Origin of the sequence: Cohnella silvisoli, assembly GCF_021190915.1 — a bacterium.
Lineage (GTDB): Bacteria > Bacillota > Bacilli > Paenibacillales > Paenibacillaceae > Cohnella > Cohnella silvisoli.
This window is the reverse complement of sequence record NZ_JAIOAP010000005.1, coordinates 57672-173014: the sequence shown is the minus strand read 5'-3', so window position 1 is coordinate 173014 and position 115343 is coordinate 57672. Positions and strand designations below refer to the sequence as shown.

Genomic DNA, 115343 nt, shown 5'->3' with positions numbered 1-115343 from the left:
AAGGCTTGGGTGAAAGGCGCCGACGGAAAATTAGCTTACGGGTCCACCCAGCCGGTGATGAAGCAAGCACTCGCCAAGCTGCAGGATATGTTCAAAGCGGGATTAATCGACCCGGAATTCGGCGTCTACGATGCCAACAAAGTAAACGAATTGATTACCTCCGGCAAGATCGGCATGTTCTACGGCCAGCACTGGAACGCTTTCTGGCCGCTGCCGGATAGCTTCAAGAACGACAAGAACGCCAACTGGGTGCCTTATCCGATTGCCTCGGCGGATTCATCCCCGGCCAGCTCGCTTGCCAGCAATGGCGCCCTTTTATTCTATGCCGTTAAGAAAGGCGCCAAAAACCCCGAAGCGCTTGTTAAGCTGTTAAATTACAGCTTGGAGAAGCAGTATGGGGCGAATGGACGCGACAAGCGGTTCTTCAATTCCGAGAATACATCGTTGAATTTGTATGCTTACGATGCTGTAACGGCGCAGGATCCGCTGCAAAACATTAATATTTACCGTGGCGTGAAGAAGGCGTTCGAAGCGAAAAGCGACGAAGGATTATCGTTCGACGTCAAGGACAATTACGGCAGCATCAACAAATATTTGGCGGGAGACAACACTTTCTGGGCCAGCTACAAGTGGGCGGGACCGGACGGAGCGCTTAGCGTCGAGGACTACTACGACCAGCAGAAGCTGATCGTTCTCAATGGCTTCTTGGGAGCGCCCACCGCAACGATGCTGAAGAAGAGCTCTACGCTCGATACGTTGGAATTGGAGACGTTCACCAAAATCATCCTGAACGCGGCTCCGGTCGATTCGTTCGATACATTCGTCGACAACTGGAAAAAGCTCGGCGGCGACGAAATTACAAAAGAAGTGAACGATTGGGCTGCGGCCAAATAAGAGGGAGCGGGAGGGGGCGCCAATCCCCTCCCCTTTCTTTCAAAAGCGGCGATAGGGGAGATAGAGATGTTGAAATGGCGTACGAAACATAACAGCGAATACCCGCTGCATCTGATGCTGCTGCCCGGCGTTATTTTCGTCCTGGCGTTCTGCTACTACCCGATGTCGGGCATTCTTATCGCTTTCGAAAATTTTATTCCGACAAAAGGATTTTTCTTTTCGGAGTTCGTCGGGTTGGAGCATTTTCATTATTTGTTCCAATTGCCCAATTTTACGACCGTTCTGCGTAATACGGTTTGGATCGCATGCATGAAGATCGTTCTAGGTTTAGTCGTTCCGATCGTCTTCGCGCTGTTGCTTAACGAGGTTCGCAAAGCGGCTTTCAAGCGTTCGGTGCAGACGATGGTTTACTTGCCCCATTTTTTGTCTTGGGTCATTCTAGGAGGCGTTCTGATCGACATTTTGTCGCCGTCTTCCGGAATAGTAAACGGATTTCTCGGTTCTGTCGGAATCAAGCCCGTCTTTTTCCTCGGCAACGAGCATTGGTTTCCATACGTGCTGGTCGTCTCCGACATCTGGAAGGAATTCGGATTCTCGACGATCGTCTTTCTCGCAGCCATTACGTCGATTAACCCGACCTTGTACGAAGCGGCCGTCATGGACGGAGCGGGCAGAATCAAGCAGACGCTGCACGTTACCCTTCCGGGGATGATGCCGATTATCGTGCTCATGCTGACGCTGAGCCTAGGCAACGTACTGAATGCCGGCTTCGATCAGGTCTTTAATTTGTATAGCCCGCAGGTGTACAGCACAGGCGACATTATCGACACCCTCGTATACAGGATCGGTCTTGTAGATTCCCAGTACAGCTTGGCGACGGCGGTCGGTCTGTTCAAATCGGTTATTTCGCTGATCCTCATCACGATTTCTTACACGCTCGCATATCGGCTTGCAAATTACCGAATTTTCTAGACGAAGAAGGGATACGCATGATCTACAAGAACGTTTACGGGCGACGGGTATTCGATTGGGCAAACTATGTATTTCTCGGCGGCGCTGCTCTGTTGTGCCTGCTACCTCTGATCCATGTGCTTGCGGTATCTTTCAGTTCCAGTTCGGCGGCTACCGCAGGCTTCGTAAAGCTGTGGCCTGTCGGTTTCACGTTGGCTTCCTACGAATACGCGCTCATGAAACCGCAATTCATCGCTAGCTTTCTCGTCTCGCTTGAAAGGGTCGTGTTGGGCGCCGTTATTAATATGACGCTGACGATATTGATCGCTTACCCGCTGTCCAAGGAAGGCCGGCAATTCCGGTGGCGTTCGTTATACGCCTGGTTTTTCGTCGTGACGATCCTGTTCACGGGTGGCCTTATTCCCGGCTTTATGGTCGTCAAGCAGCTCAACTTGCTCGATACGGTCTGGGCGCTCGTGCTTCCGGGAGCCGTGCCGGTCTTTAACGTCATTCTGCTGCTTAATTTCATGCGCTCCCAGCCAAAGGAGTTATACGAAGCCGCCTTCGTGGACGGAGCGGGACATTGGTCGGTACTCTGGCGCATAGCTGTGCCGCTGGCTAAACCTGCTCTCGCCACGCTGCTGCTGTTCATATGCGTCGGTCATTGGAACTCCTGGTTCGACGGGCTAATCTACATGAACAAGCCGGAGCACTATCCGCTGCAGACGTATTTGCAGTCGGTCGTCATTAACCGCGATCCCAGCATGATGACGACGTCGGAGGAGCTTAAGACGCTCTCGCAAATATCCGACCAGACGACGAAGGCCGCCCAGATTTTTCTCGCGGCGCTGCCTATTTTGCTGCTATATCCGTTTTTGCAAAAGCATTTCATTCAGGGAATTACGCTTGGCAGCGTGAAGGAATAAGCATGCTGAGCAATCTGATAATCCGAAAGCGGGGTAACGAATAGATGAAAGACAGGACGGAAGTGGCGGTTTATTATTATCCGAACTATCACCCGGATGCCCGGAACGATCGTTGGCACGGCAAGGGATGGACGGAGTGGGAGTTAATGAAGCGCGCGGAACCGCGGTTCGAGGGGCATAATCAGCCCAAGCTTCCGCTGTGGGGTTATGAAGATGAATCCAACCCTGAAGTGATGGCGCGAAAAATCGACGCAGCTGCGGATCACGGCGTTTCCGCTTTTATATTCGATTGGTATTGGTACGAGGATGGGCCTTTTTTGCAGAGAGGATTGGAGGAAGGCTTCCTTCAGGCCGAGAACGCCGATCGGCTGAAATTCTCGCTGATGTGGGCGAACCACGACTGGATCGACATCCATCCGCTGGCGCGCTCGCTGCAACCGGCGACACTCGCTTCGGGAACGGTATCGGAAAAAGCTTTTATCGAAGCGACCGATCATATGATACGTCGATACTTCGCCCATCCGTCCTACTGGAGAGTCAAAGATGGCTTGTATTTCTCGATCTACGAGCTGATGAATCTGGTAAAAGGATTCGGCGGCATAGAGGAGACGAAACGTATTTTGGCGGATTTCCGCGAACGGGTCCGCGCCGCTGGGTTAGGGGAATTGCATCTTAATGCCGTCGTATGGGGCGTGCAGATTTTGCCCGGGGAGAAGCGGATCGAGGACCCGAACGAGCTGCTGAATGAACTGGCTTTCGATTCGGTGACCTCTTACGTATGGCTTCATCATGTCGGGTTGCCGGAATTTCCTCAAACCGATTACGGGTGGTGGAGCGATCAGGCGATCGCCCGCATGAAGGAGCTTGCTGACGAATTCCGTCTGCCGTATTTTCCTAACGTAACTATGGGGTGGGATACGAGTCCGCGCACGGTGCAATCCGATAAATACGAACCAATCGGCTACCAGTACATGGCTACCGTAAGCGAGAATACGCCCGCAAGGTTCGAGGAGGCGCTCCGGAGAACGAAAGCGCTGATCGAATCAAAGGAAGATAACCCGCAGATTGTGACGATCAATGCCTGGAATGAATGGACGGAGGGCAGCTATCTGGAGCCGGACACGGTTAACGGAACTGCTTATCTGGAAGCCGTTAAGGCTGTGTTTGGTTCTAAGTAGCAGTATCAACTGCTAAAGCAGGGGCTGTCCCATCAGGTCGTGAATGACCTTGGGGGACAGCCCCTGTTTGTAGTGGGCATTACAGGGAATAAATAACTGCAAAACTCCTGTTAATTAGGCTAAATTAGAGAAGGCTAATCGATTTTAGTGTATAAGTCCAGTTATTGTCACCGATTCCTCTACCTCCACCCTACCTCGCATAAATTGGCCTGATTTTCCGCTTAACTCTCCGCCTTTCCACCCTGCCTCGCATGAATTAACCTGATTTTCCGCTTAACTTTCCGCCTTTGCACCCTGCCTCACATGAATTAACCTGATTTTCCGCTTAACTCTCCGCCTTTTCACCCTACATTGCATGAATTAACCTGATTTTCCGCTTAACTCTCGGCCTTCGCACCCTGCCTCGCATGAATTAGCCTGATTTTCCGCTTAACTCTCAGCCAACAAAACATTCTCCCGCTCGCGGAAATAGGAGATGGATTGCATGACCAAGTGATCGAGCTTGGCTGTTTGCGGCTTTCCGTACATAGCCGGATACGGGTCTCCGCCAGGCCCGAGCGGTTCCGGCGTTACGTATTTTCCTTCCCGATTAAACCCGAGCAAATACAACGCCATAATTATCGTATCCAAATCCATGGATCCCTCGCCAAGAGCGTACCGATTGCTGTCAGCCATATGAAGATTGACGAGACGGTCTCCCGCCTCAAGCAAAGCTTCACCGATATGCGCCTCTTCCGCCTGCATGTGATAGACATCCGCATTGATGTCCTGCACGCCGGGATGATCGACGGCATGGATATAAGCTTTGGCTTCCGCAATAGAACGGACAAGGCTGACCTCCGCGGAACGTATAGGCTCAATCGCAGCCTTCACTCCGTATTGAACGAACAAATCAGCCACGATGCGGAGCGTTTCGACGCTTCTTTGAAACTCCATGTCATCATAAGGCTTCGGCCTGCCTACCGCTCCCGGAACGACGAGCAGATAAGAGCCGCCGACCGCGGCCGTAAACTCAATCTCTCTCTTCAAATAATCGATCGCGGCCTGCCTGTGAACGGCCCGGTTGCTGGATAGATCGTTATCGACGGAGAACATGCCGCATACGCCGGCTACTTTTATTTGGTACTTCTCCAAGGTGGCAAGCGTTTCATCCACTTTGTAACCCAAATCCTCTCCATAATGATTGCCGTGAAGCTCGATGTATCCAATGCCGGCTCTATTAAGCCTTTTTGCAGACTCCTCTAGACTTTCCATTCCAAATCCCCAGTTGCTCCAAGACAAATTCAATCTTTGTACCAACTTCTCTGGGCTGCTCTTCTTTAACTCCAGAAAGGCGCTCCTAATCCGCTCGTTTTTCACTTCAAAAGGTTGTTTGGTCATCCTAACTCCAACTCCTTTAGCTTCTTTTTTTACGGCATTTCCGTATGGTTGGGCCCGAAGTGTTTCAGGAACACCATCGGCTCCCACTTGCTGTCATTGGTAATGACTACTCCTTCTTGGGCAGCAGGCTCACTTACGAAAAATTCGTCCCCGCTCATCTGACCGAACCTTAGCATGACCGCCGCTTCCGCCTGATGAACGCCTATACGCCCATGTCCTTGAATGAGTACTGTTCCATAAGCGGCAGAGTCACGGATGATGACGGTTTGTCCCGGCTCAATGGTAAGCTCTTTGGCTCCAATATACTCATTGCCGTAGGTAATCCATTTCTCCGTAAATTGTTCGTTCGAATGGGCGCAAACGAGCGGAGGACGGAAATAGTTTTTCTTATAATGGGGATCGGTGTTTTTGTCCCAGTCCATCAGGCTCATGATATATTCGATATCTCTTTTGCTGTCCGCAGGGCAATTTTCCGCCAAAAAATCGTAAGGATACACTTCTCCCATAACGATGTTCTCATGCACGGAGTTCACGTCGCTATTCCACTGGGGTTCATAAGTCAAAACGGAACCGGGTGCATGCACGACACCGGGCGGGGTATACCAGCCTGTACCCAGCTCAATGCGGTACGCGCGCGAAAGTTCGGTAATCCGGTTATCCCCGTCTTCGTACCGTAGAAGCCTTTCCCTCACTTCTTCCCTGGTAACGTCCGGGTCATATCCGAAATACGTGACCGGGAATGCGCCCATATGGTTGTTAAGCTGAGGAGGGAAGTAATAGGCTTCAGGCTTGCCGATCCGTCCGACCAAACTTGCGGCAGCATCATTCAGATGCAAATGGTGAAACAACGGGGTTTCGAAATCGAAAAATTTGGCATACATCGGCCATGTCCCGTATTTCTCGTAAAGCTGCTTGCCGATTAACTTTGCCCCCAGTTCTTCAACCGCTTCCTTTAACAGAAAGGCGGTACTTGCGTCATCGTCGGCCGCAACATAGCTCATCCCCTCATCCGGAGGAGCCAGCGGCCCGTTCATAGCGGGGATGACCGAGGCGAACCATCTCTCTTTGATGGAGCCGCGAACGGTTCCAAGAGCGTAATAATCATCGGGATGCAATCGAAGGCGGCGGCCCGCCTTGGCGAAGCGGCGCGGTACGAACACCGGCTTTAAACGCAAAATGCCTTGATTCCGCTCATAAGTCTCATGAATGACAGAATTCTGGGCCACTATCGTAACAACCTCCTTGGGCTTCGGCTGGCGGTTCTTGCCGCATACCTATAACTTACTATGTCGCGTCATCAACCTGAATCCGATATCTTGCGAATCATCTCAGCTTTCTTGTTCATGTTCGCAGATGGCAGGTATAATAGAGATAGCGGTTTCAGGAGGTATTTTCATGGTTCAAATCCCATTCCATCATAGAGAGAACTCCTTATTCGAGGACGGCTCACGACCCGTGCTGCTATATGCCGGACAAATCAGCGACGAACCGGAGTGGTCGTTCCCAAGCCACAAGCACGACGATTTAATCGAAATCATCTATATTAGCGAAGGCAACGGTACTTTTATTATAGATAACAAGAAATACAGTGCAGGAAAAGGGGACATCCTGATCTACAATCAAGGCGCCCTGCACGAGGAAAAATCAAATCCCGACGATCCGCTCAAAACTTATTTCTGCGGCGTAGGGAACTTGCATGTCTCCGGGCTAGATAGAGGGTGCATCATCCCTGCGCACGCGGAACCGGTTATTCATGCGGGAATCTACAGTTATCAGATGGAACAATACATTTCGACCTTGTTTACGGAACTCCGTTCCCAGGTTTGGGGATTCGAGACCATCTGCCAGAATACTTTGAATTCCATCATCGTCGTCATTCTTCGTTTAGTCAACATGGACAACCATTCGGCACAGCCCGCCTCTTCCCAATCCTTAGGTTACAGAATCAAAGACTACATCGATCAGAACTATACGCGCGAGATCCCTTTATCCGAAATTGCCAATCGATTGTATATTAGTCCCCATTATTTGTCGCACATTTTCAAGGAGGAAACCGGAAATTCGCCTATCAATTATTTGATCCAAAGGCGTGTCGGGGAAGCTATGAGACTGCTGTTAACGACTTCGATGACCGTTCAGGAAATCGCATCCGAAGTCGGTTACGACAATGCCAACTATTTCAGCATGGTATTCAAGAAAGCAACCGGTACATCGCCGAGCCTATTTCGCAAAAATCAAGTGGATGCGAGATGATCTTATGTATAATCCCATTCAAATGACTCCGGGTAACATTTTCGCGTGATCATGTCCTATTTTTCCAATACAACAAGCTAAGATGCCTATACTATGATATAAAACCACTAGGAGGCGTTGCGCATGTTATCCATAACCGCGAATCTGAAAGTCGATAATGTGAAAAATACTTTGGAGTTCTACAGGGATGTTCTTGGTTTCGAAGTGATCGTTACGGTTCCCGAATTCGATCAACCTGTATTGAACTGGGGAATGGTTAAGAACAATGGCGCGGAGTTAATGTTTCAGGAGAAAGGGAATTTGGAGGAAGAGTATCCGGTACTGAAGGGCCATAGCGGGACGGGCTGTTTATCGTTATTCATCAAAGTCAAAGATGTCGAAAGCTTGTTCGAGAAAATAAAAGAGAAGGCCAAGGTCATCAAGGAGATCCATAAAACTTTCTACGATACGAAGGAATTCGAGATACTGGACAATAATGGCTTCGTGCTGACTATTGCCGAATAATGGTTGTTTGTTTCAAAAACTTGAATCCGGGTAAGTAAGGATTAACGGGTTTAAAAGCAACGAGGCCCGCCATTGGCGGGCCTTCGTTATACGGTTAATGATATTATTGCGGTGTGGCTACTGCTACTTCGCCTGTTGCTGCTGTAGTAGTAGCTGCTGCTGGTGTTGCTGTAGCCGAAGCTGTTACTGCTTGAACCGCTTCTGGCTCAACAGCCACTTTCTGGTACATATCTGTGTCCATCACACGGCGAGCGCCGAGATAGCGCTTGGCGTAATAGCTCTCATTTAATGAGGTGATGGTAACACCTTTGGATGCGGCATGGGCGAATTTGTTGTTGCCAACATAAATGCCTACATGCGATACTCCGCTGCCATTCGTATTGAAGAATACGAGATCGCCGGCGCGAAGATCTTCCTTGGCAACTTTCTTGCCCTCATCCCAGCTGAACATGTCTCTCGAAGAACGAGGCAGGGACATACCGAGTTTCTTGAAAACGTACCCCGTAAAGCCGGAGCAGTCGAATCCGCTCGTTGTCGTTCCGCCGTAGTCGTAATCGATTCCGATGAGTTTATCCACCGTTTGGTCCAACTTGGAGTCTGCGAATGCGCTGCCGACTTGGAAAGCAAGCAATAAAGCAAGGGAAAACAAAAACACGGACACTTTGCGCAAAGCGGTGACTCCTTCCAATGCCTACGAGGTTAGCTGGAGGGTTCGGTAGAAGGTTCCCCTATGGCTCCTGTGAAGCAAAGCCAATTCACCCGACTAGATGGTTCCCCCGTTTCCCGCGTGCACGGGAACTCGGCAATTTTTTAGTACACAGCCTTATATATTCGGTTATCTTGACGAATTTCCTGCAATTTCTAGATTAGAATTCCTTAATCTAGATCGTAAAACTCGGGATTCATATCCTCCTTTCCCCTATATTTTTCCCGCCGATACTAACGCCAAACCCCGGCCGCAGCCCTAAATAGGCTGAGCCGGGGAATGTCCCGGTAAAAAATATTGTCGAATGGGACAAAGGGCTTAGGACCTCGTTTCGCACCATACTTGATACTGTGAAGCAACTGTCCACAGCTTAAGGAGAGAGCGAACGAAATGGAAAGCCTGATGCAGCATTACGGCGAGAAATCCTGACCAGAGCAGGGAAACAGCCCAAGCTGTCGCGGATACTGCCAATCCGATGCCAAGTAAAATGAATGTGATTCCAAGTAGGGGGAAAGCCCGGCGAAGCGCCAATCCCAAACCCTTGAAGATTCCTTCCCGAGAGACCGCTCCGAACTGCATGAATTGAAACAGCAGGTGAAGCGCGAGTCCCCATGCCATCCATACGGCAATGTAGGGAAGCAGTTCCTGAAGCCATGCCGTTAAGGAGGGTTCTGAGAAAAACCGGTCTTTGGCCATTGGCAGCAGCCATGCGGCGGGAAGCAGTATCAACGCGTTCTCCAGCCAGTAAAGCAGAGCTACCGGCTTCCAAACCCTTCTCATTCCGGACAATACGCGAGTCCCTTCACCTTCCACCGTATGGTAGAAAGAGTAGTAAACGCCGGCATTGAGCAGAGGAGTGAGCACCATCCGCAGAAGAAGCAAGCCGCCTAACATCCAGAGAACCTCGTTGATGAGATTGGTCTTGAGCAGGCGGAATTGGGCTTCTATAAGGAATAGATGGGCTGCGTCGGAGTTCGGATGCTCATCCGGATAACGCGCCAATATGGGCGTTACGACCGAATCGATGAACCGGTATAGGAAAAATCCCCACAGCAAGCGATACAGAAAAAGGAGAACCAATACATACTTATGCCGGACCGCCATGTCCCATCCCTTTTTTAAGAGATCTCTCATCTTATGCCACCTCACCACGCCATTGTTCCGAACAGTCCTTCTATCATCTGCGTTATGCCTGTTGACCAGCGCGTACGAACTTCCTTGGGAACTTCGGTCTTCAGATAATTGTTGTACTTCCGGTTGTCTAGAACAACATTTAAGCCCGGATCGACTGCCGCGTAAACCAAAGGCGTTGAAGAACGGAGCTGCAATTGAACATGGTTTTGCACGCCGTCCCATTTCTTGCGAACCGTCTGGCCGTCTTGGAATTGGAACCAGATCGAGACCGGCTGAGGGCTGCCCCCATAACGTCTTAGAAGCACATTGCTCTCGTATCCTTCGCCTGTCTTGCTCGAGCTAATGGAATCGACCGCAAAATCGGTCATTTGTCCTTCTTGCACATAGGCTTGGAAGAAGTCTGTCCATTTGGTTTTCGTAACGGTTTCCACGACCTTCTGGAAGTCCGAGGAGGAAGGGTGCCTAAATCGGTATTTCTGAAAATAAGCGCGCATGATCTTGCTCATCGTCTTGTCTTCAACTTGGCGTTCCAGGGAAGAAAGCACGAGCTTGCCGCGGATGTAGACATTTTCGGCATATCCGTCCGAAGAACGATACCGCCACGACGACTGTTTCAGAGGCTCGGGATTTGTTATATAGCTGGCTTCGACCGGAAGATTGGGAATGACGCCATAGATGCTGGCCATGAGCTTATCTTCGGTGTAGGAGGTGAATCCTTCATCGAGCCAAGCTTCTTCGAATTCGTTGGAGGCGACCAGGCCGTACCAGTATTGATGGGCGATTTCGTGAACAAGGGTACGCTCCAGCTCATATCCGGGATTATCGTTCTGCGCGGAAGCAGCGGTCACGAGCGTCGGATATTCCATGCCGCCTGCGCCGTTGCCGTCAGCCGGAGGCACGACGACGGACAGCGTGGAGTAAGGGTAATCGCCGTACCATTCCCCGAGCTTAGCGAGCGCGGACTTGGCTGCGTGCATATAACGATCCTTCAAATCCTTGTGGAGCGGGTCGAGGTAAAGCTTAATACGGACGCCGGGAACGCCTACGGAGGAGAAGGAATTCTCCACGTATTCGAACTGAGGAGAAGCGGACCAAGCAAAATCATGGACGTCGTCGGCGTAAAATTGAAAGTTTTTGCGTCCACCGGCTATTGTGGGCGTTCTTGTCTGGAAACCTGTAGCCGCCACCTTGTACGTCTCGGGAACATCGATGCGGACGCTATAAATGCCGAAGTCCGCGTAAAACTCGGAATTGCCGTGATACTGATGCAAATTCCACCCTTCCGTCATTCTGCCGCGCATGCCTGCGGTTTCGTAAACGGCTACCTTCGGGAACCATTGTCCGGCCATTACGAAATCGCCGGCCTTGCCCATGCGGGCGAACACGTCAGGCAGCTTTACCGTGAAATTCATGCGCAGGGTGATGGACATGCCGGGCTTGACCGGTTCTGGAAGACGGAAAGTCACGAGAGTTTTGTCATTCTTGTTGCCGTCGTCCGGTTGAACATAATGGAGGCGGGGCAGAAGAGTTTCCCCTTCCTCCGTCGTCAAGGAAGTCAGCACCATGTTGCCCGTGCCGCCTGCTTTCATTTTGTCTCCGCGCAGTTCGCCTTTAGATTCCTTAATGAACGTGCTGCCGGGAGTGAAAGCGTTCGGATACAGATGGAGATAGAGCTCCGAGACCGTCTTGCGGCCCGGATTTTTCCAGGTGACGGTTTGCTCCCCGATCAGACCCCCGTTAGCTTCATCGAGCGCAACGGAAATATGGTACTCCGTTATGCGATTGCTGAGGACGACGGCTTTGGGCATAATCGGGGCATCCGGCATCGACTCGGCTTGGGGCTTAACCGACGTTGGCGGAGCGACAACCGGCAGCTCGGGCAATGAAGAACCCGGCAACTCCGACAAGGCGGAAGCAGGCAACGAATATTGGTCCACCCAAGCGTCGGCAAACCCGAATCGAACAGACCATACAAGTACAGCAGCGGCAGCGACGAAAAGGAACATTCGCAGCAAACGGCGCTTAGGCATAGGGATAACCCTCCCGTTGACAAGCATCTACGAGATATATATGTGGGTTGTCCGCGGATTATATCTGCCTAATTTCGTTTGAAATGGATCATCTTTTTTTTGTCCTTTTGCCGTTATCCCCTTGCCTCAGAAAATAGGGGAGCATAGGCAAAACCGAGTCGGTTAGTGCTCTAAGCCGGAGCTAGTGGTCTAAACGAGTGAAAAGCAACACAATACCGTGCATTTAACCCGGCCAGACCGGGCTAATTCCTCTAGCGATTTTTCTGTTATAATAGCATGCAAATACGAAGATATGGAGCTCGAACCGATGAAGCTGAAGTTTCTGGCCCAAATCTACATTAAAAACGCGAAATCGTTTCCGGTTCATCTGGAAAGAATCGTCCACACAGCCGAAGACGCCCCTCCAGTTCATTCACATGACTTCAATGAGCTGTTTTTTGTGGTGCATGGACGAGCCGCCCACTATTTTGAAGGTAAAACGTATCCGTTATATACGAACGATGTGGTGATGATCCGGCCAGGTGAGTATCACGCCTTTTATATCGAACCGGGCCAGCAGCTTGAAATTATCAATTGTTTGTTTTTACCGCACATTTTTGAAGAAAGCTGGATACCGTTAATCGATCGGGAAAACAGCATCTCCTCCTTTCTTATTCGTCCGCTGCTTAATAAACATGAGGAATTTCATCCCCGACTATCGCTGGGCAAGCAACAATCGGAGCGTGTAAAGCAAGTACTGGAGCAACTGATGACGGAATATGAAGAGAATCGGGCTTATGCTCTTTCGATCATGCAAATGAAGCTGAGCGAGCTCCTGATGTTGATAATACGGTTTCACGAGGAAGATCAAATCAGGCAGCAGATGCCTGCCCATCGTCCTTCGGAACGAATGGTAATGCTGCGAGGTATTCAGCGCTATATGGAGGAAAATTATGAACAGAAGCTAAACATTGAAATGCTGGCCCGATCCTACGGCTTCAGCGGAAGACATTTAAAGCGGCTGTTCAAACAGGAGACCGGGATGACGATTACCGAAATGAGCCATCATATTCGGGTTGAGAAGGCCAAGCTGCTCCTCGCGCAGACAAAGGAGCCGATCGTTGCCATTGCAGGGCGGGTCGGCTATGAAGATCCTTCCTTTTTTAGCAGACTGTTCGCAAGAAAGGTGAAATGCTCCCCGGGCAAATACCGCGAGCAGGTCAATAAGTCATAATAAGACATAAATAATGGCGATTTCGGACAAGTCTGGCCTTTTTATTCTGGTCGGCCGAAGGCTCACGAGCATTTTTCGTGGGCCTTTTTGTATGCCCTGCAGGAGGATGGAGGCTTTGCAACTGGCATGAAAGTCTATAAATGACTCATTTTGGATGTCACGAATGAACAGAAATCTTGGCTTCACCGGCAATGAAAAAGAATGCGCTTACATATATGATGTTAACAAACAGGAAAGGGGAGCAACACATGCGGAAAATGAAAAACAAAGCGATTATGCTGTTCCTGATCGGGATGCTGCTATCCGGCGCGGCGCTGTCTTCGGTCGGTGCGGCGAATCCGGCCAACGCTGTTACAGCGCTCACCGTGTCTCAGGGCGCCGATGCGGCGAACCTGCAGGACAGAAATATTTATACGTCTTACAACAGCGGAAAGCAGCCGGCAGCCAATGCCGTGCGGGATGAATGGGTTACGGTTGATTTGGGCTACACCCGCTATGATATTAACTCGATCCACTTATATCCGAGCGAGGATGGAGCAGGGTTCCCTGTTCGTTTCAAGCTGCAAGCCAGCTTAAACGGAACGGATTGGTCGGACATTCCCGGAACCGATCATACGGCCGAAGATTATCCGAATCCGGGTTCCCGGCAGGCGATCTTTCAATTTACCGATATCCAAGCCCGCTACATTCGATTGTTGTCGACCAAGCAGTATACGGACAGCGGCGGCGAAAGCTATTTACGGCTTGCCGAGCTTACGGTAACGAACGATTCGGCTGCAACCTCGGAAACCGGTTTACAACCGGTGAACATCAAAGCCTCCTCCGAGATCGCGGGACTGGGCAAAGAGAACGTATCCAACGGCAATCTGCACGATTTCTGGTCATCGGATACGTCGGATGAGCAGCCTTGGCTACAATATAACTTTAACAAAAAATATACGATCAGCTCGGTTACGCTCGTCCCGCGATCGGGGGGGCTGGGCTTTCCGCTTCATTTCAAGCTCGAAGCTTCGCCTGACGGCAATCAGGTCTGGACAACGATTGCCGATTATTCGAACGAGGACTATGCGCTGCCGGACAGCGGCGTCAGTATGATTGAATTTCCGCCGGTTGCGGCAGGCGCTGTCAGACTAACGGTAACGAAAAGAAGCGCGGACGACCATGGCAATCTCTATGCGCAGCTAGCGGAGCTTCAAGTCCATTCGGAAGCCCCGTTTGCTTCCGATTTGCCGGGTTCTTTCCAGAAGCAATGGAACGATTTGTGGCTGACCTTCGGCACGGTAGGTGACGACAGGAACGCTGTTGCCAAATTCGGTAACGAAGCTTCCTATTTCGAGTGGCTGACTCGCAAAATCATCTGGACCGATGACGACGTCTACCGCAATGAGCTGCTGCAAAAGGTGAAAAACTATCCGATCTCCGCAAGCGGGCTTGTGTGGTCGTGGGGGGATAATCCGCGCTGGCCTAGCGGTAAAGGGCTGCATCTGGAGGGGAATCCCAAATATGTGCTGGCTGCCGCAAGAATTGCCCTATGGCAGGGCCTGGATTATTTGAATCAAGTGGACGAAACGTCTGTAAGCTGCAACGGCTGCTCGGCGGCGGACGGCGACATGAATACGGATGTTTCCAAAGGGAAAACGGTCGGCGAAAAAATGGATCTTGCCATGCAGTATGTGCTGGAGGGACTGTCAGGCAAGGACGGACTTGCCGTCATCGATAACGGGGAAAATACGGGACTGACGACAGGCCACCCGAGCAATTACTGGGACAATTACAAGATGGGCTATAAGGATCCCAATTTGAACATCTATTTTTACGCATCGCTGCTGGCCATGAGCGAGGTTAAAGAAGCGGCGGGCGACAGCGCTCAAGCAGCTTATTATCGGGATCTGGCCCAGACGGTCAAATCCAAATTTAATGAAACCTTTTGGGATGCAGACAAGAAAAGATATATTTCAACGGTTGACGTGAATGGCGGAAAAAGAGACTTCGGTCTGGTGTTCGTAAATATCGAAGCGCTCACGTACGGGCTGGGAGACCAGGCGAAAGCGGAGGCGATTTACGATTGGCTGGATGGCAGAAGAACAATAAACGGCGATACGTCCCAAGGAGCCGACATCTACAAATACGGCTTTGCGCCCAGATCCAACACGCTGGCAATCGAAAGCACCGGAACGCCCTACTGGTGGAACGACGTTGGCGGCGGCATCCCGGTTACGACGAGCGGTGGCTGGGATCAGCATCTGGAGAACGGCGGCGCGATTTTTTACACGTCCTACTACGATATTATGGCTCGAGCGGAATACCTGGGTATCGACGATGCGTACCGGCGCATGAAAGCCATTGCCGACGAGTATGCGGTCGACGATTTATGGCGCGATCCGGCAAACAAGTACGGAAGCAAATGGAAGCTCGGCGTGCTCGAGGAATTTCCCGAGTCCGGTCTTGTGCCCGCGGCGTACTTATACGCTGTATTGGGCATTGATGCCAGCGCTCGGGGGCTTGAGATCGTTCCCCGGTTTCCTTTGGGCGTGACATGGAGCGAAGTAAAGGGGCTTGTTTATCAGGGGCGCAATTATCAGATTAAAGTTCGGCAGGACCGCGCAGAGCTGCTGACCCAAGCCGACGCTGACGGCACGTTCAACGGCCGGATCCGAATGCTGCCGGACACGGCTTACACCGTCGTGGTACTGAACGAGCAGACGGGCGCCAGCACAAACCTTCAAGCGGTGTCGGACGGAGCGGGGATGGTCGACATCCAGGGACTGCCGCTGCCTGCAAGCGCCAGTATCGTCGTTCTGCCATCGGAGCAAGTTGTCCTGCAGCCCGCTGCGCCGACAAACCCGGTTGCCGACGATGCGGCCAACACGCTTGCCTTCGACCCGGTGCCCGGTCTGGCAACGCCGTCCCAGTACGAATACAGCTTAAACGGCGGTGTTACGTGGAAGACGGTCGTCTCCAACCCGATTACCGGTATAACGGGGGATGTGCCGAGAAACGCGGTGCAAGTCAGAGCGAAAGCGAATCGAAGCACAGGTACGCCAAGCGGCGGCATTCTTACGGTGGACCGGGCCTATACGTTAAATCCGCCTCCGGCAGAGCGGCTAATCGCTCAATCCCATTATACGGTTGAAGCGTTGAGCCAGATTCTTCCGGCCGGGAACGCGATTGACGGGCGGCCGGATACGTTCTGGTCCGCCGATGCAACGATCGATGACGGGCGGCAGGAATGGATTCAGGTGAAGCTTGACGAGCCGGTCACGATGGATGCCGTTACGCTGTACCCCCGGACCGGAGGCCTCGGCTTTCCCGTACGGTTCCGGATTGACGCCTCTATGGACGGGCAAGCTTGGACGACGGTCGTCGACCGAACCGCGGAGGATTACGACAATCCGGGCAGCGATCAGCGCACCTTCAGCTTTGCGCCGGTCAAGGCAAGCTATATCAAGCTTACGCCGTTGAAGCAGCGGGCTGAATTCTGCGAACCGAGTCATTGCACCTATTTTGTTCAACTGGCGGAAATCGAGCTGTACAAGATGGACAACAACCCGCCGCCTGCACCCTCTAATCCTGTCGTAGACGATTTCTTCAACACCCTATCGTTTACGCTTGTACCCGGATTTCCGGAAATCAGGCAATACGAATACACCAAAGATGGCGGCATGACGTGGCATGAGGCGAACAGCATACCGATCGGCGGCTTAGACGGCGTGATTGCAGCCGGTCAGGTTCAAGTACGCGTCAAAGCGGACGATTCCATCGACAGGCCGGCCGGCGCCGCGTTATCCGCGAACGTACCGTTTACGGAGGACCCTTATTTCTTGGAACCGGCCGATATCCGGGTATCCAGCGAACTGCTGTCCAAAGCCAATGCGGTTAACGGAAACCGCTACGGCGATTTCTTTTCGACCAATTTCCTTGCCAATGCCGGTCAGACCTCCTGGCTGGAACTGGAGTTCGACGAGGTTTATCCGGTAAGCACGGTTGCCCTGTTCCCGCGCGGCGGCGGATACGGGTTCCCGGTTCGCTTCAAGATTGAGACGTCCAAGGGCGGGGCAGGCTGGTCGCTCGCATACGACCATACCGCAGCTGATTTGTTCAGAGCCAACGCCAACGCGCCTGTTGTCATCGAATTTCCGTCCCGGAAGGCGGATAAGGTGCGGATCACCGTAACGAAGCAGGGCCGAGACGATAACGGTAATTTTCTCACGCAGTTGGCCGAGATCGAGGCTTATGCGCCGGCAGCGGAAATAGCTCCTGCGCCGACGGCAGCGGTACAGGACGATGTGAACGATACTTTCGGGTTTACGCTCGTTCCCGGCTATGAACGTTTGGATGCCTATGAGATCAGTCTGGATAACGGACAGACCTGGCAGACCTTGGCCGCGAATCCCGTCACCGGATTGGCAGGCTATCATGCGGCAGGGGCGATTCAAGTCCGATTGAAAGGCAACAAGGACGCGGATATCCCGGCAGGCAGAGTGCTGGCGAACGACCAGCCTTACCGCACGGGCAGCCCCCTTGAGCCGCTTTCGCCGGCTTCGGTGAGCGCATCCGGCGAATTTGCGGGGTTGGTCAAAGAAAACGTGATTAACGGAAAGAAAGATGACTTCTGGTCAACCGAACCGTTTTCCCAAGCGGAAGCCAATTCGTGGATTGCCGTTGAACTGGACGACTGGTATACGGTATCCCGGATTGATTTGACGCCGCGCAGCGGAGGGCTGGGCTTTCCGTCCCGCTTCAGGCTGGAAACCTCGTTGGATGGCGTACTTTGGCATACCGCCGCAGATAATACGGCAGCGGATTATGCCAACCCGGGCAGCGCTAGTATCAGCTTCCCGATCGTGCCAGTGAATGCGAAGTGGGTGAGATTGGCGGCGGTGAAGCAGTCCGCGGACAATTTCGGAAACTTCTATACCCAGCTATCGGAATTTGAAGTATTCAAGGAGGGCGGAACAGCGGCGATCAACCGGAAGGCACCGACCGCGCCCGTGCACGACGACACGCTTAACACGTTCGGATTTACGCCTGTTCCGGGCATTTCGGACATTAGACAATATGAATATAGCAAGAACGGGGGAGCAAGCTGGACCACGGTTTCCAGCAATCCGATCTCCGGCTTCACCGGAAACATCGCGGCCGATCAAATTCAGGTGCGCGTGAAGGCGAAGTCGTCCATCGGCCGTCCTCCCGGCCAAAGCCTGTACGCCACGCAGTCCTACACCGCGAACAGCTTCGGCTGGCAGGCGGAATACACTTCGTCCGCCCCTGATATTGACGGGCAATTGGCCGACCCTGTATGGGAGAAGGCTCTCGTCCATGTTGTCAGTCAAGCCAACGTCGTGCGCGGGGAAGGCACCTGGATTGAAGTCGCGGCGAATCCGAAGTCGCCCAACCAAGGGGAATACAGACTCCTGTGGGATGCGAACCGTCTCTATTTATCGGCAAAAGTCAAGGATGCGGATGCTCATTTCGGGGCAAGTAAGGGCGAGCAATTAAACGCGCTAACGGATGCTTTGCAGGTTGTGCTTGATCCGTTGAATACGAAGCGGGAAAACAGCGTGGACGACGCCTATATCATTGATCTGGTGCCTGCGACGCTGCAGGGTGTCGCTTCGGCCTATGAGCATTGGCAATATAACAGCGCTGTGGATGCCATCGACATTAAAGGCGCAGTTACGGGGGATGGCTACACTATTGAAGCGGCTTTGCCGTGGAGCATGTTCCATAATGGGACGGTAGACATTCGGAAAGACAGCAAAATGGGCTTTGGCATCATTCAGCTGGATGTTTCCGCGCAGGGAGCGACACAGGAGCTGTTGATGGATTTCGGCGCGGGCAACAATGAGATAGGCAATCCAAGCCGCTGGAACAGCCTTGTGCTGCAGCGGCACGAGGACGAGCCGAAGCAGCCCGATCCGAAGCAGCCCGATCCGGGTGAGCATGGTTCAGGATCCGGTACGTCGGTGACCACGGAGCTGAAGCCGTATGACGTAGTGAAAACGACGACGGCCGAGGGCATGCAGGTGCAAACGGCAGACGTTAATAAAGACTATTTCTTGAAACAGCTGAAGGACGAAGCTGCCGAGTCATCGGGGCGGGAAGTCGAAATTGCGGTCAAGGGGGATGAGCCCGTTCAGCAAATGCGTTTTTCCGGCAGTCTGCTGCTTGAAGGGCTGGCGCTGGCGCCGAATGCCGTCCTTACCTTCCGGACGCAAGCGGGAGAATACAAGCTGCCCCTTTCCGGATTGCCGATGGAATCCTTTGCACGCAAATGGGGCGTCAAGCCGGAGAACCTGAATTTCGTTGCCGCGATTACCCGCGTGCAAGGGGAAGGAGCGCGCCGATTTACGGAACAGGCAAAGGCGCAGGGCGCCGAAATATTGGGTTCGGTTTTGGACTTTACCGTTCACGTTTTCGCGGGTGAACAGCGCGAGGAGCTTACGGATCTAGGCGCTGCTTATATCCGGAGAGCCATTATTCCCGGCAGTTCGACTGCACTGGCTTCCACGGACACAGTCGTAACCCTCGACCCGTCAACCGGCAAGCTGAAGTTTGTTCCTTCCGTTGCCAGCGATTCCGGCGGAAGCCGCCGAATGGACTTTGTCAGCCGAAGCAACAGCTTGTATGCCATCGTCCGGTCGTCCATCTCCTTTGCGGATATCCAAGGGCACTGGGCGCAAAAGGAGATCGAGCGGCTTGCGTCCAAGCATCTAATCCAGGGCGTCGATGGCGCGCATTACATGGCGAATCGGACGATTACCCGCGCCGAATTTGTGGCGTTGCTCGTTAAAGGCATTGGGCTGCGGACGACCGCAGCCGCCCAAGCGGGCACAGGCGCAGTTGCCTTTACCGACGTCGGTGCGGATCAATGGTACAGCGGCTTTGTCGCTGCTGCCGTAAGCGCGGGATTGATCAATGGTTACGAGGATGGCACATTCAGGCCTCAAGACCTGATTACTCGAGAGCAGATGGGTGTTATGCTCTCGAAAGCCTACCGATTGGCGGGGGGAACGCCTATCGAAGCGGAGCAATCGACAGCGCTTGCCTCCTTCGCGGATGGAGCGGCCGTAAGCGGATGGGCGCAGACCCGCCTAGCGGAGATGGTTCATCTGGGATTCATCAAAGGAATATCTAATAGTTTGCTGGCTCCCCGGGCAAATGCCAATCGGGCAGAAGCTGTCGTGATTCTAACCAGACTGCTGCAGCACGTAAAGTTTATTAATCCGTAATGGGAATATACAGAGGATGATCCGAATGGGCACACAGACATTAACCGCCGCGTGGATCTGGTATCCGGGCGACTTAGAAATTGGGCTTCATCGGGAGGTCAGCCTGCGCAGGGATGAAAGAGGGACGATTGTCCCTCCTTTCTGGCGGCTGGACACGTTCTATGGCAGCGTGAAATTCCGCAAGTTTTTTGAACTGGAGGCGGAAGAGGAAATAGCGTTGGCGGTAGAGGGGCAATACAATATTACGTTGGACGGTCAACTGCTGTACGGCAATCCAACTTCCTTCAAGGCAGCGGCGGGCAAGCATGAAATCATCATTTCGGTTGTCAATGACCGCTGCATGCCCGCGATTTTCGTGCAGGGAGCCACGCTCGTCTCCGATCGTTCCTGGCTGGTCTGCTGCAACAACCAGATTTGGCTCGAAGCCGATTGCGGCGATTTTCACCTGCAGCAGCAGAGTCCGTCCTCTTTCAGGCTGCCTGTGGAAGAGATTGTCCCAGTGGAGGAAGTCGCGGGGCAACAGGCGCTGCTTGTTGATTTCGGGAAGGAAATTTTCGGCTTTCTCCGGATCAGTCCGTTAAGCGGCAACGGGACGATTAGCTTTTACTATGGGGAATCGCAGGAAGAAGCCCTATCGGTAGAAGACTGTGAAACCTTCGATCATGATCATGTGGATTTCGGCCAAAACGCTGCGGTTTATGTGACGAAGAAAGCCCGTGCATTTCGATATGTGAACGTGATCTGCGACGAAGCGGTCCATACCGGCCCCATTACTGCGCTGCATGAATATTTGCCTGTCTCGCGCCGCGGGCAATTCAACTGTTCCAGTGAGCGTTTAAATCAAATTTGGGAAGTGTCCGCCTATACGCTGCACCTTACAACAAGGGAATTTTTTATCGATGGCATCAAGCGGGATCGGTGGGTCTGGTCCGGCGACGCCTATCAAAGTTTGCTGATGAATTTTTATCTGTTTTTTGATCAGGCTGTAAATCGGCGCACTTGGATAGCATTACGGGGCAAGGAGCCGGTGGAAACGCATATCAACCATATTGTGGACTACTCCTTCTATTGGTTTATGGGCGTATACGACCATTATTTATATACGGGCGATCAGGTCTTTGTTCGGCAGCAATATCCGAAAATGGCAAGCCTAATGCAGTTTTGCCTTAACCGGCGCAATGATAACGGCATGATTGAAGGCTATGGGGATGACTGGGTGTTCATCGACTGGGCTGACATGGACAAGAAAGGGGAGGTGAGCTTCGAGCAGATTCTGTTCTGCAGAAGCTTGGAAATTATGGCGGAATTAGCCGAGTTGCTTCAGGATCCAAGCCAGGCCAATTACTACGGTGAAATAGGGGCGGCGTTGAAGCGGCAAATATTCGATGTATTCTGGGACGAAACGCAGGGCGGATTGGTTCATAACCGGGTGAACGGCCAATTGAACGGACAGGTCACCAGGTATGCCAGCATGTTTGCCATGATGCTCGGTTATTTGAATGAGGAGCAGATCGGCACGGTTAAAGCAGACGTACTGTTAAATGATTGCATTCAGAAGATCAAGACGCCCTATATGCGGTTTTACGAACTGGCCGCCCTGTGCGAAGTGGGGGAGCATGCCAATGTGCTGAAAGAGATCGAAAAATATTGGGGTGGCATGCTAGATCTTGGAGCCACTACGTTCTGGGAAGAGTACGATCCGCTTCTGCGCCCGAACGAGCAATACGCCATGTATGGTCGGCCCTATGGCAAAAGCCTGTGCCACGCATGGGGAGCAAGTCCCCTTTACTTGTTGGGCAAATATTTTCTTGGGGTTCAGCCCACCTCTCCCGGTTACGCCACATATCGCGTTGAGCCTGTGCTGGCAGGATTGGAGTGGATCCGAGGCGTTGTCCCTATGCCGGAAGGACAAATCGAAATCTATATGGATCGCACCCAGGTTATCGTCAGCAGCGATGCGGGCGAGGGCGTTCTCCGAATCCGCAGCGCAGTGCCGCCAACATGCGAGCTGGGACCGCTGATTGACAAGGGTGACGGCTATTACGAGCTGCAGCTCAACCAACAAGGTATTATATACCCTATTTACTATACTGCCCTCTAACCTCACCTTGTTTCTACTGCTGAACTCAGTTCTAGAGCCTTCGATCCTTAAATGACAAAAATTCTTCCAAGCGGACTGCCCTTGGAAGAATTTTTGTTGTTCACTGCGGAAAACATTCTTGTCAAACTCAATTATTCGTATGCGACCGTCGGGTTCCAGTAGGTTTTGTCGTAGGAAGAGTCCCCGTTGGCATCAATTGCAAAATAGAGCACGTCGCCCGCGCTGACGGTCGTCGTGAAGTTATGCGATGTGCCGGTTAACGTCGTAACGGTCGTGTCGCCCCAGATCTTCGTTCCGTTCTTCCAGATGCTCGCAATTACTCCGTTGCCGGATGCGGAATCGTATTTGCGGACGGTTCCGCTAAGCCGCACGGTGCCTGCGGATGGAGCTGTCCATTTGCGCTGCGGTTGGATTCCGATGGCGGGATGCACCCAGTCATTGCCAATATACAGGTTCACGGCGCTTCCCGACCAAACTTGGTTGGCGGCGTTCCAGGTCATATTCGTGCGAGTCGTGCCGTTGTACTCGACGTAATTCCAGTTGTACATGCCTTGTTGCCCCATGAAATCCGTACTGGCCGTATATGCGGTCTGTTTAACTTCTTCAATGACCGGATTCCAATAGGTTTTGTCGTAGGAAGAATCCCCGTTGGCGTTGATCACGAAAGCGATTTTGTCGCCCACGCTGACGCTGACACCGAAATCGTGCGAGGAGCCGGTCATATCGGTAATGGTGTACGGTCCCCAGATCTGTGTGCCGTTCTTCCACATGGAAGCGACGACGCCGTTGCCGAGCGTGGAGTCGAATTTGCGCGCGGTTCCAGTGATCCGGATCGTGCCCGCCGCTGCAGCCGTCCAGGTACGTTCAGTGAAATATCCGACCGCCGGGTGCATCCAGTCGTTGCCGACGTACAGGTTGCCGACTGTTCCCTCCCATAAACCGGAAGCCGAATTCCAGGAAAGATTGCTTAGGGTGGTTCCGTCGTATTGCTGATAGCTCCAACCGTTCGCGCCCTGCGTGGAGGCGAATCCCGTGGAGGCATAATTCAACGGATTGCCGTTCGGCAGCAGAACTTTGTTTCCCGAAATGGTATAGTTGCCGTTGGGCCACGACTCCGTCGTCACCGGCGAGAATTCTTGCACGAAATTCAGCGCTTGACTCCGGCTTGTTTTGTAAATCGTGTTGCCGGAAATCGTCCCGCCATTCGTCGCGTTGTATTGATGCGTCAGGAATGCGGCGTGCGGGTTCGAGTCGCCGAGGATTCCGTTGTTCTTGAATACGTTGTCGATCAGGCTCGTGTTGACGTTCTCCACACCGCCGCTCCATTGCGGATTACGATACACCATCACGGCTTCGTCAGCGTTGTCGTGGACGTAGCTGTTCTTGACGGTTACGTTCTTGTTTAACCCTTCGTAATCGATGCCGACTCCGTCAACGCCGTTCGGCGCCACCGTGTAAGCGATTTCCACATTGTCGGCAACGAAGCTGTGCACGGCGTTGAATGCAAGACCGGCTGTGCCCCAGACCATACCGTTCAGACCCGAGTTGGTGATGACGCTATTCTTCAGGATGCCGATCGGCGTGCCAGGGTAATCATAGTTAATACCGGTCAATATTACCCCTTCCCTATAGGAGTCGGTCGCTGTTAGGTTTTCAATCGTAACGTTATCGCTTTTGCGAATTTCCAGAGGCCCGTCGGTTCGTTCGATCGTGACGTTCTTGACGGTTACGTTCTGAAGCCTCTCGTTTAAACTGGAGGATTCGTCGAGGTGGGTGTAAATGCCAACGGAATAAGGCATGATTTGCAAGGGGGCCACCCGGTTATCTTCACTCGGGTACGGATGCAATGGCCATTTAACGATATCGTGGATGTAGCAGTCTTCGATCCAAAGGCCATTACGTGTGCCGCTCGTGTCATTGACGTTCACGATGCCGCTCTTGGAAAATCCGATTTCAAGACCGGTGATTTTCCAGCCGGCGGAATTATGAAGATAGATGGCGTACAACAGCCCGTTCGCGGCCAAATTAGTGGGGTTGGCTGCGGGAATGTTGGCTACGGACGTATACGGAGTGATTTTTGGCTTGTTTCCGGTTCCGTAAGAGGACAAGGTGATCCAATTGGTGTTGGTGCCGTTTCCGTTCAAATAGAGGGTTTCACCCGTCCAGGTATCTCCCTTTTTCAGCAGGATCGTATCTCCCGCGTTGAACGTTTGGGTGGACACCTTGCCTAACGTCTTCCAAGGGGTGTTTGCAGAGGTTCCATTGTTGGAATCGCTCCCGGCGGAAAAGCTTACGTAATAGGTGGTCGGCGTGGCGTAAACGGGGGAAAGAGGAACCAAAGCGAACAGCAGTGTCAGAATCAGACCGAATGCTGTTCCTAAACCCAATCTCTTCATCAATCGTCAACTCCCTTAACCTGTTTGGCGGCCAGAGAACCGAAAGACAGAGAAAGCCGCTCTTGATGCGAATTATAGGGCATGGCGCCAGCCGCGGATATGGAAGATCGTGCGGAGAGCATGGATTTTTGGACATTGATTCCGTCAAAGGGTTTCGGAACCGCTGCGAGCGCGGAATTCGCTCGGACTCATGCCGATGACCGAAGTAAATACGCGGCTGAAATAGTTCTGATCAAAGTAGCCGATCATTTCCGCTATTTCTTTGTTGCGCATTCGAGGATAATGGATCATCAGCTCCTGCGCCTTGTGCATGCGGAGCGCCGTGACGTATTCAACGAAGGATTTACCGCTATAGTCGCGGAACAGGTTGCAAAGAAGCGTCTTTGAGATATGAAATTGTTCGGTCAGCAGGGGGAGCGACAAAGGTTGGCCGATATGGGATGCAATATACGCTTCGATTCGGGCAAACAGTTGGCTCAAGTCTTGGGACCAGTTTCCGGTCGTCTCCTGTTCAAACATTTGCGAAAGCATGGCGATGAAGCCTTCAGCCAGCTCCGGAAACGATCGGGCGGTCTGCAGCTGCTCCTCGATTCTGGCTTCCCAATTACGAAAACCCAACTTTGTCGGTTTTTTCTCTTGGTTCTCGATGCGATGCACAATATCTCTCAGTTGCATCCCTAGGACAGCCGTTGGGCAATCGTATTTCTCCCAGATACGGAACAAGCTGCGGATCAGTTCGATCGCACCTCCGTAATCCCGAGCGGTAAGCAGCCGGTCCAGCTTGGATTTCTCGATATCCGTGTCCGGAACCGAGGCATGGCGATCCGGTTCGGTATCCGAGGCGGTTAAATAAAGCGCCTTTCCAATGACAAGCCGTTCCGATAAGCAAGTCCGAAGGGCGGTTACAAGCTTGTTCAAACGGAGAATATCCGGGAAAGCGGCGCTATAGACGACCGAAGGACCGGCGCCGCCTCGTGAATAATGCTTGGATAAGGCATCAAATAGGGCAGGCAGCTTGTTCTCGCCGTTATCGTTCAGACCTAGAACGAGAAGTCGCGATCTTCCGTCATCAAGCGGGAATATCCAGGACAACTCGCCGCCCGACAAAATCTGGCCGAGTTCGTAGATGAGCCTCTTGTCATCTTCATCGCTGCTTGGGGCAAGAACGGGATACTCGTGCACGGATTCGATATTATTGATAAAAAAGGCGCGATAGAACGGATAAGGCAGCCGAACGCGGGCCGTTTGCTCCGCCTCCGACGGCAGCGTCGGCGAGACGAGAATAGTGAGCAGCGTCTTTTGCGCTTTGAGATAGCTCCTGTTCTCTGCATTCGCGACGAGCTTCTCCACAATCTCTTGTAATGCTGGGGCGTCAATCGGTTTGACCAGGTAATCGGTAACGTTGAAACGCATAGCCTCTCGTAAATATTCAAACGAGGGATAGGCGCTCAAGATCACGATGGGCAAATCGGGATGACGTTCTCGTATTGCCTTCGCCAACTCGATACCGTTCATCGCGGTCATGCGGATATCGGTAAACACGGCGTCGGGTGTTTCCCTGGCGATTGCTTCCAGCGCCTCCTTCCCGTTGTAGCATTCTGAAGTAACTATTAACTCTGTTTGCAGCTCTTCGCTTAGCATCGCAAGTTTCTTTTTCAACTGTTCGATAAAAAAAGGCTCATCGTCGACCACTATGATGTTCATATTTGCTCTCCTTGTCCGCTGATGGATGCCTTCCATACGACTTCCGCACCGCCGTCCCGATGGTTGCCGATCTCGAACTGCAGTTGGTGGCGGAACATCAACTGCAGACGTACGATGGTGCCGGTCAGTCCCATTCCGCCAAGTCCCAGCCCGATCTGCTCGAAATCGGTATCCAGCCGCTCGAGCGCCAAGCGCACGCTTTCTTTGACTTCAGCCAACCGCTCTTCAGTGAAGCCAGCCCCATTGTCCCTGAACCTAAGCTCCCATCTATTACCTTCAAGACGCCCAGTCACCTCGATATGGAGGGGATGTTGGATGTCTCCGAATCCGTGCTGGATAGCATTCTCCGCAAGCGGCTGCAAAATCAGCTTGGGCACCATCATATGCAGCATGCCGGGGTCGAGGTCGATATGGTAGGTCAGTCTGTGCATGTACCGCGTCTTCATCAACTCCAAGTAACGGAACGTGAAAGCCGCTTCCTTCTCCAAAATAGTCACGGGGGACTCGATAGAGGTGGAATAGCGCATGAACTCCGATAAATTGCGCGAAATGGTCTGCACCTGCGACAGTTCTCCATTTTCCGCGGATACTTGAATGATTCCCAGCATGTTAAATAGAAAATGAGGATTGATTTGCGCCTGAAGCGTGTCGAATTGGGATTGCAGCTGTCTCGTCCGGAACTGCACGATTTGTTCGAGCGAATGCTGCAGTCGGTTGTTCATGTTGCGGAAGGAACGATTGATCCGCTCGATTTCGTTGACCTTATATTTGTTGTCGATATTAAGCCTCTTGTCTTCCAAATCGATGGAGTCGATGGCTCCCCTTAATTTAACCAGCGGCTGCGTCAGCAGGCGGGATAAATAATAGTAGACGAATAAGGAAAATGTGATGAGCAAGAAAAGGGTAGCGAGCGCGAAATTACGGACCAGGGTGAGCTCGGACAAGACGACACTCCGAGGAACCGTTAGAGCAATCGTTAGATTCGAAGATTCGATTTGCTTTCGGAACACGTAGGTATCCTTGCGAACGGTATTTAAGTTGTCGGAATTGCTGGAGAACAGAAGCCGGTCGCCTTCAGATAACGTCAGCATAGCACCCTGTATGGATCGGATCTGGTCGAGGGGCAGCAGATCGTCCGAGCGGATCTGCATCTCGATGACGGCGATCTTGTTCTGGCGCGGGTTCAGCAAGCGGCTGAAACTGAAGACGGTCGTGTCGTTCGGACCGGCCCAACGATCCTTCTGGGCGTATCGGAACAGCGTCTCGCCTGCCGATTCGCGGATCTCTGCCAAATCGCGGTTGTCCGCATAAGCCTGGTCGACGGTCATTCGGGCTTTAGGATTGGAGAACACTTGGTTCTTGAAGGTAAAGATCGTAAGTCGGTATATGTCGTTGTAAATAGACCTAACGAGACCCAGCATATTGTTTACCGCCTGGTTCGATTCATATGCATCGAAGGTGCCATTGCCGCCGTCGAGAATCTGCAGGTGCTGGATCACCGTTCGTCCGTTCGAATCCGTGCTTAGATAGAGCTGCTTGCTGATGTTGTCGAACTCTTTCAGGCTCGCATCCAGCTTGTCGGTCACGTTGCCGACGGTTTCGTTCATGCTGTTCAAGGCATTCTTCTCGATCCCTCTCTTGAGATACAGATAAGTGGGAACGCTTGCAAGAATTGTAATCAGAACAAATACGAGGGAATAAACGAAGAAAAGCTTGATCTGCAGGGGGTTGCGTATTTTCAGTCTGATCACCGCCTTGCGTATATAATAGCACAGGCATGCGCGGAGTTAGCCTGCTGGAATCAATTGTGTTCAAAAATCCAGACTGCGGATACAATCTTCCATATTGTTCAGTAGAACGGTTCTATATAGTAAGGGTCAACGCTTCATTTTTAAGGGAGGTTATTCGATATGGGCACAACGGTTCAAGCTCCTCGCTTAGACTTGTATTTTAAAAAACTGTTGGATAAGGAACTAAGCCCGTGTTTTTCTATCGGCTTTAGGGATGTTAAAGAAGATTGTCTGTATGAATTTAATGAGGGCTTCTCAGCGCCCGCTGGGTATGAGAGGACACCTATTGATCGCCATACGCGTTTTAACATCGGCTCGGTCACCAAAATCATTACCGGCACCTTAATTGTTAAACTGATCGAGGAAGGATTGCTGACCCTTACTACACCCGTACAAACGATCATTCCTTCCTATCCGTTCTCTGACGTTACGGTATTGCATTTGCTTACGCACACGGCTGGTTATGAAGGGTTTGAAGAGCCATGGCCGAGCAAGGAAGATGCTGAAGCCTATTTAAACAAAATCTACCGAATCAACGACAGATCCTATATGCCAGGTGAGCGCCAAGTCTATTTTACGCAAGGCTACACGATTCTGATGGATATCATCGAGAAGGTGACCGGTACGAGTCTCGAACAATTTGCGCGCGAGATTCTGTTTATTCCATTGGAAATGGAAAATACGACTTTTGAGACGGAACGGTTGCAGGATCATTCGTTCGTACTGCCTTGGAACTACGAAACAGGCAGCTACATGAGCCATTTACGGCATGCCGCCGTAACCGGGGACAGCGGTCTATATTCGACTGTGGATGATTTGATGCGATTCGCGGAATTGTTCTTGCGCGCAGGGAAATTTAGAGACCAAACAATATTTTCGCCAGCCGGTATCGATTTCATGCAGCGCGAGGTTACGAATGGAAAATTCGCTAAAACCCCTGTTTTCTGGCAGCGAACGGATACCGACCCGTACGGATGTTTTGGCGAATTGCATTCGCCTTCCTGTATCGGGCACCCTGGTTTTAGCGGATGCATGCTTTCCATCGACCCCCAATATCAACGAATCGGAGTTATTTTAACGAATAGCCCAAGACTCCATAGCGATTGGAAAAATTACAAACTCATTTGGAACAAACTAATGAGCCTCTAGAAAAGAAAAAGTCGAACGAAGTTTGTCCAAAAATCCAGATTGGCCGTCTGATCTTCTATATCGGGTTATGAAAGCGATCTGCCATAATGGGTCTTGTTAGCCCAGCGTTAAAACATTTCAAAAAATTGAATGGGGAGGTTATTTGATTGAAGAACAAAAGAGTTCAACGGGGAGCAGCACTGCTTGCAATCGTCTTAATCTTGTCGATTTTGGCGGCTTGCGGAGGAAAAACAAACAATGGGTCAGGGGAAACGTCCCCGGCAGCAAGCAGCCCTGCTTCATCGGCGTCGAACACGGAGAGTTCGGCGGCGCCGTCCAAAGAACCGGTCGAAATGGTATTGGCCACCTTCAATGCTTGGGGTGAAACTGAAGGACTGAAGAGTGCAATTGCTGCCTACGAGAAGTCAACCGGCAATAAGGTTAGGGTGGATGTGTATCCGGACGATCAGTTCATCAATATTCTGAAAACTAAATTGTCGACGAATGACGCACCCGATTTGTTCATGGCCACAGCTGGCGACGGAACAATTCCATTCTCCTTCCTAGAGCCTCTTCAAGGTCCGTGGGTGGATAAAACCTTGGATAGCGTTAAGCTCTTCACGACCAAGGAAGGCGTTGCTTATGAAGCTTACGCATTCCCGCTCGGGTATTTCGGAGCCATCTACAACAAGAAAGTGTTCGAAGCGGCCGGCGTCAAAGTGCCGATGATGAACTACCAAGAATTGATGGATGGAATGAAGAAGATTCAAGCGACAGGCGTTACGCCGCTGTTCATTCCGGGCAAGGACGGCTGGACGTACCAAATGCTGCAAGCTGTCGGCGGCGTCTACTCGGTAACGGACGAGGAAGCGAACCGCATGGCCAAGAACGAAACCAAACCTTCCCAGATGGACGGTTTCCTGAAATTCGCGGAGCACATGGTTACCTTGCAGCCATACACAAACAAGGATCATATGTCCGTGATCATCGCGGACGGATATCAAGGTTTACTGGACGGCAAATACGGGATGACCGTTCTGGGCGACTGGCTGTACGACGATTTCGCTAAGCTTGACCCAGAGAAAGTCAAAGATCTGGGCTTCATGCCGTTCACGCTGGACGATTCGAAGATTAGCGCTGTCGTCAATTTGTCCGGCCGAGTATTAGGCGTTCCTTTCAACAGCAAGCACAAGCAGGAAGCGAAGGACATGGTCAACTTCCTCATGGAGCCGGACAATTTCAACATCTTGGTCAAACCCGTTCAGGGAGCTTCTCCATATAAAGGATACGATACGGAAAAGAGCGTATGGCAGGAAGAAGTCGACGGTTATGTTTCTCAACTCAATATTCCTGTTACCCTCGATGTGATCAGACAACGCTTTCCGACGTTCCCGCTCGGTACCGACGCAGGAAAGCCGATTCAGGATATTTTCAACGGAAAAGACGTCAAGAAAGCGTTTGACGACTGGTACACGGACTACGCGCAATACAACCGTACGGTGAAAACCCCAGGCTGGTAATCCTTAGTCAGTCATAGGAAAAATGGACGCCGCCGCAGCCCGGTTTAGGCCGGGGGCGACGGCGTTAACGGAAAGGCGATGGCGTATGCTTTCGAAAGGAACCTCCAAGCATTATTCGGTGCTGTTTGTACTGCCGGCATTTATCTTGTTCAGCCTTTTCTTCATTTTGCCGAATCTGTCGGGATTCGTCATGGCCTTTACCGATTGGTCTTCTTATTATCCGCTCAGTCCCGGCTTCAACGGCTGGAGGAACTTCCAGGACCTGTTCGCTTCGCCCGTCTTCGCGACGGCCGTCCGCAACACGATCTATTTCACCGCCGTCACGACGGCTTTCAAAATCGTATTCGGTTTCTTGATGGCCATCATTTTGAACAACGGGGTCAAGTTCAAGAACACGTACCGGACAATCGTTTTTGCGCCATTCGTGTTTAATCCCCTCGTCATCGCATACGTTTTCAGCGCGCTGTATCAACCGGATTACGGTCCGGTCAACACGTTCCTTCGGTTTGTCGGTCTCGATTTCATGGCACAGCATTGGCTGACGGACGTCAAATACGCGATGCTGGCCATCTGCGTAATGGATATCTGGATTTCGATCGGGGCGATCATCGTGATTTTCCTGACCGGGCTTCAGTCCGTGCCGCAGGAATTTTACGAAGCTGCCACGGTAGACGGAGCGGGCGGGTTCCAGAAGTTCGTCCACATCACGCTGCCTCTCACCATCTATTCGCTGTCGATCAATACGATCCTCTGTTTGATCGGAGGAGCGAAAGTGTTCGGACAGGTATACGGATTGACCAACGGGGGACCGGCGGATGCCACGCAAGTATATGGCACGTTCATTTTCAAATCGTTCTCGTCGGGCTTATTCGGCTATTCCGCGGCAGCAGGGCTGCTGTTCACCGTGGTCATCAGTCTCGTCAGCTTTCTGACGCTCTATTTGTTCCGCAGGCTGGAGGTCGAATATTGATGTCGCATACAGTCAAAACCCGCTTGATCAAGCTGCTGTTGGAAGCCGTCATGCTCATTGTCGCCTTATGTTACTTGGCGCCCGTCTGGATCATAGTGGTCAATTCGCTCAAAGACACGCTCAGCGCCAACCGGATCGGGTATAGCTGGCCGAAACTGTTCCATTTTGATAATTACGCGCAAGTATTCGAGAAGTCCAATGCTCTGCAGGGACTTATCAACGGCGTGGTTATCGGGGTCACGGTCGTTCTGATCGCGGGATTCCTGTCATCCATGGCCGCTTATTACCTATCGAGAAAGAGCTCGGGATTTTCCAAATTCACTACGCTGTATTTCGTCTCCGGGTTGATCATTCCAACTGCGATCATCCCAACCTATTTCGCTATGCTCGTATTGAAGCTGAACAACACGTATTTGGGTTTGGTTGCGATATTCGTCGCCTATACGCTTCCGTTAAGCATTTTTCTCTATTCGGGTTTTATGCGAACGATTCCAAGGGAAATCGACGAAGCGGCGATCATCGACGGAAGCCGGCCGATGCAGATGTTTTTTCGGATCATCTTTCCGCTGCTCGCTCCCGTTACGGTAACGGTCATCGTTTTTAACTTTATTGGCGTATGGAACGATGTAACGACGTACCTTTACTTCGCGGGAGGGGACAAATGGCCGCTGCCGATGACGGTGTTCCAATTTTACGGGAAATACAGTCAGAGATGGGATCTGCTATTCGCCGATATCCTCGTCGCGATTGTCCCGTGCTTGATCTTCTTCGTATTCGGACAGAAATATATGGTTTCCGGATTAACGGCAGGTTCCGTCAAAGCCTGATGATCCGAGGAGGTGCTTGAACATGAATTTTGCGGAAAGCCGGTTTCGTTCGAAGTGGTTTGCTCACCCGATAATCGGTGATCCTTCATATGATACTTTTGAGAGATTCGCAGGCAATCCGGTCCACGAAGGCATCGGGATTTGGGATTGGCCGGTTAACGGCTTCCTGTTCGCGGACCCGGTATCGGGCAACTGGTACTTGTACGTCAGTTTGTATGCCAAAGGGTATCGGCATTGCGGCGTCGTTATGTTGATGCGCTCGACGGACAAGGGGAAAAGTTGGCGAAACCTCGGACCGGTATTTGACGGCAGGGGATTAGCGGAAAAATATACCCCAAAGGATGCGGCCTTGGCTTCTCTGGACGCTTCGGTCGTCTATGAGTACGGCATCTATCATATGGTTTACGGATGGGGCTCGCTCAAGGAGGCACAGGGTGGAATCGCGTATGCGTACTCCGATCATCCGGAAGGTCCATTTCTGAAACACCCGCATCCGATCAAAAATGAGACGGATACCGCGCTGATACACGGAATGTATAAGCGAACTTACGCGAGCACCCTGATTAAGCGCCGCGACGATTGGCTGATCCTCGCGATGATGAGCATGCCCCGGAATACCGGGGGCTCCTGGTCGCTGGTGGCGCTCACCTCCGAACGGCCGGATGGACCTTACGGCGATCCGGCGTTTTTGCTGTACCCGCAGAGTCCGTTCTACCATCCGGCACCGATCGAGTTTTATCCCGCTTATGTGCATGACGGATATGTGTATGCGCCATCCACTTCGGTAGGCCGCAACCGCACGTATCAAGCGGTATTTCGGGCGGAACTGGAGGAGGCGCATTCGGCGGAAGCTTGGGAGCTAGTTCAGGAAGGCTCCTGCTGGCATTCGGAGGCGAGACAGTCGGAGCGGTACGGGATCTGGGGCCAAACTTTCTCCGGTCAAGTCATGGAAGACGGCATGCTGCTGGCGATGTATCCTGCCTTGAACGAGCGGGGCGAGGGAACGATCAACATGGCTTCGCGTCCGTGGTCCGAACCTTATGCCGACCATTTCGTGCTTTCGGGGAACAACGCGGCAGCCATCAGCTTCGTTCGGCAGGGTTATGAGGAATTCAGCTTGGTGGCGGAGCTGACGAGCACGGAAGCTTTCACGATCGTGTGGGGGTGGAACGGACCCGTCGGGTCGACGGTGATGCCGCGCTGGGCGGACGGGATACCGCATGCTTCGATGTTCACGGACGGTTTAGGGCTTACGGTGAAAAGCGGCGGATTTGCCTTGGTTGCCGTGACGGCTCAGGGGACGGCGGAAGTGTTGGCGAGAACGGAGGATTACGATGAACTGGGCGCGGGTTGGGCGACAGCTGATTTGGGGCTGGAATCGGAGTCGGAAGTGGACGAATCCGGCGGGCGCCCGCCGTTCGGACAATCCATAGCGTACAGGATCGTCGTCCGGCAGGAGGAATCGCGCTGTCTCGTGGAGGTCAACGGACGAACGCTGACGGCGGATCGGCCCACCGTTGCCGGACGTATTGGACTCATTGCCGGCAATGGCGCGCTGGTCCGGTGCACGCGTTTCGAAATCGAAGGAGAAAGCCGGGAGCATTGGATAGAGCTGCTGCCGGGCGAGGGTTTGGCAGGCTCGGCTCAATGTCCGGACAAATGGGACTTGGAGACGGATCCGTCTTACGTCAATGAGTTTGGCTACCGTTCGACGGACCGGGCCGGTTTCGCGGAAGAAACCGGGTCCATGCTGAAATGGAATTTTCGCGGAGACGCGTTCCGCGTTCGGATGCCGGTTATAGGGTATGGCAAGATCAGCGTTATGCTGGACGGGCAATGGCTGGAAAATATCGAGCTGCTGCCCGATGCCGGGATACCGAGTTCGCGTATTGTGATCGGTCGGGACGGTCTGGCGGATGCAAACCATGCAGTGACGATAACTTTATTGGAAGGCGAGATGCGCTGCGACGTTTTCTCTTACCGGGTACGATAACCCGATAGACAGGAGGATGTTTCCATGTTGTTGACTTATAAGGAAATCGAGCAGTATCGGCGGGACGGTTTCGTTCTGGTTGAAGATGTGTTTTCCGCTGCGGAAATCGGGACAATGGTGGCGGACATAGAGGGTGGAGGACGCACGGCTGCATCGGCCATGAGCGTGGACGACGAGTCGGGGAAGAAAGCCAAGCTCGCGTATTGGGAAGAGCTCACGGACGATATCTGGTCCGACGCTTCCACCAGCCCGCGCGTCGTCAATAACGTGCGGATGCTGCTCGGCGAAGAGGTCAGCTTTTTCCACGGCAAGGTGATGATGAAAGAAGCCCGGACGGGCGGGGCGTGGGAATGGCATCAAGATTACGGCTATTGGTATGACCAGGGATTCCTCTTTCCCCACATGATAAGCGTGTTCGCGGCGATCGACCCGGCAACGAAGCTGAACGGGTGCCTGCGGGTGCTTAAGGGTTCTCATAAGTTGGGGAGGCTTACGCACCTCCAAGTCGGCGGGCAAACCGCCACTGATCCGGCACGGATCGCCGCGGCGGAGAAGCTGTTCGAAACCGTGTACTGCGAGATGAAGCCAGGCGCGGCGCTTTTCTTCGACTGCAATTTGCTCCACTGTTCGGCATCCAACGACTCGGATTATCACCGGAGATCGTTCATCATGTGTTACTCCGCCTGGGGAAATCCGCAATTGGCGAAGGACGGGAAGCCGGTGCTTCGCGAGCCATGCCCTGTTGCGGGAATGGGGAGGAAAACAAGCTTATGAATCACAGGTCAGACGCTGAATGTCGACGGCGGCTGGATGTTACATTAGGAGGAGCCGATGGCTGACATAATCTTATATCCTGAGCGGACGCTCGCTCCGCTCAAACGCCTGCACGGGGTGAACAACGGCCCCGTTTGCTACGGATCGCTCATGGACGTTTCCGTTTATTACGAGAGGGCCGGGATTCCGTTAGTCCGTCTTCATGACACGAACTGGCCTAATCCGGGAGAAGTAGATATCCATACTATTTTCCGCGATTTCTCTAAAGATGCCGACGATGCCGCATCGTACGATTTTGCGCGTACCGACGATTATATCGCCTCCGTGCTGGCAACGGGCGCAAAGATCGTGTATCGGCTCGGGGAAAGCATTGAGCATACGAAGGTCAAGCATTACGTCCACCCTCCCGCCGATATGGAGAAATGGGCGCGCATTTGCGTGAACATTATCCGCCATTACAACGAGGGTTGGGCGAACGGCTTTCATCATAACATCCGCTATTGGGAAATCTGGAACGAACCGGACAATCCGGACCGGCAGTGCATGTGGTCGGGGACGCCGGAGCAATATTACGAGCTCTACCGGATCGCGGCGACCGAGATCAAGAAGCACGATCCGTCCTTGAAGGTGGGCGGTCAAGCCGCGACCATGGTGAACATGCCGTTTACGGAAGGGTTCGTCGCGTATTGCCGGGAGCATCAGTTGCCTCTCGATTTTTTCACCTGGCATACCTATGCGGACGATCCGCAGCAAATTTTGAATAACGCCTTGAAGGCGCGGACACTTCTGGATGAGGCTGGATTTACGGATACGGAAAGCCACTTGAACGAGTGGAATTATATGCGTGCCGACGAAGGCGCGGACGATGAAATCTGGCGGCAATTGTGGAAGCCGGGTGGAGAGATTTTTCGGAGGAACCTGTTCGAACGGCAGAAAAACGAGGAAGGTGCCTCTTTCGTCGCCGCCGTGTTCGCGATGTTGCAGGATGCGCCAGTGGACGAAGCCAACTATTACGACGGTCAGCCGCACGAGCTGTATTGCGGACTGTTCGACGGCTATTGCATTCCGCAAAAGACGTACAGGGTGTTCGAACAATTCCAGCAATTGTGCGCTTATCCGCGCCGGATTGCCGTAGCAGTGGAGGAATCCGCAGCCGGCTTGTTCGGGTTCGGAGTCGCTTCGGATGACGGCGGAACAGCGCTGTGGCTAAGTAATTTTAGCGGCGAGAGCCGTAAATATTCGATCACGTCGGAAGGCGCTAACGGGGCGGTCGGCGGATGGTCGGCCGAGTGGCGATTGTTGGATGCGGAGCGTGATTTCGATTCCGCGGTGGAAAAGGCCGTGCTGGGGGAAGACGGAAGTATCGAAGTGTTCCTTCCCAAGCATTCTGTGCTTGTCCTGCGGATGAACCGATCGGATAAGAAAGAGGCGTTCGAATGAGCACGCTTAGCGAGCGATTCCGCAATCCGGGAGCCGAATACCGATCCAGTCCTTTCTGGGCTTGGAACGGTCGGCTCGACTCCGCGGAGCTTATTCGCCAGGCGAAGGAGATGAAGTCCCAGGGAATGGGCGGTTTCTTCATGCATTCCCGCGAAGGGTTGGAAACCGAGTACATGGGCGAGGAATGGATGGATTGCGTAGCCGACCTCGTCTCGGAAGCCCGGGAGCTCGGGATCAAAGCATGGCTGTACGACGAGGACCGTTTTCCTTCGGGGGGCGCCGGAGGGCGCGTTCCCCGGATGGGAGGCGACGCATTCCGCGCCAAAGCGGTGACTTTGGAGATGGTTGAACAGCTGCCGATAGAACCGGATGAACGTCTGTTGGCGCTTTTTCGTGCGCAGCTTCGAGACCATGTTGTGGTCGGTTTGGATCGCGTGAAGGAGGGGCTCGGTTCGCAGGCAATTGTACAATCGCCCAGCGAAGCGGAGGCGGACGTTTGGACGGTGTGGCTCGTACTGCGGCGCGAGGTTTCGGCCGGTACCGAATGGTTCAATGGCGAAGCGCCTGTCGACAACTTGAACCCGGACGCGGTGGCGGCTTTCATCGATGTGACGTACGAGCCGTACCGGGAGAAGGTCGGCGCCGAATTCGGCCGGACGATCCCCGGCATATTTACCGATGAGCCGAGCATCGCCGATTTTCATTGCCGTTATTCGAACGGACGCCCGTGGCTTCCTTGGACGGACGGCTTTGAGGGGATGTTCATGGAGCGCAGAGGCTACGACCTGATCGAGCGCCTGCCTTATCTTTTTCTGGACGGGGAACTGACGTCGAAAACTCGGCACGACTACTGGCGTACGATCACCGAACGGTTCTCGGAGGCGTATGCCCGGCAGTTGGGCGAATGGTGCGGACGCAACGGCCTGGCTTTTACGGGACATTTTCTGATCGAGCACAACTTGGGGATATCCACGCGCGTCAGCGGCGCGGTGATGCCTCATTACCGATACCAGCAAATCCCCGGAATCGATATCCTTGACGAGAAAACGGAGGAATGGCTGACCGTCAAGCAGTGCACGAGCGTGGCCAATCAGTACCGCCGTAAGCATGTGCTGTCCGAGACCTACGGCTGTTGCGGGTGGGATTTCACTTTCGAAGGCCAGAAATGGCTCGGGGACTGGCAGTTCGTGATGGGCGTGACGATCCGGTGCCAGCATCTGTCGTTATACAGCCTCAACGGCTGCCGCAAACGGGACTTTCCGCCCGTATTCAGCGACGTGTCGCCTTGGTGGAAATACAACCATGCGATGGAAGATTATTTTTCCAGGCTATCGGCGGTGTTGAGCGACGGGATTCCCCTGCGGGACGTGCTGCTGATTCACCCGGCCACGACGGCGTGGACGAGTGTGGGTTCGGATCCGGAACGTTATTTGCAATGGGAAGATCCGAGCTTGCTGGCCGTCAACGTCTATGAAGCCGACCTGGTGAGGACGATCAAGACATTGTTGGGCCATCACTACGACTTCGACTTCGGGGATGAAATTATCCTATCGGAAGAAGGGGCTGTCCGGGAAGGGCAGCTCATGGTGAAACACGCCGCTTATCGGGTAGTCGTGCTTCCAATGCTGAATAACTTGCTTCGATCTACATTTGAATTGTTGTTGCGTTTTGCGGAAGCCGGCGGGCAGATTGTGGCGATCGGAGCGGTGCCTGCTCTGATCGACGGCGAACCGTCGGGGGATTGGCAAGCTATGCAACGGCATTCCGGTTTTCACCTAGTTTCCGACGCGCGCGATGCCGTGGAGTGGTTGGAGCGAAACTTGCCGAGACGCGTATCCGTGCGCAATGAGTATGGTTTGGAAGTGCCGCAGCTGCTCTGCATGTTCCGCGAACATGAGGACGGCTATACCCTTTTCGTCGTGAACAACGACCGTCTGTCCGGGGTTGAAGCGGAAGTGCGCCTGAATGTGACGGGGGCGGTCGAAGAATGGGATCCGTTTACGGGCGAGATGTCGGAAAAGGCGGTAAAAACGGAGTCTGGCTCCATCCGTTTCGTCGATCGGTTGGGAGCGGCTGGTTCGAAGCTATACCGGATCCGCACGGACGGTGCGCCTTTGGCAGCGGAATCGAGGTACTCTTATCGGATGGCGCATGAGATGGATACGGCGTCTTGGACTTTGCCGGTAAAGAGTGTTTTTACGCGCACGATGCCTAATGCGCTTTTGCTGGACGTTTGCGCTTACCGGGTAAACGGCGAAGAATGGTCCGAGCCGATGCAAGTATGGCAGGCCCAGAAGGAGATCCGGACGCGATTCGGCATGCGGGACATTCATTACAATGGCCAGCAGCAAAGATTTCGCTGGGCGGACGTTCCGCATCCTGGGGACGGAGCCGAGGTGGATTGGCGGTTCGAATATGAGGTAGGTGAAGTGCCGGAAGGGGATCTTTTTCTTGTGGCGGAATTTGCCGAACGGTTTCGCGTAACTTGGAACGGGAAAGCCATTCCAGTCCGGGCGGAAGGTTCGTATATCGACCGCGATTGGCAGCGCATTCGTTTGCCCCGTTCTGCGGCGGGCCGGCAAGAACTGGTTCTGTCAGCCTTATATCGTAATCGAGACGAAATGGAAAATATATTCGTCATCGGAGAATTTGCGGTTGATGCCAGCCGCAAAATCGTGCGCGAGCCCGCGGAACTGGCTATAGGCGATTGGACGCTCCAGGGTTATCCGCATTATCCGGGAAATATGGTGTATCGTTATATTTTCGACGCGAGCGGAAGAGTGGAATTGGCCAGATTGAAGCAGGCTTGCAAACTGAGGTTGGGCAAGTGGATAGGCGTTTGCGCGGAAGTCCGGGTGAACGGGTCGTCGATTGGTTTAATTCCTTGGGAGGACGCGGACGGTCTCGACATTGCGGGTGGGCTGGTTGAAGGCGTGAACTGCATTGAGGTGGAAATCGCGGGAAGCCTGCGCAATCTGCTCGGACCTTTTCACCAATCGGGCCAGCACAATCCTTGGATGGATTGGTCGTTTTTTCAGCGGGAGGATGCGCGCGACGAACCCGGCTACAGGTTAAAGCCCTATGGTTTAATGGAGCAGCCGCGACTGTATTTCTGAGCACGTCAGAAAGTATAAATTTTCGCAGGGGAGTTAGTTTTCTAGAAGTCCGGTGAAGTCACAGGCATCGGAACGGTGGGAGCAGCGATTGGACAAGAACATGAAATGCCGAGCCGGCCTTCGGGCCGGCTTTTCCTGTAGCAGCGAAGAGGAGGATTCGTTTATATTCCGTTTAAACAGGTGATGCGAAGGGATAATGGTACGTTTCCGCGAACAGCCGCAGGCAGCAACAGGGATGTCGGACCGGTCGATCCCAAGAGTTTATGGATATCCGCCAAAAGTAAAAGGGCCGGAGGCTTTACCCGGCAAAGCCTCCGGTTTTTCTTAAATGTCGTCCTATTTACCCGATCAACGGTGAAAGATCCCCCTCATACAGCAGCGTCAACCGATGGAGCGCGCGGGTGCATCCGACATATAGGAGTTTGGCATCCTGAGTGGTGCGGGCATATAGCCGCTCATTCGCGTTGGCTATGAGGACCGCGTCGAATTCCAGGCCTTTGGCCAGATAGACCGGCACGACGGTTACGCCTCCGCGGTATTGGCTCTGCCCTTCCGCTATGAGATTTGCCTCAATCCCGGCCGGCAGCATCAGCTCATGGATAAGTCGGCATTCCTCGTCCGTGCGGCAAATGATGGCGATAGTTCGCATTCCGCGTTCTTGGTTGTCGCGTATGAAACTTGTGATCGCGGCCAGTTGATCCGCTGCCTTGCCGAGAGGAACGATATCGACCGGATCTCCGCTTCGGAACACCGGCTCGGCGGGAGGCAGCCCCGTATCGGTAAACGGGAGGATGCGGTTGGCGAACTCGATGATTTCAAGCGTCGACCGATAGCTTTGCTTCAGCACGTGATAGGAATTGTGCTGTTCGTCGAACATGGCGGACAGCTCATCCCATCGTTGCACGCCGCGGTAAGCATGAATACCTTGGGCCAAGTCGCCAAGTATGGTGAAGGACGGCTCGTTCATGAACGTGTTCAGCAGCGCGATTTGGAAAGGAGAGACGTCTTGCGCTTCATCGACGACCACGTGATCGAAAACAAGGCCTTCGGCTCCATTAAAGGAATGATGAATCCAGACAAGAGGCGCTAGATCTTCGGGGAGAACATGTCCCTTTTTCAAATAGGCCTTCGTTTCGTTCAGTATCTTCTTCGGAATAAAGTCATCAGATCCCTGATTAAACACGCTTTGATAGAAGGAGAGGGCGTCGGCTTTCGGCAGCTTGTTCATATAAGCGCGCAGCCGCTGCTTGCCGGTCTTGCTTTTATCTTTGCGTACTTTCGGGTCGCCGATGTTCGTGAGCTGCATTTCCAGCCAGCGGTTGATTCTTGCCGTCAACCGTTCGCGCCGAGCCGCTAAGTGATAATGGCGATACTCCACTTCAAACCACTCGCGTATCGTCTCGCTGGGCAATACCCTGCCTTCCCACGCTTCGAACGGTTGATCCACCAAGAAATTCTGTTCGAGAACGCGCAGCTGATCGTCGAGCCATTTTTGGAAAGTCAGAGAACCTTTGAACCTACCGGGCGTTTCGTCGTTAATGGCCGGGCGAGTCCCTTCGAGCGAGAACCATCGGTTGCCTTCCGTTGTCCCATCCGCCAATCGAACGTTCCCATCCAGAATATCCAAAGCCCATTCCGCGAATGTCGTTTGCTTTACGTTGCCGACCCCGAGCTCGGGAAGAACGCCCGAGATGTAATCGAGGAACATCGTGTTCGGCGCGAAAATAATCATCCGCTCCGCGCGGATTTGCTGCTGGTACTGGTACAGGAGGAATGCTAAACGGTGCAAGGCGATGGTTGTTTTACCCGATCCTGCGGCACCTTGTATTATAAGCGCTTTGTAGCGGGGCGCCCTGATAATCAGATCCTGCTCCGCTTGAATGGTCGATACGATATCCCGCAGCCGGTTATCCTTCTTGTCGCCGAGCTTGTAGAGCAGAAACTCGTCGTTCAAGCCGATGTTGTCTCCGCCGCGTTCGTAACTGTCCACGACTCTTTGCAGCGTTTTATCCCGGATGGATAAACTCCGTTTGAGGTAAATGTCGCCTTCGATCGTACCATCCGGCGCTTCGTACGTGACAGACGCATCTCCGCCGGTGAATGAATAGAACAAGCTGGCGACCGGCGCTCTCCAATCGATGATGTAAGGTTGGCCGGTTTCTTTGTCGTCCATGCCTCGCTTGCCGATATAGAGGGGGAAAGGCTCGGATTTGCTCTCTTCCCGAAAGTCGAGCCGACCGAAGTAAGGTTCGCTCGCGAGCAGGTCCAGCCGTTGCCGCGTTTCCTCCCGTTTAGCCTCAAGCAGCTGCTCGACATAATCTTGGCCATGATAGACCGGGCCGATGTCCGCGCGCTGCCGTTCGATTTCCTGAAACGTATGCTGAAGCCGGGCCTGCTCTTCGTGGTGTGGGTGCTGCTGTGTTTCCATGCGTATGCCTCCTTGCATTCAATAATAACTTTACCTATTGTGGCGCATTTTCGCAAAAAACAATAGACTTATGTTTTCCGGTTTGTTATGATGTTGAGTACAGGATTGCCTAAAAGAAGTAGAACAAACGTTCCCATTAATATGAGCGACAGAGAAAGCGGGTAAGATCTCGATTTGAGGGGTCTGGGGCCCGGTTTTTTCATATGTATCGACAATTGCAGGAGGGTAAACATGGACATTCAGGATAATCAGGATAAACCGGTTGAGAAAAAAAAGCTATCGCTTAACGTCGTCAGCAACAAGGAACATAGAGGATTCGGTGCGGGAACGATCGATTTGAGCCAGGTTTCCTGCGTGATCATCGATGAAGGGGAAGCGTATATCGATGTCGGGGCGATGCACGCCAAGAGCAAGATCGAGAAGGGCATCAAGTTTTCCCCAGACAAAGAGAACGTGCCGAACGGTCGTCCGGCATGGATCGTATGGGTAGCCGTCGACCGCAATGAGGGCGGTACGTATTACGCGGGTGCGACTTCCTGTGAGATGCTGATCGATACGGAGGCTAGAAGGGGATGGAAAATTCTCCCTGACCATGTTAATCGGCTAGACGCTTCACTCAAGCGGAAGTATATGCTCGATAACATCGGACCTGTGGAGAAGGAAGCTCTTCGCAAGCTGCTTGTTGAGCATAATGCGGAGTGGTGGGATCATTCTCCTCAGGCTTTGAAGGATTTGCTGGCTTAACAACGTGAATAGAATAGCTAAGGGGTTGTTCCGAAGTCATTAGAGACTTCTGGGACGACCCCTTTTTTTGAACGATCAAAAAGTGTTTTTAATATCCGTTCGGAAGGGCGTAGAGTCTGCCTTCACCAGGAAGAAGCAGCTGTGAGATAACTCCCGTCGAAGCATTATAATTCGTGCTCACTTCCAACCCTGTTGACTTTGAAACCTCCGTTACCGTTGACGGTTTCGGGTTTACGTTAAATGTAAAGGTTTCGGTGACGGTCAATGATTTATTGACTACCATAATATATTTTCGATTGCTTGCGTTAGAGAAGTAAGAAACGATGACGTTGTCGCTCGTTTTATTTGGCTTCCAGAAGAAACCGGACGGCACGCTTTTTGAACCGGCCTCAACGACGCCTGAGTGATATAACGCTTGCGACGTCAAGCCCATCAACGTTCCGCCTAAATTTTTCACTTCTGCGTTAACGTTCTTAACCGGCGTAAATAAATCCGTTTTGTTTCCGCTCGGATCGATAATGCCATTGTCGAATTGCGTCCCTGCTTGATTCGTCGGAGTCCACCAAGTAAACCAGAATAAGGCTTTGTCTCCATATGCAAGGCTGGTAAATACATTAAATCTTATTTCGTCTGCATTGGGACGTCTGTAGCTGCTGGGAATACCGAATGACTGTAGGAAGCTTGCCGTATCTACGCCCTTTTTTAATCCCATAGCTCTAATCAGTTCTTTATTCCGATAGTAACCGATGTTCAATCCGTGATAATAAACGATCGGATATTGATCATAGGACAAGTATCCCAAGTGGGATGCTCCCATTGTGTCTACGAACTCTTCCAGATAATCCTGATAGGCCGAGCTGTATACGGCTCTGAAATATAAATCATTGCTCTGCGCGACATTATTAACATATGCGCTTCCATCACTGTAAACATCCGTATTGGAATGAACGACCCACCCTACGGAATTATTTCCGCCTCCGCTATGGGTCAACTCGAAATAATAGGTCGTATTCGGCTGTAAATCAGCCCAAATATAAAATCTGGGGCGATCGCTATTATAGGACCGGTTTAAAGTAGTCTTACCGAGAACTTGCAGTTTTGACGTATCGGAATAGAGCGTTATTGTTAAATATTCATCAGCAGACCATTGCGTGGGATCAATATTCAGTTCCAAGTACTGCAGCATTCGATCCAGCGTCGCTGGCGTTTTGAAAGTTTGGCCTAATGAATTCGTTAAAGTTACAAAGGAACCGGTTCCGCTGGCATTGGAGGTAACGGATTTGTCTTTGGAATTGCGATCTTTGTAAATTTGGAAATAGTTATCGTAAGTTTTTACGACACCGCCTTCATAAGCGCTGCCGCCCGCGTAGACATCGGTCGATGATCGGGCTACCCAACCGATGGAATTGTCGCCGCCTCCGTTATGAGTCAACTCCCAATAATACGAGGTATTGGCTGTTACGCTTGCATTGATCAGGAATCTAGGAAACCCGGCATGTCTGGACCCCGATAACGTATGAGAAGCAATCCGGGTTGTTTTGGATGGAGAATTCCACAAGGTCAAAGTAAGCGCTTCTGAGCTGCTCCAATTCGTATAGTCTAGCTCCAGCTCAAAGTAATCGATATAGGATGTACCGGCTGGGGTAGTGAAAGTTTGTCCAATTGGATTCGTACTCGTCACAAAACTGCCGTTGCCTTTCTGTAATTGACTTAATGATAGGAGGGGGTTTGCACTGACCAGAGCCCCGCTTTCATCAAAGGACGGCAATGAGGTCGTATACTGGCTTTTATAGATGCTGAAGTAGAAATCATTGGTTTTTGCAACGCCATTTTCATAAACGGATCCGTTTAAGTAGACATCGCTTGCTGAGGAGGTTACCCCGCCGACTGAGTTATTCCCGCCTCCGTTATGAGATAATTCCCAATAGTAGGGAGTAACAGGGGATACAGAAGCTTTAATCGGAAACCGAGGATAGTTGCCGTTATTGGTTGCGGTTAATGAGCTCGACGCAATAAGCGTGCTCTTGGCAGGTGAGTTCCATAATTTCAAAGTAAGCGTTTCTCCGGCTCCCCATTGACTGCTGTCGATATTGAGCTCGATAAAATCGATATTGTGCAAATCGGCTGGCGTATAGAAGTTTTGGCCTAACGGATTTGTGCTCGATAACGTATAGCTTGAGCCCGTTGACAATTGAGCCATCACGGAAAAGGGGGATAGCTGAGCTCCGGTGTAAACTTTGAAATAATAATCCCCGCTTACTGCCGCGTTATTGACATATCCCGTCCCATTGGAATACGTATTGCTTGAGGATGAGGTCACCCAGCCGATCGAGTTGTCTCCGCCTCCGTTATGAGTTAATTCCCAATAATAAGAGGTGTTTGGAGATACTGTCGTTTTAAGGGGGAACCTTGGGTAAAAGTCGTTATTTTGCGATAACGTGCTGGATGCGATTAGGGTGGTTTTTGCCGGAGAATTCCACAATTTTAAAGTGAGCGCTTCTCCGCTTCCCCATTGATTTACATCTGTATTGATTTCAATGGAATCGATATAAGTGATATTTGAGGGTGTCGTAAACGTTTGTCCAAGTGGATTGCTGCTTGTGACAAAATAGCCGAATCCCGTTGAGGTTTGCGCTAACGCCAGAGTGGGAGATATTTCCGTTTCTACATCGGTCGGATTAATGGGAAGCAGATTTGTATAATTAACGGCGTCGGAACGTTTGAGTAAAAACCGGTTGTTCGCGTTGGCGATATAAGAGAAATTAGGGTGAACGGTTCGTCCATCACATAATAACCGCCTAAAGCGGAGTGATTTTTATAGCTGTCGGCCATGGCATCGATTTCCGCATTCGTAGCGACATTGTCGTAAATCTTTTTGAATCGCGAATCGGATGCAATCACTTTCATTCCTCGGGCACCCGCTAAATCCAGCATCGTGTTATTGATTGCCTCCGTCGATAAATCCGTGGCATGGGTGTTAATAATCCAATTAATGTTAGCGTCCTGCAAATAATCATATTGCGTTGCGTTTGTCTGAGTCGCTACCGGCGGCCAATAAACGCCGATCTTAAACTCCGTATTCGAACTGGCCAGCGACGTTTGCGGTATTGCCAAAATAATCGCCAAAACAATGAACATTAACGAGAGCGCTTTCATGCCTCTTCTCATAAAAACACATCCTTTTTAGTTGATAAGAACAATGAATGTGATAAAACGATAGTCTTTGCGGCCGTTCTCGGGATGCCATCCTTCGGATATATATTATATGTAATATATAATATTACACTTAGATATTACAATAGATTTCTATGATGTCAATACGATTGCATAACAAAAGCTGCGGCTCCCCGGTTAACGAGAGGGGCCGCAGCTTGTTTTAAATCTGGGTATTCACAGCTTGGAGGAATTCTTTACCGCTTATTCCGGGAAGCTCTGATTTTATCCTCATACTGCTTGAAGATAATATTTCCGTTATACTTCGTCATCAGCTCATCGCGGTATTTCGGCCAATTCTGGCCCGATTTTTCCGAGAATAGCATTTTCACCTGAAGCTCATCCTGCCTGCTGCGCAGAGCTTCGACATTGATCGTGAACGGCGGTGTTAAAGTCGTACCGAGACCTTCATGCACCGTTATGTTTGCTAACGACTGCAATATTTTCTTATCCCGTTCCGTTACCCGCGGATCGAGAATAGTAAAGCCCAGAACTTCAGGCGCATCGGGAGTGAAGAAGTCCCAGATTTGCAGGAAATCTCCTTGAAGACGAATATCCTTTTCAATCGCTTCCGGAATTAGAGTTATCCGGTTTCCTTCCCGCGTATAATGTTTTCCTTCCAAGCCGTAATGAGTTAGCAAGTAGCCTTCCTCGCCTGCCAGCCAGTCGAGAATGCTCGCCGTCTTCATCAGTTTTTCGGGTTTGGCGCCGGCCGTATTGTTGGAGAAAACGAATGGATAATTGGCGGCAACCGCCACACGCAGCGGTCGATTGCCGAACGGGTTGAAAGGTACCCAATTAGCATGCGGATTGACGATACGGCTTCTTGATTGCAGGCTGTCTCGGTTCGAGTCCAACGCGAAGTCTGCCGTATCACCCATAATAATTCCTGCTTTGCCTTGAACGGCTTTGTCGAACTCCCTTCGCGGCGAGTTTAGAAACCATTCCGGATCAATCACACCTTCATTCATGATCTTGACAATATCCGTCACGGTTTGTCCAACGCGCACATCCGTCTGCATGTCGACCAATTGATTGTTCTCGTAATAAGCTGGAAATAGAAGGCCGTTCTTGATATATTCCGGCCATTCCAAGGAAATGCTATTCCCGTTGCCCGCAGTTGTGAAGCCATAAGTATCGTTGATACCATTGCCGTCCGGATCATCATAAGTAAAGGCATGAAGCACTTCGACGTATTGTTCGTAGGTTTGCGGTATGCTCAGCCCAAGATGGTCCAGCCAATCTTTGCGTATATAGTAAGCGCGGTACGATTTTCGATCATAGGGAATTGGCGCGCGGGCAAATTTGTTGTGCACCTGGTATTCGCGAAGCTCTTTTTCGCTAATCCAATACTTAAAATAGTTTGGCATAGTGGACGGATTTGCATAGTAGGACATGTCCGCCAACACATTATCGAGCGTATATTTAGCTCCGCCGTCCGTGCTGATATTCAGCCACATGTCGGGCGGGTCGTTGGCTGCCAGCTTCGCCGCCAGAGTCTCGGTATAATCTTCGCCAGGAGCCATGACAGTGACTTCCAAGTTGACGTCAAACTTACTTTCAATGGCTTGCAGAACGAAATCCTTTTCTGATTCAGGCAATGTTGATTCGGGCGGACCGCTGATGAAAAACTTCAAAGTAAGCTTCTCTGGGTTGTTTCCTTGATCCGTGTCCGAATCGCGCGATCCTGACCATCCGTTGTGCAACAATATATAGGCGCCGCAAACGACGAGAAGGATAACAGCCAGAGAAACGCCGATCTTGATTCCTCTCACCTGTTTCTTCCTCCCTTGCTGTTGATTCATCTCATTATTTTTGCGAGTCTCGTTCTTAATGTTAATCGTTTTTACGGGGGAAATAAACTATGTTTCTCAACTTCGCTTTACAGCAAACGCTTTTTGACGGGATAATAGGGCTAGCAGGGAAGTAAACCGAGCTTAGGAAACGACAGGTGATGCTATGGGTAAAAGTTGGTTTAATAGGCTTCTTCTTTCGTATTTACCGGTGTTTTTTATTATTTTCCTCAGCTTGCTCCTGATGACGTATTTGACAATTAGCGAGCTGTCCAGGAAATCGGCCGAGAAAGCAAACGAAGCGCTGTCGCATAATATCATGAAGCTGGTTGACAAAACATTGGATGAAATCGATTCGATGATGCTGTACGAAATTCAGAATAACGAGCGAATCAAGCTTTTTTATAGCGAAAAGGCGCCAAACGAACGCAATTATGCCGATTTACAGGCAGCAAGCGAGCTCAAGGAGCTGTTGCTGAAAAATCCGATGATCGACTCGATTTATTTGTACCGCACATCCGATCAGACGGTTTTGACCTCGTCGGCGCTGACCACGCTGGATGCGTTCGCCGACAAGCAGTATCTCGGTCTGACCGTTAGCAGCAAGCAACCGTACGATTGGACGTTCAGATCGCAGCGGGTGTCCGGGCAGGAGGAACCCATCATCAGCTTGGCCAAAATCGCCGATCTGTTCGATTACAGCATTATGGTCGTCAATATCCGGCCTGAAAGTCTGCGTAAAGTCATGCAAAGCATGGTATATACGAAGACGACCTTCGTGGAATTGACCGACCGGAACGACAGGTTCATCGTATCTACAGAAACGGATCGCAAGCCGGACGTGACGCATCCGTCCAAGTATACTCAAGCCAAAGTATTGTCAGAAGCGGTCTCGGATTTGACTGGCTGGACGTTTCGAAGCGGTAACCACGGGGGCACGATCGTCGAATTCGTATCGTCCTTATTTTACATTTGGATGGGGCTTGGTTTTGTAATCGTAGTAGCTGGAGTGTTATGGCTGATATACGTTTCGAGACGTAATTATAAGCCAATAAGATCTTTAATGAACCGTTTATCGAATGTCCGACCGATGCCAGTCGAAGAGAATGCGACGGGGAAAGTGGACGAGTTTCAACTAATCGAGACGACAATTGAAGGACTTCTGGACGAATCGAACATGCTTCAGGAGCAGCATCAGAAAAATATGGTGTACCGCAAACGGCATTTGTTCCTGAGTATGATGGAGGGGAACGCGGGTTCACAGCCTAATGTCTGGCTGGAGGAATTGAAGCAGCTCGGGATGGACGCCAAGGTGACAGCAACGGTCGTGGCCTTGGCCGAGATCGATGACTACGCGGAATTTGAACGTCAATACCGCAACGACCAGCATTTGCTGAAGCATGTCCTCAGCAAGGTCGTACAGGAAATGAGCGAGAACAAGCGATATACGGTATGGACCGAATGGATCGATCATTGCCGTTTGGCCATACTGGCCATATTCCGCCATCAGGAAGACGGGGAACAGGAAATGGTGCTTTTCTGTGAAGCGCTTCGGCAATGGGTGGAGGAAAATCTGGATTTTACCGTTACGATCGGGGTCGGTCGACAGACGGACGGATTGGAACGGATATCGGAATCATTCCGGGATGCGATCGCTGCCGTCGGCTTTAAGCCGTCTCTCGGATATAACCGGATTATCGAGCTGGTTCATGTCTTATCCCGGCCCAAAGGCGAGTTGTTTAAGCAATTGCAGTGCATTCGCGCTCTCAGCCAGTCGTTCCGGGCAGGCGATAAGGAATGGGAACGGCATTATCAGGAAATGTATGATAATATCCAAGATCAATTATACTCCTATGATGATTTGTACAATCTGATGCAGGTGTTGATCGGGCATTTGCAGAAGGAAATGGCCGAGCTGCCGGAGGAGATGTACCGGATATGGAACGAAGACACTCACGGAGCCCTGCTCAATGCGCTCAAACGGAATGAGAAGCTGGACGACAAATTCAACGAATTCCGCAGCATTTTGCAGGAAGCCCAAATCCGAATCGGCGAGCTGCGCGAGAGCAAGTCGACGCATCAGCTGGTGTTTCAGGTGAAGGACTATATCAGCGATAATTCTCATAATCCCAATCTGTCGCTTATGCAGCTAAGCGAGGAATTCCGATTAAACGCGAGTTACTTGAGCCGATTGTTCAAGGAGGCGTTCGGAGTCAAATTCGTAGAATACGTTACTTCCATACGGATGGAGAAGGCGGAGCGCCTGCTTGTGGATACGGAGGACGCGATCCAGGATATCGGCCGGGCTGTCGGATACGAGCAGTCGATGACCTTCATACGAGTGTTCAAAAAGCATACCGGCATTACTCCCGGACAATACCGGAAGATGAAAATGTAGAGCGAGCCCGGCTGAACATAGCCAGGCTTTTTTTTCTGAATGACTGGAAACCCGCTCTGCGTCAGTTTATTTTGAACTTCCATACAAGAAAAAATCTATTAGAAAATAAAAGTCTATTGTCTGAAAATTCAACTCATTTCGGATTATGTCTACCTTGTCATAAATGGTCTATTTACGATCAAGAACCGTGAATGCTACTTTGACTTACGTAACGCAAATATAAATTGGGAGGGTTCAACAGTGAAACAAAAAGGAAAGGTTTGGGCACTGGCGTTGCTGTGCATGGTAATTGTTATTTCATTATCAGCGTGCAGCGGCAAAGGCAATAATGACAACGGAGCTAGTCAATCGGCGGCAACTGGCACGGCCACGGCAACCGAAACCGGTAAGCAAACGGCGGAGTCGGACGTGTATCCGGAGAACGGACTTCCCAAGAACGAGAAAGTAACGCTTAAATTTGCTTATTGGGAAAACGGAAACGGCAGGGAATGGATTGACTATGCCATGGATACGTTCAAGAAGAAGTTTCCGAATGTAAGTTTCGAAACGACGTATTCACCGAAAATGGATACGATCATCGGGACTAAAATATCCGCAAACAATGATGAAGACATGTTCGATATTTTCTCGAATAATATTGCCGGCGGACCGGATGCTGTCCTCAGCCTGGTGGAAGCGGGCAAGATCGAGCCGCAAGACGACCTGTGGGATCACAAAGCGTATGACAACGAAGGAAAAACATTGAAGGAGCTTCAATCGGGTATTTATGAAGGTTCACCCCGAGTTTTAGGAAAAATGTATGCGATTCCTTCCGGTCAAAGCGTAACGGGCCTTTTCTACAACAAAGCTTTGTTCGAGAAAAACGGATGGAACCAGAATCCGAAAACATGGAGCGAATTTACTGCGCTTGTCGATACCATTAAAGCATCGGGGCTTATCCCGATCACCTACCCAGGCAAATATCCGATCTACTTAAAATTCAGCTTCGGACTCGGAGCGGAATACGCGCTAGCTGAAATAAACGGAAATCTGGATGCATTCAATGATGCGTACAGAAATTATAAAACGCCATTCTATGCATCCCCGGAAAGTTTGGAGCTGCACAAGCGAATTTATGAGTTAGGCCAAAAGAAAGCGTTTCCGAACGGTGTAGCCGCATTGACGCATACGCAATCGCAAATGCAGCTGCTGCAAGGACAAGCTGCAATGGCATCGACGGGCGAATGGGTTCAGAACGAAATGAAGGATTCCATCCCGGACGGCTTTCAGTGGGGCTTCATGCTAGCGCCGATGGGCGATAAGCCGGATGATGTGAAATATCATTCAAGTTATACGCAAGGAGGCCACTTTATTTGGGCGGCCAAGCCGGAGTTGAACAAGAAGTGGGCGAAAGAGTTTCTAGTTTGGACTTGGAACCTGGATGTGCAGCAGCGTTTCGCTGAGAAAGCGGGTTCGTTGCCGGTGCGCAGCGATTTCATGAATGACCCGACTATGGCTGAGAGTCTGCAAGCAGCACCTAAAGCCGTTCTTGAGTATATGAAGAATAATACGGTTAAAGGGACTAGCGATGCGCGAAATGTTACGCTGACAGATCCGAATGCAACGAATGCGAGTAAGCTCGTGGATGAAATCCTGAACGATGTCGCTTCAGGCAAGGTGGATCCTGCGCCAAAGCTGCTGGAAGCCGAGGAGCTGCTGAAGAAAGCGATCGCAGCACAGAAGTAATACTGTTAGCAAGTGTATAAGCACATCACGGAGCGCTGATGCTTTCAGCGCTCCGTGAATATCAAAGGGGGGCGACATCGCTTTGGAAGACATGCCTATACCTGTCAATAATGCCGGACAACCTAGACGAAGTTGGCAGCAAAAGGCCAAGTTTCAAAAACGATTATTTATTTTGCTGGCAACAACCCCCGCTTTCGGAGGTTATATCCTATTTACGTTATATCCGAATCTGCTGTCCGTTTATTATTCACTGCTCAATTGGAATGGAATAAAAGAACCTGTATTTGTCGGGTTGGAAAATTTCAAAAATATGTTTCAAGACAAATACGTATGGCGGGCTTTATGGCATAACGTTCTTTACATGGCAACGATCCCTCCTCTCGTTATTTTCATCTCGTTAATTCTTGCCTATGTACTGGGCAATAAAGGCTATCGGCTCACTTCGATTTATAAGGTGCTGTTCTTCTTTCCTAATGTTCTTTCTACGGTTGCCATTTCCTTGTTGTGGGCCTTTGTCTATGATGGGACCTTTGGATTATTGAATGCCGGACTAAGGATGATCGGGATTGACGTCGGTAATTTTTACTGGCTGGGCGAACGGGAAACGGCTTTATGGGCGACTATTCCGCCGGCAGTTTGGGGAGGCGTCGGTTTCTATTTCGTTATTTTCCTCAATGCGATGAGTACGATTCCGAAATCGCTGTATGAATCGGCCATACTCGAAGGGGCAAGCCATACGACGCGGCTGTTCCGCATTACATTGCCGCTCATGATGCCGATTATTCGCGTATCCGCGATTTTTCTGATGCTCGGTGTGTTCAAAGGGTTCGAGAACATATTAATTCTAACGAATGGCGGCCCGTCAGGTTCGACGGACGTTATCGGACTTTATATGTTCAATGCCGCATTCGGTACCGGCATTCACAATTATGGCTACGCTTCCGCGATCGGCATGATGTTGTTCGTTCTTCTCGTGGTGGTGAAGCTAATCATTGATAGATTTACGGCGAATCAGGATGCCGAATACTAAGGAGGGGATACAGTGAGAGAGAAAAGAACGATATCCGACGCTTGGTGGAACATCATTCTCCTGATCTGGTCAGTGTCCATCCTGTTTCCTTTGATTTGGGTATTCTATGAATCGCTAAAGACCAATCAGGAGTTTTTCCAGGGTGTATGGGAGCTGCCGAAAAAGCTGAGCTGGATCAATTATAAAGACGCATGGGATGAATACGGAATCGGTATATCGATGATCAATACGATTTATTATGTCGGAGTAAGCTTGGCGATCGGCACCTTCTTGACCGCTATAAACGCTTATGTATTAACCCGACTGAAATTTAGAGGACGGAAGCTAATGTGGGCTGTCATCATGCTCTCGCTGTTCCTCCCCGGCATTAACGCTCTGGTGCCTCAATATGTTCTCATGCGGGATATGAATTTAACGAACAGTCTGACAGGTCTTATTATTTTGGACAGCTTCAGCGAAAGCGCTTTTTTTCTAATGATGCTGGGCGGATTTATGCAATCCCTGCCGAAGGAACTCGAGGAGAGCGGTGCAATTGACGGGGCGTCTATCTTTCAAATATTTTTCCGTATCATATTGCCTCTGTCAACGGCCGGTATTGTGACGGTGGCGATATTCAAATTTCTTGGCTTGTACAACAATTTTCTCGGGCCATTCATTTATTTGGGCGATCCGGATAAGTATACGATCGGTGTCGCAATGTATCAGGCGAGTCAAATTATGCAGTATAAATCGGATTGGGTCACTTTATTCGCCGGACTAATGATTACGATGATTCCGCTCGTCTTCATGTATATTTTCCTGCAGCGCAGAATTATGGAAGGGGCTACTTTAGGAGCCGTGAAAGGATAGTGTGAAACTAAGGAGGCAATAAAATGGTGAGGATTAGTTTGCGTTTTAGGAAAGTTATAGCTGTTGCCATGATTTTCGGCCTCATTTTGTCGTCGTTCAACACTGCTTTTGCAAATCCAACCTCTTCTAATGGCCAGAACAATCAAAATGGCCAGAACAACCAAAACGGCAAGCAAATTGTCAAAAAGGGTGTAGCCCAAGCTGTAGTCATCGTTGCGCAAGATGCAAGTGAACAAACTTCTGCGTCGGCGGACACGCTTGTCCAGTATATCGCCAAGTCCACCGGTGCGACATTGCCGGTGATGACCGAAGCCGAATTTATCGCGGCGAAAGGTAAAAATAACAATTGGGTACGCATCTATGTAGGAACGACCGCCTCGGGCGGGGACCCGCACATTACGGGCCTGCTTGCCGGCCTGCTTGAAGATGGTTACGTCATTCATCCGCACGGGAAAAACGTAACGATCATTGGACCTACGGATGTCGGAACGGAATTCGGCGTCTATGAATTTCTGGAGCGATACGTCGGCGTGCGGTGGTTAATGCCGGGAGAGGACGGTGAATATGTTCCGCAGCATGCGGATTTATACGCCCCTAAACAGGATGTAAAGGATGAACCTGTCTACTTGTCGCGGGTGCTCTACCCGCTGCAGTATACGACCGAGGCAGGCAGCAACCCGACGATTCACGAATGGGGCGTCCGCAACCGGCTTCGCCTTCAGAATGGCGGCTGGGAGCATTATGTATGGCGCATGTTTCCGCCGAGCGTATATGCCCAAACGCATCCGGAGTACTATTCGCAGAAAAATGGAGTGCCCTATATTCCCGGCGTTAACTGGGGCTGGCAACCATGTTACAGCAACCCGGATACGGTGCAAGTGGCCGTCGATTGGATCGTGGACTATTTCGCGAACAATCCGAATGAACCGTCCGTATCGCTCGCGGTTAATGACAATGGTGCATTTTGCGAGGAAAATCCGAATCATCCGAACTATACTAACAAGCGCAATTCACTGGGTCTGACCGACATGTCGGATATTTATTATGCATGGGTGAATAAAGTCGTGGAAAAAGTGCTTCAGCATGAAGGGCTTAAGGACAAATGGTTCGGCTTGCTCGCCTATCAAGAAGTCTATGATCCGCCTTCCTTTTCGCTGCACGAACGTGTTGTTCCGTACTTGACTAAAGACAGGATGGCCTGGTCCGATCCCGAAGTCCAAGCGAAAGATCAGGCCATTATGGATGCATGGAAGCTGAAGGCGGCCAATCTCGGGTTCTATGATTACACGTACGGCGTACCGTATGCGCTGCCTCGCGTCTACAACAACGTGATGGCGGACATGTTCCGGAAAGGCGCGGATAACAAGGCGGTCGCCTATTTCTCGGAGACGAACCCGAACGTTGGGGAGGGACCGAAAACGTGGCTCATGTCCAAGCTTCTATGGAATCCCGATCAGGATGTCGATGCCTTGCTGAACGAATGGTACACGCGCGCGGTCGGCGCCGAAGCTGCGCCGTACTTGAAGGCTTACTACGACCATTGGAACGATTTCTGGGAAAACCGAATCAAACAATCAGGGTGGTTCGAAGGACGAAAGAACACGACGTACTTGAATTTCGCCTCGGCCTCCTATCTGTCTCTCGTAACGGATGAAGAGATTGCGCAGAGCCGGGTCTTGCTGGAAACGGCGTTGGATAAGGCCGTGACGGTTCAGCAAAAGAAACGGGCGAGCCTATTGCTTCGCGCCTTCGAGTATTATGAAGCGTCTGCGCTCAGCTATCCGAAAGCGGTAGAGCCGCTGAACAACGATACTGAAGCGCTCGCATTGCTTAATGATGCCGTTAATTTCGAGTACAGAATGGATTACGCGAAGAAGAGGCAGACGTTGCTCAACGAGTATAAGGACGATCCTGTTTTGAAACATAGTCCTTACTTTGATATGAATGCATTTAAGCTCCTCTGGTCAGGCCTGAATGCAAGCGCGTTCTGGGAGCTGGTTGCTTATATCAAAGCGGATGGGTCAATGGATGGCTTGGTCAGGAATAAAGTGGAGGAATTAGCTTCGACGGGGCAGTCGCCAACCATTATTAATTATGCGAAATTGCTGCTTCGAGCGGTAGACGAGGGGCCGAATAATCTAAACTCTTCCTTTGAAGCAGCCGGCGACCCCGCTGACAGCAAAGTGACGGCAGCAGACTGGAATGCGAATATCCTTAATTTCGGCAAGTTCGAACGGAAAGAATATTCTCTCGGATCGGACGAAGTCAGCTCGGGGAATGCAAGCATCTATGTACACAATTTCTATTACGGCGACATCAATCAGACCGTTTCCGCTCAATCGGGATTAGTGATTGCCCGGCTCAAATATTTCGTCTCCGATGACATCGTCTCCGTCGGCGATATTTGGCTGGAGCTGAACCTCCTAGACGAGAACGGTCAGAAGCTGGCGACATTAAAGAGCGATCAGCAGCCTTTCTTCAATTCTATGGGACGATGGGAAGACATCCAGATCATGGATGTCATTCCGAGCAAGGTAAATGGAGTGCCGGTCAAAAGCGTTAGCATGTCGGCTACCGTAAACGGGTTTTTCGAGGGCGGTACGTTATATCTGGACGATTTCGAGCTGTATCAAGCGAATGATCCAAGCGAAGTGCCGTTGTTGGCTTCGGCCGAAGGCGAGAATGGCACACTGCGGGCCGTGTTTAGCAAAGCGCCGGAGCAAGCGCCTATCGCTCAGGATTTCACTGTAAAACGGATGGACGACGGGAATACGGTGACTCCGACCAACGTTCAGTGGGATGCCGCAACGCTTACGGCTACGCTGACCGTGCCGACTTTGTCGCCGCAGCCATGGGAGCAAAGCGTCGTTTATGAAATCACGTACGGCAGCGAAGAACTCATTCGCACGAATCCTGTTGCCGTCGCCCGGCAGGCAGGCTATACATCGATATTGACCAACTCTACCTTCGAACAGTGGACGAACGGAGCCCCTAATGGCTGGTGGCTTTGGGGTGAAGGGTTTGCGCTTTCGGATACCATCAAGCGGAGCGGTCAATACGGTGTTGTACTGAACGGACACAGCAGTCCTGCCTCAGGGCCGGTTCAAGACTTGGCCAGCATTGAACCTGGTCATTATGTCGGCGTGTTCCACTTCCTGGCTTCAGCGCAGACAACGGGAACTTTGAAATATTTGTTTGTATTAAAGGATGCGACGGGCACGAATATTTATGCCATCCCGGCAACGGCCGTACCGGCGGCAACGTCGAACGGCAAATGGAAGACAGTCTCGCTGGAGCTCGACGTGGAATCGCAGTATAACGGCGTACCGGTCGCAGGCGCCCAGTTGCTGATCCTTTCGGAAAATATCCAAACAGGCACCAAACTCTATTATGATGACGTGGAATTAATCCGCCAGGATTGACGAACGGTATAAACCTTTTCATAATCGCCAAAGCCCGGTTAGCAGGGCTTTGGCGATTATATTTAATGAACAGCGAGGGGAAATAAAATGATCCGAGATTTAGACCTTAAGCAGGCTTGTTGCATTCACGTTATCGAACAGGGTAATCAGACAATTCATTTTGCCGCACAAGAATTAGTTCGTTATTTAGAAGAGATTTCGGATTGCGAAGTTACTTTCATAAGAGCGGAACAATACGACCAGAGTGGGGAGGGCTTATGGATTGGATTACCGGGTAACTTTCCGCATGCTCCATTCTCTGTCAACGAACAGGAAGATTACGATGACGCGATATGGATCGAGGTATCTCGTGGACAAGGAATCATTAGCGGGGCAAATCCACGCAGCATTCTGCTCGCGGTCTATCGCTTTCTGACTGAATTGGGCTGCAGATGGGTGAGGCCGGGAGCAGACGGCGAATATTTACCGAAAGCGGATGTCGGATCTTTCTCGGTAAACGTATATGAACAGGCTTCTTATCGGTACAGGGGGATTTGTATTGAAGGGGCGGTCAGCCTTGAACATGTGACCGATATGATCGATTGGATGGCCAAAGTTGGATTCAACAGCTATTTTATTCAATTCAGAGAAGCTTATTTTTTCTTCGAACGATGGTACAACCACTTAAACAATCCTCTTAAGCGTCCGACTGGACATTTTAATGTAGAAGCGGCAAGAGCATACATTGCTGCGGTGAAGAAAGAGATTCAGAAAAGAGGGATGATTTATCAAGCTGTGGGACATGGGTGGACATGCGCGCCATTTGGCATCCAAGGGTTAAGCTGGGAGAAGTGGGAGCAAGAGGTGGGTCCTGAAATTACTCAGTATTTCGCACAGGTGGACGGCAAACGCGAATTATGGGAAGGCGTTCCTATCAATACGGAGCTGTGTTATTCCAATTCGGAAGCCCGCAGTAAAATGATTGATGAAATCATTCTCTATGCATCCTTGCATCCGGAGGTCGACTTGCTGCATGTTTGGTTGTCGGACGGCTTCAACAATCAATGCGAGTGCGAAAATTGCGTTGCAGCGTCACCTTCCGACTTGTATGTGAGGTTACTGAATGAACTGGATGATGGCCTGACTGCTCAAGGCATTAACACTCGTATTGCATTTCTAATTTACCATGAATTGCTGTGGCCCCCCGAGTATGAAAAGTTCATCAATCCCGACCGTTTTGTGATGCAATTCGCCCCGATAACCCGTTCATACCGGCAATCTTTCGCATCGACGGAAAGTGTTCCCCATGTTCCGCCGTTTTTCAGAAATAAGGTAGAGCTACCGCAAACCGTGGAGGGAAACGTTAGTTTTCTTAAGGCATGGCAGGGCCGGTTCCAAGGCGACAGCTTCGATTTTGATTATCATTTCATGTGGGCTCATCAAATGGATCCCGGTTATGTCCGCATCTCCCGACTGGTGCACGAGGATATCCGTCATTTGCATCGGATCGGTCTAAACGGTTTTGTCAGTTGTCAGGTTCAGCGTTCCTTCTTTCCAAATGGCCTAGGCATGACGGCGATGGCCCGAACATTATGGAATAGAGAGCTAAGCTTCAGGGAGATAGCGGAGGATTATTATGCGAGCGCCTATGGGGAAGATGGTCCTCTATGCTTGAATTATGCGGAGGAGCTGTCGGAATTGTATTTCGAACTTAATCTGTCTATGGCGTTCGATCGGAGTGAGAGAGATCGGAATTCACATTTTCCAAGCATCATTTCACTAATTGATCAATTCAAGAATGTTATCGATAAAAACATTCAGCATGCAAACCCATGTCACGCCGTTTCATGGAGACATCTTGAGATACATGCAAGGATTTGGACGGAGATGACGCGTGGATTGGAACTGCTATTTAGAGGAGAAGACGAACAAGCTCATGGCCTATGGGAAAGCGTGAAAGCAAAGGTATGGGAACAAGAGGAAACCTGTCACCGCGTATTCGATGCGTACAATTTTGTCGGTGTATTCGACTGGATATTCACTGGAAAAACATTGTAATTTAGCATTGACACGGACAACCCAAACTCATTATATTAAACATAATACATTATATATAATTTAGAGACAGGAAGGAGTGCTATCGAAAAACCTAATTAATATTTTCTTCCAGAAACAAATAGAACAAGGAGAAAACCTATGGATGCATTAGTCAATAAACAATCTTTCATCGGATTACCGGACTGTACATGGTTATACAGCGGAGCAGAGGTTCCTCCGCATCAAGGCTGTCTGGATGCGGTAGCGGAGTATTTCAATTATCGGGCAAAAGGTCCGAAAGGACGCATTAGAAACGCTGAAGTCGAACAATCCTGCAAAGTTAATATAGCGAGCTTGTTAAACGGCAAGCCTTCCGATATTGCTTTGTTATCCAATTCATCAGAAGTGATTTCCATGATTGCGCATTCGTTAGATTTCAAAGAGGGCGATAATGTCGTGATCAACGATTTGGAATTTCCATCGGGTGTTCTGCCTTGGGTTTTGCTGAGGAAGATGGGCTTGGAGGTTCGCGTCGTTCACCATACGAACTGGCAGGTTACAGTAGAAGACATCATGGCGCAAGTGGATGATCGTACGAGATTGGTCATGACAAGTCATGTGAGCTACTTGACCGGAGCAAGATTGGATTACCGCTCCTTATATGCGTTGCTTAAACATACCGGGACGCTGCTATTTCTCGATGCGACGCAGTCGCTTGGCGCGATACCGGTCGACATGAACGACTCCGACTTTGTTGTGTGCAGCTCCTACAAGTGGCTGCTTTCCACGCACGGCATGGGAATACTCGCCATAAATCCTGCGCGTACGGCAGATTTCCAACCTCGCGCAGTCGGATGGAGAAGTGTAACCGATATGTTCGGTCCGGATCGTTTTGAATCGTTTGCGTTCCATGAAGATGCCCGCCGATTCGAACTGGGTTTTCCGAGTTATCCGACGGTATACGCAGCCAACTTCTCAACGGGTTTGCTGCTGGAGCAAGGAATCGATCGGATTGAACAGCATATTTTGAAACTTGGCGGAATGGTGATCGAGCGGCTTCTTGATCGCGGTTATGAAGTGATGACGCCGGTAGAACCTGGCAGAAGAGCAGGCAACATCAGTGTCGTTTCCGAACATGGAGAAGCCATTGCCAATCATTTAAGCGAACATAATATTTATGTGTGGGGCGGGGACGGAAGGTTTAGGATATCCGTTCATTTGTTCAACGATGAAGAGGATATCAACAATTTGTTCCGCGAGTTGGGAACCTATAAGAAGTAGATGCCTCATATTTTTATGAGTGGGATGGAGGTTAGCCGGTGAAAGCTTTGGTGTGGAGCGCGGCGGAAAGAATGGATTGGGAAGATCGGGAGCGGCCTGTTCCCGGGGATAATGAAGTCCTTGTACGTATAGAGGCTGTCGGAATATGCGGATCGGAAATCGAAGGCTATTTGGGGCATAACAGTCTTCGTAAACCCCCATTGATTATGGGACACGAGTTTTGCGGCGTTGTAGAGCAGGTTGGCAACCCTGAGAACAAAGCTTTAATCGGCAGGAAAATCGTCGTTAACCCATTGCTCTATTGCGGCAAATGCGATCGTTGCCGGAAAGGGTTAACCCAACTGTGCGAAAGCAGAAAAATTATCGGCATTCATCAACCCGGTGCGTTCGCGGAGTGGGCGATCGTTCCCGCTTCAGCAGCCATCGAGGTGCCTGAATCGATGAGCTCGTTTCGCGCTGCGCTTGCGGAACCGCTGGCTTGTTCGCTTCGGGCGACTCGGCGTGCGATGGAAAGGCATCCTTTCGTGAATGTCGTCGTCTTCGGCGCTGGCGGCATCGGCTTGCTCTGCGCGATGACAGCCGCGCTGCTTGGAGCATCGAAAGTTATGATAGCGGATACCAATCAGGATAGATTGGCGATGAGCGGAAGCATTGGCATTAATGAGACGGCTAACGTACGCGAGGACAACTTGGAAGAGCGGGCCAAGCAAGTATTCGGTCCGAAAGGAATAGATGTCGTTATTGATGCCGCGGGGTTTCAACCGACGAGAGAAGCGGCCATAAAGCTGCTGAATCCCGGCGGAACTTTAATGAATATTGGATTGGGCATCGACGAAACGGTACTGCCGATTAATCATACGATACGCAGTGAAATTGAGATCTTGGGTTCGTTCTGCTATTCGCGCCAGGATTTTCAAGATGCTGTAGATTTATTGATCGCCGGAAAAATTACGGAGCAGGGTTGGACTGAAATTCGGCCGCTTTCCGAAGGATTCCAAGCATTTGCACAATTGGTCGCAGGCAAAGTAACCAACGGCAAAATTTTATTGCAGCCCTGACTCGATTGCCCTTTACCATCGTGTAAGGTTCCTATGCTATCTTATATATAAGGTATAATACAATATATAGGAAAATTAATCGCGATGGAAAGTGGGTATGGACAATGAAGGAACCGATAACGAGACAAACCTTTTTGGAAAAGCAAAGTATGAGCGTAGATCTGGCCGAGTTTATCAAGCAGCAAATTCTCGATGGGCAGCTTAATCCCGGCGATCGGATCGTGGAGACGAAGGTAGCGAAAGAACTCGGAATCAGCCAGACGCCGGTCCGGGAGGCGATCCGCCAGCTGTCAGGCGAGGGGATCATTACCATTGTACCTAATAGGGGACCGATGGTCCGAACGTTCGACATGAAAGATATTTTCGAAGTGTATTCTCTTCGTTCTATGTTAGAAGGGCTTGCGATTCGTTTGGCTGTTCAGCATGCGACCGATGAGGATATCGAAGAACTGGTGCAATTTTTAGCGGATATGAAGAGAAAGTGCGCGGATGACACGGTAGATTCTCTGCTCCAAGAATCCTCCTATATTCATCAGAGCATTATCCGCTTGTCCCAACATTCCCGGTTGAGCGCAAGCTATAATTCCATTACGTTTCACATCTCGCTTGCCGGGCGAATTTTGGGGCGGGTATCGACGAAGCAGAAGGAAGTCGACCAGCATGCCGAACTGATCGATGCGCTTGTACGCCGCGATCCCGATCATGCGGAGAAAGTGATGCGCAAGCATATTTTACGTTCCTTTAACGAATTCCGGAAGTTGCCCGAGGCTAAGGATTGGGTTTACGACGATATCGATTGGTTGTAGGAGGGAGAAGCATGGAATCATCGGCGATTGAAGGCGCGGCGCACCCCGCGGTGCGGATATTGGACGATCTGCTGCGAATTCAAAGCGTCAATCCGCATTACGGGGAGGATGCTCGAGGCGAGCGGGACGTTGCCGATTATATAGAAACTCGGTTGCTTAAGGCGGGGTTAAAGGTCACCCGGCAGCCGGTTGCCGAAGGCCGCGACAATATTATCGCGGAATTGCGAGTAGGCAAGCCCGAGTCGGCTTTGCTGTTCGAGGCGCATATGGATACCGTATCGATCGGGAGCATGGAAAATGCGCTAATTCCGGCCTACCGCGATGGCAGGCTGTATGGAAGAGGCGCGTGCGACACGAAAGGCGCATTGGCGGGAATGATCCATATGATGGAGCGCTGCGCACTGCATCAGGAGCTTCTGAACGCGGACCTTGTCTTCTGCGCTTCAGTCGATGAAGAGTACGCTTTCCAGGGACTTACAGCTTTCATGTCGCTAGATATTCCGGTGTCGGGCGCCGTTGTTGGCGAACCGACGGAGCTTGGCGTCGTAGTCGAGCATAAAGGCTGCGCTCGCTTTTCCGTGCAGACGCACGGCAAAGCCGCTCACAGCTCTGTTCCGCATAAAGGAGACAACGCCATCTATGCGATGATGGACGTTGTTCGCCATGTGCGGGATCGGGTGGAGCCTCAGTTGGCACACATCGGCAGCGAGCTGTGCGGGAGTCCGACCATCGTCGTGAGTACCGTTAACGGAGGCAGTCAGATCAATATCGTTCCGGAAACGTGCGAAATCCGCGTGGATCGGCGCATCGTTCCCGGTGAAACACCTGAACAAGTGCTGTCCGCGTTCGAGCGCGAGTTGAAGGAAACGCTGCCTAATGCGCGGATTTCCATCGAACCTCTACTGTTGGACCCTGCGCTAAACACGCCGCATGGAGCCGCGGTTGTTCTTGCGGCGCAGAGCGTCGCCAGCTCTCTCGGCTTGAGCCCATCGCTATGCGGCGTATCTTACGGCAGCAATGCCAGCAAGCTGCAGGCATGGAAAGGGATTCCGTCCATCGTGTATGGTCCGGGTTCGATCGATCAGGCGCACTCCGCAGAAGAATATGTTCCGGTCGTGGAGGTTGTGCAGGCGGCCGAGTTTTACTATCAATTGGCTTGCAGCTACAAAGGCAACCAAAAGGAGAGAGACCGACTGTGAAAAAGGAAATCATACGCACGGATAAAGCACCGAAGCCAAGCGGTGCCTATTCTCAAGCCGTTAAACTGGGCGACATGGTTTACGTAGCTGGAACATGCCCGTTCGATATCGCTACGGGAGAGGTGCTGTACCCGGGAGATATGGCGCGGCAAACGCGTGTCGTTCTCGAATATATGCAAGAAATCTTACAGGCAGCCGGCACTTCGCTGGATAATGTGGTAAAAGTGACTTCATTTATCGATGAACTGAATGATTTCGCGGCATACAACGAAGTGTACGGGAGCTTCTTCCAAGTCGAGCCGCCTGCGCGCAGCACATTCGAGATCGTCAAATTCCCTCCCGGCATGCGCGTAGAAATTGAATGCATCGCCTATATCCCTTCATGATCAAGGTTGATGAAGGTATCTATATGGTCGGCAGCGGCAAGTATGGCATCCAATTGAGCGATCCGATGGATTGCAACGTCTATGTGCTTGACGGAGGGAACGGAGAATACGCCTTAATCGATGCAGGCGGAGGCTTAGAGCCGGAGCGGATCGCGGCGAATATCGAACGCATCGGCATCTCTCCGGCGCAAATCCGGTATTTGCTCCTTACCCACGGGCATGGCGACCATGCGGCCGGCGCCGCTTATTTTCACCGTGAATACGGGATGCAGGTCGTAACTTCAAAGGAAATCATGCCTTGGATCGAACGGGGAGACCGGGATAAGGTAAGCATTACGGCGGCGGTAAGAGCGGGTGTGTATCCGATGGATTACGAATTTCCACCCTGTCCGGTGGCACGGGACGTTCGGGACAATGAGGAAATCGTCATCGGTAACGCCGTGCTGAAAGTGATCGATACGCCTGGCCATGCGCGGGGTCACATTGCTTTTCTGCTAGAGAGGGACGGAAAGAAGCAGTTGTTCGGCGGCGATTCCGTATTTGCGGGAGGAAAAGTCGTTATCCAGAATGTCTGGGATTGCATCATACCCGAATATGCCGATACATTGGCCAAGCTGCATAAGCTCGGTATCGACAGCTTGTTCCCCGGACACGGCGCTTTTGTGTTAACTGAAGCTTGGAAGCATATTGATAAAGCGCATGTTTGCTTCGAACGGTTGGATGTACCTCCGAATTTATAGATAGGGAGATGGAGACGAATGAATAAAGTGAGAGTGGGGATTCTCGGCCTGGGCAGATGGGGCATGTGTCATCTGGAAGCTTATAGCTCGCTTGGGCAAGCGGAAGTTGTCGCCATATGCGACAGTTCGCCCGAACGGTTGGAACGGGCCGGGAAGGAATACGGAGTCGCAAACCTTCATATAAACGCCGATGATCTGCTGCAGCGTGAAGATATCGATTTAATCAGCGTGGTGACGTTCGAGAGCCAGCATCTGGAGCCGACATTGAAAGCGCTGCAATCCGGCAAGCATGTCCTTGTGGAGAAACCGGTAACGACCCGGACCGACGAAGCAAAGGCGATGCAAGCCGCCGCTGCCGAAAGCGGCCGCTTGCTGATGCCTGGGCATCTGCTCCGGTTCGATCCTCGTTATGCCGCGATTAAAGAAGCGGTTCAATCGGACCGCGTCGGTACGCCGATCAGCATGTACATGAAACGGTCGCGGGAGCGCTATTTATTCGAAACTTTTCAACGGGTGCATACGGTATTCGAACTGATGATTCATGATATCGATTTGGCCATCTGGTATGCCGGATGCCGCGTCAGAAACGTGAAAGCTTATGGGAAATCCGTTTCCGGCGCCGCCTCTCCGGAAGTGCTGTGGGCGAACCTTGAATTCGAGAACGGAGCAATCGCCGTGCTGCACAGCAATTGGATGACGCCGAATGAAGCGGGGGTCGAAATCGCGGATGCGATCGAAGTGATCGGACAGAGCGGGACCGCCCACTTCGAAACGAGCGACTCGGGTTTCCAAATATGGAACAGCGGAGGCAGGTTGACGCCGGATATGAACATTCATGCGAAATTGCATGGACAATCGGTCGGGTGCTTGCGGGAGCAGCTGACCTATATATGCCGCTGTATTTCACGGGGAGAAGAACCGGGCGTTATCTCTTTTGCCGATGCCGTTCATGGCGTTGAAGTCGCCGATGCGATTGTGGCCTCTTGTGCGACGGGACGAGAGATCGCAATAGGAGAGACGATAACGAAATGATCATAATGAGGTGCAAGAAATGAAATTGCTTACGTTTGCAACGGAAGATGGTTTACGGCTAGGCGTTAAGACCGATTCTGGTGTCGTGGAAATTCCTGCAGCGGACGGTTGGCCTCGAACGATGGAAGCTCTGATCGCCGGGGGCGCCCCGGTGATCAAGCAAGTGAACCAGCACGTACAGAGCGCAGTGGAAGCCGGCAATCTGCTTAGCGAAGAAGATTTGACATTCGGCCCATGCGTTCCCCAACCGGGGAAAATCATTTGCGTCGGTTTGAATTATCGCGAGCATGCCGCGGAGTCCAACATGAGCATTCCGGAATTCCCCGTTCTGTTCAATAAGTTCAACAATTCCATCGCTGCTCATGGCCAAACGATTCCGCTGCCTTCTTCCGTAAAGGAAGGGGATTACGAAGCGGAGCTTGTGATCGTGATTGGCCAGACGTCGAGCAAAGTTTCCAAAGACGAGGCGCTGAAGCGCGTATTCGGTTATTGCATCGCCAATGACCTGTCATCCAGAGATTTGCAGTTCAGAACGAATCAATGGCTGCTCGGCAAAAGCCTGGATCACTTCTGTCCGATCGGTCCGTACTTGGTTACGTCGGACGAGGTCGGTGATCCGAACCGTCTGGAGATCGGTTGCCGCTTGAACGGGGAAGTCCGGCAGCAATCCAATACGTCGGACATGATTTTTTATTGCGACGAATTGGTTAGTTATATTAGCGAATATATCACTCTGAGCCCGGGAGACATCATCCTGACCGGAACGCCGCAAGGTGTAATCTTCGGTTATCCGCCGGAGAAGCGTATATGGCTGAAGGACGGGGACGAGATCGTCGTGGAGATTAGCAAGCTGGGCAGTTTGAAAAACCGGATCCGGAACGCATAAATCGGAATGATGGGGGATTCGCAATGATTCTTGAGCTCCTAACGGATGTAGATAAGAAGGCGCTGGCTTTACCGCATTTTCCTACACGCTTGCAGGCCGTCATTTGGCGTAACTGGGGGATGGTGCCGGTCGATCGGCTCGCCGAGGTGCTGGGCGCCACCGGAGCGCAAATTGTAGAAACAGCAACAGAATTGGGGCTTGATGAACCGACGTCTAAAATTGAAGCGAAATGGCTTGAAAGAGGATATATTACGATTATCCGCGCCAACTGGCATCTGCTCCCCTATGAGCAGCTTCTTCAACTGCTGGGATGGACGGAGGAGCGACTGGCTTTCACTTTGAAAGAGGACGATTTTCTGTGGATCAAGCTGGGCAGCATCAAGCCTTGGACGGAGCCGGTCCGATACCGGCCATTGAATGCGGAGGAGCTAGCTAAGACGCTGCAAATCCGAGAAACGATCGCTGCCCATTTCGGCGAACTGCGTGCCAGGGTGTCCGCTCAAGATGAAAGGTTCGAACAACCTTTCGATTTTCTTGAGCAATACCGAGAGCCAACGGAAAGGGACCGGGCTCCTGCGAGGAAACCGGATCCGGGAGAGCTAAGGCTGGACATTCCGTGGACCATCGAAGCGCCGCAAGGAAAACCCAATCTGGAATCGGCATTGGAACGATTCGTATCTAAGCATGAGCTGAACTGGGGAACCAAATGGGCCATTCAATATGGTCATGCGTTGTCTCCAACAGGAACAGAGGAACATAGGCCGGTCATGCGATTCGAAATCGTGCCGGATTCGTCTCAGCCTGCAGAGAGCCACACGATTTCAGTCGGTAAGGATGCCATTATGATTCGGGCCGCTACTGAAGCCGGCATTATGCAGGGGCTGCAATGGCTTGCCGGGCAAATGCGGAAACGCCGGGTACCCTATGTTATCGCAGGCGAGTATCGGCGGACTTCGAAAATCGATGTGCGCATTATTTACTCCTATAGCGCTGTATACGGGGATCCTCTTCTGACACCCGAGCTGGATCCTTACCCGGACGAACTTTTAGAAAGACTCTCCGACGCGGGAGTTAACGGGATTTGGCTGCAAAGCGTTCTATATAACCTCGTTCCGTTGCATTCGTTGGAGCATTTGTCCGTCGATTGGGAGAAGCGAATTGTCGGGCTGCGTCGTCTCGTGGAACGATCGGCGAAATACGGAATCGGCGTTTACTTGTACTGCAATGAGCCCCGTACGATGCCTGTATCTTTTTTTGCCGATAAGCCGGATTGGCAGGGTCATACGGAGGACGGCCAAGCGACGTTATGCACGTCCCAGCCGGGTGTGCAGAAGCTATTACGCGAAGGGATAGCCCGTCTGTTTCGAGAAGTACCCGATCTAGCCGGTCTGTTTACGATTACGATGTCGGAAAATTGGACGAATTGTTATTCCCGTGCGGTCGGCGGCCGAACGAATTGTCCGCGCTGCAGCCAGCGAAAGCCTAGCGAAGTGGTAGCGGAAGTGGTCGGACTCATAGCGGAAGGAGCATTCAGCGTAAAGCCTGACGCGCGTATTCTTAGCTGGACGTGGGGATGGGTTCAGGAGCTGGGATGGACGGAAAATGAAAGATTATCCGCGATCGAAAGACTTCCGGATAACGTTATCGTCATGTCCACCAGCGAGGAAGCGATACCCACGAACATCGCCGGCGTGCAGGGACAAGTGATCGATTATTCCATATCCGTTGTCGGACCGGGCGAGAAGTCGCTGCAAAACTGGCGTGCAGCTAACGCGCGAGGGCTGAAGACTGCGGCTAAGGTGCAATTCAATAACACATGGGAGTGCTCGGCGGTTCCGTTCTTGCCCGTGTTCCAGTTGATCGAGGAGCATCTGGCCCGCCTGAACGAATCCGGGGTTAGCGGCTTGTTGCTGAGTTGGACCTTGGGCGGGTATCCTTCCCTCAATTTGGAGCTGGCAGCCGAATACTACTGGGATACCGATACCGGAACGAAGTCAGGCATTCGCGAGCTGCTGTCGGATAAATTCGGAAGCGCGGCGGGGAAATCGATAGCCGATGCTTCGGCTGCGCTCAGCCAGGCATTTCAACAATTTCCTTTCGATCTGAACGTGGTTTATTTCGCGCCGCAAAATTTCGGTCCGGCCAACCTGCTCCATATGCAGCCGACCGGTTATGCAGCGACGATGATCGGTTTTCCGTATGATGATCTTGGAGCGTGGCGGGGAATTTATCCGGAAGCCGCTTTTGCCAAACAGTTCAAGAAGCTGGCGACAGGGTGGAAGAAGGGACTGCGGCTGCTGGAAAAAGCGCGGAAGAAGCTGCTTCCCGGAGCTGAACGAGAGTTTAATGACTTAATGACGGCCGCTTCCGCTGCTTATCTTCACTTTTACAGCACTTATTTGCAGATCGATTTCGTCATGACCCGCAACCGATATTTATCTGCGAGAAGCTTGCCCGCCAGGCTTAAAGCTTGCCGCAAGCTGATCGTTATCGTGAACGAAGAAGCGGATAACGCGCGGCGGTTGTACGAACTTGTCGTCCGAGATTCTCGCATCGGGTTTGAAGCAAGCAATCATTATTACTATACGGTTCAGGATTTGCAGGAAAAAGCTTTGAATTGCCATAGCATTCTAGAGGAGCTTCAGCAGGCTGAAGGGCAGATGGCAGCTGAAGGGCACACGTAAAGATTGTGAATTTTCTAAAGGGCAAATAAAAAGGGCGTTCTCTAAAGATTCCGCGAGGGTCTTAGGGATCAGCCCTTTTTATATAAAAGTAGAAAATGATCATCCCAAAGTAAAAAATAGTATACTGGTTCATAAGGAAAACTTTTTTTATAATCTCAATAAGAGAATAGAAATGAGGACACCACGATGAACTGGCGGATAAGCCGATTTTCCATTTTCACCAAGCTGGTGCTGGCATTTTTAATCGTAATTATTCCTCTCTACGTAATGACGCTGTTAATGAATAGGATGGGGACCGAGCAGAATAAGCGAGAGATATCAAAGTCTCTGGCTATTAAAGTGCACGGATATAGAGATAGCTTAGAGTACGAGATTCAACGGCTCATTGAACTGGAAAAGGACTATATCGTCGACTCGGATTTGCTGCAACTGAGCAAAGTTTACGAGGGAATGACCTATTACGAGCGGAATATCGCGGTTAACAACTTGCAGAAGCGGCTGCGTATTATGGGCTCCTCCAGCAAATATATTCGCGACACCCGGATCTACATTCCGTCTATCAACCGAACGGTGTCAGCATCGGATTATGGACCGGGAATCGCGGAGAATGAGTTCAACGCGTTTAACCGCGGAGCAGATCAGAAGCCTCTGATACATTGGGACGGAGGCTTATTTGTCAGTTATCCCTATGCTACGCTGCTGAGCGAAGGCAAGAAGATCGCTTTTATTATGGTGATTGAAATCGATCAGGAACAAATCCGGCAATCCATGAATGCGGCAATGAATGCGGACGGAAGCGGGGCGATGCTCGTCAGAAGCAACGAAATGATCGTGACCACCGGATCAAACGAAGATGCCGCAGCGGTTCTGCCTATTGCGAACGTGCAGCGGGAGTCCGGCACGAGCCCCTACACCGGCATCGTAAGAGGCCATTCCAGCAAGCTGCTCGCTGCAGCCGAATATTCTTCTTTTCTCGATACGGTGTTCGTGGCATATGTTCCCGAGAAGCTCATTTTGGGTCCCCTCAAACAATACGAACGATGGTTCTGGGCGATTTCTGCCATTTCCGTAATCGTAGTCGTCTTTTTTTCCTTTTGGATTTACCGTCTGATTCACAAACCGCTCGTCAAACTGATATTTGCGTTTCGCAAGGTGGAGGATGGTTACCTGTTTCTGTCGCTTCAGCCGAAACAACGAGACGAGTTCGGTTATTTGTATACGGCCTTTAATAACATGGTGCAGCGGCTCTCGACCCTGATTCAAGAAGTGTACGAAGAGAAAATCCGCTCCGGGCAAGCGGAATTGAAACGGCTGCAGTCGCAGATCAACCCGCATTTTCTGTTTAACAATCATTTTATACTTGCTAGATTAATCAAATCGCACGATCATGAAAACGCTTACCGTTTTGCCCAATATATGGGTGAGTATTTGCAATTCGTGACCCGCGATGCCCAAGCGGAGCTGTTGTTGGAGCGGGAGGTTAAGCATGCCCGGACCTACGTGGACATCCAGACGTTTTGTTTTGCCTCAAAGGTGCAAGTGCGATTTGATTCGCTTCCTGAGCCGTTGAATGGAGTTATTGTGCCTAGGCTTATTTTGCAGCCGGTTATTGAGAATGCGTACAAATACGTTTTCGAAAAAAGGTTGTCGGGGGGCACGCTCCATGTTCGATTTCCATACCATCAGGACGAAGAGGATATTGCCATCGTGGTGGAGGATGACGGCGACAGCCTGGATGACCAGGACATAGAGCATATGAACCGTCGTCTTAAAGAAACCGGAGACCGGATGGAAAGCACGGGACTTATCAATATTCACAGACGAATCCAAATCATGTACGGTCCAAAGTACGGACTTGTTTTCAATCGGAGCGAGCTTGGCGGCCTGAAGGTCGAAATCCGAATCGGCAAAACGAAAGGATGAAACGTAATGTTTAGATTACTGATCGTTGATGACGTTTCTATCATAGTTGATAGCTTGGGAGAATTGTTCGAGGAAAACGAGACATTGGAAGTGGAAGTGTTCAAAGCGTACTCGGCTGTAGAGGCGCTCGGGTGTTTGCGGCAGACGAAAATCGACATCGTGCTTACGGATATTAAAATGCCCGAGATGACCGGGCTCGAGCTTCTGAAGGAAGTCCGCATGCAATGGCCTCGGTGCAAGGTTATTTTTCTAACCAGCTTCAGCGATTTCGAATATGCGAAGGAAGCGATCGCTTCGGGGGGCTTCGACTATATACTGAAAACCGACGGTGACGACCCTATCCTTGAAGCGGTGGAGAGAGCGGCAGCATCGCTGCAAGAGGAAGCAATGACAGAGAATCTTCTTATTCGCACGCAGCAGCAATTGAAGGCAGCTGTGCCTGTGCTTCAGAAGGAATTGATTACCGATATCGTTCATGGCAAATCGATGCTCCCCGGACAAATGATGGCCGCTTTCCAAGAAGTGAACTTTCCGCTAGATCAACACTTGGAGGTGCTTCCGCTTATCGCCAGGGTTGACGAATGGCGGGAATCGATGAGCCCTTCCGACAAAGCGCTGCTTATTTACGCGCTGCAAAACATAGTGGAGGAATATTTGACGGATTCCGCCCATTTATTCGCTTTGCACTTTGAAAAAACAAAAATCGTCTGGTTGTTGCAGCCGAAGTTGGAATCCGACCATCAGCAGCAGCAGTGGGAAAATTTATTCCGGTTCGTCTTTGGCACGCTGGAAACGATTCAGAATTCCTGCAAGGAACTGTTGGGGCTGCCCGTATCTTTTATCGCAGGGAGGTACCCGGTCTCGTGGCAAGATCTATCGGTACAGGTGCATCATATGCGGTCGAGATTGGGCTGGGGGCTTGGACTTCATCGCGAAATGCTGATGACCGACGAACAGTTGGATTATTATTCAGAGGCCTCCGGGAACAGCATGAACGCTGCCGGGAGAGAGTTCAGATTCGACCATCTCAGCGAGCTCTACTACGATCTTGAAAATAATCAGAGGGAACTGTTTTTCGCTCGTTTGGAACAATTGATGAATGCCGTATCTACGGGTCCAGCCGTCGCTCAGAACCAGTACATCGTCTATCATGCGCTTTGCTCGATATTCTTGACTTACTCTGATCGATATTGCATCGATTTGGATGTTCTCGCACCCGATCCTGAATCTTGGCAGGAGATCGTCGCGTTTTTCAGCACGGCCGCCCATCGGATTTTCGATGGCAAATCAGCAGAGCAATCCGGCCAAACGCAGGCGGTTGTGATGAAGATTAACCAGTATATCGTCCGGAACTTGAACGGAGACAATTCTCTGATAAGGCTGGGGGAGTATGTCAACCTAAATCCGTCATACCTATCGCGATTGTATAAAGAGGCAACAGGCAAGGCTTTGTCCGACTATATCGCGGAAATCCGCATTCAAGCGGCCGTTCGGCTATTGCGCGATAAAGAGTTGAAAATTGGCGAAATCGCCACTGAGATCGGTTACCAATCCAGCTTAGCGTTCTATCGTTTTTTCAAAAACAAGATGAACATGACTCCGCAAGAATACAGGCAGTCGCTGAATCTCCCACCCGTGTAAAAAAGTGTATAGGCAATGTCATGACGTGTATAAGGTTATTCGGCGGATTCCCCACTACAATTAATCTTGTAAACAATAAAAGGAGGAACAAACAAATGAAAAACAGGGTCAAGTCCGCATTCCTATTGGTCATCCTTGCTTCACTCATGCTTTCCGCGTGCAGTAAAAATAATGACGCCAGCCCATCAGAGAGCTCATCCGGCACGTCAAGCGTTTCTCCATCCGAATCCGGTTCCAGTTCTGTTGCGCCAAGCGACGGAAAATTTGACCCGCCAATTACTTTGACAACAGTTGGCACGGTTGCACCCACCGTTAAATATGCTTCCGGCGATTCCGTCGACAATAATCCATGGACAAGGGAATATGAGAAGCGCTATGGTATCAAGCTTAAAACATTATGGACGGTTGATGATAGCCAGTGGGAAACAAAAACGAATTTAATGATTGGAACCGGCGACATTCCTGACTTCTTTAAGGCATCCCCCGCTCAATTCAAGCAGTTAGTTGATGCGGATTTGCTTGCCGATCTAACATCCGCGTTTGAGAGCGCACCCGATAGGGCGGCCAAGATTTTGACCGAAGGCGGAAATGCAGCCCTTGATTCGGCAAAATTTAACGGCAAGCTGATGGCAATTCCTTTCACGGGCGCACCTAAAGAAGGATCGCAAATGGTTTGGATACGTACGGACTGGTTGCAGAAGCTCAGCTTGCCGGAACCGAAGACGATGGATGATTTGCTCAAAATCATCGATGCCTTTACAACGCAGGATCCGGATGGAAACAGCAAAAATGACACATTCGGATTAGCGGTAGACAAAGATTTTACGACATTAAAAGGATTCTTTAACGGCTATCATGCCTACTACGATATTTGGATCAAAGACGCAGAAGGCAAGCTTCAATACAGCAATATTCAACCCGAGATGAAAACGGCTCTTCAAAAGTTGCAGGAATTGTTCAAGAAAAAGCAGATTGACCCGGAATTCGGCACTAAGGATTTTTCCAAGGTGGCCGAGTCTATCGTGAGCAGCAAAATAGGGGTCATGTTCAACTCTCCTTATGCCGGTCTTTATCCTCTTCAATCGAACGTAGATCAGGATCCGAAGGCGGAGTGGAAAGCGTTTCCGATTGTATCCGCGGATAGCCAGCCTGCAAAAAATCAGACAGCTCTAGGCGTATTGGGTTACTGGGTCGTGAAGAAGGAAGTGGAGCATCCGGAAGCTTTATTCTCCATGTTGGATCTGTGGGTGGAAATGTTCTACGAGAATAAAGATGATGCGCTTAATAAGCAGTTTATTAATGACGGCAACACGGAAATTTGGCAGATGAATAAGATAGCGGCCTATCGCGCATTCAAGAATGCGGATCAAAGAATTAAAGTCACCCATGCGCTGGAGACGAAAGATACTTCGGAATTGACCGGTGATGACAAGGGCGTATACGACAAAATTTCGGCTTTCCAGGCCGGAGATCGCAAGCTTTGGGGATGGAATGCCATCTTTGGTGCGGAAGGCTCTATGGGAGTAACGGACCAGTACAGAAAAAATAATGCATATGTCAGCGATGAATTCATTGCCGCGCCGCTTCCGGCCATGACTGAACGCGGTGCGGATATCGGGAAATTTATGAATGAAAGATTCACAAAAATCATTTATGGCGCTTCGTCGATTGATGAATTCGACAAATTCGTTTCGGATTGGAAGCAACGCGGCGGAGACGCGATTACCTCCGAAGTCAACGATTGGTTCGCAAACCGTTAGGTGATTCATAACGAATAGGAATCACGGGGATGCAGCTGCTTGTCCCGTGATTCCTATTTTTCAAGGATCGAAGGAAAGGAGGGGCTAGTTTGAAGCGCTCGACCATCTCGAATATTCCCTTGCATCTTTTGTTGCTGCCGGCTGTCATTATCGTTCTGATCTACAGCTACGGGCCGATGTTCGGTATTGTCATCGCATTTCAGAACTTTATTCCGGCCAAAGGTTTCTTAGAATCGAGTTGGGTCGGTTTGAAGCATTTCCGATTTATTCTCAGCCTGTCTGATACCTATGAAGTGCTCGGAAATACTTTATTTATATCGGTCATGAAAATCATTGCCGGCTTAGTCGTCCCATTGACCGTGTCTCTTATGCTGAATGAAGTTCGGCAAAGGTTTTTCAAACGTTCTGTCCAGACGCTTGTTTATTTGCCCCATTTTTTGTCCTGGGTCATTCTGGGCGGTGTGCTGATCGATATTCTCTCTCCCTCCAGCGGGATTGTTAATGCGGTTCTCGGGCTGTTCGGCATAGAACCGATTTATTTTCTGGGAGATAATCGTTGGTTTCCTTATGTCCTTGTGTTTTCGGATGTGTGGAAAGAATTCGGGTTCAGCACGATTATCTATTTGGCGGCATTGTCCGGTATTAATCCGGCTTTATATGAAGCTTCACTGATGGACGGAGCCGGGCGACTACGGCAAACCTGGCATATTACATTGCCCGGAATGCGCCCGATTATCGTGGTTCTAGTAACGCTTAGTTTAGGAAATGTGTTAAATGCCGGTTTCGAGCAGGTGTTTAATTTATACAGTCCCCTTGTGTACGACAGCGGCGACATCATTGATACCTACGTTTATCGGATGGGCTTGATTTCCGCTCAATATGGTCCGGCAACGGCGATCGGGCTATTCAAATCCGTCATTTCGTTGGGGCTCATCTCCTCAACCTATTATTTGGCGTACCGACTTGCCAATTATAGAATTTTTTAGGGAGGTGTCGGAATTGTGCATACAACAAGATCCCAGCAGGCTTTCCAGATCATTAATTTTATCATTCTTGGGTTGCTAAGCATTATGTGCATTTTGCCTCTGATCCATATTCTTGCCGTTTCATTCAGTTCAAGCGCGGCTGCGACGGGCGGAGCCGTAAAGCTTTGGCCGATAGGTTTTAACTGGAGTTCTTATGAATACGTCATCAGTTCAAATCGCTTCCTTAATTCTCTCGGCATAACCTTTCAACGGGTACTCTTGGGCGGGCTGGTCAATATGATTTTGATCGTTATCACTGCTTATCCATTGTCCAAGGAGAGCGAGCGATTTAGACCACGGACGTTTTACGCCTGGTTTTTCCTACTAACGATTTTGTTTAGCGGAGGCTTGATTCCCATCTTCATGATCATTCGCGAGACGGGGATCATGGGTTCGATATGGGCTTTGGTTTTACCCGGCGCTGTGCCCGTCTTTAGCATTATACTCATGCTGAATTTTTTTCGCGGACTTCCCCGGGATTTGGAGGAAGCCGCGTTCATCGATGGCGCAGGACATCTGAACACCCTCTTTCGCGTCTACGTTCCGCTTTCTTTGCCTGCTTTGGCGACGATTTCACTGCTCACGATTGTCGGTCATTGGAATGCATGGTTTGACGGGCTTGTTTTTATGAATTCCCCGGATCGATATCCGCTGCAAAGCTACTTGCAAACGATTATTATTCAGCAGGATTTCACGCAAATGACCGAACAGGACATTAAGAAAATGCAATTAATATCGGACAGGACGATTAAGTCTGCCCAAATCTTTCTGGGATCGCTTCCTATATTGCTGTTGTACCCTTTTCTGCAAAAGTACTTTGTCACGGGCATTACCCTGGGAAGCGTTAAAGAATGACCGATGATGAAGAGGAGTGATCATACTTGGAATCCTTATTAAACAAGCAAAAGCCATGGTACAGCAATAGCTACCGCAGAAATCTCGTCGATATGCACATTCCGGAATGGGATGTATCCTTCATGAGCCAGTTCGATCCCGATCGCTATGTTGAATTGCTGAAGATTGCGCATGTGGACACGGCATTGGTGTATGCCAACTCTTGCCTTGGCATATGTAATTGGCCTACCGAAGTCAGTCATATGCACAGGGGCTTGGGTGGAAGAAATCTGGTGGGCGATGTTGCGGTTCGATTAAAGGAAGCGGGAATCAACTTCATCATCTACGCGAATTTCTGGAATAAAACGGCTTACGATGCCCATCCCGATTGGCGCTTCGTGTCGTCTGACGGGCTGGGAACGGCCGAATATTTATGGGATCCCGGAAGGTACGGCGTATGTTGCTTCAATACGCCTTATCGCAAGTTTATGCTGGATCAAATTGAAGAGCTCGCTGTGAATTATGAGTTTGCGGGCATGTGGATCGACATGATTCACTGGCCCTACTCGCCCTGCTATTGCCACGGTTGCAGAGCCAGATACAAGCAAGAGCAGGATGCCGATCTGCCAAGAGTCGTAGATTGGTCAGATCCGCAATGGATTCGCTTCCAGCAAACGAGAGAAAAATGGTTGGCCGAATTCACGGAGGAAATCACAAATACGATCAAGCGGCATAAGCCGAACGCATCGGTCGGTCATCAGTGCGCCTCATGGGCAACGGGTTGGCAAAATGGCTTGACTAATGACTTCTTCAAGCAATGCGATTACGTCAGCGGCGATTTTTATGGGGATGCGCTTCAGCAGACATTCACCTGCAAGGCATTGTATCATCTGTCGGAGCATTCTCCATTTGAATTTATGACTTCCCGTTGTCCTGATTTAACTGATCATACAACGAGCAAATCGAAAGAGATGCTAAGGGCGCAAACCTTCTCGGCCATAACGAACGGCGGGGCATTCCTCTTTATCGATGCCATTGACCCGAAAGGTACTCAGAACGAAAAGGTTTATCGAACGATGGGCGACATTTACCGGGAAGTAGAAGCATATGAGCCGTATCTGGATTCGGATGCCGTTGCGGTTAGAGATGTTGCCATCTATATCAATTTTGAGTCCTTAATCGATCTGGGCGACAACGGAAATTCCGTACTGAGCGGCTCCCTTGAGAAGCCTCTTATCCGATCCGCGATGAACGCGGCAGGATCATTGCTGGATGCCAATATTCAATTCGGTGTTATTACAAAGAAAAATTTGCAAGAGCTAAACCGGTTTTCCGTCATTGTTTTACCGAACTTGCTAAGGTTGGACGACGAAGAAATCGAGGCTATCCGCGCCTTTGTCCGCGATGGCGGGGGAATTTATGCCAGCCACGACACCTCCCTCTATGATAAGAGCGGAAACAAACGCCCCGACTTCGGCTTATCCGATGTATTCGGTCTTTCTTATGCTGGAGTAACCGAAGAAGAGATTACTTATATGGCGCCAACGGAACATGCCGCTTCATTTTTCCCGGAACACTCGGCCGATTATCCTGTGGCGATTACAAGTTCCCAAGCGCGAGTAAGATTGCATGAAGGCAGCCGTTCGGAAGTATTGGCGACACTGACATTGCCTTATTTCAATCCCAAGAACCCGAACCGTTTCGCATCGGCTATAAGCAACCCGCCGGGTATAGCGACAGAGGAGCCGTCCCTTGTCCTTAACCGTTATGGAAAAGGCATGAGTCTCTACTGCGCCGGAGAATTTGAAAAAATGAAGGGGGACGATCATAAAAAAGCATTCGTTCAATTGATAGGGCTGGTGCGCGGAAGCCGGTTTACGTTGGAGAGCGACGCTCCGAAGCCGGTGGAACTGGCGCTTTATCGCAATCGCGGAGGCAGCTTGTCTCTGCGGATGCTCAATTTTCAGTCAGAACTTCCCAACATTCCGGTAGAGGGTTTATCCGTTGCGATCAAATGGGAAGGCACGGAGACCCAAGCCCCCGGGAGGGTCGTATTGCTGCCTGAAGAGAAGCCATTGCACTTCGAGATGAGCGAAGGGTATATCCAATTTAATGTACCGAGATTGGACACCTTTGCCATGTTGCTCATCGGAGACTGAACGTTCATTGAAAATCAATTTTGAGGAGGAATTTGTGATGAATTTTCGATTCAAAATAGCAGGCTACATGATGTTAGCCGCCGTTTTTCTTATGACGATATTTGTCCCCACTTCAAAGGCTAACGTGTTCGACGATCCAACACTAAGGCTTGATTCGGTTACCGTAAATTCTACGAGCGGCATTCCGGCTCTTTATGTCAACAACGTGAAAACTCCGGCTATTTTGTTTACCCAATGGAAAATGGCCATTCCGAATACTCCGATTACGAAGTATCCCAATTTTGAAGGCGATGCCAAATATGCCGGTATCCACATCTATCAAGTAAGAGCGAATGTCGGCAGCTCAGTGGACAAGCTTCAGCCATTATTCGACGAGGTTATTGCGAATGATCCTAAGGCACGCTTTTTGGTGACGATATGGGTGGCCAGTCCGTATGAAATGTCGATGACCGCCAATGCGACTAATGATGCGAATGTGGATACTACGGCGCTGGACCACGTTTCGTTCGGATCCGAGAAGTGGAGGGAAAATGGCGGGTTACTGGTACGGCAAATCGTCCGCGATATGAACTACAGTCAATATCGGGATCGCGTCATCGGTTACATGCTCACCGCGGGGGCAACCGGAGAATGGATGGATCCTAATATTTTCGCCAATACGGACTTTGATCGAAGCTTGAGCAATCAGATCGGTTTCAGGAATCAAAGAAAAATATACGACCGACGCGAATTTAAGAGTGGCTTGGAATGACGCAAACGCGACCCTCGATACGGTTGTCATTCCGGCCAAAGTGACGAGCGGGCCTTTTCTCGATCCTGCGGTAAACCAGCGGGTTATCGATTTCATGGAATACGATTCGCTTATCGTAGCCAAAAGCATTAATTATTTATGTTCCGCTATCAAGGATGAAACGAATAATAAAAGAATTTGCGGTGCCCCATATGGGTATACGTTTGAGAATGCCCAATTCAATAACATCTCCGGACATTTGGCTTTCTCTTATTTGTTGGATTCCCCTTACGTAGACTTTTTCGCATCTCCGTTTACTTACAATACGAGGCAATTGGACGGATATACCGGATGGCATGGATTCGCCGACTCTACGAGAAACCATGGAAAACTGTGGCTTGGGGAAGACGATACGCAAACCCACGTGAATACGCCCCCTCCGGGAAGCATAGATGCAGCGATCAAATTCGCCACGAACGAAAATGAAAGCAAGGCGATATTATGGAAAGATTTCATGGCCGGATTAACGAAAGGATTCGGTCATTGGTGGTACGACAACACCGGTCAAGGACACGTCAACACTCCAGGGCTTATCCATCAAGTCGCGTTGATGAATTCGTTAGCCGAAGCCGCGAATTCCAAACCGTTTCAAAATTGGATGGAAGTTGCGCTTGTCGTAGACGAGAAGAGCCAATTCTACCAAACGCCGGCGGAATCTTCGATCAATAACAAGTTGATTTCTTTCCGAACGAATATGGGCAAGATGGGAATTCCATTCGACGTTCTTTCATTGGACGATGTCGTTGCAGGCAAAGCAAACAACTATAAGATGTATGTGTTCGCCAATTCCTTCGCGTTAACATCCGATCAGAGAGCGGCCATCAGAAGCTTAAGGCACGATAATAAAGCGTTCGTATGGATAAACTTTCCGGGAATTATCGATATTTCAACGAAATCCGCATCTTATACCGCTTTGCAAGACATTACATGGTTGGATTTAAGATTGGCCAGCAAGGATGGAAGCGGGAACTTAACGGAAGCCCCTTTGAGCAATTTATTCAGTTCTTTCACCAATAGCAACCCGCCGCATATGTTCGCGATCGCCAATCCTAACGATACGACGTTAGCCAGTTCTCCGAACGGCAAAACAACCGTAATCAAGTCTAACAAAACGACATGGCTCTCTTATTTTGCCGATGATATCAACCTATTGACCCCGGCGTTGTTAAGAGGGATAGCCGCCGATGCCAACGTACACGTCTATAATTTCAATAATCATTTTGCGAGTGCCGACAACCGGTTCGTTGCGGTTACGCTGCCGGGCGGGGGTACGACGGAAGTGATCAAGTTCCCCATTAACGGAACGGTATACGAAGTGATATCGGATACCGAATATTCGATAACGACGAACTCGTTAACTGTAGACGCTTCCTTGCCGCGCACCTATGTGTTCTACTACGGCACAAGGGCGAGCCTGGGAATGATAAGACCTGTCGCGCCTTCCGCCACGGCCCACCACATCGATCTTGCCAAAGGAGAAACCGCGAACTTAAAAATGTATCCGACGCAAACCAAAAAACTGGATCCGGATATTATGACAGCGGAAAATTTCGAAGTAACGGAAGGGAAATCGATCTCTTGGAGCAGCGACAATCCGAGTATCGCGACGGTAAACGGTTCGGGAGAAGTGACTGCCGTATCCGTCGGGACAACGACCATTCGCGCGTCTTCCGTTGGTTTAACGGGAACTCAAATCGTTGAAGTGGTTCCGGGAAACACGTTCAAATCCATTATGATCACCGTACCGAATATTTCGATGAATAAAGGATCGACGTATTCTCCCGTTCTGAAGAGAGTGAACTTGGACGGAACCACGGCAATCATAAGCTCTTCTTCGGCAACATGGACGTCTAGAAACCCGGATACTGCTTCCGTAAGTTCATCGGGGATCATTACGGCCAATTACGACGGAGCCGTTGTCGTCGGAGTCCTATACATGGGCGAAGAAGCGTCTCTGGCTGTCAACGTAAACGATACCGCAAATATTCCGCGCGATGTTTGGTTTACGAATGCGGGCTACGTTCGATTCGATACGGTTAGCGGTTCGTTTGCCCTGAATACGCATGCGGTCGACAAAAATATCGTTGAAACGGACGTTACTGCCACCGCATCCTATTTATCATCCAATCCCGCAGTTGCTACCGTTTCATCGACAGGCGTGATCACCCCCGTCGCTAACGGAATCACGCTGATAACAGCCAGCAAGTATAACAAATATGCCTTTTGCTTGGTGGAAGTTTCCAGAGTAGAAATGGATCCAATGACAATCGGCATAGCGTCTACGATGAACGTGGGTCAAACCCAGACGCCTACCGTCACTCCGAAATCGCAATTCTCGACAGTAACAAAATCTTGGAATGTCGTAAGCGGGAATTCCGTGCAAATCACGAACGGAGGGAATTCCATTTATGCCGCATCGACCGGGTTATCCAAAGTCGAGGGGATCATCGATTTCTATTATCCAAAGTACGATATCATCACCAACGTTGTATCCGGAAGGCAAGGACATATTAGGCCGGTCTATACCGTTAACGTAAATTAAGCGCTTGTCGGGTGGAGGAGAGTTGTTATGAGCGACAACGTACGGGAGCAACGTTTGCTCAAGGTAGGCTTGATCGGAATCGGATTTATGGGCAGGGTACATCTAACCCAGTATGCGAGGCTGGAACGGGAAGGATTTCCGATCCGCTTGGTCGCGGTTTGCGACAAGGATACACTTAAATTTCAAAACCGGTTCGTGGAGGGCAATCTAAACGAATCTATCGAAAAAATTGATTTTTCACCTTATCGTCTCTATAGCGAAATAGATGAAATGTTGGAAACGGAAGAGTTAGATATCGTCGATATCGCGCTTCCTACCGATTTGCACGCGGACGTCGCCATTCGCGCGTTAAGCAAAGGGAATCACGTGCTTTGTGAAAAGCCGATGGCTCTATCTTCTGCGGATGCCATTCGGATGGTAGAAGCATCGGAAATGTATGGACGTTCGCTTATGATTGCCCAATGCCTTCGTTTTTGGCCGGCTTACGAATATTTGAAAACCTGCGTATCCGATTCAAGATATGGACAACCGCTGGCCGGCAGCTTTTTCCGGGGCGGAACGACGCCGGTCTGGTCTTCTGACAACTGGATGCTGCTCGAGGAAAGAAGCGGCGGAAGCCTGCTGGATCAGCACGTTCATGATGTCGATATGATTAACTGGCTGTTCGGATTGCCGGAGAGCGTGTCCAGTTTGGGGAAAAACGTATATCCCGGCAGCGGATTCGATATTGTGTCTACGCATTACAGATATCCGGACGGCAAGGTGATACTCGCGCAGGACGATTGGACTCTGCAAGGGGATTACGGTTTCGAGATGAGATTCCGCGTCAACTTCGAACGGGGCAATCTCGTGTTTGAAAGGAATGTATTAACGGACAACCCGGCGGAAGGCGCGGGCTTCCAGCCCGACTTGGACGAGGATTTGGGATTTTATCGCGAAATCCGTTATTTTGCCGAATGCGTGCTTGAGAATAGACCGGTGGAACGTTCACATCCGGCTGCTATTGTGGACACGATTCGTATTGCTGCAGCGGAACGCTTATCCGCTTCCATGAAAGGTGATTGGGTGAGCGTCATGCGTTAATATTATTCTGGAATACAATTAACAACGGGTTATCCCGTAAGGTCAATCCTGACCTTACGGGATAACCCGTATTTTATGACGTGGAAAGGGCTGTGGCGGGAAGAGTATAATAGATAAACGCAATCTGAAGAACTTATTGGAAGGAGCAAAGATAAAATGAGCAAACCATTGATCGTTGTTGTAGGAGCGGGGCCTGGAGTAGGTCTAAGCGTCGCTAAAAAGTTCGGGGCTCAGGAATTTCGCGTCGTGCTTGTGTCGCGGAACAAGGAGACATTGGAACAACATGCGGCGGGGCTGAGAACAGAAGGTATCGACGCCCGCGGAGTAACTGCAGATGCATCCGACACGGCATCATTAAAGGCCGCATTTGAACAAATTAAGCGTGATCACGGTTCTCCGGATGTACTCGTTTATAATGCCGCCGCCCTTATTCCGGGTACTCCATTGTCTTTGACCGAGGACAGGTTGCTGAATGAATTCAAGCTTAACGTGGCGGGGGCTCTGACCAGCGCTTTACAGGTTGCCCCAGATATGATCGAACGCAAGCGAGGGACTATTCTTTTTACAGGCGGCGGACTTGCGTTACATCCAATGGCACGGGTAGCATCGTTGTCGATCGGCAAAGCGGGCATTCGCAGCTTGGCGTTCACGTTGAACGAGGAGCTTGCGCCGCATGGCGTATTCGTTGGGACGGTCACGATCGGCGGGTACGTTAAACCGGGTACTTTCTTCGATCCGGACCGAATCGCGGAGAAGTATTGGCAGCTTTACGTGGAAAGAGAAGAAACGGAAATCGTGTTTAAGGAAGATTAATCATTCCGCATTCGCGGCGGCATGTAACTGATCACGCCAACGTACGGGGCTATCCCCGTATTTTTTTTTGAACAATCGACAAAAATAGTGAATGCTGTTGAAACCGGTTTTTTCAACGATTGTTCTTAGAGGAAGGTCGCTCCTTGTCAAATAGCTTACGGCTGCTTTCATGCGAAGCGTCTGCAAATACTCGAACGGCGTGCACTGGGTTTGCTCTTTAAATACGCGGATTAAGTAAGAAGGATTTAGGTGCACCAAGTCGGAGAGCATCTCAAGCGTAATCTCGTCGCTATATCTCCATTCCATATAATTGATAAGAATATCGACGGTCTCATGCGCGCTCCATTTCTTTTTTTGTCCGGAACTTCCTTGCTTTGAAGCGGAAAGAAGGATATGGGTAATTAATTTGAATATTTTCTGGACCTCGAGCAAACAAACCTGTTCGAGTTCTTCGTGCTGTCTGGCCTCTCTGGTAGAAAAAAGATGGTAGATAAAATCGAGGGAGTGCTGCATCGTTGAAGTTAATAGAGTATGTGAGGAAGTTGTCTTGTCGGATTGCATTAAGTTCCAGCGATCTACATGATACGTCGTAAAAAAAGGGTCGTCGACTTCGCTTATTTCCAAGAAACAGCAGGTCATCTCAGCTCCCATGCTTTCCAACACATGGGGGGTGGACGGGGAAATCAAAAAAATAGCCGGCGCTTCCACCACACTGCAATTATGCGCCCATTGAAATTTTGCGCTTCCTTTGGTGATGTATAGAATTTCGAAATGATCCGTGTGAATGCCTCCTAAAGGTGATGCTTCCGACTTGCTAATCGTAATCGAATTGCATGTGCGTATTTTCAATCTGGTCACCTCACGGATTAATGGAATGTCAATGCAGTGCTATTAATTTTTATTTATATAAGTGATTTTGCTTATAGATAAAGGATTTTTAATTTAAAGAGAAATATAGAGTGCAAATACTGTATGCGCTTTCTATTATATACTTAATCTTAGAAAAACAGAAGTTTAGATGAATAAGAGGTGAGTTCCATGTAATTAGGCTGTTTATATTCAGTACAGGGCTAGATTGAAAATGATTTATACCATTAATAATTAGGGGGATACAATTCATGCGTAAGTATTCGAAGTCAATTGCTATTGTTTTAGTTATACTGATGTTTGCAACGGCCATTATAGGTTGCAGCAGTAAATCAAATAAGGATGCAGCTTCCAGCTCACCGACAGCGGGTGCGTCAGAGAGTCCCTCTGCTTCTGCATCTGCCTCTGCATCAACTGAAACGGAAAGCAATACTTACCCGGAAAACGGGCTGCCGAAAGACCAGGAAGTCACATTGAAATTTGGATTTTGGGAAGCCGGCGCCGGCAGAGAAGGCATCGACTTCGCGATGAAATCTTTCTCCGATAAATTCCCGAATGTAAAATTCGATACAACGTATTCCCCGGATATCTTCAAGCTAGTCGACACGAAAATAGCTGCCGGCGATGACAATGATATGTTTGATATTTTCACGGCAGGAGGAGCAGCCAACTTAAACCAGCTCGTTGATGAGAAAAAGCTTGAACCGCAAGAAGATTTGTGGGATCGGGATGCCTATGATGCCCCGGGCAAGAAGCTGAAAGAGGTAACGATCGACGGTCTATATACCGGAGCACAACGTTATAACAAAGTATCCTATAACCTCCCGGATTCAGGATGGACGGGCGGACTCTATTACGATAAAGCATTTTTTGAGAAAAATGGATGGAATCAAGACCCGAAAACCTGGGATGAATTCATTGCTTTGCTTGATACGATCAAGGCTGCCGGCGTCATTCCGATCACTTACCCGGGGGTATACAGCGTATATCTTGAATTTGGATTTGGTCCTAAGAATTTTGAAATCGCAGAAGGCAACGGAAATTTAGATGCGTTCTATAAAAACTATAAAAGTTTCGGTACACCCTGGTATACCGCTCCGGAAACAAAAGAAAAATGGAATCGCATTTATGAAATGGGCAAGAAAGGTTATTTTCCAGACGGGGTAGCGGCAATTAATCATACGCAATCTCAAATGCAAGTTATGCAGCATAAAGCAGCTATGGTCGTAACCGGCAGCTGGGTTCAAAATGAAATGAAAGATGCTACGCCTGAAGGATTTGTTTGGGGCTACATGGGTGTTCCTGCGAAAAATGCCGATCAAACAACATGGTTGAGAAACGGTGTTCAAGGCGGCATCAATATTTGGGCAGCCAAACCGGACTTGAACAAAAAGTGGGCGAAGGAATTTGCTCTCTGGCTAATGAACCTTGATGTTCAAAAGGCGGCGGTGGCCTTGAGCGGATCCATTCCCGTCCGTAAAGATTTCGGTGATGACCCAGCGCGGTTGGATGCGCTTCAGGATGCACCGAAAGCAGTCACGGCCTATACTTCCCAGCACAAAGTACGCTTTGAGAACCAAACGCAGGATGTCACTTTAACCGATCCTGCTTGGGCGCAATCAGATAAGACATTAGCGGATGCGATCCCTGCGATTACGAATGGGAAAAAGGATCCGGGGCCTGTGTTGGAAGCTGCTGAAAAACTGTTGGAAACAGCATTGGCTAAACAGAAAAAATAATCTTCATTAAGAAATGGGGGGGGGGCTTACCTCCCCTTTTCCAACCAACTAAGAGAGGGGGCAGAGCCAATGCTTCATATTTTACGAAAATCTTGGTATCAGAAAACTTCAACACAAAAACATATATTTATTTTAATCGCAATAGGACCGGCACTATTAGGTTATCTGCTGTTTACCCTATACCCGAACATCACATCCGTTTACTATTCTTTATTGTACTGGACCGGAGTTACAAAACCTGATTATGTCGGCTTTGATAATTACGTTAAAATTGCGCATGATCACTTTTTCTGGAACGCTCTGTATCATAATTTTTTATATACGCTGATTATTCCTCCGCTAATTCTTATTATTTCATTGTTTCTTGCTTATTTATTAACCTATAAAGGGTATCGGGAAAGTTCGTTTTATAAAGTTTTATATTTCTTTCCCAATGTGCTCCCGGTCGTCGTGATTTCCCTTTTATGGGCTTTTATATATGATGGGAATTTTGGCCTGATAAACGCTTTTCTCAAAATGATATCTATTGATATTGGAGAATATTATTGGCTGGGACATGAGAAAACAGCTTTTTGGGCAATCATTCCGCCAACTGTGTGGGCTGGCGTAGGTTTTTATGTAGTGATCATCATGAATGCGATGGCTGCCATTCCGAAATCGTTATACGAATCGGCGATCCTAGAAGGGGCGAGCCATACTCAACGTTTATATCATATTACCATCCCGCTTATTAATGGGGTTCTGCGAGTTTGTCTTTTATTTATCGTACTTGGGTTATTCAGAAATTTTGAACTGATTTTAGTTTTGACCAATGGCGGTCCATCCGGCTCTACAGATGTGGTTGGTCTATACATGTTTAATTACGCTTTTGGTTCCAAAGTAGGAACCGCTACTATTCATGATTATGGTTATGCTTCTGCAATTGGGATGTGTTTGTTTGTGATTTTGATCAGTATTAAATTAATCATGGATAAGTTCTTGCCGGATAAAACAGTAGAGTTTTGATTTAAATTGCAAGGGGCGGAGGGATATTGGGTGGTTGAAAAACGATTGCTTAGCGATTATATTTGGCGATTCGTGCTGCTGATCTGGGGGTCCAGTATCTTATTGCCTTTAATATGGATATTCTATGAAGCGCTAAAAACGAACGTAGAGTTTTTTGCGGATATATGGGCGTTACCTTCGAAAGCCAATTGGAAGAACTTTTCTAATGCTTGGACAATGTTTGGTATAGGGCAATCCGTACTTAATACGCTTTATTATGTGGGCGCAAGCCTTATCATTGGGACCTTTCTCGTGGCTCTTAAAACATATGCTTTAGTTAGATTGGAGTTTCGGGGAAGAAAATTGATTTGGGGCTTGATTATGCTTTCCCTATTTCTACCTGGAATCACCGCATTGGTCCCTCAATATGTCTTAATGAGGTCCATACATTTAACGAATAGTCTGACGGGATTAGTTATCCTCGATAGTTTCGGTGAAAATGTATTTTTTTTACTGCTTCTTGCGGGTTTTATGAAATCGATCCCGAAGGAAGTAGAGGAAAGCGCCTTTATCGACGGGGCTTCTTTGTTCAAAGTGTTTTTTCGGATCATTTTACCGCTTTCCATGCCTGGGATCGTCACAGTAGCCATTTTTAGATTTTTGGGACTGTATAACAATTTTATCGGTCCTTTTATCTATTTAAGCGATCAAAAAAAATACACGATCGGCCTTAATATATATAACGCTAATACAATGATGCAGTATAAATCAAATTGGGTGACTTTATTTGCGGGCGTCATGATTGTCTTAATCCCTTCAATCGTGGTGTATGTATTATTCCAAAAACGGATCTTAGAGGGTGCAACGCTTGGTGCAGTTAAAGGATGATGTGAAGCCTATTCTTCGTGAGAAGATTACGATAGTACAGGCTTATTAAAGCGCTTCCAAGGGTGCTAAAAAAAGGAGTTGTTCAATGATGAGAGATTGGAAAAGAAAGTCAAGCTTGAAATGGGGAGTATTGCTCTCCATGTGCTTGGTGTTGGCGACCGGGGGCGGAACTGCTTTCGCTTCCGGAACGGGAGAGTTCCATATCGGCGGCTTCCAGCAGCCAATAGCCAAAAATGTGGACTACAACACGAACGCGAACTGGGCAAACGTTGCGAATGCTTATATCGACAGGATGATGTCCGTTGAACTTGGCTACGGATACCCCAACAAGGCAGAGAATGAAACCGGCATTGTCAACAGCAACGCAAATAACGTACAGTTGTACGTTACCGACGGCAGTCTTTACGGCTTCCAAAGTTACACGGCCGCGGATTACGCAACACTGGAAAGTAATTTGACCCCATACAAGCTGGATTCCCGTGTCAAAGCGATTAACTACAAGGACGAGCCTGCGGCATGGAACATCGAAGGCTTCGCCAACACGCTTAGACATGCCAGGGCATTCGCTCCGCAGCTTGATTACTTTATCAATCTCTTGCCCTCCTTTGATGAGTACAACACCTACGCTACATCCGGAAAGCTCGCCTTATCGAATTCAGGAGCGCGGCAGGATGGGACTTATGTCACCTCGACTCAAAGATTGGGCCAAACGATCAAGATTCCAGCGGGGATGACCGTACTGCAAGGCGTCGATATGATGATCGATATGCGGCAATGGTCCCCGAATGAAATGCTGACCCTTCGCTTATGGACAAGCACAGCGAAAACCACTCTGCTTTCGGAAGCATACGCGTGGGGCAACAACAGCAGCTTGGAAAGAGATTTCTATCCTTATTTTGTCCTCAACGCTCCTGTAACGAGCGGGACGACCTATTACCTGGAATTGACCCATAATGGCGGGGGCGATAATACCGTAGGCTGGGTCATGCGTTCGAATTCCGACATTTACCCTGATGGGTCCGCCTATGTGAATGGCGTTGCGCAATCCAACGATTTCTTCTTCCGGTTATACAAACCTCGTGACAATACGCCGGACGTCACTTCTCCGGGAAACACGGACGGGGATTATGTGTCCACCGGCACAAGAATCGGTCAAACCTTTACGACGCCTAGCAGCGTCAATCGCAGGCTCAGTTATATTCAGATGAATATCGATTCCAGTCAATGGAACATCGGCAACCAGCCGCTCACAGTAACGCTATGGGACAATTCGTCCCGAAATACCAAGATTGCCACATCGGATACGTACACGAGCTCGAACAATGGGAATTATCCTATTTTCAAGCTGAACCAACCCGTAAAGCCTAATACGTCTTATTATTTCGAGCTGACAAGCACAAGCGGAACACCGCTCGGTTGGGTAACCAAAGGCACCTCCAGCACCTATGCCGGCGGACAAGGCTATAAGAACGGTACGCCGCTTTCCGGCGGAATCGATTATTACTTTAAAGCCATCTTCGGCAGCAATTATGAAAACTACATCGATGATATGCTCGACATCAGCGGTCACGACGAGCTGCTGTTTGACAACTACCCATTCCAGGGGGGAACTGCTTTTGATTCCACCTATTTCCAGAATGCAGAATTGATTCGTGAACGCGGCTTGGCCCATGATGTCAAATATGGGGGCTTCCTCCAAAGCACCAAAATTACTGACCTCAGCGGAAACGCGTTCTTACGAGCCCCTAATCTGGATGAGAAAAGATTTAATGTATATACGTACTTAACCTATGGATTCAAATTGATGTATTGGTTCACTTACTGGCAGCCTATATCGCCATGCTGCGGGGATGTCATCTTCTCGGATACGCCGGTCTCTACAACGGGGACGCTTCAGCCGGCTTATTATCACATCCAAGCTTTGAACAAAGAGATGTACTATCTGGGGAATACCTTGAAGAATTTGACTTCCCAGGCCGTGTATCATTCCGGCACTGCGATTCCTAAAGGAACCGTTCCGATTCCAGCATCCTTCTTCGTGAAGCCGGCCGATATGACACAGCCGATTCTAGAAGGATACTTCACGGATGCGAGCGGCCGCAAATACGTCATGCTGACCAACCGGGACTACAACAACGCGCGCACGCTTGATTTTAACTTTTTCCCGAAACCGGCCTCGCTTACGGAAATCTCCAAAACCACAGGACTCGAGGTCAGCACGGGATTTAGCTACAATGCTTCAACGGGAGTGCTGAACATCGCGCTTGGTAAAGGTGAAGGCAGATTGTTTGCTCTGTCCAATACGACAACGAATGACAACCTGATCGCGAATCCCGGATTTGAAAGCGGAACGACATCATGGGGAACAGCTTTTAGTGGAAGCCTTACAGCAGATTCAATCGTCAAAAGCTCGGGAACTTACAGCGGGAAAATCACCTCCAGACCCTATGCGCACAGCAGTCCGACGCAAGATTTAACGTCTGCGTTAACAACAGGAGGTCAAGGACTTTATAATTTGTCGGGGTGGATCAAATTAGCCGCCGGAGCAGATCGAGCGCAAATCGTCATACAAATCAAAGATGATTTAGGGACGCATTGGTCATATACGGATTATACATCTGTCAACAGCATCGGATGGACACAATCCGCTAAATCAACCAACATCAATTGGACGGGTGCGTTGCAATCGGCGATTCTATATGTACAGACCGAATCGACGAATAACTACGATATGTATGTGGACGATTTTGTGCTAACCCACTAACCCTGTCCGGATTTGAATCCAATTCATCTATAAGGAGCGAATACTAATGACCAAGACAATTGTCTTAAGAGTGTCTACCTGTTTAGCTTCAATATCATTTATGTTATTCGTATATTTATTTTGTTCGGTTACGCCCGTTAAAGCGGCTGGAGAAGAATTCCAAATAGGTATTTTTTTTATGCCGCTTTGGTCCGCTACTAACGACACACAATATGATTATATAAGGGATGCCAATATTAATTTTATACAGTCTGTTCCTGGCGCAGGTCTGCCTAGTACGGTAGCCCATATGAATACAGTGCTGGGTTTGGCTAATGCTCGAGGCATTAAGGTTCAGGTTTCCGATACGCGGAGTGAATCTTTGATGACGACTTCGACAGATGCAGATATCGATGCCATAGTAAATACTTATAAAAACAATCCCGCAACGGCCGGTTATTATATAAAGGATGAACCTATCCTATCCGAATTTCCAAGAGCTGCACATGTATATCAAAGATTTGTGCTGAATGATCCGGATTCCATACCGAATGTAAATTTATGCTGTTCAACAAGCACTTACAATAAATTGAACGATTGGGTTAATCAGGTTGGTCCAGCTAATGTGAAATATATAACCACCGACTATTATCCATTTAGCAATACGGGGTTTAGTTATCAATTTTATTATTATCTGGATAATTTAAGATCTGCAGGGTTGTCGAATAATATCAAGACTGCCAGTTATCTGCAATCTGTCGGACTCAACAATGTTTTATCTCGTCCCAATGCGGATCAGTTGAGATGGAGTGTGTATAATTATCTTGCTTATGGCGTGAAGGGAATCTATTGGTTTACTTGGTTTCAACCCTTAATCCCCGACCCCAATACAGATTTCACACCTGCGATAATGGATGCAAGCGGAAATAAGACAGACTTGTACACGCCTATTCAGACATTAAACGGAGAAGTGAAACAGCTAGGGCCAACCTTGATGGGATTAACCTCACGTGATGTATATTTTAAAGGTACTGCCTATCAAGGAACGACTCCTATTCCTGCGAACTATTTCTGGCAGCCGACTACAACGTATGATCAGATTGTGTCCCATTTTGCAAATGCAGAGGGTAGAAGCTATATCATGGTAGTCAACAGGGATTGGGTAAATAGTAGAACGTTAAGCTTTAACTTACCATCCAAGCCATCTGTGATTAAGGAGATTTCCAAAACCAACGGGACGGAGATCAGTACAAATTACAGTAATACGACAGGGAATATCTCGGATTCGTTTCTCCCTGGCGAGGGAAAGCTTTATGCGATATCGACTGACTTCGTTTTACCGGCAACTACTGTGGATAATAAAGATACGGGCATCTTCTATTCGGGCAGCTGGGGTGAAAACATTCAACGCGGACTAGGTGACTATGGCGATGATTTGCATTTTACAGCCACCAATAATGATTACTTCCAGTATACTTTCACGGGTACAGGTGTGGATTTTGTTACCGAAACAGCCCCTGGCCAAGGTGACATTGATATTTATATAGACAATGTATTTCAACAAACCGTAAGCACTTACAGTTCAGTAAGACAAATCCAACAAACCGTATATAGCAAGTCTGGATTGACTTACGGGACACATACCATAAAAGGTGTGAAAAAGACGGGGACGCATATGACGGTGGATACCTTAAAGATTACACCAGGCAACGTTACCCGTTCTGCTTCCAAGACCAATGATACGTACGCAGGAATTACCTATTCGGGCAGCGGCTGGGGGTACAGCAGCGGCAGCGGTGTGGGTGACTACATGAATGATTTGCATTATACGACAGTAAATAACGATTATTTCCAGCATACATTCACGGGTACGGGCGTGGATTTTATAACGCAAACATCTCCTGACGGAGGAGACGTTGATATTTATATAGACAATGTATTCCAGCAAACCGTAAGCACCTATGGACAGTTAACTCAAAATTGGCAGAAGTGCGCAAATGAAGGGGCTCAGTGCGGTTTCAGCGGCACAAAAACGGTACGTTATGGCGCAAACGGCCTCTATACCTCTGGATCCTTTACAAATACAGTTACTTGCAATAATGCTACATTTGGGGACCCTGCCCCTGGCGTTGTAAAAACCTGCAGCGTGGATACAATTTCGGGGACACCAACGCAAAATTGGGTGAATTGCGCAAATGAAGGGGCTCAGTGCAGCTTTAGCGGCACGAAAACGATCCGCTATGGAGCTAATGGCCAATACAACTCCGGCTCCTATACCGGCACAGTTGCCTGCAATAATACCGTATTCGGCGATCCTATCAATTGGGTAGCGAAAACTTGCGAATATAATACAATCGGTATGGCAGGCAATAAATCCCAACAGGCTGTATACAGTAAGACCGGGCTGGCTTATGGTACCCACACGATAAAAGGTGTGAAAAAGACAGGAACATATATGGCCGTAGATGGTTTTAATGAGTACACGGGCAGTAACCTATTAGCCAATCCTGGATTTGAGAGCGGAACAACATCTTGGAGTGTTGGAAGTGGTGGAACTTTTACTGCCGATTCGGTAAACAAGAGGACAGGAACAAACGGTGGTAAAATAAGTGGCAGACCCTCTTTATGGAGCAGTCCAGCACAAGATGTAACCTCTGTATTAACAGCAAATGGTCGAGGTTATTATAATTTGTCGGGTTGGGTAAAGCTGGCTTCAGGAACGGACAAAGCACAAATTGCCATTCTAATATCGGATGATTTAGGCATACATTGGGTTTCAACGGATTATAAAATGATGGGTAGCAGTGAATGGACGCAGAGTTCGAAAATATGCAATATAACATGGACAGGAAGGTTAAAATCCGCGTCATTATACGTACAAACAGAAGCGAGTCTTGCCGATCTGTATCTTGATGATTTGGTGCTCTCTCACTAGTAATAAGTGAAATGGTCTTACTGCGAATGAAGTAACCCCTTAAGTAGGTTGGGTCTACTTAGGGGGTGCTTTTTTTTAGTCCGAAGAGTACCGTTAAGCAATAGGAATGGAGAAATATTTAAGTTGTGTTCATACATAGGAGGCATTCAGAATGTCAAGCTTGAAGGTTGAATCGTTAGTCTGCGAATATCGCACGAATCCGCTAGGGATCGATGTTCGCAACCCGAGAATCGGATGGAAACTGGTCTCCGAGCGGAGAGGGACGGTTCAGAAGGCGTACCGTATTCAAGTAGCGGGTCCGGGTGAGGATTTTGCAAACCTGGTATGGGATTCGGGACGCGTGGAGTCGGAACGCTCTAATCTGTTGGCGTATGAAGGCCCGATGCTTCAACCGCGTACCCGTTATTATTATCGGGTTCAAGTCTGGGATCATTTTGAACGGGAGAGCGATTGGAGCGCCGTTGCCTGGTGGGAAACCGCTTTGTTCTCGGCCGATGAATGGCAGGCTAACTGGATCACGCCGGACTCGGAAGCGATCGATCCGCAAGCGGCTCCGGTATTCATGCTGTGCAAAGAGTTCACCCTAAAGCAGCCAATTCGTTTGGCTCGCATCTATGCGACTGCCGCAGGCGTATATGAGTTGTACATCAGCGGTGAGAAGGCTGGCGACGAGCTGCTGGCTCCGGGGTGGACGAGCTATCACAAGCGGCACCAGTACCAAACCTATGACGTAACCGCTCAATTGAAGGTCGGATACAATCAAATCGGCGTTCTTCTAGGCAATGGGTGGTATAAAGGGCAATTGACTGGTTTTGACAATTATACGAATCTTTATGGAGATATCCGGGCGTGCTTGATTCAGCTTCATATCCTATACGAGGACGGGACGGAGGAAGTCGTCGTATCGGACGCGACATGGTCGTCCTCAACCAGCCCGATTACATTGTCGGAAATATATGACGGGGAAACCTACGATGCGCGTCTTGAAAAAGAGGGCTGGGGCCAGGCGGGATACGACGTTGGTTCGAATTGGAGCGGGACGGAAATTATCGATTTGCCCTACACGTCATTGGTCGCACAGGAAAATTCGCCTACCCGTGTCATAGAGACGATATTTCCACAAAGCTTGATCCGGACGCCATCTGGGGAAACCTTGCTGGATATGGGCCAGAACATGGTAGGCCGGATTCGGATGACGTTGCAAGCGCCTGCGGGCACGGTCATTCGGCTTCAACATGCAGAGGTGCTGGATAAGGAAGGCAACTTCTATACAGGCAATTTGCGCAAAGCGAAGCAGTTGGTCGAATATATCGCTAAAGGCGGTGGTACGGAAAGCTATGCGCCGCATTTTACATTCCAAGGTTTCCGATATGTCAAAGTGGAAGGGTTCCCCGGTCAGGAGAATGGCTTGCCGCTCGACGCCTTCGCGGGAGAAGTCATTCATTCCGATATGGAGCCGACCGGATGGTTCGAATGCTCCCATCCGTTGGTCAATCAATTGCAGTCCAATATCGTATGGGGGCAACGAGGCAACTTTCTGGATTTGCCGACGGATTGTCCGCAGCGGGATGAACGTCTAGGATGGACGGGGGACGCTCAGGTATTCATACGGACGGCTGCGTTCAATTATCATGTCGGACCCTTCTTTACCAAATGGCTGCGGGATCTGAAGGCCGATCAAGGGGCGGACGGAGGGGTTCCCGTTGTCGTACCCGATGTGATTACCAAAAAACCGGTCTCGGAGTCGGAAGCCGAGATGCTGTCAGCCGCAGCATGGGGGGACGCCGCTGTCATTTGTCCATGGACCCTCTACTTGTGTTACGGAGACGAGCGTCTTCTGGCCGATCAATATGACAGCATGAAAGCGTGGATTTCATATATCCGTTCACAGGGAGACCGCGAATATTTGTGGAATACCGGTTTTCACTATGGCGATTGGCTCGGACTGGACGCCAAAGAGAATAGCTACATCGGCGCGACGCCGAAGGACTTAATCGCAACAGCGTTCTATGCGCATTCGACAAGGCTAGTGCGAGACGCCGCCGTCGTCCTCGGTAAAGCGGAAGACGTTCGGGCATACAGCGAACTGCTGGGCAGAGTCATTGCAGCGTTTCGCGAAGAGTTTGTAACGCCTGCGGGCAGACTTGCCGCACCTACGCAAACGGCACATGTTCTTGCGCTCAAGTTCCAGCTAGTGGAAGGGAATGTCCGCAAGCGAATCGCTCATGATTTGAATGAGCTTGTTGTCCAGAATGAATATCATTTGACGACCGGTTTTGTCGGTACGCCGTATCTTTGCCTGGTTCTATCTGACAACGGCTATCACGAGACGGCGGTCAAGCTCTTCCTTCAGGAAAGCTATCCATCGTGGCTCTATTCGATTACGAAGGGAGCGACAACGATCTGGGAGCATTGGGACGGCATCAAACCGGACGGTTCATTCTGGAGCGACGACATGAATTCTTACAATCACTATGCTTACGGGGCCATTGGCGATTGGATGTATCGTTATATTGCTGGCTTGGATATGGACGAGACGGTGCCAGGTTACAGACGTATTTGCGTCTATCCTAGGTTTGCGGGCTCGGAACTGACGTCAGCCAAGGCAACGCTCCTTACCCCTTACGGGAAAGCGGAATCGGCTTGGCATATAGAGGACAACAACATTCTGGTTCAGGTTGTGGTTCCTGCGAATTCGAGTGCTGAAGTCATTTTGCCTGGTGCCGAATTGGAAGAGGTGAGGGAAGGAGATCGGATGGTTACGGCATCCGAAGGCATCCATTCAGCCCGAAGGAGTGAGGAAGGGGTCCGGATATCGGTCGGGTCAGGAACGTATCAATTTACTTATTCCATGAAGTAAAAAGGAATGGAGTAACACATATCGTCTTAAAAAAGGCAACCCGAGTGTCATTCATCGGGTTGCCTTCTTCTATGTCGGTTGTTTACACAAACAGCCGGGTATCGTTGTTGCGACCGAAGCGGTAGATCGCGACTAGCGCGAATGCGGCGGCAAAGGAGAACAAGATCGCCAAATTTAGGGACAAGCTGCCTAACGTCGTACCACTTTGCAGCTTCTCGACCGAATCCAGAAGCCAATGCTGCGGAAGGAAGTTCGATATTTTGCGTACCGAATCCGGCATGATTTCCACTGGGAATTAACAACCCGAGAGCAGGCATGTCGGCGTGATGATCAGGTTTTGCAGAGCGACTGCTCCTGAACTGCTCTTGGCGAAAGCGACGATTAGGTAACGACAAGCCGATAGCTGCCAAAGCGAATAGAAGAAGGATCGGAATCATCTGACCATATGGAATGCCGGAAATAAGCAAATCTTACCATGATGTCATGAAATCATTATATCCTGTGAAGAAGCAATCTTGATAGCGCGACGGACAGATTAAAAAAGCGTACAATCCGGATTGCTCCTGATTATACGCCTTATATTTTAGAATGTATTTAGCATTCGCAGGGAGACGTATGCCCTGAAAAATCCGCTTCTTACCCATTATCGCGGTATTCCTGAGGGATTACGTCCATCTCTCTCTTTAAGAAGCGGCCGAATGACGTAGTGGAATCGAATCCGATTTTATTTGCGATTTCATGAATCTTTAGCTTAGAATACTTCAGCGGATCACGGGATTTGTCAGCCGAAGATCCATAATGTACTGAGATACACCTTGCCCGGCTTGTTGCTTCAATAGACGCGACAGGTAAGTGGGATTCAGGTAGACGATCTCCGATAGGCGGTCCAGCGACAGATCTTCGTCTAGGTGATGATCAATATACGATTTCAGCTTGGTCACCAGAAAGTGCGCTACAGCTCTGCCATTGCGAAGCGCTGTCTGAATGAAAGTGAAATCATCGTAGCCGGAAAGAAAGACGACTTTGCATTGCGGCCATTGCTCCATGATTTTTGCTTGCAACTCGAGACCGTTCATTCCAGGCATCCGAATATCCAAGAGGGCGATATCGATTTTCATTTTGTTAAGCAATTGAAGCGCCTCTTCCGCGGAAATAGCGCAATACACATCCAATTCGAAAGGGGCCTCTTCTTCTAGAAGCTGCTTAATACCTCTGACGATATTCGGTTCGTTATCCACGATTATAAGCCGAAGCATTAATTTACTTCCTCCTTTAGCGGAAGGACGGCGGTATTGCCCACTATCTGCTCAAGAAAGCAGCAATTGACCAAAAACGAAAAGTGTTGGTACAGGAACCTCCTGCACCAACACTTTTCGTTTTGAGCATGATTTTCGATAAAGTGGGCTATTCGGTAAGTGAACATAGCTACTTTGGGACAGCCTCTTCGTTGTCGGTTACGATTGCATCGTCTGGTCCAAAGCATGAAGGACGGCGGATTCCGTTTGCTCGTCAAAGGGTGCCGGCAAACCGAAATAGATGGCGGATTCGACCGGCTCATATCCGCCTTCTTCGAGCTGCTCTGCTGTCGTCACATAACCGACCATCCCATTTGTGTAAGCGATGGGAATTACCGCCCGTCCGGATTGCTCTTTGATGTAGAAGCCGTAACGGACCACCATTTCACCGTTCATGAACAAGAGAGACAGGTTGTCCGCCAGATCCAACCGGGTAAGCTCCAGCAAGGCAGCGGGCTGACGTGCTTCGGGCTGCCGAATTAAGAAGGAAGCCCATCTTTTTTCGATGTCCGTTCCGGAACTCGCGGTTTGATGAAGTCTCTCCCAACTAGGAAAGCTGCGATAGGGCAAATCGGTTTTCCTTTGAACGACGCGGATTGGACATACACTGAGCGCTTCTAAGTTGCCCCGAAGTACTTTTCCGACATCTTCCGCCAATTGATCGCCTAATGCCCGAACCGTGTCAAAGTTTTGCTGGCCGTTTTCCCAATACGGATTTACGTCCCCGCAGCAGCCCTGCAAGAATCCAGCGATCGCATCGCCGCCGATTTGCTCTTCCAGAAAGTTTACCGCGGCTCCGCAGTACTCATAGGAAAGCCTGTTTTCAGAAGAAACCACCGGGTGGCAGGCGTAATGGAGCCAGATGGCTTTGGTTCGTCCGGTGCGCCCGGTAAAACGAATGACGATCAGCTCGGAGTCTGACGGCCCGTCGAAATTCGGAGCGATGACGAAGCGGCCGTCCACTAGTTTTCTCCTGTTTACGGCAATTTGGCTGCTTCCGTCCCCGCGTTCGATCTTTACTTCTTCGGCATTGGCCATCGCAAGATCGGCTCCGTTCTCGATTTGTTTCTCAAGAAACCGAATGTACGTCGGATTCAACTCCCATAAGTCGATGAAATCTCGGAGGGAAGGTCCGGAGTGGTTGTGCGTGGCATGTAGGATGACAGCTTCTTCCGGAATGCCTGTCTTACGACTGATCTGGTTTCTCCATCGTGCGGCCAATTCGTTGCTGAAGCAGAGAAGATCGGCGATGACGACGAGCGACTGCTGATCAGGATTTCGCCCGTTTCTGAAATAAAAGCAGCGAATATGGATCGGGCTGTCGATGCCATCGAAGTTGGCATGGCCACGGCTCGCAAAACCAGCCAGTTGTATCGGTTCACGCGGAGAGATGTCCACTTTCGCCGTACCTAGAAACAGAGTATGGTCATTCATCCCGACACCTGTCCTTTATGTTTTATCCGTATCGGTTCGATTAGAACAGGCTGCCCTAGACTGGCAGAAGTATAAGCCGCCCACGCGGCAGCAACAGCCCGCAAGCCGTCATTGGCCGATACCGGGAGGGGTCGGCCATGCCGGATATTTTCTAAAAATTGCTCTATCATGTGCTTGATCAGGTCATCTCCATAATACTTCCATTGTACCTGAAACGGATGAGTTCCATAAAATTCGTTTTTCGCGGCAAATACATCCATTGAGATCACTCCGTCAGTGCCTATCAATTCTAAGCGAATATCTTCCTCGGCAAGAAAGAACCGTGATGATCTTGAGTAACCGGTGTCGATGACGGCGACAACACCTTGATCAAATCTGACGTAAACGAATGCCGCATCGACTGCATAAGAGTCGCCGTTTCCATCTGCCATCATGGTATAGATCTCTTGCGGTATGCTGCCCGCTAACCAGGAGATCAAATCCACCATATGCACGGTATTGGCAAGCATCGAGTGTTGAGGATTGTCCGTGTGGGCAGCCGAATGGTAAGAAGCCTTTACCGCCAAAATATCTCCGATTTCACGACGTTCAACCGCCGTTTTTGCAGCCATTGCAACGGGGGAGCAGCGGAAGGGAAAACCCGGCATGAATGGCACCTGATGTTTGGAGCAGGTTTGGATCAATGACTCCATATCTTTCAGGTTTGCCCAAAATGGGTATTCGATACAGAAGAGCACAGCCGATAAATCTCCCGTCAGCAAAGGAAGTTCATCATTCAAGTCTAAGACGATCACTTCAACATCTGGATAATTGAATAATTCGCGTTTGTAAGCTTCCCCTTTGTGATTGTCCATACCGATCAATCCGATTCTCAAACGAGTCATCCGAATCACTTCCTTTCTAGACAACGGCTTTTGGGTATGCGAACGGCTGTCCCCGTCTGAGCGGACTTAATCGCCGCCGAAGCGATTTCCAAGGCTTGAGCTGCATCTTCTGCCGTTACGATCGGTGTGTCGTTATGTCGTATGCAATTGAGAAAATGATAGATTTCTTCCCAAAAAGGGTCGTAACCGGCTGTCACTTCCGGAACGATGACTCCTCTTGAGCCCTGCTGCGTGGTCGATGCTTTGCGCAGCACAAGGGAGCGGGAAGAGAGGTTGTCATTTCGTAATATTCCGTATTCTCCGGTAATTTCGATTCGGGTGGTGAAAGGGCCGGGATACCCCCAGTGGGCTTCTAAATTGGCAATGGCACCGTTCGTGAAACGCAGCGTAACGGAGGCATATTCCACACCATCCGCAGTCCGGCTGAACGCAAAAGCCGATTCTGCCTCTCCGATTGTCCAACGCATAAAGTCAATATCATGGATCATCAGATCCATGATGACGCCGCCGCTCTTGGTCCGATCCGTAAACCAGCTGCCTTCTTCCGGACATGCGCTGGCCCGTTTCGCATGCGAGATGCCGACGGATCCGACCGAACCGTTCAACACGAGTTCGCGCAGGTTCCGGTATTCCGGAAAAAAACGGAGCACGTGTCCGACGAACAACCGTACTCCGTATTTCTCGCAAGTGGAAATCATATCAAACGCGTCTTCCGGTTTTAAAGCGATCGGTTTCTCGCAGATGACGTGTTTTCGGTTGGCGGCAGCTTGTACCGTATACGATTTGTGCAAATAGGTGGGAACAGTGATGCATACGACGTCGAAGTCGCCATAGGAAAGCATGTCCTCATAGGATTGGAAAAGCGCGGCTTTTTCGTGAGCGCCTGAGGATATCGCCGATTCAGGTCTGGACGTGCAGATGGCTGTCACCCGAGTACCAGGAATACGGCGAATCGTTTCGGCATACTTTTTTCCCATTGTGCCGAAGCCAGCAATCGCCACTTTCAATTCCGATCCAATCATTTCGAAAACCCGCAGCTGCGAATCACTTTCTGCAGGGCGTGTGCGATATGATTCATCGACGTTTCATCCGCGAGCAGCATGGACTGGGTAATCCACAGAACTTCGCGTTCGCTAAGCCGTTCGCAGACCGGGCAGTCATCAACCCGCGTTTCCCCGGTCCAATCCCGAATGGAATCGATAATGGCGCGGTTGCGGTTGAGGGGAACATAACCCGGCAGAATAGGGACTCCTTCCGCTGTCACTTTATGAATGAAATCCTGTTTATCAATCCGCTCCGCCAATCTGGAATCCAGCTTGAACATATATAGATGGTACGCGTGCCTTGTAATGCGGGGATCTTGCTTCAGTAAGCGGATGCCCTCGATTTCCCCGAGAAGTCGATTCAGCAGTGCGGCATTGGCTTCCCTGCGGCGCATTTGCTCCTCGAGCCGGGTCATTTGCGCAAGCGCGACGGCGGCCTGGAACTCCGTCATACGGTAGTTCTGGCCAAGATTTTCATGCTGGTACCAAGCACCGTTCGGAACTCTTCCGACGTTGCAGATCGACCATGCCTTCTCATAATAATCCTGATTGTTCGTGAGAATGATGCCGCCTTCCCCGCAGTTCAGGTTTTTACTGGATTGGAGGCTGAAGGTACCGATATCCCCGATCACCCCGACGCCTTGGCCTTCCCATGAGGCTCCGACGGCTTGAGCCGCATCTTCGATCAATGCGAGATGATGCTTCCGGGCGATCTCCGACAGTCGGGTTAAGTTCGAGGGAGCACCTCCGATATGAACGGCAACGATCGCTTTGGTCTTGGGTGTGATTGCTTTCTCCACTTTGTCGGGATCGATGGCGAGCGTGTCCTCCTCGATATCTACGAATACGGGGATTGCACCGAAGGCCAAAGCCGCGGAAGCGGTAGCGATAAACGTATATGGAGGTACGATCACCTCGTCTCCCGGCCTGACTCCGACAGCCTGTAGAGCGACGGTTATCGCTACCGTTCCGTTCACCACGCTTACGGAATGCTTCGCGCTGTGAAGGTCGGCGAACCGCCGTTCCATTTCAGGCAGCTTAGGCTTATAGTCTGGCGTATTCGCATGACCCGCGCCGCCCCATTTTCCGGATTCCAATACTTCCCGCAGAAGCTGTAATTCCAGTTGTCCATAGATCGGCCATTCTCCGAACTCTACGTTGCGGGCTCGGAGCTCTTCATCAGCCTCTAATTTTTCTATCATCCATCCAACTCCTCTGATCAGACTCTTCGTGGTGCCGTCCGATGAGGTCATCGTATTACACAACCGGGATAAGGTTATGCCACTTATTGATCTATACTGGTCAAAAAATGGCATCATGGGTTACTAGTACTTGTGAAGCGGAATTCAGCGGCAAGGCTGTCTAGGGAGAAACTGTTGGTATAACGGGAGTGGATACTGCAGAAGATTATTAACGTGCATAGTGCCGAAAACTGGGGGTTCGACGAACGGGTGATCGTGGGCAAGTACATAATTGGAATTTGGATGGTGACATCATGAATCCTTATTTATTGTACATCCGGTAGTTCGTTGGAGACACTCCCTTAAACTGGTTGAATACGCGGGAGAATGTCCGATACGATTCAAAGCCAACCTCGACGCTAACGTCCGCAATAGGCATTTTCGTAGAAACAAGTAGGTTGCAGGCGCTCTGTATCCGCAGATTATGCAAATATTCGAGAAAGCTTTCGCCGACATGTTCTTTAAACAAACGGCAAATATGAGGGACGCTGAGTTCGAACTTAAGCGCAAGGCTATCAAGGGAAAGCTCTTCGGCATAATGCAAATGAATATATCGGAGAATGTCCAATATTTTCGTATTGCTTGAAACAGCGGGTATGTCGAACTGATGATTGTGAGTGCGAATGAACAACAGCAGAGCCTCGGTCAATTTAGCGCGAATGAAACTGTTTTTTCCAGGCATCGAACAATGGAATTCGTGGATCATATCATCGAATATTTTTTTTAATTGTACGATATCGCCCTCAGTCATATCGACGTATGAAGAATAATCTTGACCCGATCCGAGAAGCATTCTGCCCAATTCGGCATCAATCGGCGAATCGAAGAGGATGTTAATATCGAACATGCAGCAGTAAGTACGAATTTGACTGCCGGGATTGTTATGGATTTCATGAATATGATGCGGCAGCAAAAAGGAGGCTGTACCGGGCTTCATTTCGTGGTTTACTCCATTGAGGATCTCGTTACCCGTTCCTTCGATTACAAGGGAAAGCTCGGCAAAATCATGGTGATGCAGCAGCGACGATGAATTGAGTGTGTTAATTGAAATATAAAATGGCAGTTGGCCCTTCTTATATTTGTTGAGAACATCATGATACTCTGGAAATTTAAACATCATGTTCACCTCTATGCAAAGAAATGACTGAATGAATATAAGATACGGCATATAGTTCCTATCATTTACTGTATCATAAATTAAGAAAAGCAAGTAATGAAATTAAAAGCTCACAATGTATAAGAGGGGAAAAGAAAGGAGGTAGTCTCATGGAAATAAGGTAGATTCAAATAGTTGTTATGGTGAAATACATGTAATGAATAAGAAATCGAATCCAATTTTGGGAGAGTCGCCATGAAGGTCACAAAAACGGATGCCTTGTTCCGGAGAGGATTGATCGTGTCGTGCCAGGCGTTGGAGGATGAACCTCTGCATGGTGTCGGAATAATGGCCCGAATGGCACTGGCCGCAAAGGACGGGGGAGCCGTGGGGCTCCGCATCAACGGCGTAGCGGATATTCTGGAAGTCAAACAGATCTGCGATATGCCAGTAATCGGAATCATGAAGATTCACTATGCGGGGTATGAAGTGTTTATTACGCCAACGCTTTCAGAAGTCGAGAAACTGATCAAAGCGGGAGCCGATATTGTAGCGGTCGATGCCAGTCGCCGGCCACGGCCCTCATACGCGGATCCAACGATTTTCATTGAAGCTATCAAGAAAGAATTCGGGATTCCACTAATGGCAGATGTGTCGAACTTCGAAGAAGGAGTATCCGCATGGCTTGCCGGTGCGGATATGGTCGCGACCACGCTGTCCAGCTATACACCTTATACGGCGAACCGAGAAAAGCCGGATATCGAGCTGGTGAAGCAATTGTTGGGTCACGTCAACATTCCCGTGATCGCTGAAGGAAATATCGAGACGCCAGAACAGGCATTGGCCTGTATGAATGCAGGAGCGTATGCGGTAGTGGTTGGAAGCGCAATCACGAGACCTCAGACGATAACAAGGCGTTTCGTGGAGCGGATCGGAACTGGGTGGGAAGACGGACAGGGGGCTTAAAGCGGATTCCTGTATCCTTTATCGAAAGATAATTCCACTTAATATTTGGATTTAAGTGGTAAATTTCTTTTTTGAAGGGGGTGACCGCCCAGAAGCTAGTTAGTACGGCAGGCTAGAATCGGAAACAGGGGAAGTCGTAAAACAAAGGATTTTTACTATGGGAGGTCTTCAAGTTGAAAAAAACACTATGGTCGGCCGTGATATTGGTTTTATTCGCAAGCATGGTACTTGCAGCTTGTTCGAAAAAGGCAAACAATACAGAGCCCACCCCATCGGCAAGCTCTTCGGCTCCGGCGTCGAGCGCGCCGCCGTCGGCAAGCGCTTCATCCGACAAGCCACAATTTGAAAACACCACGCTGAACGTAGCGGCATTCGACGGAGGTTTCGGAACCGTATATTGGGAAGAAGTCGTGAAGAAATTCGAAACGGACTACCCGGGCGTCAAAGTCAATCTAGAAACCAAAAAAGGCGATATTTTCAGAGACTATGTCAAAACACAGTTTCTTTCCGGCAACGCTCCAGACTTCATCGCAACTCCGTTCGTGGAAACCTACGCCAAAGACGGACAGCTGCTGGAATTGAATGACGTTTTCGACAAAGAAGCATTGGGCAAAACAGGCCCTCTGAAAGATCTGATTCTCGACGGCTTCCTCGACGCTAACATGCCTCTAGGAGACGGGAAAATATATTACGCTCCGACTGGATTTAACGTACAAGGGATTTGGTACAACAAGACTTTGTTTGATGGCAATGGTTGGACTAAACCGAAAACCTGGGATGAGTTCTTCGCTTTCGCAGAGAATGCGATAAGCGCAAACGCGGCGCTGTATACTTACCAGGGCGCGTATCCTAGTTACAACGAGATGGTGCTTTGGCCAATGATTGCGAGTCATGCGGGTCCGGAGGCGCTGAAGAAGATCTTCAATTACGAAGAAGGCGCATGGTCGGATCCGAAAGTGAAAGAAGTCCTCGGCATCTTCTACCAGATCGCTCAGAAAGGCTATTTGATGAAAGGCACGATCGCACTCAACCATACCCAGTCTCAGACGGAATTCTTGAACGGTAAAGCGCTGTTCATCCCTAATGGAACTTGGTTCGAGAATGAAATGAAGGATGTTATTCCGAAGGAAGGCTTCACGTTCGGATTTATGGCTCCTCCGGTATTCCAAGGAGACCAGCCTTATGCAGTGGCGAGTAACGGCTATTATTTGATTCCGAAAAACGGCAAAAACCCAGAACTCGCCAAGGAATTCCTGAGGTACCAATTCAAGGACGACAACATTCTTCTTAACGTTCAGAAAACGGGCGAACTTGCCGCCGTCAAAGGTGTGGTCGAAATGGCGAAGCCGTACGTCTCCCCGGCAATTTATGAAGCTCTCAGCGTGTTCGATCAAGGCGTGAAGCCGGTCATGACGGCGTGGAAAGCGACTCCGCCGCTCTCCGTTAACGTGTCGGAAGCGATCTTTAATCCTCTTAACTCCGTTATGAACAAAAAAATGACGGTAGACGAATGGAGCGCGTCCATCGAGAAATCGATGGCTACCGTAAGAAAAGAGATCGCGGCAACAGAGTCGAAGTAATCCGTATTGCTGGCATCAACGAGAGACCTTCCGGACCTAGCGTTCGAGAAGGTCTTCACGCAGCCAAGGCCAACCAACATGGGGTGAGAAAGTGAAGGAAAAAGGGCGAATCCTCTTCGTGGCGGTCTGTACCGTCCCGGCATTGCTGCTGTTTGTGGTTTTCTTTTTTTACCCGATCCTCCGCGCCTTCACGATGGCTTTCTATCGATGGAGCGGCATGGCACGGGGTACCGAAGTGTTCATCGGTTTGGACAATTTCAGGACGATGTTTCATGACGATATTTTCTGGCTCTCGTTCAAGAACAGTTTTATCGTGATGCTGATCGTTCCGGCGGCAACCGTTATCCTCGCATTGTTTCTTGCGGTGCTGCTGACCCGGTTCAAGCTAAGAGAGAAATTTTTTTACCGGACAGTCCTGTTCTTTCCGAACGTACTGTCGATCGTCGTTATTTCGATACTTTGGTCTTTCATTTACCATCCGACGATGGGGATCCTGAAGGCGATATTCGAGTCGCTCGGGCTAACCCGTCTGTCGGAAATCATCTGGCTCGGAACGCCGGAAACAGCTCTGTATTCCGTTACGGTCACGATCGTCTGGGCCGGTCTCGGGTTTTACCTGATCTTGTTCATCGCGGGAATCGAAAGCATTCCACTTCAATACTACGAGGCTTCGGCGATCGACGGCGCGGGGCATGTTCGGCAGTTTTTCTCTGTGACTCTTCCTCTGCTGTGGGAAGTTATGCGCGTTTCATTTGTGCTGCTCATCTCCGGCGTTTTCTACGGCAGTTTCATCTATGTGCAGGTGATGACGAACGGAGGACCGAATTGGTCTTCGGAAACGCTGGTCAACTATTTGTACTACCAAGCTTTCAAAAATTTCAACATGGGTTACGCAACCGCGATCGGGCTCGTCGTCTTCCTGATCGGCATCACCTTGGCATTTCTGTCGAACAGACTGACCAGAAAGGACACCGTCGAGTTTTGACGGGCGGGTGAACGCGATGAATGAAGCTTCCGTTGGCAAGAAGATATCGCGAGCCGGAATCAGGATGATCCTGATCGTGTTCGCGGCGACGGTCATTCTTCCTTTTCTATGGCTGATCTACAGCTCTTTCAAAACCTCCCGTGAGTTCATGGAGAATCCCTTGAATTTGCCGAAGCAGCTGTATTTCGATAATTACGTCCATGCCTGGGTGCAGGCCAACATGGGCAGCTACTTTATCAATTCCATTCTCATTTCCGTCGTTTCGCTGGCATGTACTTTGCTGATCAGCGTTACGTCCGCGTACGCGATCACCAGATTTGTGAATGCATACACCAAATTCCTGAAGGGGCTGTACATCTCCACCTTCTTCCTCCCAGGGATCGTCGGTCTAGTGCCGCTATTCCTGATGATGAACGACATGCACCTGATCAATAACCGCTTCGGCATGATTATCGTTTACATTGCTTTGAATATTTCGTTTTCCGTATTCGTGCTCAGTGGTTTCGTAAGCAACATCGCGAAGGATTACGAAGAGGCGGCTTTCATCGACGGGGCATCCCGCTATGGAATTTTGTTCAAGGTGATCATTCCGCTGTCGATGCCGGCCATTGTGACGGTTTCCGTGTTCGTCTTCCTAGGGCTATGGAACGAGTTCCTTTACGCTTATACATTCCTCACGGATGAAGCTATAATGACGATTCCGATCGGGCTCAACAACCTGTTTGCCGTCCAGAAATACCAAACCGATTGGGGAGCGCTCTTCGCAGGACTTGTTATGGTGCTCATTCCGACGTTGCTCTTCTACGCGCTTGTCCAAAAACACATCACGTCGGGGATCGCAGCAGGCGGTATTAAAATGTAAGAAGGGTGTTGGAATTCATTCATGAGAGAAAAAACGATCGTTATCATCACCAATGCAGACAGCGACTTGTCGGCGCTGCTGGAGAGATCTCCCGTGAACACGGTCACGATGACGGCAGACTCCTTGAAAACAAGCGTGCTGGACGCTTGTTCGGCCGTTGCCATCCTGGGCGGCACGGAGGAGAAGCCTCTTCTTTTTCACCCGCGGGAAAGAATGCTCGTTGAAAAACAGCTGCAAGCCGGTAAGCGAATATTCGCCGAGTATTGCGGCAGCATTGGGCATGTTTACTCCGAGCCGCCGGTTTCTACCCGGTTTGAGCGGGTTGTATTCACCGCGGAAAAGCAAATCAACGGGGTGCTTCCTGGAGACATCTTAGACGAACAATGCAACACGAGAATCCGTCCGCATGACATCGCCTGTACCTTTTCTCGCCCGATTCTTCAATATGCCAGAGGAAAAGACCACAGCAGTTCGGTGGTAGACGAGAAGCTGCTGGCATCTGTCTCCGACAGGGCGTTGTGGTTCGACGAACCCGAGAACCTGCTTATCTGCAGCTTCCGGATGGCGAATTTCAAAAGAGCAAGGTTCTCGCCGAATGCCAAATGGGAAGGCATCGTGAAGTTCATTCTGGAATGGCTTTGTGAGGAATCCGTTCCAATCTCCGGGCTGAATGCCCCATACCGTTTCGAGCCCTTTCAACCGAATGTGCCGCTGGAGGTTCAAACGGACGACACGATCGGCAAGGCTATCGGCTGGTTCGAAGAGGCGGGAATGCTTCTGAACATGGGAAAGGACGGCGTACAGGAGGGCTTCGGAACTGAAGTTTATGCCGATGGTACCCAGCGGCTGATGCCATCCATCAGAATAGATTGCGTCGCGGAAGTGTCCATGGCCTACTTCATGCATGGCCTGTTGACGAAAGATAAACGGAGCCTGGACATCTCCGACAATCTGATGTCGGTTTGCTTCGATCTTATGCAAATCAAGGAACAATCGCCGCTCAAGGGGATGCTGCGCTGGACGCAGGAAGCCTGGGGTGTTTGCTATCAGGATGACGCGGCAAGGGTGCTTATTCCGCAATTGCTGAAGTGCTTGTACACTGGTTCCACGCAGTATTTGCAGGAATGTGCCGATGCGCTGGACTTTTTGGTCCGGACGACGGGAACGGACGGATTGCGGCCATTCCGAACAGACAATATCGACCTTACGGAGGAGAAGATCCGGAAATTGTCATCGGCACCGGCTCGATTCTATTGCGCACACTACAATGCGTTTTACCATGGAGCGCTCCTGCTAGCCTATAAACTTACGGGTAACGAACGATACAAGGAAGTTGGCGTGCGAGGATTGGAATCGCTCATGTCCGTATATCCGAATACTCGGAGAGAGTACAGCGAGACGCAGGAGATGTGCCGGTTGATCATGCCTCTGTCTTGGCTTTACTGGGTAACGGGGGAAGGCCGGCATAAGGAATGGCTGTACGGTGTGACGGAAGATTTGAAAAGGCTTCGGCATCCTTCGGGCGGTTATTTGGAATGGGATACGGGGTATCAAGCGGATCGCAGCAATTCCAAGGACGGAGAAGAGAGCACCATGTTGACCCGTAACGGTGATCCGATCGTGGATTTGCTGTATTCCCTGAACTGGCTGCCGACAGCTTTCGCGCAAGCCTATTTCGTGACCAAAGACGACTCTTTCAAAGAACTGTGTGAGGATATGGCGAAGTTCCTCATTTCCACTCAGGTGCACAGCGATAATAAGACGATAAACGGGGGGTGGGCGAGAGCCTTGGACGTCGACATGTTAGAAGTGTATGGATTGCCTGCAGACGTTGGATGGGGACCTTGGGCGATTGAGTCCGGTTGGACGGTCGCCGAAATCGCATCAGGCTTGACGATGTGGAGGCTGGAAAAGGAATTGATCAAGCATTATGGGTGAAGTGACGATTCGCACCACAAAAAAACCATTCGGCTCCATAATAGAGCGAATGGTTTTTTTGTGGAATTATATCTGCTTAGTATCCGTATATCTCTATCTCATCTACAAACATCCAATCCGCATTGGAGGCTCCATAAGTTTTGGAAACCGTCACTTTGACATATCTTGCCGTTGTGTTGGCAAATCCCGCATTAAACCAATTGTTTGCAGGCGTCGTAACCACTGCTTTCTGAGTGTAATTGACGTTATCCGGACTTGTGGACACGGTTACACTGTCCGGCTTATAGTTATGAACCGATCCATTATAGGCTAACAATTTAACCAGATTTAATGTCTTGTTCGCTCCTAAGTCAAAGATAATATCGGTTGTCTTGGTCTGGCCGCTCGCAAGAGGATAGCCGTAGGACTTCCCGTCGCCGTAAGCGCCTGCCCATATGCCGTTCGTAGATTCAAGGTTGCCGGTATCCGGGTAACTCGCATCCGGGGCTGACGATTTGCTGTATGCGATGCCTGCCGCCAAATTGGTCGGCGATGGCTCAGTCCCGAATACGCCGATTTCATCCAAGAATAAATAGTCGGCACCGGATACTCCCGTCTTGGTTATATCAAGCTTCACATATCGTGCAGTCGCATTGGCGAACGGTATATCGTACCACCATCCGGTATACCAGGAAGACTCGCCTCGGGTGACATAGGTGTTGGGCGCAGCGTTGGTGCTTGTAGATACGACAACATTATCCGGTCCGAAACCGTGAACCCCATTTTCAAACCTTCTGAGCTTCACCAGATTCACCGTCTTGTCGCTTCCCAAATCCAACGTGACGGTTACGGTTTTGGTGTTCCCAACGCCCACGTAGTAGCCATAGGATTTTCCGTCTACGGCATAATCACCTGACAGGATACCATCTGTCGACTCTACGCCGCCCGTATCCGGAAACCCGCCGCTCGGCGCTTCCGATTTGGCATACGATTTGCCGAGCGCAAGATTAGCCGGAGGTGTTCCCGCAGGTCCATACACCTCGATCTCATCGACGAACATCCAATCCGCGAATCCGGCCACATTCAATGTTTTTTTATAGTTGACCTTGATATATCTCGCCGAAGAATCCAGGAAAGTGAATTCATACCAGAGCCCGTCCGTACTGGTTGCATAGGTTACCTTGCCCTTTGGCGTAAAATTGATATTGTCCGTACTGGTGAATATCTCTACGCTGTCGGGTGAATAATGCGCATTGGTTTCTTCGAATTTACTGATCTTAACCTCATTCACCCACTGTGCCGAGCCTAAATCTACCGATACATCCACAGACTTGACCTGTCCGTCAGTCCCGGAATAACCGTAATTTTTGAAATCGAGATAGTTTGACGAAGCAACCCCGTCGGTAGATTCGCTATTGTTCGAATCGGCGTACGCTGCGTGCGGCGCCTCCGATTTGCTATAGGTTTTTCCTGCCGCGAGATTTACCTTGGGCAGTTGGGCTCCCGCCACTTCCAAATCGAAGATAGTGTAGGCACTTCCGCTACCGGCTGTGGCATTGACACGTATATACCTAGCTTTCGCATTGACACCGCTGAAGTCGTCCCCGCCGTTTCCGCCGGTGATCGCTGCCGCATCCACCCAGTTGGTTCCATTGTAAGAAGTTTGGACTTTATAGCTCATTGCATAGGGCGCACCCCATTTGATTTTGACGGCATCCACCTGATACTGGGCTCCAAGATCCACTGCAATCCACTGAGAACCTGCTGCAGTCGTTTGCCACTTGGTCGCTGAGTTGCTGTCTACCGCATAGCCGGCCTCACTGCCGGCAAGCTGAGTCGACGACGTGACCGTCTTGCCTGCGGCGAGGTCGGAGATGAATGGTTGTCCGGCAGCGGTTCTAAGCAAAATATTGCGCATCCGGATCATCTGGCCGATATCCCGCGAGTAAGTAGTACCATTGGCGACCAGGCTGGAAGCTATGCCTTTGGCCACCTCGGGATTGGTTTGCTCCACGATCTTGAGCAGCTCGTAATCTTCCAGTCCGTCACGCTGCGCTTCAAGCCGGATGGAATTTTTAAGCTTTTTGTTGGGTACATCAGGCTGTACAAGATGAAGGTCTCCCTTGGCCGGTTGATTATCCATGGCCAGATCCCAATGATTGTAGCCGTAATGCAGGTACCCTGTCGTTCCTGAAGTGTATGCGTGCCATGACATGGCTCTGTTCATCCATACGGGTTGATCAATAAACCTGTTCAAATACATTCCTCTTGGAACACCGCAAGTATACATCCATACCTCTTCGTTATTCGGGGAGGCTTGTCTTGCTTCAAAGAACGATTTATTGGTGTCAAAGGTTTCCGAAAGAGGCACCCAAACATCAACGTAATTTGCCAGCTGCGTGTACAACGACGGTGAGCCGTACATGGCATCCCCGAACTTGATATCCGGCCAATGTACCCTTACTTTGTTCGCCAAATTTTTATACTCATCGATAATTCCTTGATCGGACGGCTCGTCTCTGACATGCTGCCACCATATGCTGGCCCAAGTTCTTCCGTCAGGGAGCAGCTTACTCTCCAGGTGAGCTTTAAGTGCGGGGAAAAATTGATTGATCCAATTGACCAGCTTCGGGTCGTTCGGCGAGTTGAGAATCCAGTTTCGAAAAAGATTTCCATTGGCATCCCTGTCGATAATGACACCCGTGGTAAAACCTTCAAGCCTCTTGACCGTACCTCTATCGATAAAAAACTGGATGACTTGGTCAAATACGCTCCAATTGAACGTATACACCCCATTGGCGCCAAGAGTCGAACCCCCGTCTAACAGCATGTACACATAATTGACAGGAATGCTGTTCATCCGGTAATCCTTCGCATTCTGAGCGAAGTTTTCCATCAGCGTCCACCAGTCCGCAGACAGCCTCGGGTAACCATATGCATTTTTGAGATTGTCGCCATTCACAACGTCCGTGGAATCGGGACCGTAAAACTGCATCCACTGTGAGTTATTGAACGTGCTGTCCTTCGCGTCCGGAATGGTGACATTTTGCACATCAATCGTAACGCCAACCGCAAAATTGCCCTTTGTCGTATTGACGGTAGCTGTGCCCGTGTAAATGCCGGCTGCTGCAGTCGCAGGTATGAATGCCCGGATCCAGATCGGCTGGGTCGTATTGGCGGCGACGGCCAGCGTCGGATTGTTGGACAGCGACTCCGGATAGTAGCCCGGCCCTTTTCTTACCACATTGTCTGTCGTAATCGAGTTCTGATTCAAGTATTCGTATTCGACGTACTGGTACTTGAGGTTGCTCGATGCGATCGTATTCCCGCCGCTCGTCATATTGGTGAACGTTACGCCGTTGATCGTGAATGCCGAATCCCTTCGAATCAGAATTTGCGCGGCCTCGAATTCGTTTTTGGCGGCCGAGAGCCGGATGGAGGTACTGGAATCCGCCGTTCGGATCGTGTGCTTGAATACGTTTACATAAGATGACTCCGTCCATACCTCCACATAATTCGCGTGGGCGGCCATGCCACCGATGAACAGCGAACTCAGAATGATAACCAGTACCAGCGATGTACTTAGCGGCTTTTTCAACTTATCCATTGACACTCCACCTCGTTCAGTTATTTAAATTACCTCTGTTACCACTGCGCCACGGAACCGTTCAAAACTGCCGTTTTCTCATGCCCCTGCCTCCTCTTCTGTTTATTAAATCCCGATATGAAAGCGCTTATCCAAATTTCATGATACAGAAAATACTAGGACGGATATGCCATATCCTATATTCGCTCAGCCATTTCTTAGCGCAGGAGTTGAAACGGGGCGAGATCGTTCTTCTGCGTCGGCGCGCAGGAAACAGAGTTGAGAATTTTCGCTTGAAATAATGAAAAAAACATGATAATTTATAAATGTAATTAAATTTACTAGATATAATTAAAAATATGTATCTGAAAAACATACTTAAACCGAAATGAAGCGAGGAATGAAATCATGAAGCAGACAATCAATCACGCGAATCAAACGATCGTTACCGGCGGCGCACTGCAGATGATTCAGAGCGTTTACAAGCAGCTAAGGAAATCGGAGAAAGCGGTAGCCGATTATATTACGGAGAATCCCGAGAAGGTGATCAACAGCAACATTTCGGAAATTGCCAAAGAAAGCAATGTCAGCGAAGCGACGGTAATCCGCTTTTGCAAAACGGCAGGGTTTTCCGGTTTTCAGGATCTGAAGGTGACGTTGGCAAGAGGAGCCGCTCATTTCGACTCGCCCACCATTTACGAGAACATCAAAAAAGGCGACAGCCTTAGCACCGCCTTGGAGAAAATGTATGCCAACAATATGCAAGCATTGAACGGCACCTACCAGTGTCTGGACCTGAACCAGCTTCAGGAAGTGTCCAAAGTGGTCAGCCAAGCCAGATTCGTATATTTGATCGGAGTGGGCACTTCCGGTTTGGTCGCGGAATACGCCGAATACCGGTTCACACGGATCGGATTGACGACCCGGGCATATACCGAAAGCCATCAAATCGCTCTGGCTACGACGTCCGTTCGCAAGTCCGACGTCGTCATCGCGATTTCGCAGTCCGGCAGCACCA

At 50.1% G+C, this 115343-nt stretch carries 75 protein-coding genes, 1 pseudogene and 1 riboswitch (2 of these 77 cut by a window edge); of the genes and pseudogenes, 55 read left to right on the top strand and 21 right to left on the bottom strand.

Features of this window, described 5'->3' with window-relative positions; all coding sequences use genetic code 11:
• From K7P76_RS11800 to K7P76_RS11785, 4 genes are all read left to right on the top strand, one after another.
• On the top strand, positions 1-894 hold the 3' portion of the coding sequence (locus tag K7P76_RS11800) for an extracellular solute-binding protein (protein WP_232185502.1). The gene continues 780 nt to the left of window position 1, outside the view; the window shows 894 of its 1674 coding nt (coding positions 781-1674); its start codon lies beyond the left edge, outside the window; its stop codon occupies positions 892-894.
• Between the two features lie 66 nt (positions 895-960).
• Positions 961-1866 (top strand): ABC transporter permease, encoded by a 906-nt coding sequence (locus K7P76_RS11795; RefSeq protein WP_232185501.1) that lies wholly within the window; start codon positions 961-963, stop codon positions 1864-1866.
• Between the two features lie 17 nt (positions 1867-1883).
• The gene (locus tag K7P76_RS11790; RefSeq protein WP_232185500.1) at positions 1884-2771 is read left to right on the top strand and encodes a carbohydrate ABC transporter permease; all 888 of its coding nucleotides are present in this window, start codon (positions 1884-1886) and stop codon (positions 2769-2771) included.
• Between the two features lie 44 nt (positions 2772-2815).
• Positions 2816-3949 (top strand): glycosyltransferase WbsX family protein, encoded by a 1134-nt coding sequence (locus K7P76_RS11785; protein ID WP_232185499.1) that lies wholly within the window; start codon positions 2816-2818, stop codon positions 3947-3949.
• A gap of 429 nt (positions 3950-4378) precedes the next feature.
• Here K7P76_RS11785 and K7P76_RS11780 read toward each other — a convergent pair whose 3' ends face one another.
• Together K7P76_RS11780 and K7P76_RS11775 are read right to left on the bottom strand one after the other, a co-directional pair.
• The gene (locus tag K7P76_RS11780; protein WP_232185498.1) at positions 4379-5329 is read right to left on the bottom strand and encodes a sugar phosphate isomerase/epimerase family protein; all 951 of its coding nucleotides are present in this window, start codon (positions 5327-5329) and stop codon (positions 4379-4381) included.
• A 29-nt stretch (positions 5330-5358) separates the two neighbouring features.
• Positions 5359-6555 (bottom strand): cupin domain-containing protein, encoded by a 1197-nt coding sequence (locus tag K7P76_RS11775; protein WP_232185497.1) that lies wholly within the window; start codon positions 6553-6555, stop codon positions 5359-5361.
• Positions 6556-6724: 169 nt separating this feature from the next.
• Between K7P76_RS11775 and K7P76_RS11770 the strand changes: the two genes are divergently transcribed.
• Together K7P76_RS11770 and K7P76_RS11765 are read left to right on the top strand one after the other, a co-directional pair.
• Positions 6725-7582 carry an AraC family transcriptional regulator gene (locus tag K7P76_RS11770; RefSeq protein WP_232185496.1) on the top strand — a complete coding sequence of 286 codons (858 nt, stop codon included), beginning with the start codon at positions 6725-6727 and terminating at the stop codon, positions 7580-7582.
• Between the two features lie 123 nt (positions 7583-7705).
• Positions 7706-8086, top strand: a complete 381-nt coding sequence (locus K7P76_RS11765; RefSeq protein WP_232185495.1) for a VOC family protein — start codon at positions 7706-7708, stop codon at positions 8084-8086.
• A 103-nt stretch (positions 8087-8189) separates the two neighbouring features.
• On the opposite strand, the gene K7P76_RS11760 is transcribed toward K7P76_RS11765, so the two are convergent.
• From K7P76_RS11760 to K7P76_RS11750, 3 genes are all read right to left on the bottom strand, one after another.
• The gene (locus tag K7P76_RS11760; RefSeq protein ID WP_309244760.1) at positions 8190-8747 is read right to left on the bottom strand and encodes a C40 family peptidase; all 558 of its coding nucleotides are present in this window, start codon (positions 8745-8747) and stop codon (positions 8190-8192) included.
• A gap of 12 nt (positions 8748-8759) precedes the next feature.
• Positions 8760-8901: riboswitch (cyclic di-AMP (ydaO/yuaA leader) on the bottom strand.
• Between the two features lie 209 nt (positions 8902-9110).
• Positions 9111-9926: a hypothetical protein gene (locus K7P76_RS11755; RefSeq protein ID WP_232185493.1), complete on the bottom strand. Its 816-nt coding sequence runs from the start codon at positions 9924-9926 to the stop codon at positions 9111-9113.
• Between the two features lie 11 nt (positions 9927-9937).
• Complete coding sequence (locus K7P76_RS11750) at positions 9938-11956, bottom strand: M1 family metallopeptidase (protein ID WP_232185492.1); 2019 nt, start codon at positions 11954-11956, stop codon at positions 9938-9940.
• 307 nt (positions 11957-12263) lie between these two features.
• Between K7P76_RS11750 and K7P76_RS11745 the strand changes: the two genes are divergently transcribed.
• The 3 genes from K7P76_RS11745 to K7P76_RS11735 all read left to right on the top strand — a co-directional run bounded on the left by K7P76_RS11745 (position 12264) and on the right by K7P76_RS11735 (position 22502).
• Positions 12264-13169, top strand: a complete 906-nt coding sequence (locus K7P76_RS11745; protein ID WP_232185491.1) for an AraC family transcriptional regulator — start codon at positions 12264-12266, stop codon at positions 13167-13169.
• 248 nt (positions 13170-13417) lie between these two features.
• Entirely contained in the window at positions 13418-20401 is a 6984-nt protein-coding gene (locus K7P76_RS11740; RefSeq protein ID WP_232185490.1) for a discoidin domain-containing protein, read from the top strand.
• Positions 20402-20426: 25 nt separating this feature from the next.
• The gene (locus K7P76_RS11735; RefSeq protein WP_232185489.1) at positions 20427-22502 is read left to right on the top strand and encodes an alpha-L-rhamnosidase-related protein; all 2076 of its coding nucleotides are present in this window, start codon (positions 20427-20429) and stop codon (positions 22500-22502) included.
• Positions 22503-22633: 131 nt separating this feature from the next.
• Here the strand turns inward: K7P76_RS11735 and K7P76_RS11730 are convergent, their stop codons facing one another.
• From K7P76_RS11730 to K7P76_RS11720, 3 genes are all read right to left on the bottom strand, one after another.
• Positions 22634-24898: a right-handed parallel beta-helix repeat-containing protein gene (locus K7P76_RS11730; RefSeq protein ID WP_232185488.1), complete on the bottom strand. Its 2265-nt coding sequence runs from the start codon at positions 24896-24898 to the stop codon at positions 22634-22636.
• Between the two features lie 144 nt (positions 24899-25042).
• Entirely contained in the window at positions 25043-26602 is a 1560-nt protein-coding gene (locus K7P76_RS11725) for a response regulator transcription factor (RefSeq protein WP_232185487.1), read from the bottom strand.
• A complete protein-coding gene (locus K7P76_RS11720; protein ID WP_232185486.1) occupies positions 26599-28353 on the bottom strand; it encodes a sensor histidine kinase in 1755 nt (584 codons plus the stop codon). The genes K7P76_RS11725 and K7P76_RS11720 overlap by 4 nt, the downstream gene beginning before the upstream one ends.
• Positions 28354-28512: 159 nt before the next feature.
• Here K7P76_RS11720 and K7P76_RS11715 point away from each other — a divergent pair, with 159 nt between their 5' ends.
• From K7P76_RS11715 to K7P76_RS11680, 8 genes are all read left to right on the top strand, one after another.
• Positions 28513-29541 carry a serine hydrolase domain-containing protein gene (locus K7P76_RS11715; protein ID WP_232185485.1) on the top strand — a complete coding sequence of 343 codons (1029 nt, stop codon included), beginning with the start codon at positions 28513-28515 and terminating at the stop codon, positions 29539-29541.
• A gap of 146 nt (positions 29542-29687) precedes the next feature.
• Positions 29688-31040: an ABC transporter substrate-binding protein gene (locus K7P76_RS11710; protein ID WP_232185484.1), complete on the top strand. Its 1353-nt coding sequence runs from the start codon at positions 29688-29690 to the stop codon at positions 31038-31040.
• 85 nt (positions 31041-31125) lie between these two features.
• Complete coding sequence (locus K7P76_RS11705; protein WP_232185483.1) at positions 31126-32010, top strand: carbohydrate ABC transporter permease; 885 nt, start codon at positions 31126-31128, stop codon at positions 32008-32010.
• Positions 32010-32837, top strand: a complete 828-nt coding sequence (locus K7P76_RS11700; protein WP_232185482.1) for a carbohydrate ABC transporter permease — start codon at positions 32010-32012, stop codon at positions 32835-32837. Before K7P76_RS11705 ends, K7P76_RS11700 begins: the two co-directional genes overlap by 1 nt.
• Before the next feature lie 22 nt (positions 32838-32859).
• Positions 32860-34830: a glycoside hydrolase family protein gene (locus K7P76_RS11695; protein ID WP_232185481.1), complete on the top strand. Its 1971-nt coding sequence runs from the start codon at positions 32860-32862 to the stop codon at positions 34828-34830.
• A 24-nt stretch (positions 34831-34854) separates the two neighbouring features.
• Positions 34855-35604, top strand: a complete 750-nt coding sequence (locus tag K7P76_RS11690) for a phytanoyl-CoA dioxygenase family protein (RefSeq protein ID WP_232185480.1) — start codon at positions 34855-34857, stop codon at positions 35602-35604.
• A gap of 57 nt (positions 35605-35661) precedes the next feature.
• Entirely contained in the window at positions 35662-37044 is a 1383-nt protein-coding gene (locus tag K7P76_RS11685) for a GH39 family glycosyl hydrolase (RefSeq protein ID WP_232185479.1), read from the top strand.
• Positions 37041-40160, top strand: coding sequence for a glycosyl hydrolase (locus tag K7P76_RS11680; RefSeq protein ID WP_232185478.1), 3120 nt, complete (start codon positions 37041-37043; stop codon positions 40158-40160). The genes K7P76_RS11685 and K7P76_RS11680 overlap by 4 nt, the downstream gene beginning before the upstream one ends.
• A 340-nt stretch (positions 40161-40500) precedes the next feature.
• Here K7P76_RS11680 and K7P76_RS11675 read toward each other — a convergent pair whose 3' ends face one another.
• Positions 40501-42588, bottom strand: coding sequence for a HelD family protein (locus K7P76_RS11675; RefSeq protein WP_232185477.1), 2088 nt, complete (start codon positions 42586-42588; stop codon positions 40501-40503).
• Positions 42589-42819: 231 nt separating this feature from the next.
• Here K7P76_RS11675 and K7P76_RS11670 point away from each other — a divergent pair, with 231 nt between their 5' ends.
• Positions 42820-43332, top strand: a complete 513-nt coding sequence (locus K7P76_RS11670) for a YwhD family protein (RefSeq protein ID WP_232185476.1) — start codon at positions 42820-42822, stop codon at positions 43330-43332.
• An 88-nt stretch (positions 43333-43420) separates the two neighbouring features.
• On the opposite strand, the gene K7P76_RS11665 is transcribed toward K7P76_RS11670, so the two are convergent.
• The 3 genes from K7P76_RS11665 to K7P76_RS11655 all read right to left on the bottom strand — a co-directional run bounded on the left by K7P76_RS11665 (position 43421) and on the right by K7P76_RS11655 (position 48320).
• On the bottom strand, positions 43421-45814 hold the full coding sequence (locus tag K7P76_RS11665) for a hypothetical protein (RefSeq protein ID WP_232185475.1): 2394 nt from the start codon (positions 45812-45814) through the stop codon (positions 43421-43423).
• A 182-nt stretch (positions 45815-45996) separates the two neighbouring features.
• Positions 45997-46500 carry a hypothetical protein gene (locus K7P76_RS11660; RefSeq protein ID WP_232185474.1) on the bottom strand — a complete coding sequence of 168 codons (504 nt, stop codon included), beginning with the start codon at positions 46498-46500 and terminating at the stop codon, positions 45997-45999.
• Positions 46501-46742: 242 nt separating this feature from the next.
• Positions 46743-48320 carry an extracellular solute-binding protein gene (locus K7P76_RS11655; RefSeq protein WP_232185473.1) on the bottom strand — a complete coding sequence of 526 codons (1578 nt, stop codon included), beginning with the start codon at positions 48318-48320 and terminating at the stop codon, positions 46743-46745.
• A gap of 184 nt (positions 48321-48504) precedes the next feature.
• On the opposite strand from K7P76_RS11655, the gene K7P76_RS11650 reads away from it, so the two are divergent.
• The 25 genes from K7P76_RS11650 to K7P76_RS11530 all read left to right on the top strand — a co-directional run bounded on the left by K7P76_RS11650 (position 48505) and on the right by K7P76_RS11530 (position 84420).
• Entirely contained in the window at positions 48505-50736 is a 2232-nt protein-coding gene (locus K7P76_RS11650) for a helix-turn-helix domain-containing protein (protein WP_232185472.1), read from the top strand.
• Between the two features lie 240 nt (positions 50737-50976).
• Positions 50977-52461 carry a type 2 periplasmic-binding domain-containing protein gene (locus K7P76_RS11645; protein WP_232185471.1) on the top strand — a complete coding sequence of 495 codons (1485 nt, stop codon included), beginning with the start codon at positions 50977-50979 and terminating at the stop codon, positions 52459-52461.
• Positions 52462-52552: 91 nt separating this feature from the next.
• Complete coding sequence (locus tag K7P76_RS11640) at positions 52553-53491, top strand: carbohydrate ABC transporter permease (RefSeq protein WP_232185676.1); 939 nt, start codon at positions 52553-52555, stop codon at positions 53489-53491.
• A 12-nt stretch (positions 53492-53503) separates the two neighbouring features.
• Positions 53504-54340 (top strand): carbohydrate ABC transporter permease, encoded by an 837-nt coding sequence (locus tag K7P76_RS11635; protein WP_232185470.1) that lies wholly within the window; start codon positions 53504-53506, stop codon positions 54338-54340.
• Between the two features lie 23 nt (positions 54341-54363).
• Positions 54364-57762 carry a DUF4838 domain-containing protein gene (locus K7P76_RS11630; RefSeq protein ID WP_232185469.1) on the top strand — a complete coding sequence of 1133 codons (3399 nt, stop codon included), beginning with the start codon at positions 54364-54366 and terminating at the stop codon, positions 57760-57762.
• A gap of 87 nt (positions 57763-57849) precedes the next feature.
• A complete protein-coding gene (locus K7P76_RS11625) occupies positions 57850-59799 on the top strand; it encodes a DUF4838 domain-containing protein (RefSeq protein ID WP_232185468.1) in 1950 nt (649 codons plus the stop codon).
• 138 nt (positions 59800-59937) lie between these two features.
• Positions 59938-61059, top strand: a complete 1122-nt coding sequence (locus K7P76_RS11620; RefSeq protein ID WP_232185467.1) for an aminotransferase class V-fold PLP-dependent enzyme — start codon at positions 59938-59940, stop codon at positions 61057-61059.
• Between the two features lie 38 nt (positions 61060-61097).
• Positions 61098-62117, top strand: coding sequence for a zinc-dependent alcohol dehydrogenase (locus K7P76_RS11615; RefSeq protein WP_232185466.1), 1020 nt, complete (start codon positions 61098-61100; stop codon positions 62115-62117).
• A 104-nt stretch (positions 62118-62221) separates the two neighbouring features.
• Complete coding sequence (locus tag K7P76_RS11610) at positions 62222-62923, top strand: GntR family transcriptional regulator (protein WP_232185465.1); 702 nt, start codon at positions 62222-62224, stop codon at positions 62921-62923.
• An 11-nt stretch (positions 62924-62934) separates the two neighbouring features.
• Positions 62935-64122 carry a M20 family metallopeptidase gene (locus K7P76_RS11605; RefSeq protein ID WP_232185464.1) on the top strand — a complete coding sequence of 396 codons (1188 nt, stop codon included), beginning with the start codon at positions 62935-62937 and terminating at the stop codon, positions 64120-64122.
• Positions 64119-64508, top strand: coding sequence for a Rid family detoxifying hydrolase (locus K7P76_RS11600; protein WP_232185463.1), 390 nt, complete (start codon positions 64119-64121; stop codon positions 64506-64508). The genes K7P76_RS11605 and K7P76_RS11600 overlap by 4 nt, the downstream gene beginning before the upstream one ends.
• 23 nt (positions 64509-64531) lie before the next feature.
• Complete coding sequence (locus tag K7P76_RS11595) at positions 64532-65248, top strand: MBL fold metallo-hydrolase (protein WP_232185462.1); 717 nt, start codon at positions 64532-64534, stop codon at positions 65246-65248.
• A gap of 18 nt (positions 65249-65266) precedes the next feature.
• Positions 65267-66280 carry a Gfo/Idh/MocA family protein gene (locus K7P76_RS11590; RefSeq protein ID WP_232185461.1) on the top strand — a complete coding sequence of 338 codons (1014 nt, stop codon included), beginning with the start codon at positions 65267-65269 and terminating at the stop codon, positions 66278-66280.
• A gap of 19 nt (positions 66281-66299) precedes the next feature.
• Positions 66300-67166, top strand: a complete 867-nt coding sequence (locus K7P76_RS11585) for a fumarylacetoacetate hydrolase family protein (protein WP_232185460.1) — start codon at positions 66300-66302, stop codon at positions 67164-67166.
• A gap of 23 nt (positions 67167-67189) precedes the next feature.
• Entirely contained in the window at positions 67190-69850 is a 2661-nt protein-coding gene (locus K7P76_RS11580; RefSeq protein ID WP_232185459.1) for a glycoside hydrolase family 20 protein, read from the top strand.
• A gap of 186 nt (positions 69851-70036) precedes the next feature.
• Positions 70037-71773 (top strand): sensor histidine kinase, encoded by a 1737-nt coding sequence (locus K7P76_RS11575; protein WP_232185458.1) that lies wholly within the window; start codon positions 70037-70039, stop codon positions 71771-71773.
• Between the two features lie 6 nt (positions 71774-71779).
• The gene (locus K7P76_RS11570; protein WP_232185457.1) at positions 71780-73414 is read left to right on the top strand and encodes a response regulator transcription factor; all 1635 of its coding nucleotides are present in this window, start codon (positions 71780-71782) and stop codon (positions 73412-73414) included.
• Between the two features lie 95 nt (positions 73415-73509).
• On the top strand, positions 73510-75174 hold the full coding sequence (locus K7P76_RS11565) for an extracellular solute-binding protein (protein ID WP_232185456.1): 1665 nt from the start codon (positions 73510-73512) through the stop codon (positions 75172-75174).
• Positions 75175-75263: 89 nt separating this feature from the next.
• Positions 75264-76160 (top strand): ABC transporter permease, encoded by an 897-nt coding sequence (locus K7P76_RS11560; protein ID WP_232185455.1) that lies wholly within the window; start codon positions 75264-75266, stop codon positions 76158-76160.
• Between the two features lie 12 nt (positions 76161-76172).
• Positions 76173-77054 carry a carbohydrate ABC transporter permease gene (locus tag K7P76_RS11555; protein ID WP_373692387.1) on the top strand — a complete coding sequence of 294 codons (882 nt, stop codon included), beginning with the start codon at positions 76173-76175 and terminating at the stop codon, positions 77052-77054.
• A gap of 26 nt (positions 77055-77080) precedes the next feature.
• Positions 77081-79192, top strand: a complete 2112-nt coding sequence (locus tag K7P76_RS11550) for an alpha-amylase family protein (protein WP_232185453.1) — start codon at positions 77081-77083, stop codon at positions 79190-79192.
• A 37-nt stretch (positions 79193-79229) separates the two neighbouring features.
• Entirely contained in the window at positions 79230-79943 is a 714-nt protein-coding gene (locus K7P76_RS11545; protein WP_232185452.1) for a hypothetical protein, read from the top strand.
• The gene (locus K7P76_RS33435; RefSeq protein ID WP_232185451.1) at positions 79930-82524 is read left to right on the top strand and encodes an Ig-like domain-containing protein; all 2595 of its coding nucleotides are present in this window, start codon (positions 79930-79932) and stop codon (positions 82522-82524) included. The genes K7P76_RS11545 and K7P76_RS33435 overlap by 14 nt, the downstream gene beginning before the upstream one ends.
• A gap of 27 nt (positions 82525-82551) precedes the next feature.
• Positions 82552-83607 (top strand): Gfo/Idh/MocA family protein, encoded by a 1056-nt coding sequence (locus tag K7P76_RS11535; RefSeq protein ID WP_232185450.1) that lies wholly within the window; start codon positions 82552-82554, stop codon positions 83605-83607.
• Positions 83608-83763: 156 nt separating this feature from the next.
• The gene (locus K7P76_RS11530) at positions 83764-84420 is read left to right on the top strand and encodes an SDR family NAD(P)-dependent oxidoreductase (RefSeq protein WP_232185449.1); all 657 of its coding nucleotides are present in this window, start codon (positions 83764-83766) and stop codon (positions 84418-84420) included.
• Here K7P76_RS11530 and K7P76_RS11525 read toward each other — a convergent pair whose 3' ends face one another.
• Positions 84421-85269: an AraC family transcriptional regulator gene (locus K7P76_RS11525; RefSeq protein ID WP_232185448.1), complete on the bottom strand. Its 849-nt coding sequence runs from the start codon at positions 85267-85269 to the stop codon at positions 84421-84423.
• A 269-nt stretch (positions 85270-85538) separates the two neighbouring features.
• Here K7P76_RS11525 and K7P76_RS11520 point away from each other — a divergent pair, with 269 nt between their 5' ends.
• From K7P76_RS11520 to K7P76_RS11495, 6 genes are all read left to right on the top strand, one after another.
• Positions 85539-87026 carry an extracellular solute-binding protein gene (locus K7P76_RS11520; RefSeq protein WP_232185447.1) on the top strand — a complete coding sequence of 496 codons (1488 nt, stop codon included), beginning with the start codon at positions 85539-85541 and terminating at the stop codon, positions 87024-87026.
• Between the two features lie 69 nt (positions 87027-87095).
• Complete coding sequence (locus K7P76_RS11515) at positions 87096-88031, top strand: carbohydrate ABC transporter permease (protein ID WP_232185446.1); 936 nt, start codon at positions 87096-87098, stop codon at positions 88029-88031.
• A 30-nt stretch (positions 88032-88061) separates the two neighbouring features.
• The gene (locus K7P76_RS11510) at positions 88062-88898 is read left to right on the top strand and encodes a carbohydrate ABC transporter permease (RefSeq protein ID WP_232185445.1); all 837 of its coding nucleotides are present in this window, start codon (positions 88062-88064) and stop codon (positions 88896-88898) included.
• Between the two features lie 85 nt (positions 88899-88983).
• On the top strand, positions 88984-91662 hold the full coding sequence (locus K7P76_RS11505; RefSeq protein WP_232185444.1) for a carbohydrate binding domain-containing protein: 2679 nt from the start codon (positions 88984-88986) through the stop codon (positions 91660-91662).
• A gap of 46 nt (positions 91663-91708) precedes the next feature.
• Entirely contained in the window at positions 91709-94576 is a 2868-nt protein-coding gene (locus K7P76_RS11500) for a carbohydrate binding domain-containing protein (RefSeq protein ID WP_232185443.1), read from the top strand.
• Positions 94577-94727: 151 nt separating this feature from the next.
• Positions 94728-97436, top strand: a complete 2709-nt coding sequence (locus K7P76_RS11495; protein WP_232185442.1) for a family 78 glycoside hydrolase catalytic domain — start codon at positions 94728-94730, stop codon at positions 97434-97436.
• Positions 97437-97518: 82 nt separating this feature from the next.
• Here the strand turns inward: K7P76_RS11495 and K7P76_RS11490 are convergent.
• The 7 genes and pseudogenes from K7P76_RS11490 to K7P76_RS11460 all read right to left on the bottom strand — a co-directional run.
• A pseudogene (locus K7P76_RS11490) lies at positions 97519-97864 on the bottom strand (ABC transporter permease); the annotation flags it as partial.
• A gap of 333 nt (positions 97865-98197) precedes the next feature.
• On the bottom strand, positions 98198-98692 hold the full coding sequence (locus K7P76_RS11485; protein ID WP_232185441.1) for a response regulator transcription factor: 495 nt from the start codon (positions 98690-98692) through the stop codon (positions 98198-98200).
• A gap of 198 nt (positions 98693-98890) precedes the next feature.
• Entirely contained in the window at positions 98891-100165 is a 1275-nt protein-coding gene (locus tag K7P76_RS11480; protein WP_232185440.1) for a hypothetical protein, read from the bottom strand.
• Positions 100162-101049, bottom strand: a complete 888-nt coding sequence (locus K7P76_RS11475) for a Gfo/Idh/MocA family protein (RefSeq protein ID WP_232185439.1) — start codon at positions 101047-101049, stop codon at positions 100162-100164. The genes K7P76_RS11480 and K7P76_RS11475 overlap by 4 nt, the downstream gene beginning before the upstream one ends.
• A gap of 5 nt (positions 101050-101054) precedes the next feature.
• Positions 101055-102071, bottom strand: coding sequence for a Gfo/Idh/MocA family protein (locus tag K7P76_RS11470; RefSeq protein WP_232185438.1), 1017 nt, complete (start codon positions 102069-102071; stop codon positions 101055-101057).
• The gene (locus K7P76_RS11465) at positions 102068-103294 is read right to left on the bottom strand and encodes a DegT/DnrJ/EryC1/StrS family aminotransferase (protein WP_232185437.1); all 1227 of its coding nucleotides are present in this window, start codon (positions 103292-103294) and stop codon (positions 102068-102070) included. Before K7P76_RS11465 ends, K7P76_RS11470 begins: the two co-directional genes overlap by 4 nt.
• Positions 103295-103595: 301 nt before the next feature.
• A complete protein-coding gene (locus K7P76_RS11460) occupies positions 103596-104453 on the bottom strand; it encodes an AraC family transcriptional regulator (protein ID WP_232185436.1) in 858 nt (285 codons plus the stop codon).
• Positions 104454-104684: 231 nt separating this feature from the next.
• Between K7P76_RS11460 and K7P76_RS11455 the strand changes: the two genes are divergently transcribed.
• From K7P76_RS11455 to K7P76_RS11435, 5 genes are all read left to right on the top strand, one after another.
• Entirely contained in the window at positions 104685-105395 is a 711-nt protein-coding gene (locus tag K7P76_RS11455; RefSeq protein ID WP_232185435.1) for an N-acetylmannosamine-6-phosphate 2-epimerase, read from the top strand.
• A 173-nt stretch (positions 105396-105568) separates the two neighbouring features.
• On the top strand, positions 105569-106975 hold the full coding sequence (locus K7P76_RS11450; RefSeq protein WP_232185434.1) for a carbohydrate ABC transporter substrate-binding protein: 1407 nt from the start codon (positions 105569-105571) through the stop codon (positions 106973-106975).
• 91 nt (positions 106976-107066) lie between these two features.
• Complete coding sequence (locus tag K7P76_RS11445) at positions 107067-107960, top strand: carbohydrate ABC transporter permease (RefSeq protein ID WP_232185433.1); 894 nt, start codon at positions 107067-107069, stop codon at positions 107958-107960.
• A 16-nt stretch (positions 107961-107976) separates the two neighbouring features.
• Positions 107977-108822 carry a carbohydrate ABC transporter permease gene (locus K7P76_RS11440; RefSeq protein WP_232185432.1) on the top strand — a complete coding sequence of 282 codons (846 nt, stop codon included), beginning with the start codon at positions 107977-107979 and terminating at the stop codon, positions 108820-108822.
• Between the two features lie 21 nt (positions 108823-108843).
• Entirely contained in the window at positions 108844-110760 is a 1917-nt protein-coding gene (locus tag K7P76_RS11435) for a hypothetical protein (RefSeq protein ID WP_232185431.1), read from the top strand.
• Positions 110761-110836: 76 nt separating this feature from the next.
• Here the strand turns inward: K7P76_RS11435 and K7P76_RS11430 are convergent, their stop codons facing one another.
• Entirely contained in the window at positions 110837-114346 is a 3510-nt protein-coding gene (locus K7P76_RS11430; protein WP_232185430.1) for a discoidin domain-containing protein, read from the bottom strand.
• Positions 114347-114733: 387 nt separating this feature from the next.
• On the opposite strand from K7P76_RS11430, the gene K7P76_RS11425 reads away from it, so the two are divergent.
• A protein-coding gene (locus K7P76_RS11425; protein WP_232185429.1) for a MurR/RpiR family transcriptional regulator crosses the window boundary here: on the top strand, positions 114734-115343 show its 5' portion. Its footprint extends 275 nt past the window's final position; the window shows 610 of its 885 coding nt (coding positions 1-610); its start codon is at positions 114734-114736; its stop codon lies beyond the right edge, outside the window.

Coding starts and splice junctions, on each gene's coding strand:
- K7P76_RS11795 (WP_232185501.1), top strand. CDS start 961: ATGTTGAAATGGCGTACGAAACATAACAGCGAATACCCGCTGCATCTG.
- K7P76_RS11790 (WP_232185500.1), top strand. CDS start 1,884: ATGATCTACAAGAACGTTTACGGGCGACGGGTATTCGATTGGGCAAAC.
- K7P76_RS11785 (WP_232185499.1), top strand. CDS start 2,816: ATGAAAGACAGGACGGAAGTGGCGGTTTATTATTATCCGAACTATCAC.
- K7P76_RS11780 (WP_232185498.1), bottom strand. CDS start 5,329: ATGACCAAACAACCTTTTGAAGTGAAAAACGAGCGGATTAGGAGCGCC.
- K7P76_RS11770 (WP_232185496.1), top strand. CDS start 6,725: ATGGTTCAAATCCCATTCCATCATAGAGAGAACTCCTTATTCGAGGAC.
- K7P76_RS11765 (WP_232185495.1), top strand. CDS start 7,706: ATGTTATCCATAACCGCGAATCTGAAAGTCGATAATGTGAAAAATACT.
- K7P76_RS11755 (WP_232185493.1), bottom strand. CDS start 9,926: ATGAGAGATCTCTTAAAAAAGGGATGGGACATGGCGGTCCGGCATAAG.
- K7P76_RS11750 (WP_232185492.1), bottom strand. CDS start 11,956: ATGCCTAAGCGCCGTTTGCTGCGAATGTTCCTTTTCGTCGCTGCCGCT.
- K7P76_RS11745 (WP_232185491.1), top strand. CDS start 12,264: ATGAAGCTGAAGTTTCTGGCCCAAATCTACATTAAAAACGCGAAATCG.
- K7P76_RS11740 (WP_232185490.1), top strand. CDS start 13,418: ATGCGGAAAATGAAAAACAAAGCGATTATGCTGTTCCTGATCGGGATG.
- K7P76_RS11735 (WP_232185489.1), top strand. CDS start 20,427: ATGGGCACACAGACATTAACCGCCGCGTGGATCTGGTATCCGGGCGAC.
- K7P76_RS11730 (WP_232185488.1), bottom strand. CDS start 24,898: ATGAAGAGATTGGGTTTAGGAACAGCATTCGGTCTGATTCTGACACTG.
- K7P76_RS11725 (WP_232185487.1), bottom strand. CDS start 26,602: ATGAACATCATAGTGGTCGACGATGAGCCTTTTTTTATCGAACAGTTG.
- K7P76_RS11715 (WP_232185485.1), top strand. CDS start 28,513: ATGGGCACAACGGTTCAAGCTCCTCGCTTAGACTTGTATTTTAAAAAA.
- K7P76_RS11705 (WP_232185483.1), top strand. CDS start 31,126: ATGCTTTCGAAAGGAACCTCCAAGCATTATTCGGTGCTGTTTGTACTG.
- K7P76_RS11700 (WP_232185482.1), top strand. CDS start 32,010: ATGTCGCATACAGTCAAAACCCGCTTGATCAAGCTGCTGTTGGAAGCC.
- K7P76_RS11695 (WP_232185481.1), top strand. CDS start 32,860: ATGAATTTTGCGGAAAGCCGGTTTCGTTCGAAGTGGTTTGCTCACCCG.
- K7P76_RS11690 (WP_232185480.1), top strand. CDS start 34,855: ATGTTGTTGACTTATAAGGAAATCGAGCAGTATCGGCGGGACGGTTTC.
- K7P76_RS11685 (WP_232185479.1), top strand. CDS start 35,662: ATGGCTGACATAATCTTATATCCTGAGCGGACGCTCGCTCCGCTCAAA.
- K7P76_RS11680 (WP_232185478.1), top strand. CDS start 37,041: ATGAGCACGCTTAGCGAGCGATTCCGCAATCCGGGAGCCGAATACCGA.
- K7P76_RS11675 (WP_232185477.1), bottom strand. CDS start 42,588: ATGGAAACACAGCAGCACCCACACCACGAAGAGCAGGCCCGGCTTCAG.
- K7P76_RS11670 (WP_232185476.1), top strand. CDS start 42,820: ATGGACATTCAGGATAATCAGGATAAACCGGTTGAGAAAAAAAAGCTA.
- K7P76_RS11660 (WP_232185474.1), bottom strand. CDS start 46,500: ATGAGAAGAGGCATGAAAGCGCTCTCGTTAATGTTCATTGTTTTGGCG.
- K7P76_RS11650 (WP_232185472.1), top strand. CDS start 48,505: ATGGGTAAAAGTTGGTTTAATAGGCTTCTTCTTTCGTATTTACCGGTG.
- K7P76_RS11640 (WP_232185676.1), top strand. CDS start 52,553: ATGCCTATACCTGTCAATAATGCCGGACAACCTAGACGAAGTTGGCAG.
- K7P76_RS11630 (WP_232185469.1), top strand. CDS start 54,364: ATGGTGAGGATTAGTTTGCGTTTTAGGAAAGTTATAGCTGTTGCCATG.
- K7P76_RS11625 (WP_232185468.1), top strand. CDS start 57,850: ATGATCCGAGATTTAGACCTTAAGCAGGCTTGTTGCATTCACGTTATC.
- K7P76_RS11620 (WP_232185467.1), top strand. CDS start 59,938: ATGGATGCATTAGTCAATAAACAATCTTTCATCGGATTACCGGACTGT.
- K7P76_RS11610 (WP_232185465.1), top strand. CDS start 62,222: ATGAAGGAACCGATAACGAGACAAACCTTTTTGGAAAAGCAAAGTATG.
- K7P76_RS11605 (WP_232185464.1), top strand. CDS start 62,935: ATGGAATCATCGGCGATTGAAGGCGCGGCGCACCCCGCGGTGCGGATA.
- K7P76_RS11595 (WP_232185462.1), top strand. CDS start 64,532: ATGGTCGGCAGCGGCAAGTATGGCATCCAATTGAGCGATCCGATGGAT.
- K7P76_RS11590 (WP_232185461.1), top strand. CDS start 65,267: ATGAATAAAGTGAGAGTGGGGATTCTCGGCCTGGGCAGATGGGGCATG.
- K7P76_RS11585 (WP_232185460.1), top strand. CDS start 66,300: ATGAAATTGCTTACGTTTGCAACGGAAGATGGTTTACGGCTAGGCGTT.
- K7P76_RS11580 (WP_232185459.1), top strand. CDS start 67,190: ATGATTCTTGAGCTCCTAACGGATGTAGATAAGAAGGCGCTGGCTTTA.
- K7P76_RS11575 (WP_232185458.1), top strand. CDS start 70,037: ATGAACTGGCGGATAAGCCGATTTTCCATTTTCACCAAGCTGGTGCTG.
- K7P76_RS11570 (WP_232185457.1), top strand. CDS start 71,780: ATGTTTAGATTACTGATCGTTGATGACGTTTCTATCATAGTTGATAGC.
- K7P76_RS11565 (WP_232185456.1), top strand. CDS start 73,510: ATGAAAAACAGGGTCAAGTCCGCATTCCTATTGGTCATCCTTGCTTCA.
- K7P76_RS11545 (WP_232185452.1), top strand. CDS start 79,230: ATGAATTTTCGATTCAAAATAGCAGGCTACATGATGTTAGCCGCCGTT.
- K7P76_RS11535 (WP_232185450.1), top strand. CDS start 82,552: ATGAGCGACAACGTACGGGAGCAACGTTTGCTCAAGGTAGGCTTGATC.
- K7P76_RS11530 (WP_232185449.1), top strand. CDS start 83,764: ATGAGCAAACCATTGATCGTTGTTGTAGGAGCGGGGCCTGGAGTAGGT.
- K7P76_RS11520 (WP_232185447.1), top strand. CDS start 85,539: ATGCGTAAGTATTCGAAGTCAATTGCTATTGTTTTAGTTATACTGATG.
- K7P76_RS11515 (WP_232185446.1), top strand. CDS start 87,096: ATGCTTCATATTTTACGAAAATCTTGGTATCAGAAAACTTCAACACAA.
- K7P76_RS11505 (WP_232185444.1), top strand. CDS start 88,984: ATGATGAGAGATTGGAAAAGAAAGTCAAGCTTGAAATGGGGAGTATTG.
- K7P76_RS11500 (WP_232185443.1), top strand. CDS start 91,709: ATGACCAAGACAATTGTCTTAAGAGTGTCTACCTGTTTAGCTTCAATA.
- K7P76_RS11495 (WP_232185442.1), top strand. CDS start 94,728: ATGTCAAGCTTGAAGGTTGAATCGTTAGTCTGCGAATATCGCACGAAT.
- K7P76_RS11485 (WP_232185441.1), bottom strand. CDS start 98,692: ATGCTTCGGCTTATAATCGTGGATAACGAACCGAATATCGTCAGAGGT.
- K7P76_RS11480 (WP_232185440.1), bottom strand. CDS start 100,165: ATGAATGACCATACTCTGTTTCTAGGTACGGCGAAAGTGGACATCTCT.
- K7P76_RS11475 (WP_232185439.1), bottom strand. CDS start 101,049: ATGACTCGTTTGAGAATCGGATTGATCGGTATGGACAATCACAAAGGG.
- K7P76_RS11470 (WP_232185438.1), bottom strand. CDS start 102,071: ATGATTGGATCGGAATTGAAAGTGGCGATTGCTGGCTTCGGCACAATG.
- K7P76_RS11465 (WP_232185437.1), bottom strand. CDS start 103,294: ATGATAGAAAAATTAGAGGCTGATGAAGAGCTCCGAGCCCGCAACGTA.
- K7P76_RS11460 (WP_232185436.1), bottom strand. CDS start 104,453: ATGATGTTTAAATTTCCAGAGTATCATGATGTTCTCAACAAATATAAG.
- K7P76_RS11455 (WP_232185435.1), top strand. CDS start 104,685: ATGAAGGTCACAAAAACGGATGCCTTGTTCCGGAGAGGATTGATCGTG.
- K7P76_RS11440 (WP_232185432.1), top strand. CDS start 107,977: ATGAATGAAGCTTCCGTTGGCAAGAAGATATCGCGAGCCGGAATCAGG.
- K7P76_RS11435 (WP_232185431.1), top strand. CDS start 108,844: ATGAGAGAAAAAACGATCGTTATCATCACCAATGCAGACAGCGACTTG.
- K7P76_RS11430 (WP_232185430.1), bottom strand. CDS start 114,346: ATGGATAAGTTGAAAAAGCCGCTAAGTACATCGCTGGTACTGGTTATC.